Here is a 114379-nt window from a genome sequence, read left to right as displayed (position 1 = left end):
ATGCGGTGCTCCACGGCCAGATAAAACACCTGGCGCGCCCGCAGCTGCAGTTGCGAACCCTCGCCCGCGCCGGGATCGTCGTTGCGCGGATCCAGCAGATCCACGCTGCCGCGCAGGGTGGTATTGCCCAGGGTGTGTTCGCCCGCCAGGGTCAGGCCGCGTAGGGTGGCCTGGTTCACGTTGGCCGGGGATGTCATCCAGGTGACGGGGTCGGACACATTGATGATCAGGTCGCGCACTTTGTTCTGGTAGGCGGTCAGCCGGATCAGGGTGGCGTCGTCCTGGTATTGCAGGTGGGCTTCGATATTGCGCGATTTTTCCGGTTTCAGGTCGGGGTTGCCCTGGTAGAACATCCCGCCGCCCTGGTACAGGTCGGCGAAGGTGGGGGCGCGAAAGCCGGTGCTGCCCGCCGCGCCCACTTGCCAGCGGTCTGTCAGGTCGATATCCAGGCCCAGGCCGCCGGTGACCTGGCTGCCGTGGTCGCTGTAGTTGTCGTTGCGCAGGCTGGCCTGGGTGTGCAGGCGATCCACCCTGCCTTTATAGATCAGGGCCAGGCTATTGATATTGCGCCCGTTTTCTTCGTAATCGAAATCGCTGTTGATGCGTTCTTCAACGCGCTCGCCCAGGATCGACACGCGGTGATCCGGGCGGATCTGGAAATTATTCTGCCAGGACCAGGTGCGTTTCAGGCTGGAATGCACGAACGAGCCTTCCGTCGGGCGGCGGTAGTCCAGCGAATCCCGGGTCCAGCCGAAGCGCAGCACGCTTTCCCAGATGGGGGTGATCTGATCGGTGCTGGTGATGGCATAGGCCTGTTGGCGCACCAGGTTGCGCACATTGTCCTCGGTGGCATAGGGGAAATCGTCCTGGGCCCCGTCGGAATCCGCATGCAGGTAGGTGCTGTAGGCCATCAGCCCGATGTGGTGGCCGGGTTGCCACTGATAGCCCAGGGTGCCGGACCAGCCGTGGTTGTTGTAGCCGTCCTTGTCGGTGTAGTGGCCCCAGCTGTCGGTGCTGCTGTTATTGGCAAAATGCCCGCGCATCACGTCAAAACCGCTGCTGCTGCCGATGCTGCCCGCCAGGCTGTAGTCCCAGCCGTGGCTGGCGCCCGACAGGCCCGCGCTGAACTTGAGGGTGTTGTATGTGCCATAGCCCGCGTTGGCCCAGGCCGACAGCGGACGATCCTGCACGCCTTTTTTGGTGATGATGTTGATCACCCCGCCGATGGCGTCGGAGCCGTACAGGCTGCTGGCCGCCCCGCGCAGGATTTCCACGCGCTCCACCAGGGCCGGGTCGATGGCTTCCAGGCGGGTGCCGCCCGACAGCAGTTCGGACATGCGCAGGCCATCCACCAGCACCAGGGTCTGGTTGGCATTGGCCCCGCGCAGGAAAATGCCGCTGGCGGTTTGCGGGCCGCCGTTGCTGATGATCTGCACGCCGGGCTGGCGGCCGATGATTTCGGTGATGCTGTCGCCCCGGGCGGCGGCCAGCTGATCCTGGCCGATGACGGTGACGTCGCCCACCGCATCGGCCAGGGGCTCGGCGCTGCGGCTGGCCGTGACGACGATGCTGTGCAGCGCCTGGATTTCGGGGGTGGGGGTTTGGGCCGTGGCGGCCAGGGGGAAAAGACAGGAAACGGCGAGCAATGCGCGCCGTGGCAATGGGTGATTCATGACAGGCCCTGTGAGGGTGCGCGTCCCCGCACACCATGATGGTCAACGCCCGCAGGCCTTTGGACGGGCCGCCGGCAAAGGCGGCGGGCCGAAATGGAGGCGATGCGGGTATCAGGAGGTTGAATCAGGCCGGTATCGGGCTGACGCCTGCGGGGGCCGGAGCCGGGGCAGGCGCACACCGTTGCGGGGGCAGCACAGCTGGGTTCGGTGAACCGTCTGTTTCCCGTTTAGATGCCCGACGGATTGCGATGGCCGGGCATACCTGTTTCGGCGGGTATTATAGTGCGCGTCAGGCGGGCAGGGGCCGTGTCTTGAGACTGGGGACTCAAACGTGTGCGGCTCAGGCGTAGGTCGTGTCGCGGCGCCCGAACAGGGCTTTGAAAAGACGGGCCAGCAGGCTGGTTTGATGGGCTTGCGCGGCCCGGGCGGCGCGTTCTTCGGCCATCAGGCGTTCGAAAGCTTTGTTGACTGGATAGTCGGAAAACGGGACTAACATGCAGCTCTCCTAAGGGTTAACCCTAGTATAACAAGCGAGGCATGAAATAGCCAGTATGATTCCCGAAATCATGCCTCAGACCCGACGGAGACCTCGATGGCGGCCCAGCCCCGATTGCATTGCGTTTTTTCCTTGTTGTGCCTTGCCTTGATGCTTGCCCCCGCCGGTGCGCAGGCCTATGACGCGCAGGCGGTCGTTCGGGAAGACGGCGCTCAGGTTTTCGAAGTGCGGTTTTTCGGCCCGCAGGACGGCGCATTTTGGTTCGGCGACCAGCTGGACACCGACCTTGTTGCCACCTGGCAGCTGGATGCCGATCAGAAAACCAATATTCTGCACGCCGCCGACTATTGGGCCTCGGTCATTCGCCCCCTGCCGGGCGGGACCGTCGGGGTATTGAATATCGGCACCTATGACGAGTCCGGGGCATTCGGGTCCAGTCAGCCCTTGAGCAACGGGCAGACGTACAAGGTCCCGCTGCAGATTGCGCTGCAGGGCGAAGCCCTCCCGGCGGCCAGTCTGCCCTATGGGGCGCACGGGATTTTCGCCATGGGCACCATGGATTGGCTGCCCGGGGTCAACCCCTGGATGCCGATCGGCGACCAGAATGGCCTGAACATGGCGGCGGTGGCGGTGCACGAATTCGCGCATACCCTGGGGGTCAGCAACAGTAATTTCTATGCGTCGCCCACCAAGCCTTTCTTCAACGAAGCGTTCACCGCGTGGGCCGAGCACTTGGTGGACGATCATGGCCGGCCGGCCCGTCCGGGGCAGGCCATTTTGTGCGCATTGTGCAGCAATACCGACCCCGATGGCTTCGACGTGCGCCAGGATCAGGGGCTGTTTGTCGGCGCGCACGTGCAAGACGCCCTGGAGGGCGGCTTGCCGGGCATCCCGGTCAAGATGCTGCGCCAGGATGTGTTCGGGGCCTATTCCCTGGACACCGACACCATGAGCCATCTGGAGCTGAAAAACAGCCTGATGAGCCACCAGAAATACCGCAACTATACGCGGCTGATGGAGGCCGAACTGGCGGTCATGCAGGACCTGGGCTATCACATCGACCGGCGCAACTTCTATGGCCGATCCGTCTATGGCAGCGGCTTGGATATTGTCAATACCCGGGGGTATTTCGCCCGCAATGCGGCGGGCACGGCCTATCTGGATCAGCAGGCCAACCCCACCGCGCTGGGCGTGGGCCTGCATGTGTACGGCAGTCATAACCGTATCCGCCAGCAGGCGGACTTGTTGACCAGCGGGGCGGGGGCGACGGGGATACGCGTGGATGGCGAGGCCAACCAACTGGTGGTCGCCCCCGGCGTGCGGGTGCATGCGCAAGGGCAGAATGGCCAAGGGGTGCTGCTGGCCTATGGCCGGGGGCATCGGCTGGCGGTGCGCGGCGATGTCCAGGCCCTGGGCAGCCAGGGGGTGGGCCTGCGCTTCGATTTTGGCCACAACCTGGGCAGCGGCGATGCCGTCGAGTACCGGGGGTCTTATATCCGCACGTCCACCGAGGGCGCAATTCCCTTGTTGCCCGAACTGGATGGCGCCCTGGCCGATCAGGTGGACATCAGCGGTGTGGTGGCCGGGGCGGGGGCCGCGCTGTACATGGCGGACAATGCCCTGGTCGAACAGGTCAATATCCTGAGGGGCGCGCGCATTCAGGGCGACATCGTATCGGATTACGCCCAGCGGGACGCGCAGGGCGACCTGCGTTTGACCACGCTGTCCTTTGGCCGGCAAGCGGATGCGGACGGCTGGGCCACGGATCGGGCCGATGCGGATTTCCGCTTTGTCTATGACGGCAATATCCAGGGGCGGGACAACCTGACCCTGGTTTTCGCCGGCGGGCAGACCCGGCTGGACGGCCACCACCAGGTGCGGGGGGCCGTGATCCGTCCCCAGGCGGCGCTGGGCGGCCTGGGCCAGTACGATCTGGCCGCCGCCGGTACCGCATTGCTCAACCAGGGGGTGCTGGCGCCTGGCGGCGCGGATGCCCTGGGGCGCATCACGGTTTGGGGCGACTATATCCAGGCCGCATCCGGGACCTTGTCGGCGCGTTTCGACACCCAGGGGCAGTCCGACGTGCTGGCCGTCGAGGGCGTGGCCAGCCTGCAAGGCGCGTTGGATCTGCACGCCCTGCCGGGCTGGTATGCCGATGGCTGGCTGTCCGCCGTTCAGCCCCTGCGGGCGGATCAGGTCGCCGGGCAATTCGACGCGGTGCGGTTCGCCCCGGTGTCGCCCACCTTGGCGTTCAGCGCGCTGCCCGACGGGCCGGGGCAATATCGCCTGGGCATGACCCGCGCGGCCGATGCCTATGGCCGCTACGGGGCGGACGGCAACGACCGCCGGGTGGGCCAGGCCTTGGCGCAGTTGGCGGCCCGGGGGCCGCAGGCCGCCCAGGGGTTGCTGGCCAGCCTGGATTTCTCGGCGGCCGATGGCAGCCAAGTGAGGCGTGCCTTGCCGCAGCTGTCGGCCGCCGGCTATAACGCGGCGCTGGCCGCCTCGCTGCGGCGCGACCGTCTGGCGCTGGATACGGCCCAGGCGCAGGTGGCCGACGTCCCCGACGCGCAAGCGGCGGGCTGGACAGGATATGCCGCCTTGTTTGGCGGGGCGGGGCGCCAGGAGGCGCAGGATGGGCTCGTCGCCAGCCGGGACACCCTGTATGGCGTCGTCATCGGCGGCAGCCGCCGCCTGGATCGCGCCCCGGATGTCCGCGTGGGCCTCAGCCTGGACGCCGCCGAGCAGACCGTGGATCTGAAAGCACCCTGGTCGGGCCAGGCCAAGGCCACCGCCCTGGGCCTGGGCGGGCAGTGGCGCTACCAGCCCGACGCCTGGGCCGGGCCATATCTGTCGGGCGGTGCGCGCCTGGGGGTCGAACGTAGCCGTTTGACCCGCACCCTGGGTTTTGCCGACTACAGCGCCCGCCACGAAGCCCGCTGGACGGGCTACCAGGCGGCGGCCCAGCTGGCCGGCGGCTACCTGTTCGCCTTGTCCGGCAGCGTATCCGCCGGGCCGTTTGCCGCGCTGGATTACGCCCGCAGCCAACGCCCGGCCGTGGATGAATCCGGCCCCCGTGCCAGCCGTCTGCAATTGGACAGCCAGCACGCCGACACCCTGCGTACCCGCCTGGGCCTGACCGCCCAGGCCCGTTGGGATCAGCCCGACGGCAGCGCCTGGGCCGCCCAGGCCCGCCTCAGCTGGGATCATGACTGGCTGTCCCGATCCGTGAGCCAGTCCGCCCGCTTCGCCGCCCAACCCGCCGTGTCCTTCGACACTGACAACGCCCTGCTGCCGCGCAATCTGCTGGGACTGCGCGCCGGGCTGTCCTGGCAGCGCGGCGACCGTCTGTCCATCGGCCTGGATCTCGGCGGTCAAACCGGCGGCGGCTACCAGGCCATTGACGGCCGCCTGACCGCCCGCTGGACGTTCTGATCCTCCCAGGCGCATGCCCGCGCCCGGCGTTCACGGCCCGGCGTTCACGAAGCAACCGTCCCGTTTTTGAGCGGCGGGCCGAAAACCCCCAGGCGGTGGTTTTCGGCCCGCCAAGGCGCTCGGGCGGCAGATAAGATGGACAGATAAGACGGAAAGATAGCAGCGCTGCGGACGGCCATCCTCCATGGCGGCGTGCCGCATGGTGACGTAATCGGCGGTTCTCGTGTGTGCTCGGGCTTATCCGATTCGTCTTATTGGAACAGCCGCCGCCGATCCGCTTCCTCTCATTGGAACAGCCGCCGCCACAGGCCACGACACCGCATCACCGCCGCAGATCACGACACCGCATCACCGCCACAGGTCACGACACCGCATCACCGCCGCTTGTCTACGTCAATCGAGGGGTGGGGCATGCCGGGGGGACTGTTGGAGCCACCCCCAACATAATCGGCGAAGCCGCCAATTTGCGACCTGTCCCCCCGGCATGCCCCACCCCCCGATGAGCTATCCCAACGCAGCGATCCCCCCAATCACAGCGATCCTCCCAATGCGCTACCCCAACACAGCGATCCCCCCATGCGCAGCCTCAAAGCAGCAATCCCGCCGTTCCCGCCCGCCTTCCTTCATAACGATACAATCGAAGCTTCTCCCTCCTTCATGCCCGTGGAACCCGCCGTGTCCTACCCCGCCTTACCCTACCCCGTCGAAACCTACACCCAGGGCGCCGACTTCGTGCGCCTGCTGGGGCGACGCATCGTGGTGCTGGACGGCGCCATGGGAACCATGATCCAGCGCTACAAACTGACCGAAGCCGACTTTCGCGGCGAACGCTTCGCCGACCACGACCACGACGTCAAAGGCGACAACGAACTGCTTTCCCTGGTGCGCCCCGACGTCATCCGCGAAATCCACACCGCCTACCTGCAGGCCGGGGCCGACGTCATCGAAACCAATACCTTCGGGGCCACCCGCGTCGCCCAGGGCGACTACGGCCTGCCGGACATCGCCTACGAACTCAACCTGGCCTCCGCCCGCCTGGCCCGCGAAGCCTGTGACGCCGTGTCCACGCCCGACCACCCGCGATTCGTCGCCGGCGCCCTGGGCCCCCAGCCCAAGACCGCCTCGCTCTCGCCCGACGTCAACGACCCCGGCGCGCGCAACGTCACCTTCGAAGAACTGCGCGTCGCCTATACCGAACAGATCAACGGCCTGATCGACGGCGGCGTGGATATCCTGCTGATCGAAACCATCTTCGACACCCTGAACGCCAAGGCGGCCATCTTCGCCATCGAAACCGTCTTTGAAGAACGCGCCGTCCGCCTGCCGGTGATGATCTCGGGCACCGTCACCGACGCCTCCGGGCGGATTCTTTCCGGCCAGACCGTCGAAGCCTTCTGGAATTCCGTGCGCCATGCCCGGCCCGTCACCATCGGCCTGAACTGTGCCCTGGGGGCCGCCCTGATGCGCCCCTACGTCGCCGAACTCTCCAAAATCTGCGACACCTACGTCTGTGTCTACCCCAACGCCGGCCTGCCCAACCCCATGGCCGAAACCGGCTTCGATGAAACCCCGGCCGACACCTCCGGCCTGCTCGAAGAATTCGCCCAGGCCGGGCTGGTCAATGTGGTGGGGGGATGCTGCGGCACCACGCCCGACCACATCCGAGAAATCGCCCGCAAAGTGCGCGACCTGCCGTTGCGCCAGCCGCCGGTCATCCCCGTCAAGACCCGCCTGTCGGGCCTGGAAGCCCTGAATTTCGACCGCGACACCCTGTTCATCAACGTGGGCGAACGCACCAACGTCACGGGCAGCAAGATGTTCCTGCGCCTGATCCGCGAAGAAAAATTCGACGAGGCTCTGACGGTGGCTCGCCAGCAAGTGGAAAACGGCGCGCAGATCATCGACGTCAATATGGACGAAGGCATGCTGGATGCTTTGGCCCTCATGCCGCGCTTTCTTAATCTGCTGGCCTCCGAACCGGACATTTCCCGCGTGCCGGTGATGATCGACAGCTCCAAGTGGCCCGTCATCGAGGCCGGCCTGCGCTGCGTGCAGGGCAAGTGCGTGGTCAATTCGATTTCGATGAAAGAAGGCGAAGGGCCGTTCATCGAACAGGCCCGGCTGTGCCGCAAATACGGCGCGGCGGTGGTGGTGATGGCTTTCGACACCGATGGCCAGGCCGACAATCTGCAGCGGCGCATCGACATCTGTTCCAAAGCCTACGACATCCTGGTCAATCAGGTGGGTTTCCCGCCGGAAGACATCATCTTCGACCCCAATGTGTTCGCCATCGCCACCGGCCTTGAAGAACACAACCGCTATGGCCTGGACTTCATCGAAGGCGTGGGCTGGATCACGGACAACCTGCCCCATGCCCGCACCTCGGGGGGGATTTCCAACGTCAGCTTCTCGTTCCGGGGCAACGAAGCCATGCGCGAGGCCATCCATGCCGTCGTGCTGTATTACGCGACCCAGCGCGGCCTGACCATGGGCATCGTCAATGCGGGCCAGCTGGGCGTGTATTCCGAACTCGACCCTAAAGTGCGCGACCTGATCGAGGATGTGGTGTTCAACCGGGCCGAGCCCCTGGGCAAGACCGATCCCGCCGACGAACGCACGTCCACCGAACGCCTGGTAGAGCTGGCCGACACCCTGCGCGGGTCCGGCAAGAAAAAAGAAGAAGACCTGACCTGGCGCGAGGGCACGGTGCGCGAACGCCTGACCCATTCGCTGGTGCACGGCATCACCACCTTCATCGTCGAAGACACCGAAGAAGTCCGCCAGGAAATCATGTCCGGCGGCGGGCGGCCCATCGAAGTCATCGAAGGCCCCTTGATGGACGGCATGAACGTGGTGGGCGACCTGTTTGGCGCGGGCAAGATGTTTCTGCCGCAGGTGGTCAAATCCGCCCGCGTCATGAAACAGGCCGTGGCCCATTTGCTGCCCTTCATCGAAGAAGAAAAACGCCAGCTGGCCGACGCGGGGGGCGACGTGCGCTCCAAGGGCAAGATGGTGATCGCCACCGTCAAAGGCGACGTGCATGACATCGGCAAGAACATCGTCACCGTGGTGCTGCAGTGCAATAACTTTGAAGTCGTCAATATGGGCGTGATGGTGCCGTGCGCCAAGATTCTGGACATGGCCAAGGAAATGAACGCGGACATGGTCGGGCTGTCCGGCCTGATCACCCCCAGCCTCGAAGAAATGGCCTATGTGGCATCCGAGATGCAGCGCGACCCGTATTTCCGCGAGCGCAATCTGCCGCTGCTGGTGGGCGGAGCCACCACCAGCAAGGTGCATACCGCCGTCAAGATTGCGCCCAACTACGACGGCCCGGTCATTTATGTGCCCGATGCCAGCCGGTCGGTGGGGGTGGCCACCAGCCTGATGTCCGACCAGGCCGACGCTTATCTGCAAAGCGTGGCCGACGAATACGAGGTGGTGCGCCAGCGCCATGCCAACCGCAAAGCCACCCCCATGCTGACCATCGCCCAGGCGCGCGCGGCCAAGCCCGCCATCGACTGGGCCAACTACACCCCGCCGCGCCCCAAGTTCATCGGCCGCCGGGTGTTCAAGCACTACGACCTGCACGAAATCCTGAAATTCCTGGATTGGACGCCGTTTTTTCAATCCTGGGGCCTGATGGCGCAGTTTCCCGCCATTCTGACGGACAAGGTGGTGGGCGAACAGGCCGTCAAGCTGTACGAGGAAGGCCAGGCCATGATGAAGCGCATCGTCGAAGGCCGCTGGCTGACGGCCAATGGCGTGGTGGCCTTCTACCCGGCCAACAGCATCAACGATGACGACATTGAAATCTACACCGACGAAACCCGCAGCGAAGTGCTGCTGACCTGGCGCGGGGTGCGCCAGCAAACGCAAAAGCGCGACGGCGTGGACAATAAATGCCTGGCGGATTTCATCGCGCCGAAATCCACCGGCATCATGGATTACATCGGCATGTTCGCCGTGACGGGCGGGCTGGGCATCGAAAAATACGAAAAGCAGTTTCAGGATGCCGGCGACGACTATTCCGTGATTATGTTGAAGGCTCTGGCCGACCGCCTGGCCGAAGGCTTTGCCGAGACCCTGCATGCACGGGTGCGGCGCGACCTGTGGGGCTACGTGCCGGACGAATCCTTGCCCAACGAGGACATCATCGCCGAAAAATACCAGGGCATCCGTCCCGCCCCGGGCTATCCCGCCTGCCCGGAACACCTGGTCAAGCGGGCCATGTTCGATATCCTGAAGTGCGACGAAATCGACATGCAGCTGACTGAAGGCTTCGCCATGATGCCCGCGTCCAGCGTGTCGGGTTTTTATTTCAGCCACCCCGCGTCCAAGTATTACAACGTGGGCAATATCGGCGCCGACCAGGTGGCCGATTTCGCCGCCCGCACGGGCCGGGACGAAGACGATGTGCGCCGCACCCTGGCCAGCGTCTTGCGCTAGGGGCCGTCTTGCGTGACGACGACACCCGCCGCCGCGCCTTGGGGGCGTTTTTGCGCAGCGCCCGGGGGCGCATCCGTCCCCAGGACTGCGGCTTGCCCGCGGGCGTGCGGCGGCGCACGCCCGGGCTGCGGCGCGAAGAAATCGCCCAGTTGTGCGATATCAGCGCCACTTGGTACACCTGGATCGAACAGGGCCGCGGGATTTCGGTGTCGGCCGACGTCTGGCAGCGGCTGGCAGACGTCCTGCGGCTGGATCGGGCCGAGCGCCACTACCTGTTCAGCCTGGCCGAATGCGCCGATCCGCAGGCCGGGCACCGGGAGGGCGTGCCGCTGCCCGATGGCCTGAGCGATTGCGTGGATCGCATCTGCGATCCGGCCTACATCCTGGATCAGGCCTGGAACGTGCTGGCCTGGAACCCTCCTTTGCAGCAGCTGTTCGATGGCTGGCCCGCCACGGGACGGCCCAATTTGCTGCACTACATCTTCATGGATCCGGCGGCGCGGTCCCTGGTGGTGGATTGGCAGGAACGCGCCAGCCGGGTGGTGGCGGAATTCCGCGCCGATGTGGCCGCCGTGGCGGGCGATCCCGCCCTGGCCGCCCTGGTGGCGGAGCTGCAGGCGGGCAACCCCTGGTTTGCCCACTGCTGGACGCGCCAGGCCGTGGTGGACCGCGAAGGCGGCACCCGCGAATTCCAGCATCCCCAGCACGGTTTGTTGCGGTTTCGCCAATTCACCTTCAGGCTGGCGATCCGCCCGGATTGCAAGCTGGTGATGCTGCTGCGGGGGGCCGTGCCGTAGCCCCCGCGCCGCGTGTGGCGGGCGCGCGCGCCGTAGCCCCTGCGCCATGTGCCGCAGGGGCTGCGCCGCAGGCGGTGCCGCGTGTGGCGGGGCTGATCGCGGCAAGTGGCGCAGGTGCTGTAAACTCGCTTTATTATTCCTGGCTTTGAAGACATCATGGCAAACAACCACACGTCCGAACTCACCCAGTTCCTGACCCAATACAAGACCGACCACCCCGACACCGAAGCCCGCCAGCGCGCCGGTCGCTTTCGCCTGTGGGACAAAGACCTCAACCCCGAGCAGCAAGACGGCTTCCGGGCGTCCAAGGTCGCCCAGGATCCCTACGTCTATTATCAAAAGGCCTGATTTCCCGCCATGCCGTCTGCGGACCCCGGGCTGGACGCCCTGATGGCCCCGGCCGTGGACAGCACGCCCGATGTCATCGACCACGTGGCCTTGGCCCGCTTGTATGGCGAGCCCCTGTTCGCCATCCCCCAAGACCTGTATATCCCGCCCGATGCGCTCGAAGTCTTTCTGGAAGCCTTCGAGGGGCCGCTGGACTTGCTGCTCTACCTGATCCGCAAGCAGAATTTCAACGTGCTGGACATTCCCATGGCGGAAGTCACGGCGCAATATCTGGCCTACGTCGAGCAGGTGCGCCGCACCAATCTGGAACTGGCCGGCGAATATCTGCTGATGGCCGCCTTGCTGATCGAAATCAAGTCGCGCATGCTGCTGCCGGTGCGCAAATCGGATACCGGCGAAGAAGCCGAGGATCCGCGCGCCGAACTGGTGCGCCGCCTGCTGGAATACGAACGCATCAAGCTGGCGGCCCAGCAGCTGGATGCCCTGCCGCGGGTGGGGCGGGATTTCATGGTGGGCCATGCCCAGGCCGACCTGGCGGCGGAAATCCTGCTGCCTGAAGTCGGCGTGGCCGATCTGCGCGAGGCCTGGGCCGCCATCCTGCGGCGTGCCCGCCTGAATGCCAGCCACCGCATTACACGCGAACAGTTGTCCGTGCGCGACCACATGAGCCACATCCTGCGGCGCCTGTCGGCCGTGCGCTACATGGAATTCACCGAGCTTTTCCTGGAACGCATCCAGATGGGCGAGCCGGCCGCCGTGATCGTGGTGCATTTCCTGGCCCTGCTGGAACTGTGCCGCGAATCCCTGCTGGACATCACCCAGGCGGCGCCGTATGCGCCGCTGTATGTCCGTTTATCCTATACGCGTTCGGCTTGACGCCGTTACCGGAGCCTCTCTTGAAAGTTGTTCATTCCATTGAAGCCTTGCGCGACCAGTTGCGCGGCCAGTTGCGGGTGGCTTTCGTGCCCACCATGGGCAATCTGCATGCGGCGCATTTGTCGCTGATGCGCCTGGCGCGCCAGCATGGCGACCCCGTCGTGGCCAGTATTTTCGTCAATCGCCTGCAGTTTGGCCCCAACGAAGACTTCGACCGCTATCCGCGCACCCTGCAGGACGACATCGCCAAGCTGGAAGGCGAACGCGACGTGTACGTGTTGTTTGCGCCCGACGAGCGCGAGCTCTATCCCGAGCCGCAGAACTTCCGCATCCAGCCCGGCCAGGCTCTGGGCCAGATCCTGGAAGGCGCGTTCCGCCCGGATTTCTTCATGGGCGTCAGCACGGTCGTGCTGAAGCTGTTTTCCTGTGTGCAGCCGCGCGTGGCCGTGTTCGGCAAGAAAGACTACCAGCAACTGATGGTGGTGCGGGCCATGTGCCGGCAGTTCCAGTTGCCGGTTGAAATCCTTGCCCACGAAACCGTGCGCGATGCCGACGGGCTGGCCCTGTCGTCGCGCAATCGCTATCTGTCGGCGGCCGAGCGCGCCGAAGCGCCTTACTTGTATGGCCTGCTGCAACAGGTGCGCGACACCCTGCGGGCGGGGCCGTCGGATCTGGCCGTGGTCGAGGCCGGCGCCATGCAGTCCCTGCAGGCCCGGGGCTGGGCGCCGGATTATGTGGCGGTGCGGCGCCAGCGCGATCTCCAGGCACCCAGCCAGGATGAAATCCAGGCGGGCGAGCCCCTGGTGGTGTTGACGGCCGCCCGTCTGGGCGGCACCCGCCTGATCGACAACCTGGAATTCACGGCCGTGTAGTTATTGTCCCGGGCGCTGTCAGCGTTGGCAGCTGTTTCGGGTAACCAAGCATGAAAGAATCCTTTTACAAAATGCAATATTAAAAGAGGAGATTCATCATGCCCATCCCTTATCCGCGTCCCGGAGGCCATCATCCCGATACGCCGCCCTGGCAGCGGCTTACCCTGCGCGAACGCCAGGTGGCCGGCTACATCACGGCGGGACGCTCGAACAAGGTCATTGCCGCGGAACTCGGCTTGTCCCATCGCACGGTCGAGGCCCATCGGGCCCGTATCTTTTATAAGGTCGGGGTGCGCAATGCGGTGGAACTCACCCGGCGTTGCCTGCGCTGCCACCTGAAAATCCCCGCTCAGGACGACCCGATGGATGCGCGCAGCGGTGTCCGCTCCGCGTTGCGCGCGGGCTGACCGGGCAGTTTTCCCGTGTGCGGTCAGCCTGGCGTGCCCGCAGGCTGCCGCCGAGCTGCGGGGCGAAATTGCCCGTCTGCAAAGTCAGTCCGGCGTGCCCGCAGGCCGCCGGGCGGGTGGCGGCTTATTGCGCCGGGCAGGCCTGCGCCGGCCGCGAAGCCAGTTCGGCAATGGGGTCGAGGTCGGCCTGGCGGGTCAGGCGGGATTCCAGCAAGGGGGCCTGGTCGTTCAGGCGCAGCACCTTGAACACATTGGATTGCGCCAGTTCCAGGCTGGCATAAGGGTGTTCGCCCGCCAGCAGCACGATGCGCGGGGGGGCGGATTGGGTCGGGAACCAGCAGCCCATGGCTGTGTCGACCGGGGCGTTGCCTTGGAGGGGGGTGCTGCGCGCCCGCCATTGGCCGTCCGGGGCCAGGGTCAGCACCAGGCGCCGGGCCAGGCAGGCGGATGCGTCCGTGCAGGCCACCGTCCCCAGGTAGGTGCGCGTGTCGGCCAGGGCCTGGGGCAGGCCGGTGCGGCCCGTGGTGGCCGGCGCGGCCGGATCGGGCGATACCGGGACGGGGAGGGCGGCGTCGGCGGCGGCCGGCGCGGCGGCCGAGGCAGGCGCCTGGCGGGTGTCCTGGCCGCCGAAGCCCAGCTGCAGCTGAGAGGGGGCGATCGCGCCGCTGCCGCCCTGGGCGCGCTGCCGGGCATCTGAGGTGGTGCTTTCGTGCGGGGGGTCGTAATAGCCGGCCTGTTGGGCGCAGGCCCCCAGCAGGCCCAGCAGGCCGACGCCCAGCAGGCGGGAGGACAAAGAGTGAGGACGCAGCATGAGGGTCACAGAGGCAGAGGGTTGGCAAAGAAGCCATTTTACGCATTTGCCGGTGGCTTGGGCAGCCTGGGCCCGGCTTTGCCGGGGGTCGGCCGGCGCGGCCAGCCGGCATGGCGCGGCCCGGAGGACGCCATGAGCGCGGCGGCCGCGGCCAGCCTGATCCTGGCCGGGTTGGCGGCCTGGGCGGGCGCGGGGTTTGCCGCGTGGTCCCAGGGCTATGCGCGCCGCCTGCGGGCCGGGGCGGCGGCCAATGCGGAAACGTTATGGGGGGCCGCCCGGCGGGCTTATGGCCGCGCCCCTGTTCGGTGGCCGGATGCTCTGTGCGGCGCGCTGGCCGGCGGCGCCGTATTCTGGTTGTCGTGGGATCAGGCCGGGCTGGGTCTGGCCGGCGGGGTGCTGTGTCTGGGCCTGGGGGCCTTGGCTTTCCTGGATTGGCACAGCGGCTTGCTGCCGGATGCCCTGACGTTGCCCTTGATGGGCTTGGGTTGGCTGTGCGGGCCCCTGGGGCTGGTGCCCGCCGTCCTGCTGTCCGGCCTGGTCTGGTGCGGGCTGGCGGGGCTGGCCTGGGCGTATCACCGGATGCGGGGGCAGGCGGGCCTGGGGGGCGGGGACGTCAAGTGCCTGGCCATGCTGGCAGCCTGGCTGGGTGGGCCGCTGGTGTCGGTGGTGCTGTGGCTGGCCTGTGTGCTGGGTGTGTTGTGGTGGCTCAGTGGCTGGGCCGGCCGGCGGTCGTCCTACCCCTTCGGCCCGTGCCTGAGCCTGGCGGCCCTGCCATGGGTTTTGCTGGGCCCGGATCGGGCGCATGCCTGTCTGGGCCTGGTGTTGGGCGCGGTCTGAGGCTTTTCAAAATTTCTCCATATTTTCTTGCTACGATACAGTCCAGACTGCGATTCCAAACCAATATCATGGCGGCTTCATCATGTTTTCAATCGGCCTGACCGGCGGCATCGGCTCGGGCAAGTCCCAAGTGGCCCAGTGGCTGGGCCAGTGGGGGGCCAGCGTCATTGATACCGACGAGATCGCCCGCGACCTCACCCGGCCCGGGGGGCAGGCCATGGCGGCGTTGCGCCAGGCGTTCGGCGAGGTCGCCGTTGCCGCCGACGGCGGCCTGGATCGCGCCTGGATGCGCGCGCACGCCTTTGCCGACCCGGCGGCGCGCCAGCGGCTCGAAGCCATCGTGCACCCCTTGATCGAGCAGGCCGTCCAGCGGCAGGCCGCGCAGGCCGGCGGCGCCTATGTGGTGTATGTCGTGCCCCTGTTGGTCGAGACCGGGCGTTGGCGCCAGCGGGTCGATCGCGTGTGCGTGGTCGATTGCGACCCCGATACGCAGGTGCGCCGGGTGGGCGCCCGCAGCGGGCTGACGCCAGAGGCCATTGGGCGTATCATGTCCGCACAAGCCCCCAGGGAAACCCGTCTGGCCGCCGCCGATGATGTCATCATCAATGATGGCGCCACCTCGCTGGACGCCCTGCGCCAGCAATCCTGGCATTTCCATCAGTCCTGGGCCCGCCTGGCCTCGCAGCGGCTTGTCCGGGATATCCCCAAAATAGGGTCTAGCGTGTGATTCTCTACGAGTACCCCTGCAACGAGCGTGTCCGCACCCTGCTGCGGGTCGAATATCTTTTCGACCGTTTGTTCTTTTTCGCCCGGGGCGAAGACCCCCACCACCATCAGATCGCCCTGGCGACCTTGTTCGATCTCCTGGATGTCTGTGAACGCGCCGATGTGCGCACGGCCGTCTTGCAAGACCTGGATCGCCATCGCTCCGCCCTGGCGGCCCTGCGCGAGCACCCGGGGGTGGATGTGCCCACGGTCGATGGTCTGTTGACCGATATCCAGGGCGCCTCGGCGGCCTTGGCGGGCCAGGGGCGCATCGGCCAGTGCCTGCGCGACAACGAATGGCTGTCCAGCCTGCGCGGCCGCATCACGGTGCCGGGGGGGTCGTCGCCCATCGACTTGCCCTCTTATTACGCGTGGCAGGTCAAACCGTCCGAAACCCGCGTCCGCGACCTGAACGGCTGGATCGCGCCCATGATGTGCCTGCACCAGGCGATGGCGCTGATTCTACAGCTGCTGCGCGATGCCGGCGATGCCCGCGACCAAGTGGCCAGCCAGGGGGCGTACCAGGAAATGCTGGGGGGCAAGACCTTCCAGTTGCTGCGGGTCTGGGTGGATGGCGAACACCAGGTGTTTCCCGAAATCAGCGCCAACAAATACGTGATCTGGGTACGGTTTTCCACCCAGGACAACCAGGCCAAGCCGCAGGCGGTCGCGCGCGATGTGGCGTTCCGGTTGGCGCGCTGCAATCTTTAAATTCAGGGTCTTCCTTCATGGATCATTTAACGACGCCGCCTGCGGGCGGGCGCCGACGGGTGTGGGCGTGGGTAACGCTTTTGGCGCTGATCGGGCTGTTCGTCTGGCTGTTGTGGCCGCGTCCGCCGGGCCAGCAGCCGATGGGCCGGGGGTTTCGCGGCGGGGTGCCGGGCCAGGCCACGCCGGTGGCGGTGGTCGCTGCCGCGCCGGGGCAGGTGGATCGCAACCTGCGGGCCTTGGGCACGGTCACTTCGCCCGCGTCGGTTACCATCCGGTCGCGGGTGGACGGCCCCTTGCTGGCGCTGCATTTTGCCGATGGGCAGGCCGTCCAGGCGGGCGACTTGTTGGCCGAGATCGATCCGCAGCCCTTTGAAATCCAGTTGGCCCAGGCCGAAGGCCAGCAGCTGCAGCATGCGGCCCAACTGGCCAATGCCCGCCAGGATCTGGCCCGTTACGAAAAACTGTTCAAACAGGACTCCATTGCCCGCCAGCAGCTGGACGCCGCCCGGGCCCAGGTGCGCGAGCTCGAAGGCCAGGCGCGCATCGACCAGGCCGCCGTGGACAATGCCCGCATGCAGCTGGGCTATACCCGCATCACGGCGCCGCTGGATGGGCGACTGGGGATGCGCAAGGTCGACGTGGGCAACATGGTGCACGCGGCCGATGCCGATGGGTTGGTGGTTCTGACGCAGAGCCGGCCCATTGATGTGGTGTTTTCCATTCCCCAGACCGCCTTGCCCGATCTGCTCCAGGCGCGCCGGCGGGTGCCCGATCTGACCACCCAGCTGCTGGCGCAGGCGGGCGGGGCCGTGGTGGCGGACGGGCGGCTGCTGGCGGTCGACAACCAGATCGACGTGGCTACCGGCACCGTCCAATTGAAATCCCGGTTCGCCAACCAGGATGACGCTCTGTTTCCCAATCAATTCGTTCAGGTGCGCTTGCGCCTGGGGTTGGAATCCGGGCTGGTTCTGCCTTTGCGGGCGGTTCAGCGCGGGGCCGGCGGCGAATTCGTCTACCGGATCGGGGCCGACCGGAAAGCCCAGCGGGTGGCGGTGACGACGGGGGTGGACGATGGCAGTCAGGTGGTCATCCAATCCGGCCTGCAGGCGGGCGACCAGGTGGTGCTGGAAGGCACGGATCGCCTGCGTGACGGCAGCCTGGTCGAAATCGTGGAACCCGCCGCGTGAACCTGTCGCGTCCCTTTATCCTGCGGCCCGTTGCCACCACCCTGGCGATGATCGCCCTGGCCCTGGCGGGCTTGCTGGCCTACCGCGAGCTTCCGGTGTCGGCGTTGCCGCAGGTGGATTTTCCCACTATCCAGGTCACCACCCTGTATCCCGGGGCGGGGCCGGATGTCATGACGGCCCTGGTCACGTCGCCGCTGGAACGCCAGTTCGGCCAGATGCCGGGCCTGTCGCAGATGCTGTCCACCAGTTCGGGGGGCTCGTCGCGCATTACCCTGCGCTTTGACCTGGGCTTGTCGCTGGACGTGGCCGAGCAGGAAGTCCAGGCCGCCATCAATGCCGCCTCGAATCTGCTGCCGGGCGACATGCCGTCGCCGCCGATCTATCGCAAGGTCAACCCGGCCGACGCGCCGGTCATGACGCTGGCGGTCACGTCGCCCACGCTGCCCCTGGATCAGGTGCGCGACCTGATCGAAGTCCGGGTGGCGCAGAAATTGTCCCAGATCAACGGGGTGGGGCTGGTCGGCGTGGCCGGCGGCCAGCGGCCCGCCGTGCGCATCCAGGTGGATGCGCTGGCGCTGGCGGCGCATGGCCTGACCCTTGCGCAGGTGCGCCAGGCCGTCGTGCAGGCCAACGTCAACCAGCCCAAGGGCAACCTCGATGGGCCGCAGCGTTCCATGACGATCAGCGTCAACGACCAGCTGAAAGAACCGGCGGATTACGAAAACCTGATCCTGGCCTATGAAAACGGCGCCCCCCTGCGCCTGCGCGACGTGGCCCGGGTCAGCCGCGCCGCCGAAGACCTGTACCAGGCGGCCTGGTTCGGCCAGACCCCGGCGGTGCTGTTGAACATCCAGCGCCAGCCCGGCGCCAATGTGATCCAGGTGGTGGATGAAATCGAAGCCCTGCTGCCGGGCCTGCGCCAGACCCTGCCCGTGGGGGTGGATCTGCAAGTGGCGTCGGACCGCACCCACACGATCCGGGATTCGGTGGATCATGTGCAGATCGAAATGCTGCTGGCCATCGCCCTGGTGGTGGCGGTGACCTTCGTGTTCTTGCGCACCTGGCGCGCCACCCTGATTCCGGGCATCGTCGTGCCTTTGTCCCTGGTGGGGACGTTCGGCCTGATGTTTCTGATGGGGTTCAGCATCAACAATCTGACCCTGATGGCCCTGACGATCGCCACCGGCTTCGTGGTGGATGACGCCATCGTCATGATCGAGAACATCGCGCGGCGCATCGAGACCGGCGAAAGCGCCCTGGTGGCGTCCCTGCGCGGGGCGCGGCAGATCGGCTTCACCCTGGTGTCGCTGACCGTGTCCCTGATCGCCGTGCTGATCCCGCTGCTGTTCATGGCCGATGTGGTGGGGCGCCTGTTCCGCGAGTTCGCCGTCACGCTGGCGGTGGCGATCTTGCTGTCCCTGCTGATCTCCCTGACGTTGACCCCGATGATGTGCGCCCGCATGCTGCGCCCCCAGTCCGGCGAGGCCGCGCACGGCCGGGCCATGCAGTGGGTGGGGCGGCGGCTGGACGCCCTGGTGCGCAGCTACGACCGGGGCCTGCATTGGGTGCTGGCGCACCAGACGGCCACGCTGTGGTTTGCCGTGGCCACGCTGGCGGTGACCGCCGGTCTGTACGCCGGCATCCCCAAGGGGTTCTTCCCCCTGCAGGACACGGGCGCCATCCAGGCGATCACCCAGGGGCCGCAGACCGCGTCCTTTGCGCGCATGTCCCGCTTGCAGCGGGATGCGGTCGATCGCATTCTGGCGGATCCGGCGGTGGACTCGGTCGCGTCGTTCATCGGCATCGACGGCGACAACACCACCCTGAACACGGGCCGTCTGCAGATTACGCTCAAGCCCCTGGGGCAGCGCGACGTCCGCGCCGAGGCCGTCATCGAGCGCCTGGATCGGGATTTGCACGCGGTGCCGGGCCTGCAGGCCTGGCTGCAGCCGGTGCAGGAACTCTCCGTCGAGGATCAGGTCAGCCGGGCGCAGTTTCAGATGACGGTGTCCAGCCTGGATGGCGCCGACTTGAGCCGTTGGGTGCCGCAATTGGTAGAGGCCATGCAGGATCTGCCCGCGGTGCGGACGGCGGTGGCCGACCTGCAGGATCGGGGGCTCGTCCTGGCCGTGCAGGTGGATCGGGACGCCGCCGCGCGCCTGGGGGTGACGCAAGCGGCCATCGACGACGCCCTGTACGATGCCTTTGGCCAGCGCCTGATTTCCACTATTTACACCCAGTCGGCCCAATACCGGGTGGTGCTGGAAGCCGATGCGGCCTTGCGCGATGGCGGCCCGCAGGCCCTGGCCAATCTGCATGTGTCCACCGGCGATGGCGGGGTGACGCCCCTGGCCACGGTGGCCCGCCTGGTGCCGGGGGTGGGGCCGCTGGCCGTGCAGCGCCTGGGGCAGTTTCCGGCCAGCACCATTTCGTTCAACCTGGCCCCCGGGGCGGCGTTGTCGGACGCCGTGCAGGCCATCGAGGCCGCCCGCGTGGCACTGGGGGTGCCCGAGACCGTGGATATCCAGTTCCAGGGGGCGGCCCGGGCGTTCCAGGCGTCCTTGTCCAGCACGCTGTGGCTGCTGCTGGCCGCTGTGGTCACCATGTACATCGTGCTGGGCGTGCTGTACGAAAGCCTGATCCACCCGGTGACTATTCTGTCCACGCTGCCGTCGGCCGCCATCGGCGCCCTGCTGGCCTTGTGGCTGGGCGGGGCGGCGCTGGATATGATCGGGGTGATCGGCATTATTTTGCTGATCGGCATCGTGAAGAAAAACGCCATCCTGATGATCGACTTCGCCCTGGACGCCCAGCGCGAACGCGGCCTGGGGCCGCAGGCCGCGATCCACGAGGCGGCCCTGCTGCGCTTCCGGCCCATTCTGATGACGACGCTGGCGGCGTTTTTCAGCGCCGTCCCCTTGATGCTGGCCAGCGGCTCGGGGGCCGAGCTGCGCCAGCCCCTGGGCCTGGCGCTGGTGGGCGGCCTGTTGTGCAGCCAGCTGCTGACGCTCTTTACCACGCCGGTGATCTACCTGTGGTTTGAGCGCCTGGCGCGGCGGCGCGCGGCGGCCTAGCCATGCGGTTTTTCGCCTTGTTCCTGCGCCGCCCGGTGGGGACGTCCCTGCTGTGTCTGGCCATGGTGCTGGCGGGGGTGCTGGCCTTGCGTTTTCTGCCGGTGGCCCCTTTGCCGCAGGTGGATTTCCCCATGATTTCCGTGTCGGCCTCCCTGCCGGGCGCCAGCCCGGAAACCATGGCTTCCAGCGTGGCCATGCCGCTGGAACAATCCCTGGGCGCCATCGCCGGGATCAGCAGCATGAGTTCCCGCAGCGGCGAAGGCCAGACGGAAATCTCGCTGATGTTCGACCTGGGCCGCGACATCAACAGCGCGGCGCGCGACGTGCAGGCGGCCATCAACGTGGCGCGTCCCATGCTGCCTTCGGGCATGCGCGGCAATCCGGTCTATCGCAAGGTCAATTCCTCGTCCTCGCCCATCATGACGCTGGCCTTGACGTCGCCCACGGCCAGCCGGGGCGAGCTCTACGACCTGGCCTCCACCGTGCTGGCCCAGAAACTGGCGCAGACCCAGGGGGTGGGGCAGGTCACCGTGGGGGGCAGTTCCTTGCCCGCCGTGCGGGTACAGCTCAACCCTCGGGCGCTGGAGGCCATGGGCGTGCCGCTGGATCGGGTGCGCCAAGTGCTGCAGGATGTGAATTCGCTGCGGCCCGGGGGGCTGGTGCGCCTGGATGCGCAGCAGTGGCAGATCCATGGGGGCGAGCAGTTGCGCAAGGCCGCCGACTACGCCCCCCTGGTCATCGACTGGCGCGACGGCCGCCCGATCCGCCTGAGCGATGTGGCCCAGGTGGAGGATTCGGTCGAGGACACCAACCAAGTCGGGTATTTCAATGACCAGGCGGCGGTGCTGTTGATCATCCGCCGCCAGACCGACGCCAACATCATCGACACCGTGGATGCGGTGCGCGACCGGCTGCCCGCCCTGCAGGCGATGCTGCCCGCCCAGGTGCGCCTGACCATCGCCCAGGACCGCACGCCCAGCATCCGCGCCTCTTTGCACGAAGCGGAGCTGACCCTGGTGCTGTCGGTCTGCCTGGTGGTGGCCGTGGTGTTCGCCTTCCTGGGTAATTGGCGCGCCGCGCTGATCCCGGCGATTGCCGTGCCGGCCTCGCTGGTCAGCACCTTCAGCCTGATGTGGTGGCTGGATTTCAGCCTGAACAGCATTTCCCTGATGGCCTTGATCGTGGCCACCGGTTTCGTGGTGGACGACGCCATCGTGGTGCTGGAAAACATCACGCGCCACATCGAACGCGGCATTCGGCCTGCGCGGGCGGCTTTGCGCGGGGTGGCGGAAGTCGGTTTCACCGTGGTCGCCATGAGCGTTTCGCTGGTGGCGGTGTTCATTCCGCTGTGGCTGGTGGGCGGGCTGGTCGGGCGCTTGTTCGAGGAATTCGCCGTCACGCTGTCGGTGGCGATCGCCGTGTCGCTACTGGTGTCGGTGACGCTGACGCCGGTGATGGCGGCCCAGCTGCTGCGCGCCGCCCCGCCGGGGCCGCCGGTGCGGCGCGCGGCCCTCGCCCGCCTGTCGCACCGCCTGGGCCAGGCGGGCGGGCGGGCGTATCAGCAATCCCTGGGCTGGGCGCTGGGCCATCCCCGGATTGTGCTGTCGTTGCTGCTGGCCACCATCGGCCTCAATGTGTATTTGTATGTTTCGGTGCCCAAGGGGTTTTTCCCGCAGCAGGATACCGGCCAACTGATGGGCTTCTTCCGGGTGGATACGGGCACTTCCTTCGAGGACACCCAGCAGCGCCTGGATGCCTTCCGCCGGGTTCTGCTGGCCGATCCCGCCGTGGATACCGTCACCGCCTACGCCGGGGGGCGGGGGGGCGGCAATTCCAGCTTCATCCAGATCCAGCTGAAACCGCTGGATGCCCGCAGCGCCAGCGCCGGCGAGGTGGTCAACCGCCTGCGGCCCCGCTTCGAGCACGTCCCGGGCGCGCGCATGTTCCTGGTGCCGCAGCAAGACATTTTCGTGGGCCATTCGTCGCGCTCGGGGTCGTATGCCTATCAGTTGATGGGCAGCGACCTGGCCTTGTTGAACGACTGGATGCCCAAGGTGCGCCGGGCGCTGGCGGCCCTGCCGGAGCTGGTGGATGTGGACGAGGACGTCGAGGACAAGGGCCGGCGCGTCGAACTGACGGTGGATCGCGACGCGGCCCGCCAGTTGGGCGTGCAGATGGCCGACCTGGCGGGCGTTTTGAACAATGCCTTCAGCCAGCGCCAGGTGGCCGTGCTGTATGGCGCGCTGAACCAATACCACGTGGTGATGGGCGTGCAGCCGCAATATGCCCGGGATCTGCACTCCCTGCAGGCCCTGCAGGTGGTCAATGCGCAGGGCCAGCGCGTGCCGTTGACCGCCTTTACCCGCATCACCGAGGGCACGGCGCCGCGTTCGGTCAACCACGACGGTCTGCTGGCGGCGGACTCGATTTCCTTCGGCCTGGCGCCGGGAGTGTCGCTGGATCAGGCGCTGGGGGCCATCGACCAGGCGGTGGCCCGCATCAGCCTGCCCAGCCGCGAACTGCAGTCCGGCCTGGACGAGAGTTCCAGCATGATGCGCAATGCGGTCGCGCAGCAGCCGTGGATGCTGCTGGCCGCCCTGGTGGCCATGTACCTGGTGCTGGGCATGCTGTACGAAAGCACGCTGCACCCGATCACGATTCTGTCCACCCTGCCCTCGGCGGGCATCGGGGCCTTGCTGGCCTTGCGCCTGTTCGATATGGAATTCACCCTGATCGCCTTGATCGGGGTGTTTCTGCTGATCGGCATCGTGAAGAAAAACGCGATCATGATGGTGGATTTTGCCCTGCAGGCCCAGCGTCGTGAGGGCCTGGATCCCCGCGAGGCCATCTACCGGGCCTGTCTGGCGCGCTTGCGTCCCATTCTGATGACGACGCTGTCGGCCATGCTGGGGGCTTTGCCGCTGCTGCTAGCCACGGGGGCCGGGGTCGAAATGCGCCAGCCCTTGGGTTTGACGATATTGGGCGGCTTGCTGGTCAGCCAGGTGCTGACGCTGTACACCACCCCCGTGGTGTACCTGAGTCTGGATCGTTTGCGTGGCCGCTGGCGACGCGGCCGGCAGACGCAGCGGGCGCCGCAATGACTGTTTTTCTGATTTTCTGACGAGATCCGCCGTGTTCAGCACTCGATTCCAGTTTGTTTTTTTGCATGCGCCCGCGATGCGGCGCGTCCCGGGCCGGCCGGCCCGGGGCGGCCCGCGCCTGGCGTTGGCGGCCCTGGCGGCCCTGGCGCTGTCCGCTTGCGCGGTGGGCCCGGATTATCAGGTTCCGGCGCTGGACACCGGCGGCCATTATGCCCACGCCCCGGCGGGCCAGTGGCTGCCGGCCCAGCCGGGGGATGCGCGCTTGCCCGCGGCGTGGTGGCGAGTGTTCGACGACCCCGGCCTGGATGCGCTGATGGCCCGCATGCCCCTGGCCAATCCAGACCTGGCCCAGGCCGAAGCCCAGTACCGCCAGGCCCAGGCCGCCCTGGGCAGCGCCCGATCCGGCCTGTTTCCGTCGCTGGATGCGGGGGTATCCACCACGCGCGCGGGCCAGGGGGTGTCCAGCGCCAATAATCCCGCGACCAATTATTCGCTGTCGGCCACCGCCAGTTGGGAAGTCGATTTATGGGGCCGGGTGCGCCGGGGCGTGGAAAGCGCCCAGGCCGGCCAGCAGGCCAGCCGGGCCGATCTGGACGCGATGCGCCTGAGCCTGCAGTCCGCATTGGCCCGGACGTATTTTGCGGTGCGCGTCAGCCAGCAGCAGGATGCCTTGCTGGCCCGCACGCTGGATGAGTATGCCCGCGCCTTGCAGGTCACCCGCAACCGCTATGACGCCGGGGTGGCGTCATCCGCGGATGTGGCGGCGGCGACCGCGCAATTGGAACAGACCCGCGTGCAGCGCATCCGCCTGGGCTGGCAGCGTGAACAGCAGCGGCACGCCCTGGCCGTGTTGCTGGGCCTGGCCCCGGCGGCTTTCCAGATGCCGGCGGCCGCGCCCCTGCCCGCCGTGCCCGCCGTGCCGGTGGGCGTGCCATCGGCGCTGTTGCGGCAGCGCCCCGATATCGCCGCTGCCGAGCGCCGCGTGGCCCAGGCCAATGCCCAGCTCGGCGTGGCCCAGGCGGCCTGGTTCCCGGATTTGACTCTGAGCGCCCAGGGGGGCTTCCGGGCTGGTGAATTCGCTTCCTGGATCATGGCCCCGGCGCGCTTCTGGACCCTGGGCCCCAGCCTGGCGTTGAGCCTGTTCGATGGCGGCGCCCGCCGCGCGGGCGTGGCGTCGGCGCAGGCGGCCTACGATGCCCAGGCGGCGCAATACCGCAAGATCGTGCTGGATGCCCTGCGCGAAGTCGAGGACGCCCTGATCCAGTCGCAGGCCCTGGTCGAGGAGCAACACGCCCAGGCTCTGGCCCTGGCGGCGGCGCAAGATACCCTGCGCCAGGTGAATAACCAGTACCTGGCCGGTCTGGTGGATTATCTGAGCGTCGTGCAGGCGCAGGCCAGCGCCCTGGCGGCGGCGCAAAACGCCCTGGATCTGCAGGCCCAGCGCCTGACGGCCGCCGTGACTTTGGTGGCCGCCCAGGGCGGCGGATCGCCGTCCTAGCGCTTATGTCTAGACCAGCGCCCCCCGGATGGCGGCGACCCCGTGCGCCCCGTGGCGGCGGGCGATGTCCAGGGTGTCGAGCGACTGCCCCCCGATGGCGAACACCGGCCGCCCCGCCGTCGCGGCCAGGCGGCGGAACTGATCCCAGCCCAGGGCAGGGCGATCCGGGTGGCTGGCGGTGGGCTGGGCGTGGCCCAGCACTACGAAATCCGCCTGCAGCTGGCGGGCGCAGTCGATATCCTGCGGATGATGGGCCGATACCCCCAGCCAGCCGGGCGGGCGGGTGTCCTGCGCCAGGATGCGCGCGGCATCGGCGGCCCGCAGCTGCACGCCGTCGGCCTGGGGCCACCAGGCCGGCGGATGGCAACTGTTGATCAGGCAGCGGGCGCCATGCTGGCGGCAGAGCGCCAGGGTGTCCAGGAAAGCCTGCCGCAGGCTGGCCGCGTCCCCGGCCCAGTCGGGTTCGCGGAACTGCACCAGCCGCAGGCCCAGCATCAGTTCTTGGCGCAGCTGGGCCAGCCAGGCGTCGAGGCGGCCCGGATCGCCGATGTGGCTGACGCGGTAGTGCGTGGGCAGGCGCAGCCAGCGCAGGGGCGGGGTGGCGGCCGGCAGCAAAGAGCCGCCGCCCGGCGCAATCGGGTGTTCGGACTCGTCCAGGCGGATGTCCCAGGGGTCTACCCAGTCCAGCGCCTGGTTTTCGCGGCCATGGGGTTCGCCCTGCCAGGCCGTGACCTGGCAAAAGGCCAGCTCGACGATGGACTTTGGGTATTCGTGCACGTGCACCACCCAGGGATAGACCCGGGTGGCCTGGATGCCCAGTTCTTCGTCCAGCTCGCGCACCAGGGCCTGTTCGACGGTTTCGCCGGCTTCGATCTTGCCGCCGGGGAATTCCCACCAGCCGGGCCAGGCCTTGCCGTCGGGGCGCTGCCCCAGCAGCAATCGGCCCCGGGTATCCAGAATCAGGCCGGCGGCAACGCGTACATAGGGTTTAGCGGGTGTGTTCATGGGCAATCAGCAGCAATGGAATCAAAGATGGCGGGCCGCCCAGTCGCGGGCGAACTGGCGGGCCACCCGGCCCGAGCGCGACCCGCGCGACAAAGCCCATTGCAGGGCCTCCGCGCGCGCCGCCTCGTGGTGTTCCGCCGGGCAGCCGTGGACGGAAAGCCAGTGGTTGACGATGTCCAGGTAGTCGGTCTGGGCGAACGGGTAAAACGACAGCCACAGGCCAAAGCGCTCGGAGAGCGAGATTTTTTCCTCCACGGTTTCGCCGGGGTGGATTTCGCCGTCGGGCTGATGCTTGGCCTGCAGGTTTTCGCGCATGTATTCCGGCATCAGGTGGCGCCGGTTGGAGGTGGCGATGATCAGCAGGTTGTCGCCGGGGGCGGCCACCGAGCCGTCCAGGGCGGATTTCAGGGCCTTGTAGCCGGCTTCGCCTTCCTCGAAGGACAGGTCGTCGCAAAACACCAGGAAGCGCTCCGGGCGATCCGCGATCAGGTCGATGATCCGGCCCAGGTCGCCCAGATCGGCCTTGTCGATTTCGATCAGGCGCAGGCCCTGGTCGGCATAGGCGTCCAGCAAGGCGCGCACCAGCGAGCTTTTGCCCGTGCCGCGCGCTCCGGTCATCAGGACGTTGTTGGCGGGCCTGCCCTGCAGAAAGGCCAGGGTATTGCGCTGCAGGGTTTCTTTTTGTTGTTCGACGTGCCGCAGGTCGTCCAGGTGGATGGGGGCGATGCGGTGCACGGCCTCCAGCCAGCCGCGCGCGCCCCGGCGCTGCCAGCGATAGGCGCGGGCGCGCCAGTCGATGGCGGGCGGGGCGGGCGGCAGCCAGGCCTCCAGCTGGGCCAGCACGCCCAGCGCGCGTTGAATCAATACCTGCAATTCGGGGTCGGGCACGCGGTTCTCCTGATTGTGATCGGGAAAGTATAATCTGGGTCTTCGCGGCGGGTGCCGCGCCCTACTGTAGCTGGGTCTGCTTTGAACTTCTCCGAACTTTTCGCCCCGATAGTGTCCGACATGCAGGCGGTCGATGCCGTGATCCGCGCCCGCCTGGATTCCGAGGTCGTCCTGATCCGCACGATCGGCGATTACATCGTCGGGGCGGGCGGCAAGCGCATGCGCCCCGCCATGGTGCTGCTGGTGGCGGGGGCCCTGGGTTATCGGGGGGACAACCACCATCGCCTGGCGGCGGTGGTCGAATTCATCCACACCGCCACCTTGCTGCACGACGACGTGGTGGATGAATCCGACATGCGCCGCGGGCGCGAAACCGCCAATGCCGTGTTCGGCAACGCGGCCAGCGTGCTGGTGGGCGACTACCTGTATTCGCGCTCCTTCGAGATGATGGTCGAATCCGATTCCATGGCGGCCATGGCCGTGCTGTCGGCGGCCACCACCGTCATCGCCGAGGGCGAAGTCCTGCAGCTGCTCAATGTGCACGACCCCGATGTCTCGCTGGACCGCTACCTGCAGGTGGTGCGCTATAAAACCGCGAAACTGTTCGAGGCCGCCGCTCAGGTGGGGGCGATCATCTCCGCCGCCACGCCTGCCCAGCAAGCCGCAGCGGCGGCCTATGGGCGGCATGTCGGCACGGCTTTCCAACTGATCGACGACGTGCTGGACTACAGCGGCGACGTGCAGGCCCTGGGCAAGAATGTGGGCGACGACCTGCGCGAGGGCAAGCCCACCTTGCCGTTGATCCGGGTGCTGGAAACCGGCACGCCCGCCCAGCGCGACCTGATCCGCCGCGCCATCGAAACCGGCGATGCGGATTTCGAGGCCGTGGCGCATGCCATCCATGCCACGGATGCCCTGGACTACACCCGCCAGGCCGCCCGGGCCGAGGCCGAAACCGCCCGCCAGGCCTTGTCGGCTTTCCCCGATTCCGTTTATCGTGAAACTCTGCTAAAATTCTGTGCTTTCGCGGTTGATCGTGACCGTTGATTTTCCCGCACGGGGCTTTTTGTGTTTTTTGTTTTTATCGCCCCGTGATTGCCAGCCAGGTATGGCCGCCGTCAGGCGGGTGCTTGGCCAGCAGACACCGTCGGGGTGTAGCTCAGCCTGGTAGAGTACTACGTTCGGGACGTAGGAGTCGCATGTTCGAATCATGTCACCCCGACCACCATTCAAAAAGCCGGATCAGCATTTAGCCGATCCGGCTTTTTCTATGGGCTCGGGGCATGCGCCGTCACTTGGCCGTCAGGCGCAGCAAGGCGGCGTCGGCGCCGTCCTGGATGATCCAGATGGCCCCATCGGCCGCGACGGCGACGTCGCGGATGCGCGCGTCCAATGCCCAGCGGCCGGCTTGCCGGGCGCCGCCGTTCGCGTCGAAGCCGACCCGCACCAGGCCTTCGCCCCGCAGGCCGCCGATCAGCGCCGATCCCCGCCACGCGGGGAATTGCGGCCCCTGGTAGAACGCCAGTCCGGCGGGGGCGATGACCGGGCTCCAGTAGAGGCGGGGCGCCTCGAATTCCGGGCGGGTGCTGTGCCGGGGGATCGGGATGCCGCTGTACTGCTTGCCGTTGGAGACCTCCGGCCAGCCGTAGTTTTCGCCGGGCAGGATCAGGTTCAGCTCGTCGCCGCCTCGGGGGCCCATCTCGTGTTCCCATAGCCGGCCGTCGGGGGCGAAGGCCAGGCCGTATGGGTTGCGGTGGCCGGTCGTCCAGGTCAGCGCGCGGATGCCGGCTTGTCCGGCCATGGGGTTGTCGCCGGGGGCGGAGCCATCCCGGTTCAAGCGCAGGATCTTGCCGCGGGCCGCGTCGGGATCCTGGGAGGCGGCGGGCTCCATCCGATCGCCGACCGTCAGAAAGAGCTGCCTGCCATCCGGCGAAAAGGCAATGATGCCGCCCGGCTGTCCCCCGCGGCTGGGCGGTTGCTGCCGCCACAGGATTTCCGGCATGTCCAGGCGTGCCGCGCCGGCGGCTTCCTGTAGCTGGGCGCGGGCCAGAACCAGCGCGCCGCCCGCTTCTTCCGGCGCCACGAAGGTGAAATACAAGGTGTGATCCTGGCTGAAATCCGGCGACGGCGCCACGTCCAGCAGGCCGTTCTGGCCCCGGTCGTAGACGGTGGGGACGCCCTGGATGGCGGTCTTGGCGCCCGCCTGCGTGACTAGGAACATGCGCCCCGCTTTTTCGGTGACCGCGAGGCGGCCGTCCGGCAGGAAGGCGATGGCCCAGGGGCCGTTGAATGTGGCGATGCGCTGGGTGGCGAAGGGCGTTTCGGCGTCAGGCGCGATGGCGCCCGCGTTGGTCGGCGCTGCCTGGCTTTGACCGTAGACCCGAGGCAGCGGCAGGGCCAGCAAGGCCGCCAGCATCAGGCTGGCCCGGATAGCGGATCGGTTCATGGCATGCGGGTTCCTTCGGAGAGGGATTTTTCAGCCTGCAGCCGCAGGCTGATCTGTTCTGCGCGCATGGGCCGGGCATACCAATAGCCCTGGCCGTAGTCGCAGCCGATGTCTTTCAGGATCAGGTGCTGGTCTTCGGTTTCGATGCCCTCGGCGATCACTTCCAGGCCCAGCTGGTGGGCCATGGCGATGATGGCCCGGCACAGGATCAGATCGCTGGATTCGGGGCCGAGGTTGCGCACGAAGCATTGGTCGATCTTGACGAAATCCACATCGAAGCGCTGCAGGTAGGCCAGCGACGAGTACCCTGTGCCGAAATCGTCCAGCGCCACCTGGATGCCCGCGTCGCGGAACTGCAGCAGGCGTGAACTGACGTGGTCTTCGGCCCCCATCAAGACCTGCTCGGTGATTTCCACTGTCAGGGCGCTGCCCGGCAGGCCCAGCCCGTGCAGCGCCGCGATCCAGCGGGTGGGATCCAGCCCCGCGTCCTCGAACTGCGCGGGCGAAACGTTGATCCCCACCACGAACGATGGCAGGGCATCCTGCCGCCAAAGGGCCAGTTGTTTGCTGGCGGTATCGAACACCCAGTTGCCGATGGGGACGATCAGGCCGGATTCCTCGGCCAGAGGGATGAAGTCGCCCGGGCCGACCAGGCCGCGTTGCGGGTGTTGCCAGCGGATCAGGGCTTCGGCCTTGATGGTGCGCCCCGTGCGCATTTCCACCACGGGCTGGTACAGCAAATGGAATTGCCGCGCCTCGATGGCGGTGTGCAGGTCTTGCAGCAGGGCCCGCCGTTCCTGGGCGTCCTGGCGCATCGAATCCGTGAATGCGCAGTAGCGGTTGCGGCCCAGGTTCTTGGCCGCATACAGGGCCAGGTCGGCGTGTTTCAGCAGGGTGGCGGCGTCCACGCCGTCCTGGGGGAAAAACGTCAGCCCGGCGCTGATGGAAATCTGCACGGTTTGCTGCTGCAGGTCGAAGGGCCGGGCAATGGCCGCCAGCACCGCCTGGCAGACCGCCTGGGCACGTTGCGGCGTGACGGGCGCGGCCAGGATCACGGTGAATTCGTCGCCGCCCTGGCGCGCCAGCTGATCGGTGTCCGCCACGCAGGCTTGCAGGCGTTGCGCCACTTGCTTGAGCAGTTCGTCGCCCATGCTGTGGCCGTAGTTGTCGTTGACTTCTTTGAATTGGTCGAGATCCAGAAACAGCAGCGCAAAGGGCTGCTTGCTGGCGAGGGACTGCGCGACGCTGGCTTGCAGGCGGTCTTGGAAAGACTGGCGGTTCGGCAATTGGGTCAGCGTGTCGAAGTGCGCCTGGTGCCAGACCAGGGCTTCGGTGCGTTTGCGCTCGGTGATGTCCAGCATCATGCCGATGATGGTGGGGCGGCCGTCCAGCATGATTTGCGAACCATAGATTTCAACGTCGATCGGGCGGCTGTCCCGGCGGATGGCGGGGCATTCGTAGCGCGCGCGGGCCACGGCGCCCGACAGGCGCTGATCCGCGCGCGTGCGGATTTCCTGGTAGGTGTCGGGCGGGAAAATACGATCCAGCGGGAAATGGTCGGCCAGGGTTTTTTGGTCGTATCCCAGGATTTGCGCCAACTGGGCATTGGCATAGGTGAACTGAACCGCCGCATTCACCATGTAGATGCCGATGACCGTGTTGCCGTTCAGGCCGTCGAACATGGCCTGGGTATGGGCCAGGGCGTGCCGCGCAGCCTGCAGTTGCCGCCGCAGTTGCCGGGCGCGGCGGGCCAGCAGCCAAGCGCCGGCGCCGATCAGCAGTAAAAGTGGCCAAGCCAGCCATGACATGAACATAGGCATAAGCGGTGTACTTTGAAGGGCGTCTTCAATAGGGTAACCGAATGAGGGGGCGGCGAATACCTGTCCTGTTTGTCGTGACCGCCCGGCCCCGGGCGCGTCAGTGATCCGCCAGGTGCTGCATGAATACCCGGCACAGATCCTGCATCCCGTCGCGGTCTTCGTCGCCGAAACGCCCCGCCACGGGGCTGTCGACGTCCCAGACGCCCAGCAGGGCGCCGTCGGCGCGCACCAGCGGCACGACGATCTCGGATTGCGACGCGGCGTCGCAGGGGATGTGCCCGTCGAATTGGTTGACGTCTTGCACCACCTGGGTCTGGCGGGTGAGCGCCGCCGTGCCGCACACCCCGGCTCCGATGGGAATGCGGATGCAGGCGGGCTTGCCCTGGAATGGGCCCACCACCAGTTCGGTGCCGTCGAAAAGATAAAACCCGGCCCAGTTGAGCTGCGGCAGGCTGTGGAACACCAGCGCGCTGAAATTGGCGGCGTTGGCGATCAGGCTGGGTTCGCCCGCGATCAGGTGCCGGGCTTGTTCGGCCAGGCTGGCATAGTGGGCGGCCTTGCTGGCGAAGGTCTGGGGGGAAAGATGGAACATGGGGCATTCCGATTGGCTGTGTTGCGGGTATTGTAGATCGGCCTTTCCAGGGCGGCGGCGGCCGGCCCGGCGGGTGGGCGGCAAGGGGCTTGGGGGGCTGGTCTGGCCGAGTGCCCGCCCGGGGGCAGGGTGCTTTGGGCGATCCCGCATTCCGTGTATATTGGATGCTTTAAGCGTTCGGATGCCCTGTTTCGGGGTTGCCCAAGGAGCTCGATTTGGCGAGTGCGCGCGGCCAATCTTCCAGTACCGCCCAAGACCAAAGCCCCCGCGCCGGGTTTTTCGATAGCCTGCGCGCCCGCTTGTTCGTGGCGGTGCTGGTGGCCGCCGTGCCCATCATCATCGGCCTGGGGTATTACATCTGGCATCAGTACAAGGGCCTGGTCGCCGTCGCCGAACACAACGCGCAGAACCTGGTGCAGATCACCGTGGCCTATGACCGCACCTTGCTGGACAATGCGCGGGACGTCCTGCTGGCGTTGTCCAATTCGCCCATCATGCGCGACGCGCAATGGGATCAGTGCCGGGGCTACCTGGCCACCCTGTTGTTGCATTTGCCGCGCTACCTCAACCTGGGGGCCACCAACGCCGAAGGCTACCAGGTGTGTTCGGGCTTGCCCGATCCCAATCCCGATGGGGCCTACCTGGGAGACCGCCCCTATGTGCGCCAGGCGATGGAACAGCCCGACGTGGTGCTGGGCGGCTTCATCATCGGCCGCATGTCCAACATCCCCACGCTGGTGCTGGGGGTGCGGATTTCGGGGGATTCGGGGATCACGTCGGGGGTGGCTTTTGCCGGTCTCAACCTGAGCTATCTGCGCGCCGGGGCGGCCATTCCCGACCTGATGCCGGGCGCCCGCTTATGGATACTGGATCGCGAAGGCCATGTCTTGCAGCGCGTCCCGGGCGACATCAGCCATCTGGGCGAACGCATTGATCCATATCCCGCCGCCGCCGGCGTTGGCTTGCTGCGTGAAGTCCATACTGGCGCGGATGGCCAGCCCTGGGTGTCTTTTTCCATGCCCAGCGGCCCCCGGGGCGATCCGCTGGGTATTTCCGTGCGCTATGACGTCCCGGAAGCCGCCTTGTACGCCGAGGCCCGGCGGGCGTTGTGGATGGGTTTGCTCGTTCTGGGACTGTTGCTGGGGGGCGTCATGCTGGTGGGGTGGAACCTCACGCAACTGGCGGCGGGGCGCAGCCTGGATCATCTGCGCGAAGCGGTGCGGCGCTTGGCCGCGCAGGATTTTTCCTGGCGCGTCGGCAATCGGCTGCATGGCCGCGACCTGCGCGAAATCGGCCAGCAATTCGATGCCATGGCCGATGCGCTGCAAAATGCGCAGCGCCATCTGCAGCAGTCCGAGCAAAGCTATCGCCTGCTGTTCGAGGGCAGCCCCAATCCCATGCTGGTGATGGGGATGGACAGCGGCCGTTTCCTGGCGGTCAACGACGAGGCCCTGCACCAATATGGCTACACCCGCGCCGAACTGCTGGCCCTGTCGCTGGATGATTTGCGCATCGAGGTGCTGGACAATCAGCCGGACACCGCCTATTCCTACGAACACCATCGGCACCACGACGGCCATGCGCTGCTGGTCGAGGTGCGCAGCCTGTTCCTGACCTTCACCGAACAATCCGCGCATGTGCTGGTGATTCGTGATCTCACCGAATACCAGGCGCAGCAGGAAGCCCTGGCCTACCAGGCCACGCACGACCCCCTGACCCAGCTGCTGAATCGCGGCGAAATTCTCGAACGCCTGCGCAAGCGCGCACAGTGGACATCGGGCCGCCCCTGGGCGCTGGTGATGTCCAACCTGGACGGTTTCAAGGAAGTGAACGGGGCCTTGGGGCATGACGTCGGCGACCGCATGCTGCAGGCCGTGGCGCAGCGTTTCCGGGATATTCTGGGGCCGGACTGTGTGCTGGCGCGGCTGGGCGGGGATGAATTCGCCTTCTTGCTGGACACCGGCAACGAGGCCGAGGCCCGGGGGCGGGTGTCCCGGCTGCTGGCGGCGATCCGCGAGCCGTTTGTCTTCAACGAATTGCAGTTGCGCATCCATTGCAGTTTCGGCCTGGCCTTGTATCCCGAACACGCCCAGGCGCCGGACGAACTGGTGCGGTTTGCCGACGCCGCCATGCGCCGCGCCAAGCGCGAAGGCCTGGGCATTGCGGTGTTCAATGCGCAGGATCGCTCGCAGGTGCATGACCGCCCGCTCTTGCGCGCCGAATTGCGCACGGCGCTGGCCCAGGGGCAGTTCTTGCTGCATTTGCAGCCCAAGATCGTCTTGCAGTCCGGGCACCACGCCGAAGGCACGCCCGTGGGGTTCGAGGCCCTGACGCGCTGGAACCACCCCGAACGCGGCCTGATCCCGCCCGCGCAGTTCATTCCCATCATCGAGATCTCCGACCTGATCCATCCCTTCACCCGCTGGGTGGTGGATCAGGCCGTGGCCGCGTGTGTGCGGCTGCAGGCGGTGCGGCCCGGGGTGGGGATGGCGGTCAATATTTCAGCGCGCAACCTGCTGGATGAGTATTTCCCGCAGCAGGTCGAAGACGCCCTGATCCATCACGGGCTGGATCCGGCCCTGCTGGAACTCGAAGTCACGGAAAGCGTGATCATGGCCGATCCCGCCCGGGCGCTGCGCACGCTGTATGCTCTGCACGGCCTGGGCGTGCGGTTGTCCATTGATGATTTTGGCACAGGCTATTCATCGTTCGCCTACCTGAATCGCCTGCCTGTCGATGCCTTGAAGATCGACCAGTCCTTTGTGGCGGGGATGGAGGAGGACGCCGACCTGGCCGCCATCGTGCGCTCGATCATCGACATGAGCCATACCCTGGGCCTGAAGGTGATTGCCGAGGGCATTGAAACCACGGCGGTGCAGCACCTGCTGCGCGAGATGGGCTGCGATGTGGGGCAGGGCTATGGCATCGGCCGGCCCATGCCCGAAGACCAGGCCGTCGCCTGGCTGCGGGAAGCCGGCTCGGCTCAGTCCTGATAGGGCTCGAATTGGCCGGTGCCGGGGTTGCGGATGAACAGCACCCCGGTGGCCACCCCGAAATAAGCCCCGTGGATGGCCAGCGCGCCGGCCTCCACCCGTTCGCGCACGGTGGGGAAAGTCAGCAGGTTGCGCATGCTGTATTCCACGACGCCCCATTCGATCTGACGGATCCAGCCGGCGTAGTCACCCGTGCGCGGGCCGATCTCGTCGACCACGGGCTTAATCTGCGACATCCACTTGCCGATGAAATCCGGCTGGGACAACGGGGCGGCCTGGTTGGCGTAGGCGGACACCCCGCCGCAGCTGGCATGGCCCATGATGACGATATGGCCGACTTCCAGGGCGTTGACGCCGAATTCGATGCAGGCGCTGGTGCCGTGGAAAGCGGTTTCCGGGTCGGCCTCGCAGGGGGGGACGATGCCGGCGATGTTGCGCACCACGAACATTTCGCCGGGGCTGGCGTCGAAGATGGTTTCCGGCGCCACCCGTGAATCGCCGCAGCTGATCAGCATGATGTCGGGGTGCTGGCCGTATTGGGCCAGATCCAGGTAGCGGGCGCGTTCGGTTGCCAGCCGTCCGCGCATGAAAGATTGGTAGCCTTCGGTCAATCGTTGAGGAAACACGATGATGTCCTTGTGGGTTGAGGGGTGGTCGGGGGCATTATGTCAGCATATTGTCGGCGGCGGAGCGCAGCAGGAGCTGTTTCAGCGGCCCCGCCGGGCGGCTGTGGCGCACCGTGATGGCATAGAAGTGTTCAGTCAGTTGCGCGGACTGCCCGACATGCGCCAGCGCGCCGGATTGCAGCTCGTCTTGCACTACCACTTCGGGCAGCATGGTGATCCAGCCGCTGTCGCGCGCCACCAAGCGCAGCATGGTCATGTCGTCGATTTCGGCGCGCAGCCGGGGCGTGACCCCGGCGGCGTGGCACAGGGCGTCGAACTGCGGCCGCACGCTGTGGCGCGCGCTGGGCATGGCCATTTCGACCCCGTCCAGGTCGCGCGGGACTTCCAGGGTCGTGCCGGCCCAGCGGTCGGCCCGCCCCACCAGGGAAATCACTTGACTGCCCAGGAAGCGGGACGACAGGGGGCGGGCCGGGTCGGCGGGCACGGGCTCGTTGGCCAGCACCACATCCAGCTGGTGGCGCAGCAGCCTGGCCACCAGATCCTGCAGAGACCCCGAATCGACCGACAGCACGACCGCCGGATCGTGAAACAAGGGGTGCAGCCAGTTCACCTGGAAATTGCGCGACATGGTGGCGACGCTGCCCACCCGCACATGGATGGCGTCCTGGTCGCGGCCATCGAGCCAGCCCAGCATCTGTTCGCCCAGCCCGAAAATGCTTTCCGCATAGGAAAACACCTGTTGTCCCGTCGCGGTCAGTTCCAGGTGGCGTCCCTGGCGGTCGAACAGGGCGGCCCCCAGCCGGCTTTCCAGTTGGCGGATCTGGGTGGAGAGGGCGGACTGGGACGTGTGGATTTGCCCGGCGGCCTGGGTGAGAGAGCCTGTTTTCGCCACCTGCCAGAAGTAGAACAGATGCTTGAAGTTGAGTTGGTGGAGATCCATTGTTCTGTTTTTTAGAACGGTCAAATATTATAAATGTAATTTACAGAATCAACGGAAAATTCCAGAATACGCCATCGTTTTTTTGCCGCTGTTTGGAGATATCCCGTTGTTTTCGTCGATATGCATGGATTTTGTGCTGGCGCTGGCGCCGGCGGGGCTGATGGCGTTGGCGGCCATCGTGGCGCGCCTGGGCCCAGCGTCCGTGGCGCGCGCGTGGCGCTGGTTCAATGGACTGAACCTGGCCGCCCTGGGATGCGCCGCCGTGGGCCTGGCCTGGCAGTTGTCGGTGCATTTCGGCGGGGCCGCCGATCCGGCGCCGGCGGGGCCGTGGCTGGCGGCGGGCCTGTTCGCGGGTTGGGTCAGCCTGCTGGTGCAGTTCCTGGGGGCGGCCATCGGCCTGTATTCCGCCCGGCATTTGCGCGGCGAGCCCCGCCAGCGGGTGTATATCGCCGCCCTGGCCGCCGTGCTGGCGGCCGTGCATATGCTGTTGCTGGCCAATCACTGGCTGGTTCTGATCGCCGCCTGGGCCGCCATCGGCCAGGCCATGCATGCACTCTTGTGTTTTTATCCCGACCGTCCTTTTGCCGTGCTGGCCGCCCATAAAAAGAAAATCGCCGATCGCGCCGCCGATGGCTTGCTGCTGCTGGCGGCCGGGCTGGCCTGGTCGGCCGCCGGCAGCGGCACCCTGACCGATCTGTGGCTCCATATCGCCACGGCGCCGGCCGCTCCCGCGCTGGCGGGCAGCGGGGTCTGCCTGGCCCTGGCCGTGATCGCCCGCACGGCCCTGATGCCGGTGCATGGCTGGCTGGTGCAGGTCATGGAAGCCCCCACGCCGGTGTCCGCCCTGCTGCATGCCGGGGTGGTCAACCTGGGCGGCTATGTGCTAGTGCTGTTCGCCCCCTTGCTGGGGGTGTCGCCGGCGGCGTGCTGGCTGCTGGTGGGCTTTGGCCTGGTGTCCGCCGTGGTGGCGGGCCTGGTGCTGTTGACGCGGGTCAGCCAAAAAGTGCATCTGGCCTGGTCGACCATCGCGCAAATGGGCTTCATGCTGCTGGAGTGTGGCCTGGGCCTGTATCTGTTCGCCGCCCTGCATCTGCTGGGGCACTCGTTGTACAAAGCGCATCATTTCCTCAATGCCTCCAGCCGGGTGCGGGCCAGCAGCTGTCAGCAGATGCTGGGCGCTGTCTCGCATTCCGGGCGCAGCATGCTGTGGGCCGTGCCGGCGTCCCTGGCCGTGGTCTTCGGCCTGCAGGCGGCATGGGGCGATCCCGTCTGGCCGTGGTGGTGGTGCGCGTTGCTGGCCCTGGCCTGGGCGCCCCTGCTGTGGGTGCCCGCCGCCGGCCGGCCCGGCGGCTTCGCGTGGCGGGCCTTAGGGATGGTGGTGTTTTTGACGCTGGCCGCCCTGTGCGTCGACCGGGCGCCGCTAGGCGTGGGCAATGATCCGCTGGATGCTGCGGGCATCGTCGCGCTGGCGGGGATGGCGCTGCTGTATGCCGGCATGGGGCTGTTCCTGTGCCGGCCCCGGCTGGTAATCGGCGTGCGCCGCTGGGTTTATGCCGGGTTCTACACGGACGAAGGCTATACCTGGTGGGTGCTGCGTCTGTGGCCGGTAGCCTGGGCCGGGGCCGCGCCGCCGGCCGCTGCGGCGCGCCCGGTGCGCAATCCCGTCCATTCGCAGCCGGGGTACTGATCCATGGCCCCGGACACTTGCCTGGCGGCGGCCGATGCCGCCCCGCCGCCGGTCGCCGATCCCGCCGGCCCCCCCTGGGCGCCCGCGCTGCGCAGCGCCTGCGACCGCATCATGCCCGCCTGGCCGCTGGATCAGGCCGTGGCGGTCAATCCCCATTGGCGCCGCATCGGCGCGCCGATTCGCCAGGTGGCCGCCCGCCTGGCTGTCCTGGGGGATGTCCATGTCTTTCCGCCGCGCAGCCTGATCCGCCAGGAATGGGAGGCCGGCCGGATCGCGCCGCCGGATTTGGCCCTGGCCGTCGCCCGGCAGCCCCGCACCGCCGCCCGCGCCATCACGGAAGAACACTGCCTGGCCCAGTTGGGCGGCACGGCCCTGGTGCGCGCCGAGCCGCTGCTGGTGGACTTGCTGGACGACGCCGTGCAGAAAAATCGCCGCTGGCCCTGGCGCGCGGCCATCGTCTTTCAGATCAGCCAGGTCTGCGCCGCGTACTTCGACCGCCACCAGGCGGAATGGCGGGCGGCGGGCAGTCCCGGCCTGTACGGGTTCTGGCGCGAAAGTATTCAGGGCGATCATGGCCTGGGCGCGCGGCTGGGCCTGCCCGGCCTGATGACGCACATCCGCCAATTGCCGCCGCAGCCCGCGCAGGCCATGACCTGGGCCTTGGATCGGCTGGGGTTGCCGGCGGCGGCCTGGCCCGATTATTTCGAATCCCTGCTGCTGTCCATCAATGGCTGGGCGGCCTGGTGCGCCTATATTGCTTGGCAGAAGGCGCCGGCGGGGCAGTCCGATGCGCGGCTGGGTGAGCTGCTGGCCTGTCGTCTGGCCTGGGAGGCCCTGCTGTCGGTGGCGGTGCCCGAGAAGGCCCGCGCGGCGGCCCTGGCCCGATTTCAATCCTGCTGGCTGGGCGTCGGCCAGCGCGTGGCCGAGGCCGATGCCGCCCTGGTGGTGGATGAAATCTGGCAGCACGCGTTGGACATCAGCGTGCAGCGCGATTTGGCCCGGATTTTGCGCGCCCCCGTGGCCGCGTCCACGGGGGCGGCTGCGCCTGCCCCGGACGCCCGGCCCGAAGTCCAGGCCGTGTTCTGTATCGACACCCGCAGCGAACGCATGCGCCGGGCACTGGAATCCATCTGGCCCGCCGTGCAAACTTGCGCCTTTGCCGGCTTCTTCGGCCTGCCGATGGCCTACACGCCCTTGGGCGCCGCCGCGTCCCGGCCCCAATTGCCGGGCTTGGCCTACCCCAGCATGGTCGTGCACGATGTGCTCACGGCCCCGGGCAGCGCCCACGCGGACCCCGGTCTGACGGCGCGGGCCGCCGCCGCGAACCGCCGCCGCTTGGCGGGGGCGGATCAGTGGCTGGATGCGACCCGATGGCCGAATACGACGTTCTCTTTCGTCGAAGCGTTCGGGGTGGGATACGTGGGGCGGATCGCCCGCTGGATTCTGCCCTCGGCCGGCGCGACCCGGCCCGCCGGGCGGCGCGGGTCGTCGGCGGATCGGCAGGCCCGGCGCCGTCCCCTGGTGCAGGGCCTGGACATCGCGCAGCAGGTGGATTTGGCGGCGGACATCCTGCACGCCATGGGTCTGGACGACCGGCTGGCCCCCTTGGTGATCCTGTGCGGCCACGGGAGCCACAGCACCAACAATGCCCATGCGTCCACCCTGGACTGCGGAGCCTGCCATGGCCGCCCGGGGGATGCCAATGCCCGCGCCCTGGCCTTGATGCTGAACCAGCCGCCGGTGCGCGCGGGCCTGCGCGCGCGGGGCCTGGCGATCCCCGAAGACACCGTCTTCATGGGGGCGCTGCACAATACCACGACGGATGAAATCACCGGCTTCGACCTGGATCTGCTGCCGCCCGCCGCCCGGGCGCGCTGGGCGGCCATGGCGCGGGTGTTCGCCCAGGCTGGCGATCGCGTCCGGCGTGAACGGGCGCCGTCCCTGGGCATGGCGGTCAAGCCCGATGCGGCGGCGTTGCTGAAGGATTTCAGGCGGCGCGCCCGGGATGGTGCGCAGACGCGGCCCGAATGGGGTTTGACGCGCAATGCGGCATTGGTCATCGGCCCCCGGGCGCGCACCCGGGGCCGCGTGCTGGATCGGGTCTATCTGCACGATTACGACGCCCGCTTCGACCCGGACGGCCAGGTGCTGGAAAAGCTGATGCTCGGCCCCCTGCTGGTCACCCACTGGCTGTCCTGGCAGTACCATGCCTCCAGCAGCGATCCTGTGCACTACGGCGCGGGCAACAAGGTTCTGCATAACGTGGTGGACGGCCACATCGGGGTGTTTGAGGGCAATGGCGGGGACTTGCGCATTGGCCTGCCCCGGCAGTCTCTGCATGATGGGCGGCGCTGGGTGCACCAGCCGGTGCGCCTGACCGTGCTCATCGACGCCCCCGCCGCCTCGATTGCCGGGGTCGTCGCCCGCCATACCGTGCTGCGGCAGCTGTGCGATAACGGCTGGCTGTGGTTGTGGCGCTATGAAGGGGACGCCCTGCAGCAGTACGCGGGCGGCGCCTGGCGGCCCGTGCCGGTTTAGGGCGGCGCGGCGCGCCGCCCCAGGCGCAGCAGGGCGGCGCCGATCTTTTGCACTTGGGGCACCGACAGCACCAGGCCGCCAAAGGCAATCACCAGAATGCCCAGCCAGGCCATGGTGTCCGGCAGGCTGCCGAACACCAGCCCCCCCAGCAGCGTGGCCCACAGGATTTGCGAATAGCTGTAGGCCCCCAGGGTCGTGGCCGGGGCGTGCTGCAGGGCGTAGGTGATGGTCAGGTGGCCCACCGAGGCGATGCCGCCGATGCCCAGCAGCAGCATGACATCCAGGGCCTGCATGGGCGCCCAGGCGTGGACGCCCCAGGGGGTCAGCACCAGCGCCCCGATCAGGCCGGTATAGAAATTGCTGGTGGCGGCGTGTTCGGAGGCCCGCACGGAACGGGTGACCAGCTGGTACAGCGCGTTGCACAGGGCCGAGCCCAGGGGGAACAAAATGGCCCAGGTCAGCAGGCCGCCGCCGGGCCGAGCGATGATGAGCACCCCGATGAAGCCGCTGCTGACGGCCAGCCAGTCCATGGCGCGGGCTTTTTCTTTCAGCAAGAGGCCAGACAGCAGTGTGATCAGCACCGGCCCCAGGAACACGATGGCCGTGGTCTCGGCCAGCGGCAGGCGGGCCAGCCCATTGATGACGAAGACGCTGCCGCAGCACAGGCACAGCCCGCGAAACAGCTGGATGCCGTAGCGGTGGGCGTTCAGCAGCTGCCGCCCCATGCGGGGCGCGAAAATCAGGGCCACCCCCAGGGTCTGGGCCATGTAGCGAACCCAGACGATCTGCATCAAGGGATAGTGCGCGGCCAGGTATTTGGTGCCGGTGTCCAGCAGGGCGAAGCATAGGCTGGCGCCGCACATCAGTGCGGAGCCCAGCCAGGCGGGAGCGGGTTTTTCTGTGGTCATGAGGATAAAAAACTGCCAGGCGCCGCGTGCCGGGGCCTGGCAGTCAGATCATAGTGCAGAATGCGGCCTAGCGGACCAGGCTGGGGCGTTTCGGGTCAAAGCGCCAGCCGGGAATCAAGCATTGCATGCCGATGGCGTCGTCCCGGCCGCCCAGCCCCTGATCCAGGTACAGGGCGTGCGCGCGCGCCAGGCGATCCGGGTCGATCCGCACCCCCAGGCCGGGCGCATCCGGCACTCGGATTCGGCCGCCCGAGATCCGCAGCGGATCGGTCGTCAAGTGCTGGCCGTCCTGCCAGATCCAGTGCGTGTCGATGGCGGTGATGGCGCCCGGGGCGGCGGCGGCCACATGGGTGAACATGGCCAGCGAGACATCGAAGTGATTGTTGGAATGCGAGCCCCAGGTCAGGCCCCAGTCGTGGCACAGTTGCGCCACGCGCACCGAGCCGCGCAGGGTCCAGAAGTGGGGATCGGCCAGGGGGATGTCCACCGCGTGCAGCTGTACCGCGTGCATCATTTCGCGCCAGTCGGTGGCGATCATGTTGGTGGCTGTGCGCAAGCCCGTGGCGCGGCGGAACTCGGCCATGACTTCGCGCCCGGAATAGCCGTTTTCCGCCCCGCAGGGGTCTTCCGCATAGGCCAGGACATGGTGCTGGTCGCGGCATAGGCGGATGGCTTCCCGCAGGGGCCAGGCGCCGTTGGGATCCAGGGTGATGTGGGCTTGGGGGAAGTGTTCCGCCAGGGCGGTGACGGCTTCGATCTCGGCCTCGCCCGCCAGCACGCCGCCTTTCAGCTTGAAGTGCCGGAAGCCATAGCGGTCGTGGGCCGCCCGGGCCAGGCGCACGATGGCGTCGGCGTCCAGGGCGGGCTGGTTGCGCAGGCGGAACCAGGGGTCGTCGTCTGTGTTTTCCTGGCGGTAGCCCAGGGGGGCCTGGCGGGCGTCGCCGATATAGAACAGATAGCCCAGGGCTTCGACCGCATCGCGTTGGCGGCCATCGGCCAGCAGGGCCGCCACCGGCATCCCCAGGTGCTGGCCCAGGAGATCCAGCAGGGCGGCTTCGAGCGCGGTGACGGCGTGCACCCCGGTGCGCAGGTCGAAGGTCTGGTTGCCGCGGCGGTCATCCTCCCGGCCCTGGGTGGATCGGTTGCAGTGCGCCAGCAGTTCGTTCAGTTGACCGATGGGCTGGCCGATCAGTTGCCGGCCCAGGCGCTCGATTTCCGCCCGGATGGCCTCGCCGCCGGGGACTTCCCCCACGCCCTGGTGGCCGGCTTCGTCGTCCACCAGGACGATGTTGCGGGTGAAATAAGGGCCGTGGGCGCCACTGAGGTTCAGCAGCATGCTGTCCTGGCCGGCGACGGGCACCACCCGGATCTGGCGAATGCGCGGTGTGTGGGCGGTTGATGATGGTTGCATGATCAGTGTTCGCTCCGGGAAATGTGCCAGGGGTTGGCGGCCTGCAGGGCAGGAGGCAGCAGGCGATCCGGGATGTCTTGGTAGCAGACGGGCCGCAGGAAGCGGCGGATGGCCAGAGTGCCCACCGAGGTGGTGCGGCTGTCGGAGGTGGCCGGGTAGGGGCCGCCGTGGACCATGGCGTCGCAGACTTCGACCCCAGTGGGGAAGCCGTTGGCCAGGATGCGTCCGGCCTTGAGTTCCAGAATGGGGATGAGCGCGGCGGCCAGCGCATCGTCCGCGCCGGGCTGCAGATGCAGGGTGGCCGTCAGTTGGCCTTCCAGTGCCCGGGCGATGGCCTGGAATTCATCCGGGCTGGCGCAGCGGATGATCAGCGCGCTGGCCCCGAAGATTTCAACCCCCAGCCGTTCGGGGTCGGCCAGGAAGTGATGGGCTGTGGTGCTGGCCAGGCTGGCCTGGCAGTGGGCCGGGCTGTCGTCGGTCTGGCCCCGGGCCAGGGGGTCGATGGCGGGATGCGCCAGCAACTGCTTGACGCCGTGCCGGTACGCCTGGGCGATGCCGGTGGTCAGCATGGTGGCGGCGGGCGCGGCCTGCACGTTCTGGCTGGCGCGGGCCGCGAAGCGATCCAGATCCGGGCCATCCAGGGCGATGATGAGGCCCGGGTTGGTGCAGAGTTGGCCGGCGCTGCCCAGCAGCGATGCGGCGAATTGGTCGGCCAGACTGTCGGCGCGGGCGGCCAGCGCGCCCGGCAGCAGATAGACCGGGTTGGTGCTGCTCATTTCAGCGTATACCGGGATAGGCACGGGGCGCTGGGCGGCGGCCTGCATCAGGGCGATGCCGCCCTGGCGCGAACCCGTGAAGCCCACCGCCCGGATGCCGGGGTGGCGCACCAGGGCCAGGCCCAGCGCGATGTCCGGCCCGGCCAGCAGGGAAAACACGCCTTCGGGCAGCTGGCATTGCTGGACGGCCGCTCGGATGGCGTGGCCGATGATTTCCGACGTGCCCGGGTGCGCCGGGTGGGCCTTGACCACCACGGGAGCCCCGGCCGCCAGGGCCGAGGCGGTGTCGCCGCCCGCCACGGAAAAGGCCAGGGGAAAGTTGCTGGCGCCGAAGATGGCCACGGGGCCCAGCGGGATCTGGCGCATGCGCAAGTCGCTGCGTGGCGCAGGCTTGCGTTCGGGCTGGGCGTAGTCGATGCGGGCATCCAGCCAGTCGCCGTCGCGCACCACCCGGGCGAACAGGCGCAGCTGGTTGACGGTGCGCCCGCGTTCGCCTTCCAGGCGGGCGCGGGGCAGGCCGGTTTCCAGCATGGCGCGGTCGATGAGTTCGTCGCCGGTGTCGAGAATGGCTTGGGCGATGGCGTCCAGGAAGGCGGCGCGGGTGTCCAGCGAGGTTTCGCGGTAGACCCCGAAGGCCTGGGTTGCCAGGGCCACGGCCTGGTCGATCTGGCTGGCATCGGCGCCGTGCCAGGCCGGGGCGATGGCCTGGCCGGTGGCGGGGTTGACCGCCTGGAATGCGGGGCCGGTGCCGGCCTGATTGTGCTGGCCGATCAACTGTGTGCCGGTGATGGGCATAGGGAATCCTCCGGGTAGATTATTTTCAAGATTAAGTTATCATACAACTAAATTATTTACGAGTGTGGAAGCAAGAATAAATCCGTATTTATTGGCTAATTTCTTGTTTTCCTGGCTTTATCGCTGTTTTTCAAGAGATACTATCTGTTGTTTTCAGGCCCGCTGGGCGCGTCAGGTCGATCCCTGTCTCCCCGGCGTTCTGTCCGGCGCATCCAAGCGCCGGTCTTCGGTGCTTGGCCTTGTCGGATCGGGCATCGGGGCCGGCCGGGCTCATTTCCCGATCTTTTCCTTCAAAGAGGATTTTTTTCATGTCTCGTTCCGAAACATCCCATTTTTCCGCGTCGGCCCAGGCGGCGGCCCAGTCCGACGGCGGGGCCGACCGCATCGCCTGGATCAAGTTGTCCCTGGCTTTTTTGCCTCTGCCCACCCCCATCAGCGATGCCAAAGTCTTTACCGGCCGTCAAAAGCCCCTGACCGAAGTGGCCATGGTTTTTTGTGAAATCCGCACGCGCGATGGCCACGAGGGGCTGGGGTTCGCCTATTCCAAGCGGGCCGGCGGCCCGGGGCTGTACGCCCACGCCAAGGAAATCGCGCCCACGCTGCTGGGCGAAGACCCCAGCGATATCCAGCGCCTGTGGGATCAACTGTGCTGGGCCGGGGCCTCGGTGGGCCGCAGCGGCCTTACGGTTCAGGCCATTGCGCCTTTTGACATCGCCCTGTGGGATCTGAAAGCCAAGCGCGCCGGCCTGCCGCTGGCCAAGCTGCTGGGGGCGCACCGGGATTCCGTGCGCCTGTACAACACGTCGGGCGGGTTTTTGTCCACGCCGCTGGATCAGGTTCTGGACAATGTCGATGCCTCGCGTGCCCGGGGGATCGGCGGCATCAAGATCAAGGTCGGCCATCCCGACCATGCCGTTGATCTGCGGCGGGTGGATGCCGTGCGCAAGCGCCTGGGCGATGATTTTCCACTGATGGTGGATGCCAATCAGCAATGGGATCGCATGACGGCGGCCCGCATGTGCCGCGCCCTGGAACCCTATGCCCTGACCTGGATCGAGGAGCCTCTGGATGCTTACGACGCCAAGGGCCATGCCGCGCTGGCCGCCGCCTTCGACACGCCGATCGCCACCGGCGAAATGCTGACCAGCTTCCGGGAGCACGCCGAACTCATCGAAGCCCATGCGTCCGATTTTTTTCAGCCCGATGCCCCGCGTGTGGGCGGCATCACCCAGTTCATCAAGATCATGCAGCTGGCCGACTATCATGGCCTGAGCATGGCGCCGCATTTCGCCATGGAAATCCACCTGCACCTGTCGGCGGCCTATCCACGCGAACCCTGGCTGGAACACTTCGAGTGGCTGGAACCCCTGTTCAATGAACGCCTGGTCATGCGCGAGGGCCGCATGGACGTGCCCGACCGGCCCGGCCTGGGCTTCAGCCTCAGCGACCAGGCCCGCGCCTGGACGCGGGACAGCGCCGAATGCGGCCGGCAGCCTTGAGATTGATTGCCAGAAGGGCGGCTTTGGCCGACAGACGCCGCCCCCGATGACCCGCCGGGCTGCCCCACTGCGGCGCAGCCCGGGGGCTTTTACGACGCCTTCTCGATGGTCAAGGTGATGCCGACGGACAAAGTGGCCCCCGGGGCCAGGCTGTGCAGACCCGTGCCGGGCACCCCTGCGGCGGCCAGGTTGACCGCGTCGCAGACGTGGGTGGCGGGTTCGACACACAGATAGCGGCCGGCATTGCAGTGCAGAACCAGGTGGCGCAGCGCCCCGTGGGCCCGCATCCGCAGGCCCGGGCCGCTGGGCCAGTGGATATGCGCCTGGCCGTCCCAGTCGGATAGGTACACTGTCCAGGTGCCGTCGTCGCGCCGCCATTGCGCGCAGGTGTTGGGCCGGGGAAAGCGGGCCAGTTCCTGTTCGTGCGCCCAGTCGGTTCGGGCGTGGGCCTGGACGCGGTCTGCCGTGAAATACGGATGCAGGCCCAGCCCGGCGGGCATGGGGCGGGTATCCTGGTTGCGCAGGCTCAGACGGATGTCCAGCCGCCCGTCGGCCGATAATCGAATGGTTTGCCGTGCCGACCAGGCCCAGGGCCAGCCATCGTCGCCGGCGGGGTGTCGCAGGCCCAGCGCGACTTGGCCCGCCTGCTGTCGCAGAACCTCCCAGGTCATGCGCTGGGCCTGGCCGTGCAGGGCGTGCGCCTGGCCGGGCAGGGGCTGGATGGCGATGTCCCGGCCGTCCCAGCGCATCCGTGCTTGGCGGATGCGGTTGGAAAACGGGATCAGGGGAAACAAGCCCCCTTTGGGCCATTCCGGGGCGGGCCAGGCGGATGCTGTGATGGGCGTCAGCCAATCTCGCGGGCCGTCCTCCAGCAGGCTGGTCCAGCGCAGTATCCGGCCGCCGGCTGCCGGCGCCAGCACCAGTTGGTGGGGGCCTTGGCGCAGGCTCAGGCACCGGGCAGGCGCGGCGTCCAGCGTGATGGGCATCGTCATGGGCTGCCCGCGCCGGCGGCGCGGCTGGGTTCAGGCCTCACGCGGGGCTTCCTTGACCCGGCTGACCAGTTGCGTCGGGCTGACGAAGCGCAGCGCGATCAGCACCCAGATCATGGTGATGCCCATGTAGATCATGGCCATGGCGTCAATCGCCTGGGGCGCCCGCACCCCGGTGGAAAACACGGCGTAGTACAGGGCCACCACCAGGGTTTGCGAACTGGGGCCGGCGGTAAAAAAGGTCAGCTCGAACAGACTGATGGTGCGCACCAGCACCAGCAGGCCGGCGGCCAGCATGCCGGGCACCAACAGCGGGGCCAGCACGTGGCGGAAATACTGGAAGGTATTGGCGCCGAAGATCCGGGCGGCGGATTCCAGCCCCGGGTCGATCTGCTCGATGAACGGCGTCATCACCAGGATGACGAAGGGCAGGGCGGGCACCAGATTGGACAGGATCACCCCGGTCAGGGTGCCGCCCACGCCGATCTGGTACAGCGCCGTGGCCATGGGGATTCCGTAGGTGACCGGGGGCACCAGCATGGGGATGAGGATCAGCAGCATGACCAGCCGCTTGCCGGGAAACCGGGCGCGCGCCAGGGCGTAGGCGGCGGGCACGCCCAGCAGGATTGCCAGCACGACGACGGCGGCGACCACCTGCAGGGTGACGACCAGGATGTGGGCCAGCTGGAAGTCCTGCCAGGCCCGGCCGTACCAGTCCAAGGTGAGGCCGTCGGGCAGCAAGGTGCCGAACCATTGGGTGGCCACCGAGTTGACCATCACCGTCAGGATCATGAAGATCACGTTCAGCAGGAAAAAGCCCATCAGCGTCCAGAGGCTGGCGCGCCAGAGCCAGCCCCAGCGTCGGGCGCTGGAGGCTGCGGAGTGTGGATTGGATGGCATGTTGTCTACCCCTTGCCGCTGGTGGCGGGCCCCGTATAGAAAGCCCGCCGGAATGCGAAGATTGCGCAGACGATCAACAGCTGCACAAAACCCATGACGATGGCGATGGCCGAGGCCATGCCGTAGTCGTATTGTTCAAAGGCCGCCTCGTAGGCTGCGATGGAGATCACCCGTGTAGGCCCCGCCGGGGCGCCCAGCAGAATGGCGGACGGAAACACGGCGAAAGTCTGCACGAAGGACAGGGCCGCCGCCATGCTCAGGCCCGGCACCAGCAGGGGCAGATAGATCAGGCGGAACTGCTGCCAGGCGTTGGCCCCCAGCGTGCCGGCCGCTTTGGCCAGGGTGGGGTCGATGCCCGAGATATAGGACAGGGTCAGCAGGAAAACGAAGGGGAAGTCCGAGATGATCAGGGAGATCAGCACCCCCCAGTAGTTGTGGGTCAGGCGCACTTCTTCGGTGTACAGGCCCAGGCCTTGCACCAGTTGCGAGAACCAGCCCACCGGGCTGTAGAACGTCAGCATGCCGTCGGCGATCAGCACGGTGCCCAGGGTGATGGGGATCACCAGAATCGTGGTGACGATGCGCTGCTTGCGGCTGTTGCGGCGCAGGGCAAACGCCACGGGCACGGCCAGGCCCACGTTGATCAGCGTCGCCGGGGCTGCCAGCTTGAACGTGGCCCACAGGGTGCCGACCTGGGTGGACGTGGTGAAGAATGCCACGTAGTTGGCCCAGAGGCCGCCGCCGTCCATGGGCTGGAATGAAATCACCACCCCGTACAGGAAAGGGTAGACGAACAGGCCCAGCAACACGATCACGGCGGGGGCGGCGAGCCAGCCGCGCCGGTCGCCCCGGGGCATCGGGCTGAGGGCGGCGCTGCTCATAGGGCCTCCGCATAGGCCAGCACGCGGTCGGCGGGGATGTGCAGCCGCACGGCGTCGCCGGGCTGGAAATCGCCGCTGATCCGCACGAACAGCTCGCCGATGGGGCTGTCGACGACCAGCAGCGAACTGTGGCCGCCGAATTCGATCTGCTGGACGGTCGCGGCCAGGGTGTTGTCCTGTTCGGCTCCGGCCAGCTGGAAGTCGTCCGGGCGCATGGCGACCGCCACCTGCCGGACGCCTTCGGGCGCTTGCATCGAGACCCCCTGCAACGTCTGTTGCGCGCGCCGCAGCGTCATGCGCGGGCCGCTGTGCTGGGCGACGTCGAAGGCCAGCACGTTGCGATAGCCCATGAAACGCGCCACGTGCAGGTTGCGCGGCCGCCCATAGACCTCCCGGGGGGCGCCGACCTGTTGCACGGTGCCCGCCCGCATCACGACGATGCGGTCGGCCATGGAGAGGGCTTCGTCCTGGTCGTGCGTGACGTAAATCGTGGCGCGTTCCAGCTGGCGGTGGATGCGGCGGATTTCGGCCCGCATTTCGACGCGCAGCTTGGCGTCCAGGTTGGACAGGGGTTCGTCCATCAGGATGACGGGCGGTTCGATGACGATGGCGCGGGCAATCGCCACGCGCTGCTGCTGGCCGCCGGACAGTTGCCCCGGCAGCTTGGATTCGTGGCCTTCCAGCTGCACCAGCGCCAGGGCGGCCTTGACCCGCTGGGCGGTTTCCTGCTTGGGCACGCCGCGCATGCGCAGGCCGAACCCCACGTTGTCGCGGATCGTCATGTGGGGAAACAGGGCGTAGTTCTGGAACACCATGCCAAAACCCCGTTTTTCGGGCGGCAGGGTGTCGATGCGGGTGTCGTCCAGCCAGATGCTGCCGGCGCTCAGGTCGGCGAGGCCGGCCAGGCAGTTCAGGGCGGTCGATTTGCCGCAGCCCGACGGCCCCAGCAGGGCGATGAATTCGCCGCGCTGAATATCCAGGCTGAGATCGCTCAGGGCGGCGACAGTCGCGCCGGATGCGGTGGGGTACTGGCGCCCGATGCCGTCCAGTCGCAGCTGTTTGAAAGAGTCATTCATAGTGGGAAATCCGGGGAGGCGAGCCCTTGCGCCGCAGCCGCCGGGCCGGGCGCAAGGGGGGTGGACACGGTTTATTTTTTCAGGGCGCCGATGTCGGTGTCCCATTTATGGAAGGCTTCGACCATGGCCTTGGCGTCCAGCGGCACGGCGGAAGGCCGACGCGCCGTCAGCTCCTCATATTCGGGGCGGCCGAATTTCTCGATGATCTCCTGGCTTTCCTTGGGCGCGGCGGACAGGGGCACGTCGCGGATGGCGGGGCCGGGATAAAAGTAGCCCGCGTCATACGTCATGGCCTGCTGCGTGGGCTGCATCATGAATGTCATCAGCTTGAACAGCACTTCCTGCTTTTCCGCCGAGACCCCCTTGGGGATCACCATATAGTGGGCGTCGTTCACCCAGGTGAAGTTCTCGAAAGCCTGAATCTTGAAGTCGGCCGGCACGATGCCCAGGGCACGCGGGTTGATGTCCCAGCCCGTCACCGTGGGGGTCATGGTGCGGCTGCCCTGGCCCAGCTCTTTCATGATGGCCGACGTGCCGCCGGGGTAGTAGGGCACGCATTCGTTCAGGTCTTTCAGGAATTTCCAGGTGTTGTCCCAGCCGTTGATGGGGTCGTAGGGATCCTTGTCGCCCAGCAGGTAGGGCAGGCCCATCAGGAAAGTGCGCCCCGGGCCGGAGTTCGCGGGCCGGGCGTACAGGAATTGGCCGGGGTTGGCCTGGCACCAGGCCAGCAGTTCGGCCGGGGTCTTGGGCGGATTCTCGACCTTGTGGGGGTTGTATTCCAGCAGGGGGCCGGATTGCATGAAACTGACTTCCAGCCCGTAGCCCTTGGCCAGTTCCTGCATGCGGGCGGCGTTGCGCGTGTATTTGTTCAGGATGTCCTGGAATTTGTCTTGGTGCGCGGGCAGCAGCTCTACCCACAGGTCTTGTTCAATCCCCGCCGACAGCGCATCGGTGCCGGTCAGAACCAGGTCGATGTCCGCCCGGTTGGCTTTTTGCATGGCCTTGATCTTGCCGGGTATCTGGGGGGCCGGGGCGTTGGTGAAGGTCATGCCGGACACCAGATCCGGGTTCTGGTCGCGGAAGGCTTCCAGCGCCTTTTGGGTGACCGCCAGGTTGCCCGCGACATCGACGATGTTGAGCGTGACCGGGGCGGCCGAGGCAGTGGCCGCGGCGCAGGCCAAGGCCAGGGCGCCTGCCAGCGTGTGCAGGGTCGCGCGGTGCGGGAAGGGGGTATTGCCTTTCATGGGGTTGTCTCCTGATAGGTTCGCCGGGTTTTGGAAAGAATGGCTTGCGTGGCATGCAAGTCCGGGCCTGGGGTTGCCGGTCGAGTCGCCGCGTGGACGGCATCCGATGGGCCTTGACGGCCCGCAGGGTCTTTTGCCGCTTGAATGGGCGAGTGAATTCCAGGTCCTTTCTTATATGTCATCATATAACTGATGCTTGAAATGTGCTTGGGAATTTTCATCCAAAGGGCAGGGTTATTTAGCTAATATCTAAATATTGTTCATATAATGAATTGAATAATATGGATATTATTTCTCGATTTTTGCTGGATAGGTATATTCCCTAATGGTGTCGGCAATCGTCGAATTCTACATTTAGATCGTCATATGACATCGTAGGCAATCCGGTGATCCGGGTTGCGCGTCTTCGTCTTTCTCAGGTGCTGCTTCATGAAACTCCAGTCGGTTCGTCTTACGCCCATCGCATTCAAAGATCCTCCCTTGCTCAATGCGGCGGGCATCCACGAACCCTACGCCTTGCGCACCATTATCGAACTCGAAAGCGATACCGGCCACATCGGCCTGGGTGAAACCTACGGCGACGCGCCGGTGCTGCAATTATTGCAAGTTTTGGCCCCCCTGCTGCGGGGGATGGATCCTTTCGATCTCAATGGGTTGCGGCGGCGGGCGCAACAGGTTGTCGACCAGGCGGCGCCCGCCGCCGCGCCGGCCTTTGCCCTCGCTCCCGGAACGGATCCGGCCAAGAATGTCCAGAAACTGTATTCGGCCTTCGAGGTCGCTTTCCTGGATATGCAGGCGCGCTACCTGGGCATGCCCCTGGTGGATTTGCTGGGCGGGCGGGTACGCGAGGCGGTGCCTTTCAGCGCCTATCTGTTCTTCAAGTATGCGCGGCACATCGACGCCCCATACGCCGATGATGCCTGGGGCGAGGCCCTGACGCCCGCTCAATTGGTGGCGCAGGCCGAAACCATGGTGTCGCGCCATGGCTTCCAGAGCATCAAGCTGAAAGCGGGGGTTCTGGCCCCCGACCAGGAAGTTGCCTGCCTGCGGGCGCTGGCGGATCGTTTTCCCGGCCTGCCGCTGCGCATCGACCCCAATGGCAATTGGTCGCTGGAAACCGCCATCCGGGTGGGCAAGCAGCTGGGCGGCGTGCTGCAGTATTACGAAGACCCTTGTCCCTCATTGAAAGAAATGGCCGCCCTGCACCAGGCCACCGGCCTGCCGCTGGCCACCAATATGGTGGTCACCGACCTGGCGCAGTTTCGCGCCAATACGACGGTTCAGGGCAGCCAGATCATTTTGTCCGACCATCATTATTGGGGCGGCCTGCGCGATACCCAGCTGCTGGCGCGCCTGTGCGAAACCTTCGGCCTGGGCTTGTCCATGCACTCCAATTCCCACCTGGGCATCAGCCTGATGGCCATGGCCCATGTGGCCGCCAGCGTGCCTTTGCTCAGTTATGCCTGCGATACGCATTACCCCTGGCTGGACCCCGCCGAAGAAGTCATTGCCGGGGGCCAACTGGCGTTTCACGACGGGGCGATTGTCCTGGGCGACGCCCCCGGCCTGGGGGTGGACATCGACCCGTCCGCTTTGGCGCGCTTGCACCAGCAGTACCTGGATTGCGGCATCCGGGCGCGCAATGACGCCGCCCAGATGCGCAAATACCAGCCGAGCTGGTCGGGCCAGGCCCCCCGGTTTTAGCGCGATGCCGTCGGGCCCGGGCGGCATGGCTTGAAGTATGATGACAGCTCTCTAACCCTTGGATGAAAGTGATCGCCATGGCCACCGCACCCGCCCGACGCTCTCGTAGTCTGACCCAGAATGTGGTGACGGCGCTCTCCGAGCGTATCCGCCAGGGCGAATTCCACGTGGGCGAGAAACTGCCCACCGAATCCGCGCTCATGGAATCCTTCGGGGTCAGCCGCACCGTCATCCGCGAGGCGATTTCCCGCCTGCAGGCCGCCGGCCTGGTCGAAACCCGCCATGGCATCGGCACGTTCCTGCTCGAACCCCAAAACGAACAACAGCTGCGCATCCGCACTGAAAACATCCTGACCATGCTGGATGTCATGGCGATCCTCGAACTGCGCATCAGCCTGGAAACCGAAGCCGCCGGCCTGGCGGCCCAGCGGCGCACCGATGCCCAGGTGCAGCAGTTGCGCGGCATTCTGGACGATTTCTCGCGGCATGTGCAAAAAAAGACGGGCAATGCCGTGGTCTCGGACGTGGCCTTCCACCTGCTGGTGGCCTCCGCCACGGGCAATCGCTATTTTCACGACATCCTGAAGCAGCTGGGGCGGGCCATCATCCCGCGCACCCGGGTGGATTCCGCCGCCATCGCCCAAGAAGAAGGCGACCGCACCCGCTATCTCGAAAGGGTGCACCTGGAACACGAAGACATCTTCAACGCCATTGTCCGCAAGGATTCCGATGCGGCGCGCGCGGCCATGCGCACGCACTTGGCCAATAGCCGCGAACGCCTGCGGCGGGCGCAGGAGGCGGTGTCGCGGCAAGGTTGACGCTGCTGGCTTGATGCTGTGGGCGCATTCGTCGTCATCGTATAACGCATTTGAATCTTGCGCCTGCCGCCCGGCAGTTTGCCGCCGCGCCGAAGCGGGTGGCGTCGTGCCGCCTTTTCATGCGAAAACGGGAAAAATCACCGTGGTTGTCGGCGCCATATTCTGATATTTCATTTTTCCGCGCCGAATGGACGCCGTTGGCGCGGCAGTCGAAGAAGTCTTGCATTCGTTCAGGCTATGTTGTATGATGACGTATAACTAGATAAAAAGCGTGGGAATGGCCCCGCGACATCGCTGACTGAGGACACACATGATCTCGCACCAAACACTGAAAAACATCATGAACGACGGGCTGCTGTCCTTTCCCGTCACCGACTTCGACGCCCACGGCGATTTCAACGCCCGGGGCTATCAGGCGCGCCTGGAATGGTTGATGCCTTTCGGCGCGCGCGCATTGTTTGCCGCCGGCGGCACGGGCGAGTATTTTTCCCTGACCCTGGAAGACTATGCCCGGGTCGTGCAAACCGCCGTCAAGACCTGCGAAGGCCACACCCCGATCCTGGCCGGGGCGGGCGGCCCCACGCGCACCGCCATCGCTTTCGCCCAGGAAGCCCAGCGCCAGGGCGCCGCGGGCCTGCTGCTGATGCCGCACTACTTGACCGAAGCCCCGCAAGACGGCATTGCCGAGCACGTCAAGCAGGTCTGTCGCTCGGTCGATATCGGCGTGGTGCTGTACAACCGGGGCCAATGCCGCCTGTCGGCCGATGTGCTGGAGCACTTGGCCGATACCTGCCCCAACCTGATCGGCTTCAAGGACGGCGTGGGCGACATCGAAAACATGGTGCGGGTGCGCCGCCGCCTGGGCGACCGCCTGGCCTACCTGGGCGGCCTGCCCACGGCCGAAGTCTTCGCCCAGGCCTATCGCGCGCTGGGGGTGCCCGTTTATTCTTCGGCCGTCTTCAACTTCATCCCCGCCACCGCCATGAAATTCTACGAAGCCGTCAAGGCGGGCGACGACGCCACCATCAGCCATCTGCTGGACACTTTCTTTCTGCCCCTGCTAGAAATCCGCAATCGCAAGGCGGGCTATGCCGTCAGTATCGTCAAGGCGGGCGCCCGCCTGGTCGGTCATTCCGCCGGGCCGGTGCGCGCCCCCCTGGTCGATCTGCAGCCCGAGGAAGCGGCCGAACTGCGCGCGCTCATCGAAGCCCTGCCGGCCTGAGCCCGCCCGGAGACCGCCATGGCCTGCGCCGCCGAACTCGTCGTGCACCTGCGGGATCAGACCGGAGAAAGCCCGGTCTGGCATGCCGCCGAACAAGCTTTGTACTGGGTGGACATCCCCGCCGGCCTGCTGCATCGCTGGCGGCTGGCTGACGGCCAGCACTGCAGTTGGCGGGCGGGCCAGCAACTGGCCTGCCTGGCGCGCTTGCCCGATGGCGCCTGGCTGGGGGCCGCGGAGGCGGGCGTCTATCGGCTGCGGCCCCGGGCGGATCAGCGGCTGGGCCTGGATTTGCTGGCGCCGGTGCGGCATCCCCTGGCGGGCATGCGGTTCAACGATGGCCGCTGTGATCGCCAGGGCCGCTTCTGGGTGGGATCCATGCTGTCGGACAATCCCCAGGCCCGGGCGGCGGGGGCGCTGTACCGCCTGGCCGGCCCGGCGGCGGCCGCCCGCCTGGATGTCGTGCTGGACGGCCTGATCACGCCCAACGGGCTGGGTTTCAGTCCCGATGGCCGCACCATGTATCTGTCGGACTCGCATGCCAGCCGGCAGACGGTCTGGGCGTTTGATTTCGATCCCGACGATGGGGTGCCCAGCCGCCGCCGCGTGTTCATCGACCGCCTGCCGGGCGGGCGGCCCGACGGGGCGGCGGTGGACGTGGATGGCGGCTATTGGATCTGCGGCAACGATGCCGGGCTGGTGCATCGCTATGCCCCGGATGGGCGGCTGGATCGCAGTTTGAAAGTGCCGGTGGCCAAGCCCGCGATGTGCGCCTTTGGCGGCCCTGACCTGGACACTTTGTTCGTGACCTCCATCCGTTTGCCGGGCACCCCCGCCACCGCCCTGGATGGGGCGCTGTTTGCCTTGCGCCCCGGGGTGCGGGGCATGTTGGAGCCCGTCTATGCCGGTTGATCGGTTTCACGCGCATGCCACGGTAAATTGCACGATAACGGCGACATCAACAAGGAGACCACAGTGACTGATCAAGCATTTCAACGTTTGTTATTGACGGGGGCCGCGGGCGGCATCGGCCGGGTTCTGCGCGAAACGCTCAAGCCCATGGCGTCCGTCCTGCGCCTGTCCGACGTCCAGCCGCTGGGCGCGCCCCGGCCCGGCGAAGAAATCCACTTGTGCGACCTGGCCGACCGCCAGGCGGTGGATGAATTGGTGCGGGGGTGCGACGCCATCGTGCATATGGGCGGCGTGTCGGTGGAACGCCCCTTCGAGGAAATCCTCGAAGCCAATATCAAGGGCGTGTTCCATATCTACGAAGCCGCCCGCCGCCACGGCGTGCGCCGGGTTATCTACGCCAGTTCCGTGCATGCCGTGGGCTTTTATCGCCAGTCCGACCGCCTGGATGCCGCCATGCCCACGCGCCCGGATGGCTACTATGGCCTGTCCAAGGTCTACGGTGAAGGCATGGCCAGCTTCTACCACGACCGCTACGGCATCGAGACCCTCACCATCCGCATCGGGTCTTCGTTTCCCGAGCCCAAGGATCGCCGCATGATGCACACCTGGCTCAGTAGCCGGGATCTGACCGAGCTCATCCGCCGCGGCCTGTTGACGCCGGCCATCGGCCACACCATCGCCTTCGGCATGTCCGACAACAAAAACGTGTGGTGGGACAATGCGCGCGCCGCGCATCTGGGGTATCGGCCGCAGGATAGTTCCGAAGCCTTCCGCGACCAGATCGAACAGCAGCCGATGCCGGCTGCCGATGATCCTTTGATGATCTGGCAGGGCGGGGTGTTCACCGCCCAGGGGCCGTTTGATCCGGTTGAGCCGGTTGAGCCGGTGGAGTAAGCGGGGCGGTCCTACGTCGCGGCTTGCGGGGGGCGTCGATTCGATCGGCACGGAACAGTCTGCGGGGGAGTTTTGTTGCTTAGAATTGTTGCGCCCCCCACGTCGCGGCCTGCAGGCCGCTCCGATTCGATCGGCGCAGAACAGTCCTCAAGGACTGTTCTGTGTCCGATCTCATCCCGAGTTTCTGAGGCCGGCGGCGATGCCGTTGATGGTCATGTGGATGGCGCGCTGGTCGCGGGATTCCTGTTCGTTGGCGCGGTGGGCCGAGTCGGCCCCCGAGCGCATGCGGCGCAGCAATTCGACCTGCAGGTGGTTCAGGGGGTCGATGTAGGCGAAGCGTTCAGCCAGCGCGGCTTGCAGCGGGGCATCGTGGGCCAGCAGATCGTGCCCGGTGATGTCGCGGAACACCTGCACCGTGGCGTGGAATTCGGCCTCGATGCGGGAAAAAATCTGCTTGCGCAGGGGTTTGTCCGCCACCAGCTCGGCGTAGGCCCGGCCGATGACCAGGTCGGTCTTGGCCAGCACTTGCTCCATATTGGACAGCAGCGTGCGGAAAAACGGCCAGTCGCGCGCCATGGCCCGCAGCCGCTGCAGACGGGCGGCGCGATCCAGGGCGTGATCCGGGCCGCCGTCGTCCAGGTATTGCGTCAGGGCCGCGCCCACCCCGTACCAGCCGGGCAGCGGCAGGCGGCACTGCGCCCATGAGAACGACCAGGGAATGGCGCGCAGGTCTTCGATGCGTTCCAGGGCTTTGCGCGACGAGGGGCGCGAGCCGATGTTCAGGCCGGCGATTTCGCGGATCGGGGTGGAGGAAAAAAAGTATTCCGTAAAGCCTTCGGTGCCGTAGACCAGGTCGCGGTAGGCCTGCTGGGCGGTTTGCGACATCCAGGCCATGGCCTCGCCGTATTCGGCGGCGTGGCGGTCTTCGGTGCGGGTGGCCGCCGCCCCCGCCAGCGTGGCCTCCAGGGTGGCGGCCACGAAAAGATCCAGGTGCCAGCGGCCCACCTCGACGTCTTTGTAGCGGCTTTGGATGATTTCGCCTTGCTCGGTCAGGCGGATCTGGTTGTTGACCGTGCCCGGCGGCTGCGCCACGATGGAGTCGTAGCTGGGGCCGCCGCCCCGGCCCACCGAGCCGCCGCGCCCGTGGAACAGGCGCAGGCGGGTGCGATGCTTGCGAAAGACCTCCACCAGGCGGCGCTCGGCCTGGTACAGGGACCAGTGCGACGTCAGGTAGCCGCCGTCCTTGTTGCTGTCGGAATACCCCAGCATGACCTCCTGGATGCCGTGCTGCACCTGCCGCACCCGGCTGGCGACTTCGGGCAGCGACAGCCAGGCGTCCATGATGTCGGCTCCGCGCTCCAGGTCGGGAATGGTCTCGAACAGCGGCACCACCATCAGCCCTTCCTGGGGGCGGGCCTTGTTGACCGTGGGGGCAATCAGGCCGGTTTCCTGTTGCAGGATCAGCACCTCCAGCAGGTCGCTGAGGGTTTCCGTATGCGACACGATGGATTGGCGGATGGCCGCGTCGCCGAAACGGCGGCGGCAGTCGGCCGCCATGCGCAGGATGGCGAGCTCTTTGGTGGTTTCTTCGGAATAGTCCACCCAGGGCGAGGCCAGGGGGCGGGGTTCGTGCAGTTCCTGGCGCAGGACGCGCACGCGGTCTTCTTCCGACAGCTGGGCGTATTGCACCGCCTGGCCGTCCAGGGTGACGTGGGCTTGGCGCATCAGTTCGTCCAGCACGCGTTCGTGCACGTCCGAGCTTTGCCGCAGGTCGACCGTGGCCAGGTGGAAGCCGAAGATTTCCACCGCCTGGCACAGGTGGCTAAGGCGCAGGCGACCCACCAGGGCCCCGTGGTGGGTGTCCAGCGATTCGGCCACTGTGCGCAGATCGGCGGCCAGATCGGCCGCCGTGTCGTAGGCGGGGGCTGCGTAGGTATTGCGGCGGGCCAGCCGCCGGCCGGTCAGGGCGATGGCGGTGGCGGCCAGCCGCGCATAGATGTGGATGCAGGCGCGCCGGTAGGGTTCGTCCTGGCGGTGGGCGGAGGGATCCTGGCTGCCGGCGGACAGGTCGGCCAGCGCCGGGCTGACCTGCATCAGCGACTGCGAGACTGAGAGTTCGGCCCCCAGCTCGTGGACTTCGGTCAGGTAGTGGCGCAGGGCGTGGGCGCATTGGCGCACCAGGGCTTGTTCCAGGGTGCCGGCGTTGACGTTGGGGTTGCCGTCGCGGTCGCCGCCGATCCAACTGCCCATGTGGACGAAGGGCGGCAGCGGGGTATTGTCCACGTCGAACGGGTTTTTGGGCGGTTTGCGCAGCAGGGCCCCCATGTCCAGATGCAGCTGGGGCAGGGTGCTGAAGAACGTGCTGGTGTAGTACGACAGCGCGTTGTCGATTTCGTCCAGCACGGTCAGCTTGGTCTGGCGCAGCATGCGGGTTTGCCACAGCGCCGCGATCAGGCCGGTCAGGCGTTCTTGCTGGCGGGCGGCTTCCAGCGGCGCGTGGGGCAGGTCCATGCCGCGCAGGTGGCGCGCGATGGCCTGGTGCAGATCCAAGGTGCTTTTGCGCTGGACTTCGGTGGGGTGGGCCGTCAGGACGGGCACGATGCAGGCCTGGGCCAGGTGCCGGCGGATTTTGGCCCCGGTCAGGCCTTCGGCCTGCAGGAGGTCGATGGCGTGGCGCAGGCTGCCGGGCGTGGCCGGGCCTTCGGCCTGCCATTGCCGGCGCTGGCGGCGGGTCTGGTCGCGGTCTTCGGCGATGTTCGACAAGTGCAGAAAATAGCTGAAGGCGCGGGCCACGGAATTGGCCTCGCCGTTGCCCAGCCGGCGAATCTGGCGCGCCAGCATGCGGCCGTCGCTGTCCTGGCCTTCGCGGCGGAACTTGACGGCGGCGCGCCGCAGTTTTTCGATGACGTCGTAGACGGGCCGCCCTTCGCACTCGCGGATGACTTCACCCAGCGTCTTGCCCAGTAATCGGATGTCTTGTCGCAAGGGGGAAATGACGTCGGGCTGGGCAGCAGGGTTCACGGGGGCTCCATCGAAATCGGGTTGAGTGGGCGCCGACCGAGGCCGGCAACCGCTTATCATAAGCGCATTATGCGCAGATTCGTATGGTGCCCATGGGAATTTTCATATTCCGCCCGGCCCGGCCGTGTTCCCGCCGGCCGGGCCAGGCGCGGCGGGGTCAGAACCGGTAGCTGGCCCCCGCCGTGATGCTGCGGCCATTGCCGGGCAGGAAGGTCGGATCGGCCGGGCCCGCCGTATTGCGGATGACGAAGGCGCTGGCGTAGGTCTTGTTGGTCAGGTTGTCCGCCTGCACATAGGCCTGCCAGTGCTTGTCGATGCGGTAGTCCGCCTTGAAGCCCAGCAGGGCATAGCTGTCTTGCTGGGTGCCGGGGGTGTTGGCGTGGTTGGTTTCCGTGGCCGCCGGCATCCAGCGCACATTGGGGCCGATGCGTAGGCCGCCGTTGTTGTACAGGATTTCGGCGCTGATCAGGTGGCGCGGCACCCCGGCGATGCGATTGCCCGCGTATTCGCCGCTCTTGAAGCGGAAATCGCTGAAGGTATAGGCGATGCGGTAGTCCAGAGTGGCCGTGTCGCCAAAGGCGGGCAGGCTGCCGCGCAGGCCCAGCTCCAGCCCTTGGTGGCGGGTGCCGCCTTGGTAGTTGTAGGTGCCGGCCGCCGTGCCGTTGGCGGTGCTGACCGACATCAGTTCGTTCTTGACGTCGCTGTGGTACAGCGCCAAGGCCCATTGCGGGGCATAGGCGCCGCTGCCCAGGCGGCCTTCCCCGCCGATTTCCACGGTGTCGGCGCGCTGCAGCTTCAGTTCGCTCAGGCTGGTGCTGGCCGGGATGGGCATGGCCGCGCTGGGCCGGGGGGTGACGCTGCCATTGACGATTTCCCAGTAGGTGGGGGCTTCGTTGCTGCGGCTGACATTCACGAAGAAACGCTGATCCTCGGCCGGTTTCCAGACCAGACCCAGGGTGGGGCTGATGTAGTGCCAATCCTGGTTCAGGCGGTTGCCGCTGTCGCGCTCGCGCGCATCCCGGATGGCCTGAGAGAATTTGGCATTGCCCACCACCGACCACTGCGGCGAAACGTGCCAGGCGAAGCCCAGCAGGGCGTTGCGGTTTTCGGCCTGCAGGTCGTAGTTGCCGAACTGGCGCAAGCGTGAACCATTGTCCGGGTTGACCACGTACAGCTTGCGATCCATGTCGCTGCGCGCCCAGTCCAGCGCCACGCGGTAGTCCAGGTTCTGGTATTTGCCGGACAGCTGCCATTGCGCGCCGTAGGTCATGCCGTCGGTGGCGGTCACGCTCAAGGGATCCTGGAAGGTGTCGTCCACGGTCTGGGCGTAGACCCCGAAGGTGTTGTTCAGGGCTTCGGTTCCCCAGAACGTGCGGTTGGCCACCCGGAACTGGCGGGACGTGCGATGCGGGTCGCGTTTATACACGTTCAGCGGATGGCTGGCGGTGCTGCCGTCGCCGATCACGTCGCGCGGATCCGCTTCCATCATGCTGCGCGGCACCACAAAGGGGATGTCCACGTCCAGATCCACATAGGACAGGTAGGTGCGGTTTTCAAACTGGTCGCCCAGAATCCCCACATTGCCTTGCACGCTGGTGCGCCGCGACCCGGAGTGATGGCGGTAGCCGTCGTATTTATCGTGCGTCACGCTTAAGCGGCCGTCGAAGGATTCCCCTTGGAAGCCCTTGGCGGCCTGTGCGCCGAAGCGCCCGAAGCTGCCGCCTTCCAGGCGCAGCACGTCGCCTTTTGTGCCGGTCAGGGATTGGAAGTCCAGTTCTCCTCCCAGCGTGGTGGCCGCAGGCGACAGGGCGTTGGCCCCCCGGCGCACGCTGATGTAGTCGGCATTGCGGGGTTCGAGAAAGCCGATGACGAACGAGCCGTCCGCTTCGTTCAGCGGCAGGCCGTCCTGCAGCAGTTGCACGCCTCGATTGACCGGGTTGCTCTGGATGCCGGAGCCCCGGATGTTCAGGCGCGGTTGATCCAGCCCGCCGAAGAATTCCTGCACCACCAGGCCGGGCTGGTAATCCAGCGCGTCGCGCAGGGTGGCCAGCCGGGTTTCCTGCTGGGGCTGGATCAGGTTGGTGCCGCCGGGCACCTGGCTCAGGCGCTGCTGTTCGGCCTGGGCGTTGGGGGCCAGCGGACTGGCCTGGGCGTCGCCGGTGACCGTGATGGGTTTCAGGCTGCTGACTTCCTGGGCCAGCGCGTTGCCGCCGCCGGCCAGCAACAGGGCGGCGGCCAAAGCCAGGGGGGTGGGAATCAAGGGAGTTCGCATCGGGATACCTGTCGTCGAAAGGAAATGGGGATTAATTCGGATGTTTCGGGGAATAGGCCGGAACGCGGCATTCAAGTCGGCGGGCGGCTGTCCGCCGTTGGGCCGGCCGTACAGCCGGTGGCGGGCCGGATGCCGCCGTCGGCCACTTGCCAGATGCCGTCCACCAGGCCGTCCAGTTCCCAGGGCTGGTGACTGATGCAGATCATGGCGGCCTGGCGCGCGCGGCATTGGCTGCTGCACAGCCGGCCCAGGTCGGCCCGCAGGGCGGGATCCAGCGCGCTGAAGGGTTCGTCTAGCAGCAGCAGGTCGGGTTCCAGGGCCAGGGCGCGGGCCAGCGAGGCGCGCTGCGCCATCCCGCCGGAAAGTTCCGCAGGCCAGGCCTGGGCGGCGTCGGCCAGGCCCACCCGATCCAGCCAGTGGTCGCGCCGCTGCGCCGCCTGTGCCTGGGGGATGCCGGCGGCCCGCAGGGCCAGATCCAGGTTGGCCGCCACGCTGCGCCAGGGCAGCAGGCGGGGATCCTGGAACACCAGCCGCGTGCAGGCGAAAGTGTTGCGGCAATGCCCCTGGCTGGGCCGCAGCAGGCCAGCCGCCAGGCGCAGCAGGGTGCTTTTGCCCGCGCCGCTGGGGCCGATCAGCCCGATGCGGTCGCCGGGCCGCACGGCCAGGTCGATATGCCGGAGAACCGTGCGCGGGCCGAAGCAGAGGCTGACGGATCGCATCTCAAGCATGGCTGGGCTCCTGCCAGCGGGTCAGGCGGCGTTGTATCGGTTGCAGCAAGAGGAATTCCAGCAGGCCCACCAGGGCCAGGATCAACAGCACCCAGGCGTACAACCGGCCGCTGTCGAAGGTGCTGCGGGCGTTGGCCAGGGCATAGCCCACCCCGCTTTCGGCGCCCAGGACTTCGGCCATCACCACCAGCCGCACGCCGCCGCAGGTGGCGATCAGCAAGGCGGCGGTCAGGGGGGCGGCCAGGGCCGGCAGGTAGATATGGCGCAGGCGCATCCAGGCGCCGAAGCGGTAGACCTGGCTCATTTCCAGCAGGTTTCGGTCGATCATGCGCATGCCCTTGACCGTATTGACGTACATGCCGGGCGCCATCATCAGGATGGTGATGAACACCACCATGCCCGAACCCAGGCCGAACCACAGCATGGCCAGCACGACCACCACCACGGGCGGGATCGCCATCAGCAGCCAGCGCAGGGGCTCCAGCAGCCCGCGCAGGCGGGCGTCGTGTCCGGCCAGCACCCCAAGCACAAAACCGATCAGGCAGCCCGTGCCCACGCCGATGGCGATGCGCAGCAGGCTGGCGCGGCTGTTGACCCAGAAATCCGGGTCGCGGCTGAGATCCGCCACGGCCCGCAGGGCCTGCCAGGGGGTGGCCATCAGCATGGGGCCCATGATCCGGGCGGCGATTTCCCAGGCCAGGAAGATCAGCACGACCCCCAGCGCGGACCAGCGCCATGCGGTGGGGGCGGCGACGGGCAGCGCGTCGGCTTTCATGGGCCGTAGAATCCGGCGTCGGGCAGCTTGCCGCCCACCGCTTCGGGGTTGTGATCCAGGATCAACTGGTACAGGGCTTCCAGCGCGGGGCGCGCCACGCTGGCGTCCCGGCTTTCCAGGCGGGTGACCCGGATGGAGGTCTCGATGGCGGCCAGCGGCAGGAAGTTCAGGTGCCGGTGGACTTCTTCGGCGCACAGGGCGGGCTGGGCCTTGCACCAGACGGTGGCTTCGGCGTATGCCTGGGCCACGGCCCGGCTCAGGGCCTCGTCCGCCGCCCGGTGGCTGTTGACCATGATGCCGGCCTGGGGCAGGTCGGGCTGCCGGGGAAAGGTTTGCCGCCAGGCGTCTTCCAGGCTTTGCACCCGGCGGATGTCCGGTTGGCCCTGCTGCGCGTTGCGCGCCAGCAGGAGGGAGACTGAGGGTTCGGGCAGCAGCACGGTGGGCGCTTCGCCGGTCAGCATCAGGGCCGTGGCGTCCTGGGCGTCCCGGGCGTAGCGGATGACGGGGGCTTTGTCGCCTGTCAGGCCCTGCGCCGCCAGCAGGCGTTCGAGCAGCAGGGCGGGCAGGTCGCGCTGGAAGGTCGTCAGCAGCGGCTGGCCGGCCAGATCCGCCACCGAACGGATGGCCGGGTCGCTGCTGATGAACCACAGCAGGCCCCAGACCGAGACATTCAGCAGGCGCACCGGCAACCCGCGGTTGGCCATGATGGCGGGCAGATTGACCGGCGTGGCGCTGAAATCCACCTGTTCCTTGGCCAGCAGAACCCGCAATTGGTCAGGGTTTTTCCAGTGGCGGAATTCCACCTGGTCGGCCCAATCGGCCAAGGCGCCGGATTCGACCATGTGGATCAGGGGGAAACTGACGGCCGCCGTGGGCCCGGCCAGCACCAGCTTGGCATAGGGCGCCGCTTGGGCGGGCGCGGCCAGGCACAGGACGGCGGCCAGCAGACTGCCCGCCGCGACGCGGTATGATGATTTGAGTGCTTTCCACATAGATGAATGCGAATTATTATCAATCTCGCATGTTCTCATTTAACCCAACTGGTCGACAATGACAAAAGTCAACAAATCCGGTCATTCTCCCGTTCAGGTGCTGGGCCATCCTTTGTTCCAGGGGATGCCGCCGCCCATGCAGCAGGTTCTGCTGCGCGATGCGGCCGTGTTTCATGTACAGGCGGGCGAAGTCTTGTTCCGCGAAGGCGAAGATGCGGTGGAATACTTGTATGTCCTCGATGGCCATGTCGAAGTGCTGCGCCACACCCAAGAAGGCCAGGATCGTGTGTTCCAGATTTTCCAGCCCGGCCAGCTGCTGGCGGAAACCGCCATGTTCATGACCCATGGCCGCTATCCCATGGAAGCCCGGGCGCGCGGCGACGCCGTGGTGCAGTGCCTCAAGCGCAGCGGCATCACCGAGCTGGTGGCCGCCTGGCCCGAACTGGCCCTGCGCCTGCTGACCCGGTTGAGCGACCGCGTCTATCATCGCGTCAATGAGATCGAGTGGTTGAGCGACAGCACGGCGGCCCAGCGTCTGGCGGACTATCTGCTGCGCCTGCCTTGCGATCATGCGGGCATCGTGCGCCTGCCGCTGACCCAGCGCCAGCTGGCCGCGCACCTGGGGGTGCGGCCCGAAACACTCAGCCGCCTGCTGGCCGATTGGGTGTCCCAGGGGCTGATCACCGGGGCGCGCCGGGACTGGGCCCTGCACGATCCGGCCGCCCTGGAGACACTGGTTCAATCGGCGCGCCGCAGCTTCTGAAAATCCCGGGCGCCTGCCCGCGCCCGGCGTTCGTGAAGAAGCCGTTTTCCCGCTTGAGCGGCGCCGGGCTCCGGCATGCCCGTATTGTCGGCGGGGCGGGCCTGCACAAGCGCCCGACAAGCCGTAAACTAAAGGATTGTTCGCTGAAAATAACCCGGAAGGATTCGCTCATGTCCAAGCCTTTGCGCTCATCCAATATCACCCAGGGGGTGGCCCGCGCGCCAAACCGCTCGATGTACTACGCCCTGGGCTACAAGGAAGAAGACTTCAACAACCCCATGATCGGCATTGCCAACGGGCAAAGCACCATCACGCCCTGCAACAGCGGCCTGCAGCCCCTGGCGGACGCGGCGGCTGCGGCGGTCAAGGCCGCGGGCGGCAATCCCCAGATGTTCGGCACCCCCACCATTTCCGACGGCATGGCCATGGGCACCGAGGGCATGAAATACTCCCTGGTCTCGCGCGAAGTCATCGCCGATTGCGTGGAAACCTGTGTGCAGGGCCAATGGATGGACGGCGTGCTGGTGGTCGGCGGCTGCGACAAAAACATGCCGGGCGGCATGATGGGCATGCTGCGCGCCAACGTGCCTTCCATCTACGTGTATGGCGGCACCATCCTGCCGGGCAATTATTGCGGGCAGGAACTCAACATCGTCAGCGTCTTCGAGGCCGTGGGCGAACACGCCGCCGGGCGCATGTCCGAGACCGATCTGCACAACATCGAGACCCACGCCATTCCCTGCAGCGGTTCCTGTGGCGGCATGTACACGGCCAACACCATGAGCTCCGCCTTCGAAGTCCTGGGCATGAGCCTGCCTTATTCCTCCACCATGGCCAATGTGCACCAGGAAAAAATCGATTCCGCCGCCGAATCGGCCCGGGTGCTGATCAATGCGGTCAAGCTCGACCTCAAGCCGCGCGACATCGTCACGCGCAAATCCATCGAAAACGCCGTGGCCGTCATCATGGCCACGGGCGGGTCCACCAACGCCGTGCTGCACATGCTGGCCATCGCCCATGCCGCTGGGGTCGAATGGACCATCGACGACTTCGAGCGCGTGCGCCGCAAAGTCCCCGTCATCTGCGACCTGAAACCCAGCGGCAAGCACCTGGTGGTGGATTTCCACCAGGCGGGCGGCGTGCCCCAGGTCATGAAGCTGCTGCTGAACGCCGGCCTGCTGCACGGCGATTGCATCACCATCACCGGCAAGACCATCGCCGAAACCCTGGCCGACGTGCCCGACGTCCCGGTCGACCAGGACGTCATCCGCACGCTGGATAACGCCCTCTACGCCGAAGGCCACTTGGCCATCCTGAAAGGCAATCTGGCCGAACTCGGCGCGGTGGCCAAGATCACCGGCCTGAAAAACCCCGCCATCACCGGCCCGGCCCGCGTGTTCGACGACGAGCCCTCGGCCATGGAAGCCATCCTGGCGGGCAAGATCCAGGCGGGCGACGTCATGGTGCTGCGCTATCTGGGCCCCAAGGGCGGCCCCGGCATGCCCGAAATGCTGGCGCCCACCAGCGCCCTGGTGGGCGAGGGCCTGGGGGATTCCGTGGGGTTGATCACGGACGGCCGGTTCTCCGGCGGCACCTGGGGCATGGTGGTGGGGCACGTCGCCCCCGAAGCCGCCGTGGGCGGCACCATCGCCTTGGTCGAAGAAGGCGACATCATCACCATCGACGCCCACAAGCAGCTGCTGCAGCTGAATGTGCCCGACGATGTCCTGGCCACTCGCCGTGCCGCCTGGAAAGCCCCCGCGCCGCGCTATACGCGGGGCGTGCAGGCCAAGTTCGCCTTCAACTGCTCGGACGCGAGCACGGGGGCTGTGCTGGATCGTTTCGAAGACCGCGTTTGATCGTTTGCGCGGGCGGGCCGGCATGACCGGCACAGGACGGTCTCCCGTCCGGTGTGCCGCGAATGCGGCCCGCGTGTATCGTGTATCGGGCCGGGCCGGATGGTTCGGCCTTTTTTGGGAGGACGGATGACGCCCGCCGAGTCACACCATTTACAAATCCGCATTCGCCAGGAATTAGGGGTTGCCGATGATTTCGATGCCGCCATGGAAATCGAACGCCGGGTGCAGTTCCTGTCCAACTTGCTGCGCCGGACCGGCGCGCGTGCCCTGGTGCTGGGCATCAGCGGGGGGGTGGATTCCCTGACGGCGGGCTGCCTGGCGCAGCGGGCCGTGCAGCGGGTGCGCCAGCAGGGCGGCGATGCGCGGTTTGTGGCCATGCGCCTGCCCTATGGCGTGCAGCGCGACGAAGCCGATGCTCAGGGCGGGCTGGCCGTGATCGGCCCGGATGACATCCTGACGGTGGATATCCAGCCGGCCGCCGATGCCCTGCTGGCGGCCGTGCAGGCGGCGGGGCAGGGGTTCCGCGATGCCGCCCAGCAGGATTTCCTGCATGGCAACATCAAGGCGCGCCAGCGCATGATTGCCCAATATGCCGTGGCGGGGGCGCGGGGCGGCTTGGTGGTGGGCACCGACCACGCCGCCGAGGCCTTGATGGGGTTTTTTACCAAGTTTGGCGATGGGGCCGCGGATGCAACCCCCCTGGCGGGGTTGAACAAGCGCCGGGTGCGCGCCCTGGCCAGCGCCCTGGGGGCCAGTGATGCGCTGGTGTATAAAGTCCCCACGGCCGACCTGGAATCCCTGCGGCCCCTGAAGCCCGATGAGGAGGCTTTTGGGGTCAGCTACGAGCAGATCGACGATTTTCTGGAAGGCAAGGCCATTGCGCCGGCGGCGTTCGACATCATTGTCGAGACCTGGCGGCGCAGCGCCCACAAACGGGCGCTGCCGATTGCGCCTTAGTAGTTGGCTTTTAGTCGTTGAAGCGGCGGCATGCGCCCCAGTGTTTCATCAGCAGCCAGTACACCAGGCCGGCGGGGATCAGGCTGGCATACCAGGAGACTTCCGAGAAATACAGGGCGATCACGGCGCCGACGGCCGAGGCGATGAAGCCGGCATAGTTCAGGCCGCGATAGGGGCCGTTTTCGTCATAGAACAAAGCCAGGTTCAGCTGGCGCTTGCGCACGATGTAGTAGTCCACCACCATCACGGCGAAGATCGGCCCCAGGAAGGCGGAATACGTCTGCACGAAAACCTGCAGGCCCGCCGCCGATTCGTCCTTGACCAGTTCCCACGGGAAGGTCAGGAAAGCCAGCAGGCCGACCAGGATGGCCGCCGCCTTGAAGGGGATTTTGAAGACATCCATCAGCACGTAGGTGGGCGGCACCACGTTGTTCAGCACGTTGGTGGTGACCTGCGCGAAGGTGATGAACAGTAGCGTGGCGATCAGCAGCGGGGTGTTGTCCACCGCGCTGGAAAACACGGCGATCGGGTCGGCGTGGCCGGTGGCCCCCGATACCATCAGGCCGATCAGGCCCATGAACAGGGTGCAGGGCAGGATGGACATGGCGTACAGCGTGGTCAGTGGGCCGCGCTTCATGCCGGTTTCCAGTTCGCGTGAATAATCGCTGACGTTCAGCATCATGGTGCTGTAGATGCCCAGGAACAGCATGGTGGCGCCCCAGAATTCGATGCCCCAGGTGCCTTCGATGCCCACCAGATTGCGGTTGATTTCATCGCCGTATTTGTTGATGACGCTGAAGAACATATATACCAGCGACAGCAGGATGAAGCCGCTGCCGATGTTTTCCAGCCACTTGATCCCCTGGAAGCCCAGGGTGGACAGGATGATCTGCAGAAACTGGAAGGCAATGAACCAGAAGACGATGCTGTCGAAGCCGAACAGGGTGACGGACACGGCATTGAGCGCGCCGGCCCCGACCCAGCTTTGGAAGCCGTACCAGACGATGGCGGGCACGGCGCGCACCAGGCCGGGGAATTTCGTGCCCGCGAAACCGAAGGCGGCGCGGGCCTGCACCACGAAGGGGATGCCGTAGCGGTAGCCCGCCGCCCCGTTCAGGGTCAGGGCCACGCCGATGATGAAGCAGCCCAGGGCGATGGCCAGGGTGGCCTGCAGCAGATTCAGCGTGCCGACGATGCTGGAGCCCATGGCGAATGTGCCGATGGACACGCAGCCGCCGAACCAGGCCAGCAAGTAGGACCATTTGCCCATGATCCGCACGCTTTGCGGCGCCAGGGATTCTTCGCCGGCCTTTTTGCTTTGCGCGTCGGCGGCGGTTGGCTGACCCGGGGTGGGCAGGGGGGTCGCCTGGGTAGTGGATTGTGTCATGTGTGTCTCCTCCGGGATGGGGGGTTATTGCATGGGTTGGTGGCTGAGGTGGGAAAACTTGCCGGTAAAGGCTTTGCCGATGGGGAAGGCCAGGTCGCCGTGCTTGCTGGTGCCGATGCCCAGGCCAACCAGCGCTTCGGCCAGCTTGACGGCGGCAGTGACGCCTTCGATCACGGGCAGGCCGATGGCCTGGCTGATGCGGTCGGTCAGATCGGCCATGCCGCCGCAGCCCAGCACAATGGCGCCGATGTTGTCCTCGGCTTTGGCGCGCAGGCATTCTTCGACGATCAGGCGAAAGGCGGCGTCGGGATCCTCCTCCAGCGTCAGCACCGGAATTTCGGCGGCCCGGATGCGGCGGCAGTGCTGACTGAAACCGTATTGATCCAGCAGGTGCTGGGCGATGATGCCGGTGCGCATCAGCGTGGTCACGATGGAAAATCGCGTGCTGATGATGCCCGCCATGTGGAACCCGGCCTCGGCGATGCCGATGACGGGCGCGCGCGTCATTTCGCGGGCGGCCAGCAGGCCGGGGTCGCCGAAGCAGGCGATGATGTAGGCGTCGACTTTGTCGGATTCGCCTTTGCGGATTTCTTCCAGCACGCCGATGGCGGAATAGGCCTCGTCGTAGTGGGATTCGATCGAGACGGGGCCGTCGCTGGGGTTGACCGCGGAGATCAGTGTGCCGTTGGCGGCCACGCGGTGGGCCGCCATGCCGATTTTCTCGGTCATGGAGGCGGTCGTATTGGGGTTGATCAGTCGGATGTGCATGGGATGGGCTTCTTCTCGGTTCATGGTTTTGGATTCCCGCGCGGGCGGGAATCCGCCGGGTTGCAGGGGGCTATCCGTGACGGATGCGGACCTGGCTGAGAATGTCCTTCAGGTCGCTGGCCAGGCCTTCCTCGCGTTCTTGGATGGTGCTGCGTTCGATGTCCAGCAGATGATCCTGCATCCACTGGCGGGCGCCGGCGACATCGCCCTGGCTGATCAGTTGCAGGATTTCCTGGTGGCGGTTGGGCTTGCAGCTGGAAGCCTGCGGCGCGCCGAAAGTGGCAATCACCAAAGAGGTGCGGGCCACCAGTTCTTCCAGCAGATCGGCCAGGACGTCGTTGCCCGACAGGCGGGCCAGTTCGGTGTGGAACTTGCCGGACAGGAAAATGGCGCGTCGCCGGTTGTTGGCTTGCTCGGCTTCGTGCTCTTGTCGGGAAATCAGCTCGATCGCCTGAAGTTTTTCGGGGGTGGCGTGCGCGATGACATCGGCGACCACGCCGACTTCGATGATCCGGCGGCTGGCAAACAGGTCGCGGGCTTCCTTCAGACTGGGTTGGGCCACCGTGGCGCCGTGATGCATGCGGATGTCGACCAGCTTGTCGTGCGCCAGCTTCTGCAGCACCTTGCGGACACTGGTGCGGCTGACCCCATAGTTTTCCGACAAGGTGTCTTCGGGCAGGCGCGTGCCGGGTTCCAGGTGATGTTCAACGATGGCGGTGTATAGATGTTCGTAGATCGCGGCGTCTTTGGATTCTCGGCGGCTGAAGCGGGGGCTGGCCTGGGAAATGCTGTCTGCGGACGGCATGATGGTTCCTAGCAATATATTGAATTAGTGATAATAAAAATAATTGGATACGGCTTTACATATACAAAAAATTGTGATTCATGTGTTTTGTATTTTCGCTAAGTATACGATTTTGTGTACAACAAAAAAGACAGTATTAACCCTAGCCCTGTAGACAAAAATCCCTGAAAGCGCAGTGGCGTTCAGGGATCGCAGGGCGGGTTTTTGAGCGGGGCGGGACTGTGGCGGCGCCGGATTCTGCTGTAAACCAGTGGGAAACGGCTGTTTTGTCCGTCTGGGCGGAGAAAAAGAGGGGGAAAGAGAGGACGCGGGCCCGCGCAACCGCAGGCCGGCGCAGCCGTTGGGTGACTTGGGGTTCCGGGGGCTTTGGCCGGCGTAGCCTTGCGCTGATCGTCAGCAGGGTTGCATTTTATTTTGTATACAATCCAGAGCGAAAATACGCTTATCTGTTGATCAGCCCCGCCACGATCTGATAGGAATACAGCCGGGCGGCATGGTCGTGTATATTGCAGGTGATCATCAGCTCGTCGGCCCCCGTGCGGGCGATGAATGCGTGCATGTGGGCCGCCACGGTGTCCGGCGACCCGATGGCCGCGCACGACAGGATATGATCCAGCAGGTTTTTCGCCGGCGGCGGCAGGCTGCCGGGGTAGTTGGGCACGGGCCGGGGCAACTTGCCCGGCCGCCCGCTGCGCAGATTGACGAAGGACTGCTGCCACGAACTGGCCAGCAAGTGGGCTTCTTCGTTCGTGTCCGCGGCGAACACATTGAAACCCAGCATGACATACGGCCGATCCAAGTATTCCGAGGGCCGGAAATGCTGCCGGTAGGTGCGGATGGCATCCATCATCTGGGCGGGCGCGAAATGCGAGGCAAACGAATACGGCAGCCCCAGCGCGGCCGCCAGCTGCGCGCCGAACAGGCTGGATCCGAGAATCCATACCGGCACCTGGCAGCCTTCCCCCGGCGTGGCGCGCACGGTGTTCTTGCCCTGAAAATAGTCCATCAGCTCCATCACATCGTTGGGGAACTGATCCGGGTCGGTGTTCAGGGCGCGGCGCAGCGCCCGGGCCGTGGCCTGATCCGAGCCCGGCGCGCGTCCCAGCCCCAGGTCGATGCGGCCGGGGTACAGGGCGTCCAGCGTGCCGAACTGCTCCGCCACCATCAGGGGAGAATGATTGGGCAGCATGATCCCGCCGGCCCCCACCCGGATGTTCGACGTGACCCCCGCCACATGGCCGATCAGCACGGCCGTGGCCGCGCTGGCGATGCCCGGCATGCCGTGGTGCTCGGCCAGCCAGTAGCGCCGGTAGCCCCAGTAATCTGTGTGGCGGGCCAGATCAACCATGCCGGCGAAAGCGTCGGCCACGCCGCCCCCTTCGACCACCGGGGCCAGATCCAGGACGGACAAGGGAATATTGATGTTCATCAGCTAATATCCTACTTCTTCGTTTCTCATTAACGGGTCTGGGCCGCAAGACTATAGCGGCCCCCGGCCCACAGGCAGCCCACCGTGCCCGATCAGCAGCCATTATCCCCAATTGTTTCCGCCCGCCGTTCCGCGCGGCCCGACCGCGGCGCGGCGGCCGCCCCGCGGCCTGCGGGGCATGGCCGCTGGCTGGCCGTCGGACTGGCCGTTGCCGCGATGGTCAGCGTGCAGGTGGGGGTGTCTCTGGCCGTTCCGGTGATCGCGGATTATGGCCCCTTGAGCACCTCGGCCCTGCGCATCGCCTGGGCCGCCGTCCTGCTGTGCCTGTGGGTGCGGCCGCCGCTGCATCGCTTCAGCGCCAGCCAGTGGCGGGCCACCTGGGTGCTCGGGGCCGGTATGGCGGTGATGTCGCTGGCGTTTTTCCTGGCCCTTGAGCGCCTGCCCCAGCACCTGACGGTGGCCCTGGAATTCTGCGGGCCGCTGGCCGTGGCCACGTGGGGGGTGCCGGGCCGGCGGGCCTTGCTGTGGCCGCTGCTGGCCGGTCTGGGCATCGTGCTGCTGGTTTGGGGGGACGCCCATGCCGGGCAGGGCGCCGACCCCATCGGGATAGGCTTTGCCTTGTTCGCCGCCGGCGGCTGGGCCGTCTATATCATCATGATGAAGCGTGTGGGCCAGGGCTTTCCGGGCCTGCAGGGGCTGGCCGCCTCACTGCTGGCGGCCGCCGTGCTGTCCTTGCCGTTTGCCGTCGCCGAATCCGGCACGGTGCTGTTCGACGGGCGGCAGTTGGCGTTGACCGCCGGGCTGGCGGTGCTGGTGCCGCTGGTGCCCTACATCCTGGAAATCCAGGCCCTGCGCCGCCTGCCCGCCGCCGTGTTCGGCGTGCTGATGAGCCTGGAGCCCGCCATTGGCGCCCTGGCCGGCTGGCGCATCCTGGGGCAGGGCATGGGGCCGGGCCAGATGCTGGGCGTCGGCCTGGTGGTGGCGGCCAGCATCGGCGTGGTGCGGGCGGCCAGGAAACTCTGACGCGCCGTAGGGTGGCGCTGGCGGTCAGCATTCCACGACGTTGACGGCCAGCCCGCCCCGCGAGGTTTCCTTGTACTTGGATTTCATGTCGGCGCCGGTCTGGCGCATGGTTTCGATCACCATGTCCAGGGTCACATGGTGCTTGCCGTCGCCGTGCAGTGCCAGGCGCGAGGCATTGATCGCCTTGTTTCCCCCCATGGCGTTGCGTTCGATGCAGGGGATTTGCACCAGCCCGCCCACTGGATCGCAGGTCAGCCCCAGATTGTGCTCCATGCCGATTTCAGCGGCATTTTCAATCTGCGCCACCGTGCCGCCCAGCACGGCGGCCAGTCCGGCGGCCGCCATCGAACAGGCCACCCCCACCTCGCCCTGACAGCCGACCTCGGCCCCGGAAATCGACGCGTTTTCCTTGTACAGAAAGCCGATGGCGGCGGCGGTCAGCAGAAACTCCACCACCCCGTCTTCGGACCAGCCGGGGATGAACGTGCGGTAATAACGCAGCACTGCGGGCAGCAGGCCGGAGGCCCCATTGGTGGGGGCCGTCACCACCTGCCCGCTGGCCGCGTTTTCTTCGTTGACGGCCATGGCGTACAGATTGACCCAATCCATGGCGAACATCACGTCGTCCGGGTTGGCGGGGGCGGGCGGGCGCACCGGCCCGGGCTCGGCGGCCCGGGACTTGGACAGCAGCTCTTGGTACAGGGCCGGGGCGCGCCGCTTGACCTTCAGGCCACCCGGCAGGATGTCGTCGGCAAACGCGCCGTGCAGGCCACAGCCCCGGTCGATGGCATCGTCCATCACCCGGGCGATGCGCAGCACCCCCGCGCGCACCTCGTCGGCGGAACGCAGCGTGGTTTCATTGGCCATCATCAGCTGGGCGATGCTCAAGCCGTGACGCCGGCACTGATCCATGAGTTCAGCCGCATTGGCGAACGGGTAGGGCATGGGATCGTGTTCGGGCACGGTCTCGTCGGTTTCGATGCTGTCCAGCGCCCGGATGAAGCCCCCGCCGATCGAGATATAGCGTTCGTCCAGAATGGTATCGCCCCGGGCATCCAGCGCCATGAAGCGCATGCCGTTGGGGTGTTCGGGCAGGGGCTGCACCCGCCCGGAAAACACGGTTTTGGGGTTGAAGGCAATCGTGTGCCGGTGCCACAGCGCCAGGCGCTGATCCCGATTGACCGCGTCGATCAGCCCGCCGATGGCGCCGGGATCCACCGTGTCCGGGGCCTCGCCCATCAAGCCCAGCATGATGCCCATGTCCGTGCGGTGCCCGGCCCCGGTTTCAGCCAGCGAGCCGTACAAATGAATGGACAGGCTGGCGACCTGTGGCAACAGGCCCCGGGCATCCAGGTTGCGCACGAAATTGCGCGCAGCCCGCATGGGCCCCACCGTGTGCGAACTGGACGGCCCGATGCCGATCTTGAAAATATCGAAAACAGAAAGTGCCATGAGAAAACTCCAGTGAATGCAGGTGATTCTAGTGATTTGGCAGAATCTTGATTGAATGAAAGCGACATTCATCAGGAATAATCGGATAATATGGCTTGAAGTTGACCCTATTCACAATATGGCCGATTGGGTCAATTAGGATAAAAACGACGATAATCATATTTTTATGAATAAAAACGACATTACAGCGATCCGACCTGATGATGCCGTCCACATCCGTCTGGGCTTCGTGCTGCTGCCCCAGTTCGCCATGGGCGCTTTTGCCGCCTTTGCCGACTTGCTGGGGTTGCTGGACGCCCAAGTCGATGCCCCCGGCCCCTGTGCCTGGGAAGTCGTGGCCGATACCCTGATCCCCGTGCGCTCGGCCAGTGGCGTGCAGGTGGTGCCCACCGATTTGCTGGGTGATCCCCTGCGCTTTGATTACCTGGTGGTGGTTGGGGGGCCGTTGGCGCCGGTCGCCCCTTTCGAGGCGGGCCTGCTGGCCTGGCTGCAGCGGGCCGCCGCCGCAGGCCGCCATCTGGTGGGCCTGGCCAACGGGGTGTACGCCCTGGCGCAGGCCGGTGTGCTGGCGGGCCACCGCTTCAGCCTGGGCGGCAATCTGTACCAGGACTTTGTGCGGCGGTTTCCGGCCATTGCCCCGGATCAGTTGGTCATCGACCGCCAACTGATTTTCGACCGCCGCCGCATCAGCTGCGCCGGCGGCCCCGCCGTGATGGATGTCGCTGCGCGCATCCTGCGCCGGCAGGTGCCCGCCGCCGACATTCAGCAGGCCCTGCGCTGCCTGCAGACCGACATCGAACAGCCCCACACCCGGGTTCAGCCCCCGCCGCCCGACGTCCCGGCGGACAGCCCGCCCGCCGTGCGCCGCGCCGTGCTGCTGATCCAGCAATATGCGGGCCAGGCCTTGACCCTGCCGCAGTTGGCCGACCGCCTGGGCTTGTCGCCCCGACAACTGCAGCGCCTGTTCAAGCAGCACTTGGGCACCACTCCCCAGGGGCATGCGCGCAAGATCCGCCTGCAGCTGGCCGCCTGGATGCTGCGGCACACGGATAAAAGCATCGCCGCCATCGCGTCCGAGTCCGGTTTCTCGGATGCGGCCCACATGGGCCGTATTTTTCGCGCCGAATACGGCCAGGCGCCCGGTTTGTGGCGCCGCCATGCAAACGATCCGAAAAACACCGTATAATGGCGATCCGTTTCCGGGTCATGTTCTGTGGCCCGACTCTGCCCGGGTGGTGAAATTGGTAGACGCAGGGGACTCAAAATCCCCCGCCGCAAGGCGTGCCGGTTCGATTCCGGCCCCGGGCACCAACGACTTGTTCCAAACAGGTTCAAGTTGCACCAAATTCTCAAAGAAATCATGCGGTTAGGTTGAAAACTTAACCCATGAGGTTCCATCAAGTTTCAGCAAATCCCAAGCTTGTGCGTCCCCCAGAGAGTCCCCTAGACTGGTTTTAGTCCAGTTTTTTTCTTAAGGGGGACTCCAATGGGATTCCTGACTGATCTGAAGATTCGTACTGCATCACCCAGTACCAAAGAATACCTGCTTGCTGACGGTGACGGACTCTACCTGCGCGTACGCGCATCCAGCAAGAGTTGGCTCTATCGCTATCACGGCATCCACCGCCTCCCCATAGGTCTGTGCATGCTGCGCCGCATAGCGCTCCAGCTCGGTTTTGAGGCTGGTCGGGCAGGCAAAGCACGCTGCACGAGCATGGCCAATGCTCGCCGAACCATGCCGACTATATCCCGCCTCACTGACTCGCCTGCTACAAGCCATGCAGCAACAAGACTGGGTCACGCGTCAGCCCGAGATCCATGACAACCGCGTTACGAACGCTTCGTTGACCCCGGCCGGTCACGCCCCAGCTTCCATTAATAGCTGCACCATGCGGTCGTACCCTCGTTGACGGGCGTGCTCCAGTGGTGTCACGCCGCGATGGTCGGCCAGCTTCACGTCCGCACCAGCCTGCACCAGGGCATGCACAATCTGGACATGCCGATGCCCGCCGTCGCCCAGGATGATGGCTTCGAGCAGCGCCGTCCAACCCAGGCGATTGACGTGATCCACGTCGACGCCAGCCTTGATCAAGCGATGCACGGTTTCGACGTGACCGCGCTCGGCCGCCGGGATGAGTGCAGTGCCGCCATATCGGTTGGTGCTTTTCAGGTCTGCACCATGAGTCAAGGTCATCTCCAAGATCTCGTTCAGGCCCCGCGCACCGGCATATAAGTACGCGCTATCCTGAATGGCGTCCTTGGCGTTCACATCTGCCCCCGCCTCAATCAGAACCTGGGCCGCAGCGGCGTTATTCGCATGCGTCGCAATAAGCAAAGGTGTGCGGCCCTGCGCATCGCGTGCCTCGATGGCTGCGCCCTGCGCGAGCAGCGCGCTGATTTCCGATACGCCGCCGTTGGCGGCGGTTTGTAGCAACTGCCGGTTCACAGGATTACCCTCCGAGAAACTGACGGCAGACATCCACATCGCCATCAAACAAACTCCATAAATCGTCAAACGTCTGAACAACATCATTCACCTCCATTAATACGGATAACCCGCAAAAACAATCGCTTTTGTTAGCGCCCCGAGAGTTGCAATGTCGCCCGAGACCATGATAAAAAAACGCACCACTCTATTAAAAAATTGAATACTTTCATGGCGACCAGCTTAAAACCGAATCGCGTCCTGTTTGAGCTGGATCTGCTGAAAGCCCTCGTCGCCGTGGCAGAAAGCGGCAGCTTTACCATCGCCGCAACGCGACTGCATTCCACCCAATCGACGGTCAGCCAGAAAATACGTCGCCTGGAAGACCTTGCGGGCCACACGCTACTCGATCGCGGCAACCGCACGGTCAGTCCCACCGAAGCCGGCCATATTGCGTTGCGATATGCCCGCCAGATGCTGACCGCCAACGACAACCTGGCCCAATCGTTATCGGGCGCAATAGTCGCCATCACGATCCGATTGGGACTACCGGAAGACTTCGCCACCGGCGCGATTACCAAACTACTCTCCACATTCAGTCGGGCCCATCCGCATGTCAAATTGGAAGTCACCAGCGGCTTGAGCCGCGACCTCTATCACAGCTACGAGCAAGGCGAACAGGATCTGGTTCTGATCAAGCAACGCCGCCATAGCCGCGCTGCGGTCATCTGCCGCCCCGAAAAATTGGCCTGGATCGATAGCGCGCGACAGCCGTGCCTCGACCAAGATCCCGTGCCGTTGGTCACGTTTCCCCAACGCGGGCTATATCGTGACGATATGATCCAGGCGTTGGAAACCATCGGACGGCCGTGGCGCATCAGCTATACGAGCTCCAGCCTGGCGGGCATCCAGGAGGCAGTGGCCAGTGGCATGGGCATCAGTTTGCTTCCCCGTCGTGCGGTCGCTAAGAAGCACCGGATACTGACCCGGCGCAGTGGCCTACCCGACGTCGATGCCTACGAAATCGGTATCTTCTTTCGCCCCTCTGCCAGTGCACCGATCCGCGACTTGGCCAACGAACTGGTTCGATTGATCGACCACGCGCGCGCCCGATCCTAACCACGCCCTCGGCGTATCACCCGTCGGGCGGCCGGCGCACCCGCAACGGCCGCCGCCGCGTTAGGCGCATTGATCGCCACAAACGTCGCCTCGTTGCCTACCGCCAAGCCATAGCTACTCAAACCCAGCACCTGCGCGCCCGCCGCACAGACCAAGTGCAGCGCAGTCTGCAGCGCCTCATCGGTGTAGAACCCCGAGCGATATCCCAACAACATGGCGCGCTGCAACATATCGCCTGTGCCATACGGCCACCACGCATCCTGAATGTTGTCGTTGCCGGAAAACACCCGCACCCCTGCTTCGCGCAAGCGCATAATCGGCGGAAATGCCCGGTCGCCCGGCGCATTCGTCATGATGGCAATGTCCGCATCGGCCAACGCTGTCGCAATACCGTCCAGCACATCCGCCGTTACGTCGCCCAAGCTATAGGCATGACTGACCGCGACCCGGCCATTCAATCCGCCGGCCCGCGTACGGGCGGCAATACGATGCAGTTGCTCTACCCCTTGCATCCCGGGCTCATGCAAATGGATATCGATCTTCACCCCATAGCGATCGGCAATGCCGAACACAGCATCTAGCTGCCCGTCGGCGTCGCCGTCTAACGTGGTGGGGTCAATCCCGCCGATAACATCCACCCCCTCTCGGGCGGCATTTTCCAGTACCTGCACCGTTCCGGGACAGGACATCACGCCGGCCTGCGGGAATGCCACCAATTCAATATGCATACGATCGCGCCATTGCTCACGCACTTGCATGATGGTGTGCAAATTCGTCAAGCCCGTCGTCGCATCGACGTCGACATGGCTGCGCATGGCAACCGTGCCAAACGTCGCCGCTTGCTCCAGCAGCGCTTCGGCGCGCTTGGCCATCGGTTTCGCTTGTGCCAGCGCCTCTTTCTCGATCGCCAAGCGCTCGCGCAAACTGTTGGCCATCACGTGCGGATACCAACGATCACCCACAAAGCTCTTGTCCAGATGGATATGCCCATCGACAAAACCCGGCACGACGACCCAGCCATGCAGATCAACGACGTCCGCACCGGGCACCGCAGGCAAATCCGGCCCCATTGCAACGATACGACCCTCTGCCACGGCGATGTCTAGCTTGCTGCCATCGGCGGTAACACCATTGATAAACAGACGTTCGACCATGAGTTACTCCTCGGTATGAACCAACAAAACGAGTCAGGCGCATTGCCTGCCGTAAACGATGGCTCTACGATAGCGAACCGATTATATATCCACAAATTAAATATAAGTATGATATGCATTTGATTTGCAAATAGTTCTGCCGATCAAATCATCCGCGCCCCTATTCTGGCAACAACGGCGAGTTACTTGCTGGTGTCGATACGCGCCTGCATACGGGCCGCACGATCCGGCGAAGACGGATGCGAGCTGAAAGGCGAACGAAGATGATTGATCAGATCTTTCCTAAAAATCACTGCACCAGTGGGACTGATGAAAACTTCGGAATAGCCAATTGACAATGCGGCGAATCGCCCCCACAATCGCCGCATGAAGTACGGTGAATACATCTGGCAATCGCCGCACTGGCCTGTCTGGCGATACGATCTGGCTGCCCTGGCAGAGCCCATGGCAGCGGTCAGCCGCGCACAGGGGCTCCTGTTTGGGCGTCTGAGTGATATCGGCATGGGCCTGCGTGAAGAAGCCAGCTTGGCTGCACTCACGGAAGATGTCGTTCAAACCAGTGCCATAGAAGGCGAAACGCTAAACGCTGCATCAGTCAGATCTTCTGTCGCACGGCGACTGGGGGTAGACATCGGTGCCCTCGCTCCTGTCGATCGCCGAGTCGAAGGCGTGGTCGATATGGTGATGGATGCCACTCGCAACGCAACAGCCGCCCTAACGAATGAACGCCTGTTCGGCTGGCACGCTGCTTTGTTCTCCACCGGCTATTCCGGCATGAGCCGCATCCGTGTCGGCAATTGGCGAAACGATGCCACGGGGCCGATGCGGGTCGTATCGGGTTCCATTGGACGTGAGAAGGTGCATTTCGAAGCACCTCCAGCGGACCGCCTGGGCGTTGAAATAACACGCTTTCTGGACTGGGTCAACGAACCTTCACCCGCTGCTCCGTCACTGATACGCGCAGGCCTGGGACATTTATGGTTTGTAGCGCTGCATCCATTCGATGACGGCAATGGTCGCATCGCCCGCGCCATCGGTGATCTGCTATTGACGCGCGCCGATGGCAGCCCTCAACGGTTCTACAGTCTTTCAGCACAGATCCAGCGAGAGCGCAAAGCTTACTACGACAGCTTGGAGCACACCCAAAAAAGCGACATGGATGTGACCGCCTGGCTACGGTGGTTCCTCGCGACGTTATTGAAGGCAGTGGAACACGCACACGCTACCCTGGATCAAGTGCTGGCCAAGGCAAAGTTCTGGCAATGGGCGTCCGGCATTCCGATGAGTGCCCGTCAGATCAAAGTATTGAACCGGCTGCTGGATGGATTTGAGGGTAAGCTGACGACGAGCAAGTGGGCAGCCATCGCCAAATGCTCGCAGGATACGGCCTTGCGCGACATCACAGAACTGCTGCATCACGCCGTACTGCAAAAAGCGAACGGTGGCGGACGCAGTACTCACTACGAGATGAACACTACACCTGCACACGACAGCTGGCTTGACAGCTACCGCAGGTGCCCTTGATCTCGATCTCGGATTCCACAAAGCCGTGCCCGGTCTGGTGCAGGGTGTTTTGCACGGCTTCGTAGGCTTTGTTGTCGTGCAGTTCGGTGACGGCTTCGCAGCGGGAGCACACCAGCGCCGAAGCCATTGTTTTGGCGGAGGATTGACGCGGTTTGACCATGGGCATAGTTTACAACGCCGCGCGTTGCCGCATGCCTTGATCCATGGCGCAGGAGCCCGCCACGCAACACGCGGCACGACGCCTCGGTGCCGGTGCCGGACATGGGCCCGCAGCGAGATCAAACAAGCGACAATTGATATGTTATAACATATCAATTATTGATTTCCACCGCTTCCAATCAAAAGGCGCATCATGTTCAAATCCGCAAAACTCGTTTCAATGACCGGCGCGGCCGTGCTGGCCTTGTTGGCGTGGCCGTCCGTCCACGCGCATGAACTGCGGGTCGTTTCCACGTTTTCCATCATCAGCGATTTCGCGCGCAACGTGGGCGGCGAGCGGATCGCGCTGACCACGCTGGTTCCGTCCAACGGCGACGCCCACGCCTACGAACCCAAGCCGGCCGATGCGATTGCCGTGGGGAAGGCCGACCTGATCCTGGCCAACGGCCTGCATTTTGAAGGGTTTCTGGATCGGCTCGTCCAGGCGTCCGGCGCCGCCGCGCCGGTGATCGTCCTCACCCAGGGCGTCGAGCTGCTGCGCAATACGGCGGATGACCACGCCGATCCCGCCGACCATGATGACCACGACCACGACCACGACCACGACCACGACCACGACCACGACCACGACCACGACCACGACCACGACCACGACCATGAGCAGGCGCATGCTGCGCATGATCACCATGGCGCGTATGATCCGCACGCCTGGCAGTCTGTGCGCAATGCGCGGGTATACGTCGGCAATATCGCCAAGGCTTTCTGCGCCGCCGATGCGGCCGGTTGCCCCGGCTACCAGGCCAATGCCCGGGCCTATGATGAAAAACTGCAGGCGCTGGATGCCGAGCTCAAGTCCTCGGTGGCCCGAATTCCAACCGACCGGCGCGCAATCATCACCTCGCACGATGCCTTCGGCTACCTGGGACGCGAGTACGGCCTTCAATTCCTGGCCCCGCAAGGCATGAGCACCGGGTCGGAGGCATCTGCGGCGGGCGTGGCCGCCTTGATCCGGCAGATCAAGGATCAGAAAGCGTCGGCGCTCTTTCTTGAAAACATCAGCAACCCCCGGCTGATCCAGCAGATTGCCGATGAAACAGGCATGAAGGTCGGCGGCGAACTGTATTCCGACGCGCTGTCGGCGGCGGATGGCCCGGCGTCAACTTATATCGAGATGATGCGGCATAATGTCGACACCATCCGGGATGCCGCGCTGGGGCAATGAACGCGTGCTGCGGTTTGCGTCGCCTGCCCGCCCATGCATCCGCATTCAGGTGGCCGGGCCGATCAGGCCGGACACCGTTCGCAGGGCCCAAATACGTGACTCGCTTCCTCGCCGTGCTGGCTTTGGCTCTCGCGCCCTTCGGTCTGCATGCCCATCCGCATGCCTGGATCGACGTGCGCAGCACGATCGTCCTGTCGGCTGACGGGATGATCGCGGCCATCGAGGAACAATGGCTGTTCGATGAACTGTACAGTGCGGCCATACTCGATGGTCTGCAGGAAGACAGCCCGGGTAAAACCCTCGTGATCGGCGACTTTGCCGCCGAGGTCATCGAAAACCTGGGGCCATACGGCTATTTCATGCGTATCGTCGCCGATGGCCGACCCATCGGCTTGAACACCGTCACCCGCTTCAACAGCGAAATGAAGGGCCGGCAGTTGCAGCTGTCGTTCACCGCCCCATTGGCCGAGGCGGTGGATCCGAGGCGCGATGACGTCAGTTTTTCCGTGTACGACCCCACGTATTTCATTCAGATGACGCATCGCCCGGAAGACCCGCCGACGATCCGCAGCGCGCAGGGCCATGCCTGCCGGGCGCGGGTGGCGCCGCCCAATCCCACCCCCGAAGACGTGGCGCGCGCGCTGGCGCTGGATCGCGGCGCGACGTCCGAAGAAGGTCTTGGCGATCTGTTCGCGGAAAAGGTGCATATCCAGTGCGGGTAGGGCGCAGGCGGCCGGTGCGCGCCCTGGCCATGACCACCTTGGCCGGCGCGCTGCTGCTGGCCCTGTGGGGAGGATTGAGCCACACCGCCGCCTGGGGCCGGTTCCTGGCCTGGATCATGACCATGCAGGCCGAGCTGCATCGGCAACTGGCGGCCGCCATCCGCCTGGTCGCCGAACAGGGCTGGACGGCAACGTGGCCGCTCATCGGCATCAGCCTGCTCTATGGCGTCTTTCACGCGGCGGGGCCAGGCCACGGCAAAGCGGTGATTGCGACCTACCTGGGCACGAGCAGGACACGGCTGGGGCGCGGCCTGTTCCTGTCGGTCGCCTCGTCCCTGGTCCAGGGGGCGGTGGCGGTGCTGCTGGTCGAAGTGGCGGCCAATGTGTTGGGCTATTCGCTGCGGCGCACCCAAGGGGCCGCCAGCCAGCTTGAAAACATCAGTTTCGGCCTGATCGCCTTGCTGGGCGCGGTGCTTGCCCTGCGTAGCGCGCTCGGGCTGTATCGACGGCGCAAAACGGCACGCGGCGCGGTGTCGCTGTTTTCAGGCGGCGGAATCCGGCTGTATTGCGCCGACTGCGGCGGCCCGCACCAGGTCGGCCGCAACCATCTGGATCAGCCCCTGGCCTGGCGCACCGCGCTGCCCATTATCCTGTCCATCGGGATACGGCCCTGCACGGGGGCCGTCCTTGTGCTGCTGGTCGCGTATTCGCTCGGTTTGCGCGGGGTTGGCGTGGCTGCGGTGCTGGCCATGTCGCTGGGCACGGCGGCGACCGTCGGCCTGTTGGCGGCTTGCGCCGTGTCGTTTCGCCAGCTTGCGCTGCGATTGTTCCCGCGCCGCCGCGTCGCGCCGCAGCGCCTGGACACCGTTTTCGATGTGTTGGGGCTGCTGGGCGGCATGGTGATCGGCCTCATGGGGGCCGGCCTTCTCCAGCACGGGCTGGCCGCCGTCCCGCACCCGCTCTTGCCGCTGGGTTAGCGCCCTGGCGGCCCAACGAACCAGGCCGGGTAGCGGATGGTGGCGAAAAGGCGGCGGGCGCGTTTTATCCCGCCTTACCCCCGCTGGGACATCGCTTTTTCAATTTTCTGGTCGGTCTTGTACTGGCTCAAGGCGTATACGGCCCAGATGGTCGCCGGCAGCCAGCCGATCAAGGTCAGTTGGAGAATCAGGCAGATGATCCCGGCAATGGGCCGGCCGATGGTGAAAAACGTCAGCCACGGTAGGATCAAGGCAATCAACAAGCGCATGGGTTTTCTCTCGGGTCGGTTGAAACGTCGGCAGATGTTGGCAGTGTACAGCGGCGCAAACGATTGTTGGCGCCGTGCCCGGATCACCCCAAGTCGATGCGCACGACGCTGCCCCGGGCGTCCTCGCGCCAGGCCGGGTGTGTTTTATCCCATGTGATCTTGACCGTCACGTACAGCGTCTGGCCATCGGCGCTCAAGGCCAGGCTGTTGGGGTGCACCGGCAGGTCGATCACGCGCTTCACGGCATAGGTCGTGGCATCGAAGATCGTGACCGCGCCCGTGCCGTGCGGCTGATCCTTCGACGTGCCCCGGCTGGTGGTGATGATTTCGTTGCGCAGCGGGTTATGGACGATGTCCAGGGCGCTCACGCCGTGCACGGGCATGTGGTGCAACACCCGGCCGCTGGCGGTATCGAAGACATAGACCTGGTTGGTATTGGGATCGGTGGCAAACAGCCGCTGGCCTTGATCGTCCAGCGCCAGGTTGATGAAGAAATGCTTCGCGCCGTCGCCTGCATCGTGGCGTGCCGCGATAGCGCCGCTGTCCGGGTCGATGACCAGGATTTCATTGTTGCCGCCCACATACAGGCGATTGGCGGCGGCATCATAGGCGGCCCCGACGGTGCCCATGCCGGCTTCCACGGTATGCCGCAAGGTGCCGCTGGCGCCATCGACGATCCAGACCTTGCCGTTGCGGCTGGGGTTGGTGACGAACACGCGGTCGTGCGCTTCATCGACAACGACCATGCGGGTGTGCGGCATGCGTGCCTTGCCGCCCTCGCCTTTTTCGGGCTGCGCCAGTTGGATCATGTGCTTGATCTGGCCGGTGCCCGCATCCAGGGCGGTGATCGAGCCATCCACCGTGTTGCCGACGTACAGCGTGCGGGTGCGGGCGTTCAGGCCCAGGGCAAAGGCCTTGCGCGGCAGCTGGATGGTCTGCAGCGGCTGCAGGGTGCGCGGATCGAGGCGGTACACCAGGCCGCTCTTGGCCGGGTCGAAAGACGGGGTGGTGGCGACGAACAGGCCGTCAGCGGGTGTCGCCACCACTTCGTAGATGCCCTGGAACACGTCCTGGCGCAGGGTCGGGGCCTGGGCCAGGGTATCCAGCACGCCGGCCTGTCCACCGGTGATCGTGGCCGTGGGCGGGGTCTGGCAGCCGGCCAGGGCCAGCAGGGTGGCGGCGGCCAGGCCGCGCCAGGCAAGGGTTTTCAGTGTCGTCATCTTGATTGGATTCCTTCTGTGCGCAAGGCCCGGTCGGCAATGCCTCCACACCGGTTTTCCCGGGCTGCGTGTTGTTTGGTTTCGCCCTTAAGGACGAAGCGATTGTTCAGACGCGTCGTTAGAACTGGTATTTCATGTTCAGGGAGGCGCTGCGCGGTGCGCCGTAATTGCCCGCATACCACCAGTCGCTGACGGACGCGATGTATGTCTCGTCAAGCAGGTTGTTGACGTTCAGGGTGGCCGACAATTGCTTGTTGAAGTCGTACCGCGCCATCAGGTTGACCACGGTAAAAGGCTTCTGCTCCCAATACATATCGCGGCCAATCTGCCAGGCGTTGACGGTGGAGTAGGTCTTGCTCTGCCAGTTCAGGCCGCCGCCCACGGTCAGGCGGTTCCAGTCGCCGGGCAGGCGGTAGGTCGTCCACAGCTTCACCATGTGGCGCGGGAACGTGGTCGTGATGCGCGCATCCTCGGCATTCCGGGTTTCGCTATAGGTCCATGAAGCGGCGACGTTCCATTGGGGCGTCAGTGCGCCCGAGACTTCCAGATCCACCCCCTGCGTCCTGGCCCCCTCGACGGCGCGGGAGGCGGCGGTGGTGGTGCCGGGCACAAAATAGCCGGGATCGGATTCGGACAGGTTCTTCTGGTCGATCTGGTAGAGCGCCACGGCGGTGTTCAGGCCCCCGCCCAGCCAGCTGCTCTTGAGGCCGATCTCGTAAGTCGCGCCTTCGCGCGGGTCGAGCGCTGCGCCCGTGCGATCCCGCGCCGTCTGCGGCTGGAAGATCGTGGCGTAGCTGGCGTAAGCCGTGTGGTTTTCATCCAGCTCGTAGACCAGTCCGCCATAAGGCGTCCAGACGCTGCTTTTCGAGGCCGGCCTTTCGCTGCTGGATCCCGTGCCGGATCGTGAGATGTAGTTTTCGTCGTAGCTGAATACTTTCGTGCCGACGATGAACTTGAGCTTGTCGCTCAATTCAAGACGTGCCGCCGCGTAGAGGCTTTTCTGTCGACGTGAGCTGTCGACAAAGAAATCCGGGTCGCCATAGACACCGGTGTCTATGCGGTTCCACGTGTAGATGTTCGCGGGGCTGCCATCCAACCCGCTTAGGTCGCTGCTGCTATCGGTGTAGCTGTTGTAGCGCTGGTAGTCGGCCCCAAGCACCAGTTCGTGCTGCCGTCCAAATAGGGAAAAGGGACCGCGCACGTTCAGGTCAAGGCTGTCTACCTTCTGTTCAAAGGCGTAGCGCTCGGCGACCAGATTGAGTCCATCTCCCGTCAGCGCATCAGGATGGCCACCGTAGACCCCCAGAATCACGGAGTCGTTCAGCTGCGAGGAACGCAGGCGGTTGGCGGACAGCTTCAGCCGCCAGCGGTTGCTCAGTTCTTGCTCCAACGCGGCAAACAGGCTGGTCGAGCGAGTCGTGAAGTAGCTGTCTCGGCTTGCGATGTTGAAAGAACGCGGCAGATCGGTTCTTTCGCCATTGCTGAACCAGAGCGGCCAGCCCAGATAAGACGAAGCGCCATCCGAGCGTCGGTTCAGGTACTCCACCCCGGCGGTGACCCGGGTGGTATCCGTCAGGTCTGCCTCCACGACACCATACAGCAGGCCCTTCCTGGCGCTGTAGTCATCGAGATAGCTGTCGCTGTCCTGGCCAACGGCAATCAGACGGCCCCGGACGCGGCCGGCCTCATTCAGCGGGCCGGAAAGGTCGAGCACCGCCCGCTTGTCGTCCCAGGAGCCGACGCTGGCTTCAACCGAACCCTGGAATTCGGCGGTGGGCTTTTTGCGCACCATATTGACGGTGCCCGAGGGGTCTCCAGCGCCGCTCATCAGCCCCGAAGCGCCGCGCAGTACCTCGATATGGTCGTACAGCGCCAGGTCGGTCAGGCTTTGCGCCGGTGAGGCGCCCAGGCCCCGGTTTTCCGAATAGGTGTTCACTCCATCCAATTGATAGTTCATGATCCCGTAGCCGCGCGACATGATCCAGACCCGTTCGGTGCCCATCGCGGGCACGGCAATGCCCGGCACCTGCTCCAGAACCTGCTGCACCGTCGTCAGCCCCTGGTCTTCCATGCGCTGGTTCGTGATCACGCTGACCGACTGGGGCGTTTCCTTCAGCGTCAGCCCCAGCGGCGTGGCGGCACCGATCGGGCCTTGGGTGGTATAGGCCCCGGTGCCTTCCGTCCGCGCATCCATCGTGCCTCTCACCACGACGGGTTCCAGGGTGGCGGCCTCGCCCGGTGTGGGACGCGACAGCGCGACGTGGCGGCCTGTCCGGCGAAAGGTGATGCCGGTGCCCGCCAGCAGCCTGGTCAGCGCCTGATCCGCGGTCATGGTGCCGGAAACAGAAGGGGCGGTCAGCCCCTGGACGATGGCCGGCGCGTAGGCCAGTTCAAGTGAAAACCTGTTGGCCAGCTGGATGAGCGCTTCGCTCAGTGGTTGGGCGGCAATGCCGACCTGCGCCGGGACTTCCTGCGCATGGACGGCTTGCGGCGCAAATCCGAATACCAGAAAGAGGGATGCCGCCAGGCCGCCCAGGCGGGCGGGAAGCGGTGCGGCATGCGCGGTCGCCTGCCGGCGCGCCAGATGTTCTTTGAGATTCACGGGAAATATTCCAAGTCGTTCAGCAAGGCGCAAGCGCGCCCGATCACCCTTCGGCCGAAGGTTCCACAGGGCATCGGTTCATGCGGCCTGAACCCCGCCCCTCATGGATAAAGACACCCCGGCCCGCCGAAACCCGGATAGGCATTGCCGATTAAATTGAAATAAAACGTATCAAAATGGCTTGGCGGTGCTTGTGTGCCCATGAAAAAGCGCCCGCAGGCGCCGAACCATGCCCGGATCGGAAAAGGGGCTCGGCCCGGCTATCGCCGATGCACGGCCCAGGCGCCGTCCGCGAGCCGCCCGACCGCCACCGGGGCAATCGCCGGCAGCAGCTCAAGGAAAGACGACACGTCCTCGGTGCTGAAGACCCCGGCGACGTGGATGTCGGAAAAATTCCCGTCGCCCAGGCGGATGGGGGTGGCCGCGTATCGGTTGATCTCCGCAATGGCTTGGCGCAGCGGCGTATTGCGAAACACGATGCGGCCTTGTTTCCACGCCATGATCGACGCGATATCCGGGTTGTCGATGCGCGCCAGCCCGCCTTGCGCGCGCGGCGCGGCGCCTTGCCCGGCCCGCAGGGCGATGGTGCTGCGATCCCACCAGGGCCCTCTTTTGACCTCGACGGTGCCGGACTCGACCGTCACCTGGGCCTGTTCGCCGTCCTTGCGGACGTCGAAGCGCGTGCCGGTCACGCGCACGGAAGTATCGCCCGCCTCGACATGAAAAGGCTGCGAGGCGTCCGCGGCGACGGAAAAAGCAGCCTGGCCCGCATGGAGCACGACGACGCGCCGCCCTGTGTAGAAGCGAACCGCCAGCGACGTGGCGGTGTCCAGATCGAGGATCGAGCCGTCCGGCAGCGCCACTTGGCGGTGTTCGCCGCGCTGCGTGGCGAATTCGGCGGTGTAGGTCGGCGCATCCAGGCCCTCGTATGGCCAGCCCACCCCAGTCACGACGGCTGCCGCGCAGGCCAGGCCCAAGCCGAGGGCCAGGCGCCGTGGCGGGAAGAAGCGCCGGTGGCCCGCCGAGGGAGCGGGGTCTTGCGCGAGTGCACGCAAGCGGTCGGCGGGAATCAGCCGGGCGGCGTTCCAGATCCCTTTTGCCCGGCGGTATTCCAGGTCGTGCTCGGGCCGAGCCTGCCGCCAGGCAGCGAACTGCCGGCGCTCGGCCTCGTCCATGCGCCCGGATCGCTCGCGGGCGAACCAGTAGGCGGCCGCGTCACGGGGGTCGTGCAAGGCATCAGGGTCGAGGGGTTCGTTCATGAGGCAACCGCCAGTGTTCCTTGGGATGATCCATTGGAGCCTATTCGTGGTCTTCGCACAAACCGGCGGCCGCGCGGCGCCCGGGCGCCCTGTCATCCCTGTTCATCATAAAGACACCCCAGCCATGCGAATCCCTGATCATTTTGGGCTGAAATCTTGTAACTGTGCGCGAACGTGGCGTGTGGCATCCATGACATAGCGTTCGACCGTGTTCAGGGCCAGCCCCATTTTCTCGGCGATTTCAGCTTGTGTGTAGCCTTCCAGCCGCTGGTGAATGAAGACTTGCCGTTTCTTCAGCGGCAATTGCGCCAGTGCTTTTTCCAGCGCCTGGACGAGCTGGCTGGCGCGCAGCGCCGCATCCGCGTCCCTCCACAGCGGGTGGTCGTCTTCGGCCAAGTCCTCCAGCGAGAGGGCTTCATGACGGGCTTGGCGCCGGATTTCGTTGCGCAAGCGGTTTTGCGTCGAGCGGAACAGATAGGCGTCGGGATTCAGGACGGCCTCCGAACCCTTGCCGAGCAGATTGGCGGCTGATTCCTGGGCGGCGTCTTCCGCGTCGAAGGGCCGGCTGTTATGTTTGGCCCACGACCCGATCAACCCGCTGTAATAAGCGAGCCAGCCTTTCTTGGACGCGGGGGGGGGCCATGGCGGATCAGGCGACGAGAGCGTGAAAGGGCTATATATTAACAATCATTCTCATTCTGGTTTAAAGGCCTTGATCTTCTCAGCTGCCGGGCAAGCCGTCGCCCTCACAACGTCACCACCCGGTCGAATACCCCCGCCGGCACCCGGGCGTGCGTGGCCGCCAGCACCGTGCGCCCGGCGGCGGCCTGGGCCAGATCCCTGAAAAACGTCTGGGCCGTGGCCTCGTCCAGCCCGGAAACAGGTTCGTCCAGCAGGTAGATCCGGGCGGGCGACAGCAGCAGCCGGGCCAGGCACAGGCGTCGGGCCTGGCCGGTGGACAGCGCGTGCCCGGACTCGCCGACCCAGGTGTCCAGGCCGTCGGGCAGGGCGCTGACGAAACCGCTCAACTGTGCCTGGGCCAGCGCCCGCCACAGCGAATCATCGGCGGCCTGCGGATCGGCCACCCGCAGGTTGTCGCGCACCGTGCCCAGGAAAACGGGGGAAAACTGCGATAGCAGCGCGAGGCGGGTCTGCAAGACCGCCGGGTCGGCCTGGCGTACATCCACGCCGCCCAGGCTGACGCGGCCGGCTTGCGGATCGGCGAGGCGCAGGCACAGCGACAACAGGGTGGATTTGCCCGCTCCGCTGGCCCCCCGGATAGCCACGCGCTCACCGGGCGCCAGCCGCAGCGTCAGATCTCGGAGCACCCAGGGGCCGTCGCCGTAGCGGAACGATATGTTTTCCAGGGCCAATGCGCCGGTGTCCGGCAATGCGGCGGGCGGGTCGGCGACGGCCTGGGACGGCGGGGTCGCCAGCAGCTGACGCACGCGGGCGGCGGCCTGGCTCATGGCCCCGGCGCGCGCCGCCCCGCGCATCAGGGGGGCGACGACCTCGAACAGGCCCAGCCCCCCCAGGACGATGCCGATCCACACCGCGCCGTGCAACGCGCCCGCCGACACCGCCTGAGCCCCCAGCAGCAGCATCAGCACCAGAGCCAGGCCCAGAATCAGCTGCTGCCACAGCTGCCCCCAGGCACCCAGGGCGGCCAGGCGGTCGCGTGCCTGGGCCAGTTGTGCGCAGCCCTGGTCGAATTGGGTCTGGGCGTCAGCCTGCAGGGCGAAGGCGACGATGTCCGCATGCGCCTGCACCGCCTGGTGGACGTGGTGGCGGGCTTGGGCGGCCTGCTGCTGCAGCCGGCTGCCGGGGGCGCGGGCGCGCCAGGCCAGCAGCGCGGGCACGCCCAGGGCCGCAAGCGCCAGCAGGCCGGTTACGGCGAGCGCCAGCCGGGGTTCGTACAGGCCGGTCAGCGCCCCGAAGGCCAGAGCGGCCAGGCAGGCCACCAGGGCGGGGGAAACCAGCTGCAGGAACACGCTGTCCAGCACATCGACGTCGTTGGTCAGGCGGGCCACCAAGTCGCCCTCGCGCCAGCCGGCCAGTTGGGCGGGGCTGAACGTCATGACCCGGGCAAAGACCCGGGTGCGCAGGCGGGCCAGCAGATCCAGCGTGGCCGCATGGCCCAGGACACGCTCGCCGTAGCGCGACCCGATCCGCAGGAACGACAGGCCGCGAATCAGCGCGGAAGGGGCGAACAGGTCGAACCCCGCCAGCGTGCCCGCCAGGAACGCGGCGGTCAGGAACCAGCCGGCCACGGTGAACAGGCCCACGCCCGCCCCGACCGTGACCAGGGCCGTCAGCACGGCGGCCAGCAGGGGACGCCAGCGGGGCAGTATCCAGGAGGCCAGGCCCTTGGATGCCGCCAGCCGGTCGGCTTCGGCTTCGGCCTGTGGCCGGCCGCCTGCGGCGCGGGGGGGCGGGTTGGGCCGGGCCTTCATGATGCCGCCGCCGCGGGGCGGGCCGCCAATGGCAGGGTGCGCGGCAGCAGGCTGGCCGCCGCCGTATCGTGGGTGGCCATGATCAGCGTGCGCCCCCGGCAGAATGGCAACAGGGCTTGCATCAGCCGCCGGCTGGTGGCGGCGTCCAGATGGGCGGTGGGTTCATCCAGGAAAATCACCTGGGGATCCAGCAGGAACAAGCGCGCCAGGGCCAATCGCTGACGCTGGCCGCCCGACAGGCCATAAGCGGCTTCGCCCAGGGCGGTCCGCAGCCCCTGCGGGCCGGCTTGCACGAAATCCAGGGCGCAGGCCCGATCCAGCGCCTGCAACAGGGCGTCGTCCCGGGCCTGGGGGGCCGCCAGGCGCAGATTGTCCGCAATCGAGCCGGCCAGGAAAAAAGGCCGCTGGCCGATGTAGGCCAGTTGATCCCCCAGGCCGGGGTGGGGCGGGCAGGCAGCGGGGGCCGACAGCGTCCTGGACTGCCCGAGCAGGTGGATGTGTCCCGTGCCGTCCCCGCGCAGGCCCAGCAGGGTTTCCAGCAGGGTGGTCTTGCCCGCGCCGCTGGGGCCCGTCAGGGCGATATGTTCGCCCGCCCGCAGTTGCAGCGTGAAGTCGCGCAGCACAGGGCGATCCGGGGTGCGCCCCGGCAGGCACAGGTTCGTGATGCGGACGACGCCGTCCGTGTCGGCGGCGGGCGTCCAGGCGGCCGATGCCGCCTGCGGCTTGGCGCCGGTCTCGGGGTGTGCGCCGGTGGTGGCGAGATCCGGCAGACCGGCAAACAGCCGGTCGATCTGCGCGACGGCGGCGCGCGCGGCGGCGCGGTCGTGGTAGTTGGCCGCCAGCTGGCGCAACGGGTTGTAGACTTCCGGCGCCATGAACAGGGCGAACAGGCCCAGGGGCAGGCTGATGGGCTCGGCCCGAAACTGCAAAAAGCCCAGGTAGTTCAGCCCCACGTACAGGGCCATGGCGGCCACCCCCAGGGCGGCGAAAAATTCCAGCACGGCGGACGACAGGAACGCGATGCGCAGCACCGCCAGGGTGCGCTGGCTCAGACGCTGGCTGGCGGCCTGGATGGCGCGGGTTTCGTCGGCTGCGCGGCCGAACAGGCGCAAGGTGAAGGCGCCGCGCAGGCGGTCGGTGAACACGCCGGACAGGCGGGTCATTTCCTGCTGGTGGCGGCGGCTGGCGGCCTCGGCCCCCCAGCCCACCAGGGCCATGAAGACCGGGATCAGGGGGGCGGTCAGCAGCAGGATCAGCGCCGCCAGCCAGTCCAGCGGCAGCAAGACCGCCGCGAAGGCCAGGGGCAGGCAAACCGCTGCGATGGCCGAGGCCTGGTAGCGGCTGAGAAAGCCGTCCAGTTGTTCGATGTGATCGACCAGGGCGCCGGCCAGTTCGCCGGAGACTTGCTGGCGGGTCCAGTGCGGGCCGTGGGCCAGCAGTTGGGCGAACAGGGCCTGGCGGAGGCGGAATTTAATGGCTTCCGCGGCCCGGCTGGCGGCGCGTTCGCCCGAAAACGCCAGGCCGGCGCGCAGGAGCACCAGCCCGGCGATGGCTGCGATCCACGGCACGCTGTCCATAGCGGACAGCGTGTGCGTGACCACCCCGCCCAGAACCTGGGCCAGCAGGCCCACTTGCGCGATCAACAGCAGCCCCGCCAGTAGCGGGGCGGCGATGGCCCAGAGGAACAGCGCGCGTTGGTGGCGCCACAGGCCGGCCAGCCAGCGGGACTGCGGCGCGGCCAGGGAGTCGTCAGGGGCGGATTGGCCAGACATTGCCCGGCCGCCTTATTCGTCCTCGTTGAGTTCGTGCCACAGGGCGTTCAGGATGGCGAAGGCGCAAGCCAGGCCCAGCCCCAACGCCCAGGAAAAATACCACATGCGGACTCCTTAGTAGGCATGGCCTTCGAGGTTTTTTTCGGTGACCTTGCCGCGCATGATGCGATAGACCCAGGCAGTATACGCAATGATGATCGGCAGGAAGAAGGCGGTGGCCAGCAGCATGATCCACAAGGACAGCGGGCTGGACGAGGCGTCCCAGACCGTCAGGCTGACGTTGGGATTGAGCGACGAGGGCAGCAGAAACGGAAACAGGCTGAGGCCGAACGTCCAGAGTATGCCGGCGAGGCTGGCGGCCGACGCCAGGAAGGCCCAGGCCTTGTTGGGCCGCCCCACCAGCACGGTGGCCAGCACGGCCCCCAGCACGCCGGCCGCCGGGGCCAGCCACATCAACGGCCAGTGCCCGTAATTGTGCATCCACGCCCCCGGCGCCACCTGGACGGCCTTGCCCAGCGGGGTGGCGATCGCGTCGTAGTCGATGAACCCGACGATGGCATAGCCCTGCAGCCCCCAGGCCACCCAGGCGCCCGCCAGCGCAAACAGCAGCGCGGTCAGCAGGCCGCCGAGGCGGGCCAGTGCGCGGGCCCGGGCGGCGATGGCGCCTTCGGTTTTCCAGGCCAGCAGGATGGCGCCGTGCTTGAGCATCATGCACAGCGCCAGCACCCCGCAAAGCAGGGGAAACGGGGTGAACAGGCCCATCAGCGAGCCTTGGTAGTATGGCCGCAGCGTGGCGGCTTCGTAGTCGAAGGGCACCCCCAGGATGACGTTGCCCACGGCCACGCCGAACACCAGCGCGGCCACCACGCCCCCGGCGCACAGCAGGGCATCCCAGGTGCCGCGCCAGCGGGCGCCGGCCATTTTGCTGCGGTACTGGAAGCACAGGGGCCGCAGGATCAGGGTGAGCAGCAACAGCAGCATCGCCAGGTAAAAGCCGGAAAACGACATGGCGTACAGCAGGGGCCAGGCGGCGAAGACGGCCCCCCCGCTGAGGATCAGCCAGACCTGGTTGCCTTCCCAGACGGGGCCGACCACGTTCAGCACGATGCGCCGTTCGGTGTCGGTTCTGGCCACCAGGGGCAGGGCGGCCGCGATGCCCAGGTCGAATCCGTCCATGATGGCGAAGCCCGTCAGCAGCAGGCCCAGCAGCACCCACCAGATGACGCGCAGGGTGGAAAAATCGAAGGGGATGAGCGATTCCATGAGCGGCTCCTGGCAGGCTTAGGCGCGCGATGCGGCGGGCAGGGCGGCCGCGGGGGCCGCCGGCGCCGGGTCGGGATCGTGCGGCCCCTGGCGGATCGCCTTGAGCATGACCTTGATGCCCACGATCAGCAAAATGGTGTACAGGATGGCGTAAATGGTCAATGAAATGACCAGGTCGCTGACCTGGAGGCCGGATACGGCATAGAACGTGGGCAGCATGCCTTCGACCACCCAGGGCTGGCGGCCGAATTCGGACACGAACCAGCCGGATTCGATGGCGATCCAGGGCAGCGGCAGCGACCAGAGCGCCACCCGCCAGAAGCGGGGGGATGCGAGCAGCCGGCGGGTGGAGGCCAGCCAGAAGGCATAGGCGAAAAACCCGATGAAGAACAGGCCGCAGGCCACCATGATGCGGAACGTCCAGTACAGCGGGGCGATTTCGGGCACTGTGCTGTTGGCCGCCTGGGCGATGTCGGCTTCGGTGGCCTGGGTGATGTCCGGCAGATAACGCTTCAGCAGCAGGGCGTAGCCCAGGTTGTGCCGGTACTTGAGGAACTGGGCCTCGGCCTGCGCGTCGCCCGGATCGGCCCGCAGAGCCTGCAAGGCGCGGTATGCCAACAGGCCTTCGCGCACCCAGCCCTTGGCGCGCTCGACCAGATCGTCGATCCCCAGAATGGGGGTGGTGAGCGAGCGCGTGCCGATGATGCCCATCAGATAGGGGATTTCGATGTCCAGGTAGTTTTTCTTGGCGTCCTGGTCGGGGATGGCGAACAGGTTGAAGCTGGCGGGGGCAGGCTGGGTTTCCCACATGGCTTCGATGGCGGCCAGCTTCATTTTCTGGTGTTCGCTGGTCAGGTAGCCGCTTTCGTCGCCCAGCACTGCGACGGACAAAGAGGCCAGCAGGCCGAAGCTGGCGGCCACGACCATGGAGCGCCGGGCGAGGTCGTGGTGGCGGTTGCGGATCAAGTACCAGGCGCTGACGGCCATGACGAACATGGCCCCCATGACATAGCCGGCGCTGACGGTGTGCACGAATTTTGCCTGGGCCACGGGGTTGAGCACCACGGCGCCGAAATCCTGGAGTTCCATGCGCATGGTGGCGGGGTTGAAGACGGCCCCCACGGGGTTCTGCATCCAGCCGTTGGCGATCAATATCCACAAGGCGGAGAAATTGGAACCGATGGCCACCAGCCAGGTGATGATGAGATGGCTGATTTTGGACATGCGGTCCCAGCCGAAGAAGAACAGCCCGACGAAGGTGGCTTCCATGAAGAAGGCCATCAGGCCCTCGATGGCCAGGGGCGCCCCGAAGACGTCCCCCACGAATTGGCTGTAATAGGCCCAGTTCATGCCGAACTGGAATTCCATCACCACGCCGGTGGCCACCCCCAGGGCGAAGTTGATGCCGAACAGCCCCCCCCAGAAGATCGTCATGCGTCGCCAGATGGCGCGGCCGGTCATGACGTAGAGGGTTTCCATGATGGCCAGCAGGAACGACAGCCCCAGCGTCAGCGGCACGAACAGGAAATGAAACATCACGGTGGACGCAAACTGAATGCGCGATAGATCTACTAGGGTTGGATCAATCATGATGGCCTGTGATGAGGGTTGGGAGAACCGTCTGTCACTTTATCACGCTCTGGCGGCGGCCGGCACCGGCCGGGACGGGCGGAATGGACGGGGATCGGGGATCACCTTGTTGGGTTGAATAAGGGATAACCCTGACATGATATTGTGCGGTCGGATGGCTATGATGCCTGGGCTGATACAGAACGCAGCGTGTCGCCCGGCGCCCTGGCCCGGGGTCGGCACGGCATTTCCAGAGACAAGAACCTGCCATGTACGAATCCAAACACGAAGAATTGTTGCCCAGGCACCGTTTCGCCAAGCGCGTGCTGGTGCATATGCTGTATGCCATCGGGGTGATTCTCGTCATCATGGCGCTGGGGGTGCTCGGCAACATGTGGTTTGAATCCATCAGCCTGCACGATGCGGTTTTCAATGTGGCGCTGATCATCGCGGGCATCGGCTCCACCTCTCTGCCTCAGACCATCGCGGGCAAATTGTTCTTTTCCGTCTACGGCATTTTCGTCGGGCTGGTCTTCATGGCCACCCTGGGCATCGTGCTGGCGCCGGTGGCCCACCGGCTGCTGCACAAACTGCATCTGGATGAAAACTCGGACGAAGATGACGACGAAGGCCAATAAGGCGTAAAGTCGGATCGTCAGACAGCGGCCCGGCACGGCGGGGCCGCGACTGTCACTACTGTCTTCACTTCCAGGAGATCTCCATGAATGTCCGGCTTGCAGTTGTTTACTATTCCACCTATGGCACCAATCACCAGATGGCATCCATCGCCGCCCAGGCGGCCACCGCGGCGGGCGCGGAAGTCCGCCTGCTGAAAGCGCCCGAGACCGCCCCGGCCCAGGTCGTGGCGGGGCAGGAAGCCTGGCAGGCGCAGGCGGACAAGACCGCCGACATCCCCGTGGCCACGGTGGACGACCTGGAATGGGCCAACGCGTACCTGTTTTCGTGCCCCACGCGGTTCGGCGTCATGGCCAGCCAGATGCGGGCCTTCATTGATACGCTGGGGGGCTTTTGGGCCAAGGGCGGCTTGGCCAACAAGGCCGTGTCGGCCATGTCGTCGGCGCAAAACACGCATGGCGGCCAGGAAGCCACGATTCTGTCGTTCTACACCACGGTGTTTCATTGGGGGGGGATTGTCGTGGCCCCCGGCTTTACCGACCCCTGCATCTTCAAGACCGGCGGCAATCCCTATGGCTACAGCCACACCCAGGGCCAGCCGTTCACGCCCGAGGTCGAGGCCAGCATCGGCCATCAGGCGCGGCGGCTGGTGCAGTTCGCCGAGAAGCTTTCGGCCGCATGATCCGCGCCGGGGTGCGCTATCCGACGGGATTCGACTGAATGGATCGCCTGTCTTCCGCCTTGTCCGGCCCAGCCCCCGATGCCGATGCGTGCCGCCTGGGTTTCATCGGGGCGGGCCGCTTGGCCGCCGCGCTGGCGCTGGCGCTGCAGCGGGCCGGCCGGCCCGTGGGGCGGGTGGCCAGCCGCCGCCATGCGTCCGCCGTCGCCATGGCCCGGGTTCTGGGGCCGGGCTGCCGGGCTGTCGATCCTCAGGCGGTGGCGGACGACTGCGACCTGGTGTTCATCACCACGCCGGATGCCGTCATCGCCGAGGTCGCCCAGGGCATCGCCTGGCGGGCCGGCCAGTGGGTGGTGCATTGCAGCGGGGCGACCCCTGTGTCGGTGCTGCAGCCGGCGCGCCAGGCCGGCGCCGCGGTGGGGGGCTTTCATCCCATGCAGGCCTTCGGCGCCGATGCCCGGGCGGCGGCCGACAGCCTGTCCGGCTGCACCGTCGCCATCGAATCCGCCGATCCGGCTTTGCAAACCGTGCTGTGGCGGCTGGCCGCCCGCCTGGGCTGCCAGGGTATCGACCTGCCCCCCGATGCCCGGGTGCGCTACCACGCCTCGGGGGGCTATGCCTCGCAGCACGTCCATGCCTTGCTGGCCGACGCCGTGCGCCTGTGGCAATCCTGGGGGGCCACCGAACAGCAAGCAATGGACGCCTTGCTGCCGCTGCTGCGCGGCACCGTGGCCTCCATCGCCCACAGCGGGGTGGCGGCCGGCATGCCCGGCCCGGTGTCGCGGGGGGATATCGGCACGGTGCGCCAGCACCGCCAGGCCCTGATGGCGCTGGATCCCGCCATGGCCCGGCTGTACGACCAACTGGGCGCCCGAGGGGTGGCGCTGGCCCGGCAGGCGGGTCGTCTGGACGATGCCCAGGCGCAGGCTATGCTGCGGCTGCTGGAACCGCCGCCGCCGTCCGCATAAAGCCCAGTATCCAGTGCGCCATCAGGACATCGTGCACCGGCTGGCGCAAGCTGTGGCGGGCCGCCTGCAGGCGGATGGGGTCGATGCGGTCGCGGCGCGACGCCAGCAGGTCGGCCATATAGGCCCGGGTGAATTCAGGATGGCCCTGGAGGCCCAGAAAGGTCTCGCCCACCTGCATCATATAAATGGGGCAGAACCCGCTGTGGGCCAATACCCGGCCCTGAGGCGGCAGCTCGACCACCTGATCCTGGTGGCTGGACAGCAGTTGCAGCTGGCTGGAATACCAGGGGCTCATCCAGGGTTCGGCCTGGGCGATGCGGGTGGGGTACGCGCCGATGCCCCAGCCCCGCGGGCTGCGCTCGACCCGGCCGCCCAGGGCCTTGGCCATGAGCTGGTGGCCGAAGCAGATGCCGACCAGCGTTTGTCTTTCCTGCCAGAGGGTGCGGATGAAGTCCGTGAGCCGGCTGATCCATTCGGCGTCGTCGTTGGCCCCGCATTTCGACCCGGTGGTGATCCAGGCGTCCATGCCGTCGGTGCGGGTGGGCGCTTGGCCCTGGTGGCAGGCGAAAACAGTCAGCTGGATGCGGGGGTCGGCCGCCTGCAGCAGGGTGCGGATCATGTCTGGATAACTGCCGTGGCGGGCTTGCAGGGGTTCGGCGACGTCGTCGCATTGCAAAAGGCCGATGTGCATGGGTTTTCAGATTGGGGAACGGCCCCCGGGCGGCGGGGGCCGTTGGTGCATGGCCGAAGGGGCGGGCGCCTTCGGGATCAGTAGCCTTCGAATTCTTCGGCGCGGATGTTGTCTTCGTCGGCGCCGATGTCGATCAGCAGGGCGCGCATGGCCTTGACCATGCCTTCGGGGCCCGCCAGGTAGAAGCGCGGGGCGGCCAGGTCGGGCACATGGCGGCGGATGATGTCGGCGTTGACGCGGCCGTGTTCGGCCCCATCCGCCTGGGTGCCGGTGTAGACCGGCACGAAGGTGAAGTTTGCGTGATCCCGGGCCAGTTGATGCAGCTCGTTCGTATAGGCGGCCTGGGCTGGGGTGCGGTTGGCGTAGATCAGCGTCAGCCGGTGGGCCGTGCGGTCGTGCAGGGCTTGGGCGATCATGCTGCGCGCCGGGGTAATGCCGATCCCTCCGATGATAAACACCGCCGGGGTGGATTCGGCCTTGTGCAGGGTGAAGTCGCCAAAGGGCGCGATCAGCTTCACCATGGTGCCGTCGGGGATGTCTCGGAAGGCGTTCTTGAAGGCGGTGCCGCGCATGCGGGTGGCCACCACCACGTGCGGCTCGAAGGGGGCGTTGACGAACGAGAACCCGTGGATGCCGTCGTGCTTGGGCGTGCCTTCGGGGCAGGGCAGCTTGACGTCGCAGAACTGGCCCGCGCGGATGTCCAGCCCGGCGGGTTTTTCCAGCGTGAATTCCATGGTGCCTTCGGCGATATCGCGCTTGCCAAGAAGCTTCACATCATAAGTGGTCATGATCTTGCCTTTTTGATGGAGAATGGCCGCGCCGGCGTCCGGCGCAGGGCCTTGCGATCAGTATAGGGCTGAAAGCGCCGCCTGCCGCCTTTGACGATGGCGCCATCAGGGGTATCGGTCGCCGGCGCGCCGCGCCTTCGCGTTTGTCTTGATTGACGGTGCCGGGAATGCGCCACACAATGCGTGGTCGTGCCCCCCGGAATCTTCAAAACCACACAGGATCACCCCATGAGCAGTCTGCCCGATTTCGCCCCCATGCCCGATGCCGACGGCTATTTCGGCCCTTACGGGGGCCAACTGGTGCCGCCGCACCTCAAGCAGGCCATGGACGACATCACGGCGGCCTATGGCCGCATCACGCAACGGCAGGATTTCCAGGACGAACTCGCCCAGCTGCATGCCGATTATGTCGGCCGTCCCAGCCCGATCTTCCATGCCCGCCGCCTGTCCGACCAGTTGGGCGGCGCGCAGATCCACCTGAAGCGCGAAGACCTCAACCACACGGGCGCCCATAAAATCAACCATTGCCTGGGCGAAGCCTTGCTGGCGCGTTTCATGGGCAAGAAAAAAGTCATCGCCGAGACCGGCGCCGGCCAGCATGGCGTGGCCCTGGCCACCGCCTGCGCCCTGGTGGGGATTCCCTGCGAAATCCACATGGGCCAGGTCGACATCGAAAAAGAACACCCCAATGTCACCAAAATGCGCATTCTGGGCTGCACGCTGGTGCCCGTCACGCGCGGGGCCGCCACCCTCAAAGAAGCCGTCGACAGCGCTTTCGAAGAATACCTGACCAACCCGGGCGATTATTTTTATGCCATTGGTTCCGTGGTGGGGCCGCATCCTTTCCCCATGATGGTGCGCGACTTCCAAAGTATCGTGGGGCGCGAGGCCCGGCAGCAGTTTCTGGATCGCCATGGCCGCCTGCCCGAAATGGTCGTGGCTTGCGTGGGGGGCGGATCCAACGCCATGGGCATTTTCACCGCCTTCCTGCCGGATGCGGATGTCCGCCTGGTGGGGGTCGAGCCCTCGGGCGAAGGCGTGGACAAGCCCGGCCGCCATGCCGCCACCCTCAGCGTGGGCAAGCCCGGCGAAATCCACGGCATGAAATGCTATGTGCTCGAAAACCCGGACGGCACCCCGGCGGCGGTGCACAGCATCGCCTCCGGCCTCGATTATCCCGGGGTGGGGCCGCAGCACAGCTATCTCAAGGATTTGGGCCGGGTCGATTATCAATCCGTCACCGACCGGGAATGCCTGGATGCCTTCATGACCCTGTCCCGGGTCGAGGGCATCATCCCGGCGCTGGAAAGCGCCCACGCGGTGGCCTGGGCCATGCGCGAAGCCCCCGGCCTGCCGGCCGACCGGCACATTCTGGTCAACCTGTCGGGCCGGGGCGACAAGGACGCCGACTACGTCGCCCAGGTATTGGGCTTGTAGGGCGCGTTTCGGCTTCAGTCGCGGAAGTTCTGAAACTGCAGGGGCAAGTCCACGTCCGCCTTGCGCAGCAGCGCGATGGCGTCTTGCAGGTCGTCGCGTTTCTTGCCGGACACGCGCAGCTTGTCGCCGTTGATCTGGGTTTCCACCTTGAGCTTGGCTTGTTTGATGGCGGCGATCAGTTTCTTGGCCACGGCCTGCTCGATGCCTTGCCGGATCGTGATCTTCTGGCGGGCGCCGCCCAGGTTCTCCAGGGGGTCGGCCGGTTCCATGCAGCGCACGTCGATGCCCCGGGCCGACAACCGCCCGCGCAGGATATCCAGCATCTGCTTCAACTGGAACGCGCTGGGGGCCAGTTGGGTGACCACATAGCCTTCCAGTTCGAATTTGGCGTCGGAGCCTTTGAAATCAAAGCGGGTGGCCAGTTCGCGGTTGGCCTGATCCACGGCGTTGCCGAGTTCATGTTTGTCGACTTCGGAGACAGCGTCAAAGCTGGGCATGATGATATCCTGGACAGAGAAAAGACCCTGTCATTGTAAAAGCCCGGCGACGGCTTGCGCAGCCGCGCCCGTTGGGATGCCGTCGCGTCCCCGGCCACGGCGCGCGCGATGCTGTCTGGCCTGATACGCGGCCATGCGCCGCCGCGCCGCAGGCCAGGGCTACAGCGCCCGCAGCGCTACATAGGCCGCCGTGCCGGCCACGATGCTCAACAGCGTTTGCCGGGTGCGCCATTGCAGCAGCACCACCAGGGCCACGGCCAGCAGCTCCTGCCAGAGGCCGGCGGGATTCTGGCGCGACTGTCCGGCCAGGGTGTCCACCAGCAGCAGCACCATGATCGACAGGGGCAGGGCATCGCCCAGCTTGTGCACCAGCGGGTGGCGCCGCAGCCAATGGCCCGCGATGAACGGCAAGGCGCGCAGGCCCGCAGTGATGATGGCCATCAGGCCGATGGCCGCCAGGATGTAATCCGGGTCAGTCATGGCGGGCTCGGGTGTGGCGGGGGCCGGCAACCGGGCGCGCGGGGCGCAGCGCAACGGCGATCAGGCTCAGGGCGATGGCCGCCGCCAGGGCCTGGCCGGGCAGCACCGCCAGGGCCACGGCATAGGCCGCCAGCGCAATCCAGATAGGCGCCACATCGCGCCGGGCGCGCCATTGCTCGACCGCCAGCACGGCGAACAGGGCGGCCAGCACGAAGTCCAGGCCCGTCAGGCCGATTTGCACTTGAGCGCCCAGCACTACCCCCAGCACAGTGCCCAGCACCCACCAGCCCTGGTTCAGGGCGCATACCAGCGCCATGCGCCGCGCCCGATCCTGGGGACGGAGCGCCGTCAGGACGGAGTAGGATTCGTCCGTGAGGGCGAAAATGCTGTACCAGCGCTGCCAGCGCCGGGAGGGCATGTTGTTTAACAACGACAGGCCGTAGAAGATGTGCCGCAAGTTCAGCACCAGCGTGGCCAGGGCAATCGCGCCCAAGGGCAGCCCGGCGGCCAGCATCGGCACCATCATGAACTGGGCCGCGCCCGCATAGACCAGCAGGCTGGACAGCACCGCCAGTTCGCCCGGGCCGCCCGCCTGCACGAACAGGAACCCGAAGACGGCCCCCAGCGGGATATAGCCCATGGCGACCGGGGCGCTCAGGCTGATCATGGAGAGAGAAGCGGGTGAAGCGGACATCGTGATGGGGGTGAAAGGGCGGGCGCGGGCCACGGGACAAGCGCGTGTAACGATAGCACGGACGGCCGTGGAGAAAAAACCGGGCTTGTGGTGAAATAAGGGTTGTAACTTTTTGATGCTTCAGCCATGAAACATCCTCAAGCAGGCAACCCCTCCCGCGATGCGCACACTTGATCCAGCCACTCTCTTGATCGTTGTCGCTTTTGTCCAGTTTCTGGTGGGGGGGTTGACGTTTGCCGCCGCCTTCCAGGCGGGCCGCGATCGCACCCTGCTGTGGGTGGCGACCAGCATCTGGCTGGCCTGCCTGGGTTTTTTGATGGGCATCGCGCGTGAGCGCATCGACTGGTTTGCGCTGTCCGTGATCGTCACCAATAGCCTGATCATCACGGGGCATGCTTGTTTGTGGACCAGTTTGAATGTGTTTCGCGGACGGCCTGTTTCCTGGGCCGGGATGGGGCTGGGCGCGGCCGCCTGGCTGCTGCTTTCCCTGTGGCCGGCCTTCATGCTGCATGCGGGCTGGCGGGTGGTGGCCTATTCCTTGATTTGCCTGTGCTACATCGGGGCGAGTGTGCGGGCTGTGTGGCCGCAGTGGCGCCTCAACCGGGGCGCGGCCCTGCCGTTGCTGTGCTTTCTGGTGGCGCATGGGGGCTTCTACGTTTACCGCGTGTTCACCACCGCCTTGCCCGGGGATATCTGGCCGTACTGGCCGGACTTTTCTCTCGTCATGCTGGAAGCCTTGTTCTTCGGCATCGGCCTGCCGTTCGGCGTCTTGATGATGGTGCGCGCCCGGGCCGAGCAGAACTACCGCTATGCGGCTTTGCACGACGCCCTGACCAAGCTGCCCAACCGCCGCGCCCTGTTCGAGCGCGGTGCACCGATGCTCGAAAACGCCCGCCTGAACCATGTCGATGTCGCCGTGCTGATGTGCGATCTGGACTGGTTCAAAGCCATCAACGACCGTTTCGGCCATGAAGCCGGCGACCACGTCCTGGCGCGGTTTGCGCAAGTGTTGCGCGGCTGCGCCGGTGATTCGGCGTTGCCCGCCCGCCTGGGCGGCGAGGAATTCACCGTGTTGGCGACCAGCCTGGGGCCGCTGGGCGCTCAGGCTCTGGCGGCCCGGATTCGCGCGCAGCTGTCCGATCAGGCGGCGAGCTTGCCGTGCGCCATCACGGTCAGTATCGGCATCGCCTGCGCCCAGCAGGTCGGCTATAACCTGGATCGCCTGCTGGCCCGGGCGGATCAGGCGCTTTACGCCGCCAAGACGTCCGGCCGGGATTGCGTGCGCGCCTGGCCGGTGTGGGTCAGCCAGGATGCCCGGGATGCCTCAGCCGCCATATCCCGCGGCGGCGGCGGGGCTGCGTGCCAGCATCCAGTCGATGCCTGACTGGCCCTGCGACTGCAGCCAGTCGTTGGCCTGGCGAAAATGCCCGCAGCCGATGAATGGCCGGGGCGGCCGCAGCGCGGACAACGGCGACGGGTGGTTGGCCAGCAGCACCTGGACGGGGCCTGCGGGGGCTTGCAGTTCCAGCAGGCGCTGGCGCGCCTGGGCATGGCTGCCCCACAGCATCAGCACCTTGGGACGAGGCTCGCGCAGCACGCGCATGATCAGGGCGTCGGTGATGTGTTCCCAGCCCAGCTTGGCGTGGGATGCCGGCCGGTGGGATTCCACCGTCAGGGCGGTGTTCAGCAACAGCACGCCCTGCCGGGCCCAACGCACCAGGCTGTTGCGCGGGGGGTGTTCCGGCGCGCCGTATTCCTGGGCCAGTTCCTTGAACATATTGCGCAGGCTGGGCGGGGTGGGACAGAAATCCGGCACCGAGAACGCCAGCCCCTGGGCTTGGTTGGGGCCGTGGTAGGGGTCTTGTCCCACGATCACCACTTGCACGGCTTCGGGCGGGGTTTCGATCAGGGCGCGAAAGGGCCGCAGCGGATAGATTTCCACGCCTTGCGCCAGGCGCTCGGCCAGCATGGCATCCAGCCGGGCCAGGATTTTGTGCAAGTGGGGGGCCTGCAGGGTGTCGCGCCAGGCGGGCGGCAGGGTATCGGCCTGCGCCAGCAGCGCGCCTGAAAAGGCGTTTTGGGCGGGGGGTTCCTTCTGTGGCATGGTCGATTCGGCGTCAAGCGGTCAGCGTGGTCACAAAACGTTGCGTCCGGGGATCCTGGGGCGCCGCGAACAGGGTTTTCGAATCGCCGGATTCTATGATGGCGCCGTCCTCCAGGTATACCGTCCGGCTGGCGATATGCGCGGCCAGGCGCAGGTCGTGCGTGGCCATCAGCATGGTCATGCCTTCGGCCGCCAGGTCGCCCAGCACGGCCACCACCTCGGCGGCCAGGCCCGGATCCAGGGCCGACGTCGGTTCGTCGCACAGCAGCACCTGGGGCGCCGGTGCCAGGGCGCGGGCGATGGCCACCCGCTGCTGCTGCCCGCCCGACAGGCTGGTGGGCCAGGCGTCGGCCTTGTCTTTCAGCCCCACCTTGTCCAGCAGTTCGCAGGCGCGGGCGTGGGCGCGGTCGCGCGGCCAGCGCTTCACCGTGACCAGGCCCTCCATGACGTTTTGCACCGCCGTCTGGTGGGGGAACAGCTGGAAATTCTGGAACACCATCCCGGTTTGTTGGCGGATGCGTTGCACCGCGTCGCGCGCGGGGTGTTGGCCCGGTGTAAAGCGAATATGTTCCGCGCCGATGGCCAGTTCGCCCGCGTCCGGGATTTCCAGCAGGTTGACGCAGCGCAGCAGCGTGCTTTTGCCACTGCCCGAAGGCCCGATCAATGCGGTCACCTGGCCTTCGGGGATCTGCACGCTGACGGTTTTCAGCACTTCGTGCGCGCCGAAGGCCTTGCGGATATGGCTTAACTGGATCATCGTTGGCCTTCGGAAAAAACGGCGTGCTGGCCGAAGTAGCGTTCCAGGCGGGTTTGGGCCGCGGAGAGGAAGCTGCACAGCACCAGGTAGACCAGGGCGGCTTCGGTGTACAGCACCAGGGGTTCGTAGGTGACCGATGCGATGCGCTGGGCCGCCTGGAAGATTTCGGGGACGGTGATGACGGCCGCCAGCGATGTGTCCTTGACCAGCGCGATGAAGGAATTGGACAGTGGCGGCACGGCCACGCGGGCGGCTTGCGGCAGCACCGTGCGGCGCAGAGCCTGGCCGCGGGTCATGCTCAGTGAGTACGCCGCGTCCCATTGGCCCTTGGGGATGGCTTCGATGGCCCCCCGGATGACTTCGGCGTTATAGGCCCCCATGTTCAGCGAAAAGCCGATCAGGGCGGCGGTCAGGGGATCCAGCACCACGCCGATGCTGGGCAGGCCGTAAAAGATCAGAAACAGCTGCACCAGCAAAGGCGTGCCACGGATCAGCCAGATGTAGAAACGGACGATGGCCACCAGCGGCGGCGGCCCGAACAGGCGCGCGATGGCGGCCAGAAAGGCCAGCACCAGCCCGGCCAGAAAGGACAGGATCGCCAGCGGCACCGTGAATTTGATCCCCCCGACCAGCAGCGGCCAGAGGGAGTTGGACATGAGTTCTAGCCAGTCTGGCACAGGGACGTCCTTGTGTTTTTATGGTCGCGGAAATGCGTCCTGGCCCGGTCAAGGGCCGGGCCAGGACGGTCGATGCCACGTGCCGGCGATCAGCGATCGGCCCACGGCTTGGGCGACAGGTCTTCGCCGAAGTATTGCTCGGAGATGGGTTTGTAGGTGCCTTCCTTGCTGATTTTTTGCAGCGCCTGGTCGATGGCCGCCTTCAGCGCGGGCTGGTTCTTGCGCATCAACACCCCGGAACGGCCGAACTCAGCGCTATCGTCGGTAGCCACCAGCTTGACCTTGGCATTGGGCTGCTGCTTCTTGAAGTCGAGAAATGACAGTTTGTCGTTCACGGTGGCATCGACCCGCCCGGAGGTCAGCAAGGCGATGGCGTCGTTGAAACCCTGAACCGGGACGACTTCGGCGCCGTGTTGTTGCGCCAGCTTGCCGAAGTTGCTGGTGATGCTGTTGGCCGAGCGCTTGCCCTTGAGATCGTCGAAAGACTGGATGTCGGTGTTGTCATCGCGCACGATCAGCGCGGCCGCCGAGGCAATATAGGGCTCGGAAAAATCGAACTTCGCCTGGCGCTCGGGGCTGATGCCCACCTGATTGATCACGACATCGTAGCGGTTGGCATCCAGCCCGGCGATCAGCCCGTCCCATTTGCCTTCGATGAATTCGGGTTTGACCCCCAGTTCTTTGGCCAGTGCCCGGCCGATGTCCACGTCGAAGCCCACCAGGCGGTTGTCTTTCTGGTCGTGGAAGGAAAACGGCGCATAGGTGCCTTCAGTGCCGATGCGCAGCACACCCGCTTTCTGGATGGCCGCCAGGTCGGCGTCGGGGGCGGCCTGGGCGGCGGGGGTGGCCAACAGCAGCGGTAGGGCGGCGGCCAGGATCAGCGCGGAGATTTTTTTCATGGATGACTCGGTTATCAAGTGGTTTTGTTATATCAATGGCTTGTTTTATAGGTTTTCATTCTAATAAACCTGGGATGCCGCTGCAAAGCTTTTCGGTTTTTAAGTATATGCGAGCCGGTTATATGGGCAATTCGCCGAAAGGCGGATGATCGGATGCGTCATCATCGGCAGGCGGATGGCCGGATGCGCCGTCAATACGTCGTCATCCACCGTCAATACGCCGCAGCCATCGCGGACGTGACGCTTGCCCGGCGTTCGTCCCGGGGGGGCAGGCGTCGCCCCCGCCGCTTCCGGCGGCCTTGGGTCGGCTTAGATTCTTTCCCAGATCGTCACCTCGGACAGGGTGTGCTGGAATTTGCGCCGTGTCTCGCGGATCACGAACGGCACGTCCCGGGGGCCGGCGATCAAGCGGAAATGCTGGCCCAGGTGGTCTTTCAGGCCGTCCAGCGTGGTGTAGTTCTCGGCGTCCTTCTTGAAGCCGCCCACCCAGGCGTGGCGGGGCGTGTGTTCTTCCAGCCAGGTGTAGGGGGAGGCGATCATCAGCAGGCCGCCCGGCACGATGCGGTCGTGGATCTGACCCAGGAACCGGGCGGGATCGTACAAGCGGTCGATCAGGTTGGCCGCCAGCACCAGGTCGTAGTCCGTATAGTGCGGCTTCAGGTTGCAGGCGTCGCCCTGGTAGAACTCCACCCGCTCGATGGTGTCCCGCAGGCCCAGTTCGGCCAGGCTGCGGGCTTTGTAGGACACCAGTTCGCCTTCGTCGGCCAGGGTGTAGCGCAACTGGCCGGATTGGATCAGCTGCACTCCCTGGTTGATGAAGCGCGCCGAGAAATCCACCCCGGTCACGTGGTCGAAAGCGCGGGCCAGCTCGAAGGTCGCCCGCCCCGAGGCGCAGCCCAGATCCAGCGCGCGGCGGCGGGGCCGGTCGCCCAGGGCCTCGATGGCGATTTGGGCCAGCGCCTGCGGGAAATTGGGCACGTCGAAGTAGCGGTCGCCGTAGTGGAATTCAGCATATTCCGACATGAGTTTGTCGGTTTCGTAGTAGGCGGCGGGGGCTTCGGCCGGGGCGTGCGAAATCACATAGCGAAAACCGGCATGCTGGAAGAAATGCCGCCGGAAGGCATAGCGCGAGGCCCGCACGGCTTCGTTGCCGCAGGCAATCCAGGAACCGCCCTTGATGAGGTTGTGGCGGCCATCGAAGGTCGGCGTGGTGAAGTCATCGTAGATCGGATGGACATCGAAGCCATCGAAGGGGTAGGTGGGGGTCTCCGTCCATTGCCAGACATTGCCCACCACGTCGTACCAGTCGCCGTGGGCGTAGCGGTTGACTGGGCAGGACGAGGCCCCGTGATCCAGGTGCAGATTGGCCTGGCAGGGCTGGCCGGCGGCGGGATCCCGCAGGCCGGCGGCGTCGTACAGCCGATACCATTCGTCTTCGGTGGGCAGGCGCACCGGCTGGCCGGTTTCGGCCGCTTTCCAGTTGCAGAAGGCCTTGGCTTCCAGGTAATTGACTTCCACCGGCCAGGCCCATGGCATGGGGATTTCCTGCGTCATCAGGCGCAGGGCCCAGCCCTGGGTTTTCTTGACCCAGAACGTGGGGTGTTCGGCCCGGCTGTAATCCAGCCATTGGCGGCCTTCTTCCGTCCAGTCGCGGTGGTTGCGGTAGCCGCCCGCCTCGACGAAGGCCAGGTATTCCTGGTTGCTGACCAGGTAGCGGCTGGCCTGGAAGGATTCGATGTCCGCCGTGTGATGGCCGTATTCGTTGTCCCAGCCGTATTGTGGGCTGGCGTAGTCTTTGCCGACCTGCACGACGCCCGCCGGCACCCGGACGGCTTCATTGGCCGGCGCGGCCTCGCCCGTATCGGCGATGGGCGCCCAGCCCGCCGCCGGGCGGACGTACTTGAGCAGGTGCTGGCGGATCAGCACGGAAGACGTTTCGATGTGGATGCGTTCGTGTTCCACCCCCATGATGATGGCCCACCAGGGGTTTTGCCAGTCGATGGGCGATTGCAGGGGCGCGTGGTCGATCAGGCCGCAGACCAGCTGGCGCACCTGGTCGCGGTAGGCCTGGACTTCGGCGACGCTGGGCCAATCGTAGTTTTTTTCATCCAGGTCGTCCCAGCTCATTTCATCCACGCCCACGGCGAAAATGGATTCCAGGCGCTGATCCAGCCGCTGGCCGATCATCCGGGTCAGCAACAGCTTGTTGACGAAGAACGTGGCCGTGTGCCCGAAATAGAAGATCAGGGGATGGCGCAGGGCGATGGGCTTGACGTAATAGGCGTCGTCGCCGGCCAGGCACTGGAACAGCGATTCGTAGCGGTCGAAGGTTTCCAGGAAATACTGCCGCATCGTGGCCCGCAGGCGCTGGGTATCTGGATCGGCCAGGTTCGGGGTGCGGGCGAACAGGGCGCCGCCGGCCGGGGTGTGCCGCGGTTGCGCAGTCGTGTTCGAGGCGGGAGAGGTCATGGTAAATCCTTATAGAGCGTGCCCGAGCGGAAGCGGGCCGAATGGCTTGGAACAATGGTACTGCGGGAAGGCGGCGGGTAGCCGTCGGTGACGGCCCGCTGGTCGCCACGCGCGGGTTTCCCATGCATAATAAATAGCATAGATGTCGCCCGATTCTGGTCTGTTTCATGGGGGCCCTCATTGGTATGGGAATACCATCCCTTCAGTTCTTGCGTGTTTTCCTGTCCGTTGGGGGGTGGGCCGGTGTGCTCGCATTGATCGGCTGTTGGCTGGCCTTGCAGGGGCCCGCGGCGCAGGCGCAGCCCCTGCAAGCCCTGTGCGACATGGTTGCCCTGCCGGCGCCGCAGGCGCAGACGGCCCCCTTGCCGGAACTCTGCTTCGTCCGGGACGATGCCCATGCCCTGACGCCCCAGGATGTCCTGAGCGGCCGCTGGCCCATGCAAAAACGGGCCGCCGACCAGATGACGTTCGTCCAGACGCCGGCCGCTTATTGGGTGTATGTCCCGATGCGCAATCCGGGCGACCAGGATCAATCTTGGTTTCTGCAGCTGGACTACCCCTTGCTGGATCAGGTGGATTTCTGGGTGTTCGACCTGGGGGCCGGGCCGCCCCGGGCGGCGCCCAGGCTGATCGACGCTGTTCACATGGGCGATGCGCAGCCCTTCGATGCCCGGCCGGTCAAGCACCGTCTTTTTTTCCTGCCCTTGCATTTTGGCCCCGGGCAGGCGCAAGGCGTGGTGTTGCGGGTGCAAAGCTCCGGGGCGCTCAATTTGCCCTTGTCCTTGACCACCGCGCAGGCCGGCCTGGAACGCACCCAGACCTACAGCCTGGTTCAGGGGATGTTCATCGGGGCCATGCTGTTGCTGGCGGTGTTCAACTTGACGCTGTTTTTCCGTTTGCGCATTTGGCAGCCGTTGTTCAACGCGCTGTATGTGCTTTGCGCGGGCTTGTTCATCACCTCCATGGCGGGGCTGGCGTTTCAATACCTGTGGCCCGGCCTGCCCAGGCTGGCCAATCTGGCCATTCCCCTGACCGAAGTCCTGGCGATCCTCAGCCTGCTGCTGTTCACCCAGCATTTTCTGGCGGTCGGCCGGCAGTCCTGGCCGCGCCAATGGCGGGCCTTCCGGGGCTTGTATCTGCTTGGCCTGGGGTTGTTCCTGGCCAGTTTCTGGTTGCCCTACGAACTCAGCATCAAGGCCAACACAATCTATGCCCTGTCCAGCATGGTGCTGATGTTCGGCATCAGTATCCGCCATGCCCGGCAGGGCGAACGCATGGCGCATCTGTACTTGCTTTCCTGGCTGGTGTTTTTTTCCGGCTTTCTGTTGTATGGCCTGGCCGCCTTTGGCCTGATCCCGGGTTTCGTCGCCCAGGAACGCTGGATGCAGATCGGCCTGGGCAGCCAGATATTTCTGCTGACCTATGCCGAGGTCATGCAGCTGCGCCAGCTCATGGATCGCGCCCTGCAGATCGAATCCTCGGCCCGCAGTTCGCTGCAGCATCAGGTGCAGCTGCGAACCGCCGACCTCGAAACCACCATGGCCGCGCTGGAACAGGCCAACCAGCAGCTGCGGGCACTGAGCCAGCACGATCCCTTGACGGGGCTGCTGAATCGCCGGGGGCTGGACAATGCCCTGGCGCAACTGTTGCGCCAGGCCGACGGCGCGTCCGGCTATCAGCTGGTTCTGGTGGTGTTCGATCTGGATCACTTCAAGCAGGTCAACGATGCCTATGGACACGACATGGGCGATGTGGCCCTGCAATGGGTGGCGGAAGTCCTGCGCAACCTGGTGCGCCGCCAGGCGGACGTGCTGGGCCGCTTCGGCGGCGAGGAATTCGTCGCCCTGCTGCCGGGCACGACCCTGGACAGCGCCGTCCAACTGGTCGATGGGCTGCTGGCGCATGTGCGCGGGCACCCGGTACCGCTGCCGGACGGGCGGTCGCTGCCGCTGACCCTCAGCGCGGGCCTGGCGGTCTGGCAGCCGGAGGACACCGCCCAGTCGCTGTTTCGGCGGGCGGATGAATGCCTGTACCGGGCCAAGTCCGGTGGCCGCGATCAGGTGGCGTTCGGCCTCGCGGGCCAGGGCCGCGCGCCGGACTGACGGCCGCCGGCGGCTGTGGGTCGCGGCCCTGAACAGCAAGCCTTGCCGCTCGGGTTTCAGGGTAAAACCCAGTGCCCGGGCTATATGTATATATTCGTAGATAAAGAATACCTGTCAAGATTGTGCGGTTTGACCCTGTTTATGTCAGGGATGACCCTGACAGCAAGTCAGAAATACCGCACAATAGGCCTTTTACTTTTGCTTGAGAAGGATCAAGATGGCACGCATCGTTCTGTTCGAAAACATCCACGCCAGCGCCAAGGAAGTCTTTGTCGCGGCGGGCTTCGACGAGGTCATTACCTACCCGGGGGCATTGACGGGCGATGCCTTGCTCGACGCCCTGAAAGGGGCGCAGGTGGCGGGCATCCGTTCCCGCACCCACCTGGATCAAAGCGTGCTGTCCAGCTTGCCCGATTTGCGTGCCATCGGCTGCTTCTGCATCGGCACCAACCAAGTCGATCTGGAAACCGCCGCGCTCAACGGGGTGCCGGTGTTCAACGCGCCGTATTCCAATACCCGCTCGGTGGCCGAACTCGTCCTGGGCGAAGCCATTCTGTTGCTGCGCCGCATCCCGGAGAAAAACGCCCGGGTGCACGAGGGCTTCTGGGATAAAACGGCCGACGGCGCCTACGAGGCCCGGGGCAAGACCCTGGGCATCGTGGGTTATGGCAACATCGGTTCGCAAGTCGGCATCCTGGCCGAATCCTTCGGCATGCGGGTGCTGTATCACGACATCGAAGCCAAGCTGCCTCTGGGCAACGCCCATGCCACCACGTCCCTGCAAAAATTCCTGGGGCAGGCCGACGTCGTCACCCTGCACGTTCCCGGCGGCAAGGACACCAGCAACCTGATCGACACCGATGCGATCGCCGCCATGAAACCCGGCAGCATCCTGATCAACGCCTCGCGCGGCACGGTGGTCGATATCCCCGCCCTGCAGCGGGCCTTGAAATCGGGCCATCTGTCGGGCGCCGCCATCGACGTCTTCCCCACCGAGCCCAAGAGCCGCGACGAGGCGCTGGACAGCCCCCTGCGCGGCCTGCACAACGTGATTCTCACACCGCACATCGGCGGCAGCACCCAGGAATCCCAGGAAAACATCGGCCGCGAGGTCGCCGAAAAACTCAAGCGCTTCGTCAGCAGCGGCACCACCAAAGGCACAGTCAATTTCCCCGAAATTTCCTACCACGAACCGGCCGGCACGGCGCGCATCATCCATATCCACCAGAATGTGCCGGGGGCCATGGGGGCACTCAGCAACCTGATGGGCGAGTTCGGCCTCAATATCGTCAGCCAGCAGCTGCAGACACGCGGCAAGATCGGCTACGCCATCACCGATGTCGACGGCGAAGTCACCGACCAGGTCATCGAGGGCCTGCGCCGCCACCCCATTACCATTCGCTGCGACCGCGTCTAACGGGTTCCGGGCCGGTTTTCCGCGCCCGGGTTCGCCGTCCGCCGCATGCGCAAAGCCCCCCGGCAGTCCAGGCTGCCGGGGGGCTTTGCGCATGCGGCTCAAGCGTCCAGGCGGGGCCTGGCGCCGTCTGCTTTCATTATTTTTGCCTAAAACAGCACTAAATCGGTCCAATTAATTCGTCGGCCCTGCATAATCCCAGCAACCCGCATGAACACTGAGCATTCTAGCTATATCCGATATCCATAACTC

95 protein-coding genes, 2 tRNA genes and 1 riboswitch (1 of these 98 cut by a window edge) are annotated in these 114379 nt (G+C 66.0%); of the genes, 44 read left to right on the top strand and 53 right to left on the bottom strand.

Annotated features, from left to right (window positions below):
- Positions 1 to 1673, bottom strand: partial view of a TonB-dependent receptor plug domain-containing protein gene (locus ACMHYJ_RS07490; RefSeq protein WP_414245592.1) — the 5' portion only. 238 nt of this gene lie to the left of the window's left edge; the window shows 1673 of its 1911 coding nt (coding positions 1-1673); its start codon is at positions 1671 to 1673; its stop codon lies beyond the left edge, outside the window.
- Positions 1674 to 1782: 109 nt separating this feature from the next.
- Positions 1783 to 1954, bottom strand: a riboswitch (cobalamin riboswitch).
- A 59-nt stretch (positions 1955 to 2013) separates the two neighbouring features.
- Positions 2014 to 2169, bottom strand: coding sequence for a hypothetical protein (locus ACMHYJ_RS07485; RefSeq protein ID WP_414245591.1), 156 nt, complete (start codon positions 2167 to 2169; stop codon positions 2014 to 2016).
- A gap of 150 nt (positions 2170 to 2319) precedes the next feature.
- Here ACMHYJ_RS07485 and ACMHYJ_RS07480 point away from each other — a divergent pair, with 150 nt between their 5' ends.
- The 7 genes from ACMHYJ_RS07480 to ACMHYJ_RS07450 all read left to right on the top strand — a co-directional run bounded on the left by ACMHYJ_RS07480 (position 2320) and on the right by ACMHYJ_RS07450 (position 13350).
- Positions 2320 to 5601 (top strand): autotransporter domain-containing protein, encoded by a 3282-nt coding sequence (locus ACMHYJ_RS07480; protein ID WP_414245590.1) that lies wholly within the window; start codon positions 2320 to 2322, stop codon positions 5599 to 5601.
- 675 nt (positions 5602 to 6276) lie between these two features.
- Positions 6277 to 10050, top strand: coding sequence for a methionine synthase (gene metH, locus ACMHYJ_RS07475; protein ID WP_414245589.1), 3774 nt, complete (start codon positions 6277 to 6279; stop codon positions 10048 to 10050).
- Positions 10051 to 10058: 8 nt separating this feature from the next.
- Positions 10059 to 10847, top strand: a complete 789-nt coding sequence (locus tag ACMHYJ_RS07470; protein WP_414245588.1) for a helix-turn-helix transcriptional regulator — start codon at positions 10059 to 10061, stop codon at positions 10845 to 10847.
- Positions 10848 to 11003: 156 nt separating this feature from the next.
- Positions 11004 to 11195 carry a DUF3460 family protein gene (locus ACMHYJ_RS07465; RefSeq protein WP_414245587.1) on the top strand — a complete coding sequence of 64 codons (192 nt, stop codon included), beginning with the start codon at positions 11004 to 11006 and terminating at the stop codon, positions 11193 to 11195.
- Positions 11196 to 11204: 9 nt separating this feature from the next.
- The gene (locus ACMHYJ_RS07460; RefSeq protein ID WP_414245586.1) at positions 11205 to 12071 is read left to right on the top strand and encodes a segregation and condensation protein A; all 867 of its coding nucleotides are present in this window, start codon (positions 11205 to 11207) and stop codon (positions 12069 to 12071) included.
- Between the two features lie 20 nt (positions 12072 to 12091).
- Complete coding sequence (panC, locus tag ACMHYJ_RS07455; RefSeq protein ID WP_414245585.1) at positions 12092 to 12943, top strand: pantoate--beta-alanine ligase; 852 nt, start codon at positions 12092 to 12094, stop codon at positions 12941 to 12943.
- Positions 12944 to 13041: 98 nt separating this feature from the next.
- Positions 13042 to 13350, top strand: coding sequence for a response regulator transcription factor (locus ACMHYJ_RS07450; protein WP_414245584.1), 309 nt, complete (start codon positions 13042 to 13044; stop codon positions 13348 to 13350).
- 124 nt (positions 13351 to 13474) lie between these two features.
- On the opposite strand, the gene ACMHYJ_RS07445 is transcribed toward ACMHYJ_RS07450, so the two are convergent.
- Positions 13475 to 14161 (bottom strand): hypothetical protein, encoded by a 687-nt coding sequence (locus tag ACMHYJ_RS07445; RefSeq protein ID WP_414245583.1) that lies wholly within the window; start codon positions 14159 to 14161, stop codon positions 13475 to 13477.
- Between the two features lie 132 nt (positions 14162 to 14293).
- Here ACMHYJ_RS07445 and ACMHYJ_RS07440 point away from each other — a divergent pair, with 132 nt between their 5' ends.
- The 7 genes from ACMHYJ_RS07440 (at position 14294) to ACMHYJ_RS07410 (ending at position 25334) form a co-directional block, all read left to right on the top strand.
- Complete coding sequence (locus tag ACMHYJ_RS07440; RefSeq protein ID WP_414245582.1) at positions 14294 to 14998, top strand: prepilin peptidase; 705 nt, start codon at positions 14294 to 14296, stop codon at positions 14996 to 14998.
- Positions 14999 to 15080: 82 nt separating this feature from the next.
- Positions 15081 to 15725 carry a dephospho-CoA kinase gene (gene coaE, locus ACMHYJ_RS07435; protein ID WP_414245581.1) on the top strand — a complete coding sequence of 215 codons (645 nt, stop codon included), beginning with the start codon at positions 15081 to 15083 and terminating at the stop codon, positions 15723 to 15725.
- Complete coding sequence (gene zapD / locus ACMHYJ_RS07430) at positions 15722 to 16474, top strand: cell division protein ZapD (RefSeq protein ID WP_414245580.1); 753 nt, start codon at positions 15722 to 15724, stop codon at positions 16472 to 16474. The genes coaE and zapD overlap by 4 nt, the downstream gene beginning before the upstream one ends.
- A 17-nt stretch (positions 16475 to 16491) precedes the next feature.
- Positions 16492 to 17661, top strand: a complete 1170-nt coding sequence (locus ACMHYJ_RS07425) for an MdtA/MuxA family multidrug efflux RND transporter periplasmic adaptor subunit (protein ID WP_414245579.1) — start codon at positions 16492 to 16494, stop codon at positions 17659 to 17661.
- A complete protein-coding gene (locus ACMHYJ_RS07420; protein WP_414245578.1) occupies positions 17658 to 20735 on the top strand; it encodes a multidrug efflux RND transporter permease subunit in 3078 nt (1025 codons plus the stop codon). The genes ACMHYJ_RS07425 and ACMHYJ_RS07420 overlap by 4 nt, the downstream gene beginning before the upstream one ends.
- Before the next feature lie 2 nt (positions 20736 to 20737).
- A complete protein-coding gene (locus ACMHYJ_RS07415) occupies positions 20738 to 23836 on the top strand; it encodes an efflux RND transporter permease subunit (protein WP_414245577.1) in 3099 nt (1032 codons plus the stop codon).
- A 31-nt stretch (positions 23837 to 23867) separates the two neighbouring features.
- Entirely contained in the window at positions 23868 to 25334 is a 1467-nt protein-coding gene (locus tag ACMHYJ_RS07410; RefSeq protein WP_414245576.1) for an efflux transporter outer membrane subunit, read from the top strand.
- Positions 25335 to 25343: 9 nt separating this feature from the next.
- Here ACMHYJ_RS07410 and ACMHYJ_RS07405 read toward each other — a convergent pair whose 3' ends face one another.
- Together ACMHYJ_RS07405 and ACMHYJ_RS07400 are read right to left on the bottom strand one after the other, a co-directional pair.
- Positions 25344 to 26339, bottom strand: a complete 996-nt coding sequence (locus tag ACMHYJ_RS07405) for a Nudix family hydrolase (protein ID WP_414245575.1) — start codon at positions 26337 to 26339, stop codon at positions 25344 to 25346.
- Between the two features lie 21 nt (positions 26340 to 26360).
- A complete protein-coding gene (locus ACMHYJ_RS07400; protein ID WP_414245574.1) occupies positions 26361 to 27227 on the bottom strand; it encodes an ATP-binding protein in 867 nt (288 codons plus the stop codon).
- Positions 27228 to 27308: 81 nt separating this feature from the next.
- On the opposite strand from ACMHYJ_RS07400, the gene ACMHYJ_RS07395 reads away from it, so the two are divergent.
- Together ACMHYJ_RS07395 and ACMHYJ_RS07390 are read left to right on the top strand one after the other, a co-directional pair.
- Complete coding sequence (locus tag ACMHYJ_RS07395; protein ID WP_414245573.1) at positions 27309 to 28274, top strand: polyprenyl synthetase family protein; 966 nt, start codon at positions 27309 to 27311, stop codon at positions 28272 to 28274.
- A 101-nt stretch (positions 28275 to 28375) separates the two neighbouring features.
- Positions 28376 to 28452 (top strand) — tRNA-Pro (locus tag ACMHYJ_RS07390).
- 66 nt (positions 28453 to 28518) lie between these two features.
- On the opposite strand, the gene ACMHYJ_RS07385 is transcribed toward ACMHYJ_RS07390, so the two are convergent.
- From ACMHYJ_RS07385 to ACMHYJ_RS07375, 3 genes are all read right to left on the bottom strand, one after another.
- Positions 28519 to 29673, bottom strand: coding sequence for a PQQ-dependent sugar dehydrogenase (locus ACMHYJ_RS07385; protein WP_414245572.1), 1155 nt, complete (start codon positions 29671 to 29673; stop codon positions 28519 to 28521).
- Positions 29670 to 31481: a putative bifunctional diguanylate cyclase/phosphodiesterase gene (locus tag ACMHYJ_RS07380; RefSeq protein WP_414245571.1), complete on the bottom strand. Its 1812-nt coding sequence runs from the start codon at positions 31479 to 31481 to the stop codon at positions 29670 to 29672. Before ACMHYJ_RS07380 ends, ACMHYJ_RS07385 begins: the two co-directional genes overlap by 4 nt.
- 109 nt (positions 31482 to 31590) lie before the next feature.
- Positions 31591 to 32085 carry a GAF domain-containing protein gene (locus ACMHYJ_RS07375; protein WP_414245570.1) on the bottom strand — a complete coding sequence of 165 codons (495 nt, stop codon included), beginning with the start codon at positions 32083 to 32085 and terminating at the stop codon, positions 31591 to 31593.
- Positions 32086 to 32300: 215 nt separating this feature from the next.
- Here ACMHYJ_RS07375 and ACMHYJ_RS07370 point away from each other — a divergent pair, with 215 nt between their 5' ends.
- Complete coding sequence (locus tag ACMHYJ_RS07370; RefSeq protein ID WP_414245569.1) at positions 32301 to 35078, top strand: EAL domain-containing protein; 2778 nt, start codon at positions 32301 to 32303, stop codon at positions 35076 to 35078.
- Here the strand turns inward: ACMHYJ_RS07370 and ACMHYJ_RS07365 are convergent.
- A complete protein-coding gene (locus ACMHYJ_RS07365; RefSeq protein ID WP_414245568.1) occupies positions 35069 to 35704 on the bottom strand; it encodes a carbonic anhydrase in 636 nt (211 codons plus the stop codon). The two genes, ACMHYJ_RS07370 and ACMHYJ_RS07365, sit on opposite strands and share 10 nt — an antisense overlap.
- Positions 35705 to 35741: 37 nt before the next feature.
- Positions 35742 to 36644, bottom strand: a complete 903-nt coding sequence (locus ACMHYJ_RS07360) for a LysR family transcriptional regulator (protein ID WP_414245567.1) — start codon at positions 36642 to 36644, stop codon at positions 35742 to 35744.
- A 124-nt stretch (positions 36645 to 36768) separates the two neighbouring features.
- On the opposite strand from ACMHYJ_RS07360, the gene ACMHYJ_RS07355 reads away from it, so the two are divergent.
- Together ACMHYJ_RS07355 and ACMHYJ_RS07350 are read left to right on the top strand one after the other, a co-directional pair.
- Positions 36769 to 38331: an NADH-quinone oxidoreductase subunit L gene (locus tag ACMHYJ_RS07355; RefSeq protein WP_414245566.1), complete on the top strand. Its 1563-nt coding sequence runs from the start codon at positions 36769 to 36771 to the stop codon at positions 38329 to 38331.
- Between the two features lie 3 nt (positions 38332 to 38334).
- Positions 38335 to 40869, top strand: coding sequence for a YbcC family protein (locus tag ACMHYJ_RS07350; RefSeq protein WP_414245565.1), 2535 nt, complete (start codon positions 38335 to 38337; stop codon positions 40867 to 40869).
- Here ACMHYJ_RS07350 and ACMHYJ_RS07345 read toward each other — a convergent pair.
- The 4 genes from ACMHYJ_RS07345 to ACMHYJ_RS07330 form a co-directional block, all read right to left on the bottom strand.
- Positions 40866 to 41777 (bottom strand): DMT family transporter, encoded by a 912-nt coding sequence (locus ACMHYJ_RS07345; protein WP_414245564.1) that lies wholly within the window; start codon positions 41775 to 41777, stop codon positions 40866 to 40868. The two genes, ACMHYJ_RS07350 and ACMHYJ_RS07345, sit on opposite strands and share 4 nt — an antisense overlap.
- 67 nt (positions 41778 to 41844) lie before the next feature.
- Positions 41845 to 43194, bottom strand: coding sequence for an enolase C-terminal domain-like protein (locus tag ACMHYJ_RS07340; RefSeq protein ID WP_414245696.1), 1350 nt, complete (start codon positions 43192 to 43194; stop codon positions 41845 to 41847).
- The gene (locus ACMHYJ_RS07335) at positions 43191 to 44759 is read right to left on the bottom strand and encodes an aldehyde dehydrogenase (NADP(+)) (protein WP_414245563.1); all 1569 of its coding nucleotides are present in this window, start codon (positions 44757 to 44759) and stop codon (positions 43191 to 43193) included. Before ACMHYJ_RS07335 ends, ACMHYJ_RS07340 begins: the two co-directional genes overlap by 4 nt.
- 130 nt (positions 44760 to 44889) lie before the next feature.
- Positions 44890 to 45069, bottom strand: coding sequence for a hypothetical protein (locus tag ACMHYJ_RS07330; RefSeq protein WP_414245562.1), 180 nt, complete (start codon positions 45067 to 45069; stop codon positions 44890 to 44892).
- Between ACMHYJ_RS07330 and ACMHYJ_RS07325 the strand changes: the two genes are divergently transcribed.
- Entirely contained in the window at positions 45068 to 46258 is a 1191-nt protein-coding gene (locus tag ACMHYJ_RS07325) for an L-talarate/galactarate dehydratase (protein WP_414245561.1), read from the top strand. The genes ACMHYJ_RS07330 and ACMHYJ_RS07325 overlap by 2 nt on opposite strands.
- A gap of 89 nt (positions 46259 to 46347) precedes the next feature.
- Here the strand turns inward: ACMHYJ_RS07325 and ACMHYJ_RS07320 are convergent, their stop codons facing one another.
- The 5 genes from ACMHYJ_RS07320 to ACMHYJ_RS07300 form a co-directional block, all read right to left on the bottom strand.
- Entirely contained in the window at positions 46348 to 47250 is a 903-nt protein-coding gene (locus ACMHYJ_RS07320; RefSeq protein ID WP_414245560.1) for an aldose epimerase, read from the bottom strand.
- A gap of 30 nt (positions 47251 to 47280) precedes the next feature.
- A complete protein-coding gene (locus tag ACMHYJ_RS07315) occupies positions 47281 to 48069 on the bottom strand; it encodes an ABC transporter permease (protein ID WP_414245695.1) in 789 nt (262 codons plus the stop codon).
- 83 nt (positions 48070 to 48152) lie between these two features.
- Positions 48153 to 49028, bottom strand: a complete 876-nt coding sequence (locus tag ACMHYJ_RS07310) for an ABC transporter permease (protein ID WP_414245559.1) — start codon at positions 49026 to 49028, stop codon at positions 48153 to 48155.
- Complete coding sequence (locus tag ACMHYJ_RS07305) at positions 49025 to 50104, bottom strand: ABC transporter ATP-binding protein (RefSeq protein WP_414245558.1); 1080 nt, start codon at positions 50102 to 50104, stop codon at positions 49025 to 49027. Before ACMHYJ_RS07305 ends, ACMHYJ_RS07310 begins: the two co-directional genes overlap by 4 nt.
- A gap of 71 nt (positions 50105 to 50175) precedes the next feature.
- Positions 50176 to 51348 (bottom strand): ABC transporter substrate-binding protein, encoded by a 1173-nt coding sequence (locus tag ACMHYJ_RS07300; RefSeq protein ID WP_414245557.1) that lies wholly within the window; start codon positions 51346 to 51348, stop codon positions 50176 to 50178.
- A gap of 429 nt (positions 51349 to 51777) precedes the next feature.
- Between ACMHYJ_RS07300 and ACMHYJ_RS07295 the strand changes: the two genes are divergently transcribed.
- Together ACMHYJ_RS07295 and ACMHYJ_RS07290 are read left to right on the top strand one after the other, a co-directional pair.
- A complete protein-coding gene (locus tag ACMHYJ_RS07295) occupies positions 51778 to 53052 on the top strand; it encodes a glucarate dehydratase family protein (RefSeq protein ID WP_414245556.1) in 1275 nt (424 codons plus the stop codon).
- Between the two features lie 77 nt (positions 53053 to 53129).
- Positions 53130 to 53870, top strand: a complete 741-nt coding sequence (locus ACMHYJ_RS07290; RefSeq protein ID WP_414245555.1) for a FadR/GntR family transcriptional regulator — start codon at positions 53130 to 53132, stop codon at positions 53868 to 53870.
- A 34-nt stretch (positions 53871 to 53904) separates the two neighbouring features.
- Here the strand turns inward: ACMHYJ_RS07290 and ACMHYJ_RS07285 are convergent, their stop codons facing one another.
- Positions 53905 to 54096 carry a hypothetical protein gene (locus ACMHYJ_RS07285; RefSeq protein WP_414245554.1) on the bottom strand — a complete coding sequence of 64 codons (192 nt, stop codon included), beginning with the start codon at positions 54094 to 54096 and terminating at the stop codon, positions 53905 to 53907.
- Between the two features lie 84 nt (positions 54097 to 54180).
- Here ACMHYJ_RS07285 and kdgD point away from each other — a divergent pair, with 84 nt between their 5' ends.
- The 3 genes from kdgD (at position 54181) to ACMHYJ_RS07270 (ending at position 56895) form a co-directional block, all read left to right on the top strand.
- Positions 54181 to 55092, top strand: coding sequence for a 5-dehydro-4-deoxyglucarate dehydratase (gene kdgD / locus ACMHYJ_RS07280; protein ID WP_414245553.1), 912 nt, complete (start codon positions 54181 to 54183; stop codon positions 55090 to 55092).
- 18 nt (positions 55093 to 55110) lie between these two features.
- A complete protein-coding gene (locus tag ACMHYJ_RS07275; protein ID WP_414245552.1) occupies positions 55111 to 56001 on the top strand; it encodes an SMP-30/gluconolactonase/LRE family protein in 891 nt (296 codons plus the stop codon).
- Between the two features lie 63 nt (positions 56002 to 56064).
- Positions 56065 to 56895, top strand: a complete 831-nt coding sequence (locus ACMHYJ_RS07270; RefSeq protein WP_414245551.1) for an NAD-dependent epimerase/dehydratase family protein — start codon at positions 56065 to 56067, stop codon at positions 56893 to 56895.
- Between the two features lie 171 nt (positions 56896 to 57066).
- Here the strand turns inward: ACMHYJ_RS07270 and ppc are convergent, their stop codons facing one another.
- From ppc to ACMHYJ_RS07245, 5 genes are all read right to left on the bottom strand, one after another.
- The gene (gene ppc / locus ACMHYJ_RS07265; RefSeq protein ID WP_414245550.1) at positions 57067 to 59976 is read right to left on the bottom strand and encodes a phosphoenolpyruvate carboxylase; all 2910 of its coding nucleotides are present in this window, start codon (positions 59974 to 59976) and stop codon (positions 57067 to 57069) included.
- Positions 59977 to 60073: 97 nt separating this feature from the next.
- The gene (locus ACMHYJ_RS07260) at positions 60074 to 62188 is read right to left on the bottom strand and encodes a TonB-dependent receptor family protein (RefSeq protein WP_414245549.1); all 2115 of its coding nucleotides are present in this window, start codon (positions 62186 to 62188) and stop codon (positions 60074 to 60076) included.
- A 71-nt stretch (positions 62189 to 62259) separates the two neighbouring features.
- Complete coding sequence (locus tag ACMHYJ_RS07255) at positions 62260 to 62916, bottom strand: ATP-binding cassette domain-containing protein (RefSeq protein ID WP_414245548.1); 657 nt, start codon at positions 62914 to 62916, stop codon at positions 62260 to 62262.
- Positions 62909 to 63691, bottom strand: a complete 783-nt coding sequence (locus tag ACMHYJ_RS07250) for an ABC transporter permease (RefSeq protein ID WP_414245547.1) — start codon at positions 63689 to 63691, stop codon at positions 62909 to 62911. The genes ACMHYJ_RS07255 and ACMHYJ_RS07250 overlap by 8 nt, the downstream gene beginning before the upstream one ends.
- The gene (locus ACMHYJ_RS07245; protein ID WP_414245546.1) at positions 63688 to 64683 is read right to left on the bottom strand and encodes an ABC transporter substrate-binding protein; all 996 of its coding nucleotides are present in this window, start codon (positions 64681 to 64683) and stop codon (positions 63688 to 63690) included. The genes ACMHYJ_RS07250 and ACMHYJ_RS07245 overlap by 4 nt, the downstream gene beginning before the upstream one ends.
- A gap of 58 nt (positions 64684 to 64741) precedes the next feature.
- Between ACMHYJ_RS07245 and ACMHYJ_RS07240 the strand changes: the two genes are divergently transcribed.
- The 3 genes from ACMHYJ_RS07240 to nadE all read left to right on the top strand — a co-directional run bounded on the left by ACMHYJ_RS07240 (position 64742) and on the right by nadE (position 68262).
- Positions 64742 to 65446 (top strand): Crp/Fnr family transcriptional regulator, encoded by a 705-nt coding sequence (locus ACMHYJ_RS07240; protein WP_414245545.1) that lies wholly within the window; start codon positions 64742 to 64744, stop codon positions 65444 to 65446.
- A 170-nt stretch (positions 65447 to 65616) separates the two neighbouring features.
- Complete coding sequence (ilvD, locus tag ACMHYJ_RS07235) at positions 65617 to 67305, top strand: dihydroxy-acid dehydratase (RefSeq protein WP_414245544.1); 1689 nt, start codon at positions 65617 to 65619, stop codon at positions 67303 to 67305.
- 126 nt (positions 67306 to 67431) lie between these two features.
- Positions 67432 to 68262, top strand: coding sequence for an ammonia-dependent NAD(+) synthetase (gene nadE / locus ACMHYJ_RS07230; RefSeq protein ID WP_414245543.1), 831 nt, complete (start codon positions 67432 to 67434; stop codon positions 68260 to 68262).
- A 10-nt stretch (positions 68263 to 68272) separates the two neighbouring features.
- Here nadE and ACMHYJ_RS07225 read toward each other — a convergent pair whose 3' ends face one another.
- From ACMHYJ_RS07225 to ACMHYJ_RS07210, 4 genes are all read right to left on the bottom strand, one after another.
- Positions 68273 to 69649, bottom strand: coding sequence for an NCS1 family transporter (locus ACMHYJ_RS07225; RefSeq protein WP_414245542.1), 1377 nt, complete (start codon positions 69647 to 69649; stop codon positions 68273 to 68275).
- Positions 69650 to 69673: 24 nt separating this feature from the next.
- A complete protein-coding gene (locus ACMHYJ_RS07220) occupies positions 69674 to 70417 on the bottom strand; it encodes an aspartate/glutamate racemase family protein (RefSeq protein WP_414245694.1) in 744 nt (247 codons plus the stop codon).
- A 70-nt stretch (positions 70418 to 70487) separates the two neighbouring features.
- A complete protein-coding gene (locus ACMHYJ_RS07215; RefSeq protein ID WP_414245541.1) occupies positions 70488 to 71222 on the bottom strand; it encodes a GntR family transcriptional regulator in 735 nt (244 codons plus the stop codon).
- A gap of 442 nt (positions 71223 to 71664) precedes the next feature.
- A complete protein-coding gene (locus tag ACMHYJ_RS07210; RefSeq protein WP_414245540.1) occupies positions 71665 to 72651 on the bottom strand; it encodes an LLM class flavin-dependent oxidoreductase in 987 nt (328 codons plus the stop codon).
- A gap of 84 nt (positions 72652 to 72735) precedes the next feature.
- On the opposite strand from ACMHYJ_RS07210, the gene ACMHYJ_RS07205 reads away from it, so the two are divergent.
- Positions 72736 to 73674: an EamA family transporter gene (locus ACMHYJ_RS07205; RefSeq protein ID WP_414245539.1), complete on the top strand. Its 939-nt coding sequence runs from the start codon at positions 72736 to 72738 to the stop codon at positions 73672 to 73674.
- 24 nt (positions 73675 to 73698) lie between these two features.
- Here the strand turns inward: ACMHYJ_RS07205 and ACMHYJ_RS07200 are convergent, their stop codons facing one another.
- The gene (locus tag ACMHYJ_RS07200; protein WP_414245538.1) at positions 73699 to 75126 is read right to left on the bottom strand and encodes an L-serine ammonia-lyase; all 1428 of its coding nucleotides are present in this window, start codon (positions 75124 to 75126) and stop codon (positions 73699 to 73701) included.
- Between the two features lie 166 nt (positions 75127 to 75292).
- On the opposite strand from ACMHYJ_RS07200, the gene ACMHYJ_RS07195 reads away from it, so the two are divergent.
- From ACMHYJ_RS07195 to ACMHYJ_RS07185, 3 genes are all read left to right on the top strand, one after another.
- Positions 75293 to 76312: a GlxA family transcriptional regulator gene (locus ACMHYJ_RS07195; protein ID WP_414245537.1), complete on the top strand. Its 1020-nt coding sequence runs from the start codon at positions 75293 to 75295 to the stop codon at positions 76310 to 76312.
- 40 nt (positions 76313 to 76352) lie between these two features.
- Positions 76353 to 76437 (top strand) — tRNA-Leu (locus tag ACMHYJ_RS07190).
- Between the two features lie 175 nt (positions 76438 to 76612).
- Positions 76613 to 76948 (top strand): Arm DNA-binding domain-containing protein, encoded by a 336-nt coding sequence (locus ACMHYJ_RS07185; protein ID WP_414245536.1) that lies wholly within the window; start codon positions 76613 to 76615, stop codon positions 76946 to 76948.
- A 36-nt stretch (positions 76949 to 76984) separates the two neighbouring features.
- On the opposite strand, the gene ACMHYJ_RS07180 is transcribed toward ACMHYJ_RS07185, so the two are convergent.
- Complete coding sequence (locus tag ACMHYJ_RS07180; RefSeq protein ID WP_414245693.1) at positions 76985 to 77617, bottom strand: ankyrin repeat domain-containing protein; 633 nt, start codon at positions 77615 to 77617, stop codon at positions 76985 to 76987.
- A 165-nt stretch (positions 77618 to 77782) separates the two neighbouring features.
- Here ACMHYJ_RS07180 and ACMHYJ_RS07175 point away from each other — a divergent pair, with 165 nt between their 5' ends.
- Positions 77783 to 78670, top strand: a complete 888-nt coding sequence (locus ACMHYJ_RS07175) for a LysR substrate-binding domain-containing protein (protein WP_414245535.1) — start codon at positions 77783 to 77785, stop codon at positions 78668 to 78670.
- Here ACMHYJ_RS07175 and ACMHYJ_RS07170 read toward each other — a convergent pair.
- Positions 78667 to 79824: an amidohydrolase family protein gene (locus ACMHYJ_RS07170; protein ID WP_414245534.1), complete on the bottom strand. Its 1158-nt coding sequence runs from the start codon at positions 79822 to 79824 to the stop codon at positions 78667 to 78669. The two genes, ACMHYJ_RS07175 and ACMHYJ_RS07170, sit on opposite strands and share 4 nt — an antisense overlap.
- Positions 79825 to 80190: 366 nt before the next feature.
- Between ACMHYJ_RS07170 and ACMHYJ_RS07165 the strand changes: the two genes are divergently transcribed.
- Positions 80191 to 81348, top strand: coding sequence for a Fic family protein (locus ACMHYJ_RS07165; protein ID WP_414245533.1), 1158 nt, complete (start codon positions 80191 to 80193; stop codon positions 81346 to 81348).
- Here the strand turns inward: ACMHYJ_RS07165 and ACMHYJ_RS07160 are convergent.
- Entirely contained in the window at positions 81299 to 81508 is a 210-nt protein-coding gene (locus ACMHYJ_RS07160) for a hypothetical protein (RefSeq protein WP_414245532.1), read from the bottom strand. The two genes, ACMHYJ_RS07165 and ACMHYJ_RS07160, sit on opposite strands and share 50 nt — an antisense overlap.
- A 192-nt stretch (positions 81509 to 81700) precedes the next feature.
- On the opposite strand from ACMHYJ_RS07160, the gene ACMHYJ_RS07155 reads away from it, so the two are divergent.
- The 3 genes from ACMHYJ_RS07155 to ACMHYJ_RS07145 all read left to right on the top strand — a co-directional run bounded on the left by ACMHYJ_RS07155 (position 81701) and on the right by ACMHYJ_RS07145 (position 84428).
- Entirely contained in the window at positions 81701 to 82729 is a 1029-nt protein-coding gene (locus ACMHYJ_RS07155) for a metal ABC transporter solute-binding protein, Zn/Mn family (protein WP_414245531.1), read from the top strand.
- 95 nt (positions 82730 to 82824) lie between these two features.
- Positions 82825 to 83451, top strand: a complete 627-nt coding sequence (locus tag ACMHYJ_RS07150) for a DUF1007 family protein (RefSeq protein WP_414245530.1) — start codon at positions 82825 to 82827, stop codon at positions 83449 to 83451.
- Between the two features lie 29 nt (positions 83452 to 83480).
- Positions 83481 to 84428, top strand: coding sequence for a nickel/cobalt transporter (locus ACMHYJ_RS07145; protein WP_414245529.1), 948 nt, complete (start codon positions 83481 to 83483; stop codon positions 84426 to 84428).
- Between the two features lie 74 nt (positions 84429 to 84502).
- On the opposite strand, the gene ACMHYJ_RS07140 is transcribed toward ACMHYJ_RS07145, so the two are convergent.
- The 10 genes from ACMHYJ_RS07140 to ACMHYJ_RS07095 form a co-directional block, all read right to left on the bottom strand.
- Positions 84503 to 84697, bottom strand: a complete 195-nt coding sequence (locus ACMHYJ_RS07140; protein WP_414245528.1) for a YqaE/Pmp3 family membrane protein — start codon at positions 84695 to 84697, stop codon at positions 84503 to 84505.
- An 83-nt stretch (positions 84698 to 84780) separates the two neighbouring features.
- Positions 84781 to 85917: a PQQ-binding-like beta-propeller repeat protein gene (locus ACMHYJ_RS07135; RefSeq protein WP_414245527.1), complete on the bottom strand. Its 1137-nt coding sequence runs from the start codon at positions 85915 to 85917 to the stop codon at positions 84781 to 84783.
- 118 nt (positions 85918 to 86035) lie between these two features.
- Positions 86036 to 88519: a TonB-dependent siderophore receptor gene (locus tag ACMHYJ_RS07130; RefSeq protein WP_414245526.1), complete on the bottom strand. Its 2484-nt coding sequence runs from the start codon at positions 88517 to 88519 to the stop codon at positions 86036 to 86038.
- A gap of 260 nt (positions 88520 to 88779) precedes the next feature.
- The gene (locus ACMHYJ_RS07125; RefSeq protein ID WP_414245525.1) at positions 88780 to 89778 is read right to left on the bottom strand and encodes a FecR family protein; all 999 of its coding nucleotides are present in this window, start codon (positions 89776 to 89778) and stop codon (positions 88780 to 88782) included.
- 138 nt (positions 89779 to 89916) lie between these two features.
- Positions 89917 to 90465 (bottom strand): RNA polymerase sigma factor, encoded by a 549-nt coding sequence (locus tag ACMHYJ_RS07120; protein ID WP_414245524.1) that lies wholly within the window; start codon positions 90463 to 90465, stop codon positions 89917 to 89919.
- Between the two features lie 59 nt (positions 90466 to 90524).
- The gene (gene cydC / locus ACMHYJ_RS07115) at positions 90525 to 92231 is read right to left on the bottom strand and encodes a thiol reductant ABC exporter subunit CydC (RefSeq protein ID WP_414245523.1); all 1707 of its coding nucleotides are present in this window, start codon (positions 92229 to 92231) and stop codon (positions 90525 to 90527) included.
- Positions 92228 to 94003: a thiol reductant ABC exporter subunit CydD gene (gene cydD / locus ACMHYJ_RS07110; RefSeq protein WP_414245522.1), complete on the bottom strand. Its 1776-nt coding sequence runs from the start codon at positions 94001 to 94003 to the stop codon at positions 92228 to 92230. Before cydD ends, cydC begins: the two co-directional genes overlap by 4 nt.
- A gap of 12 nt (positions 94004 to 94015) precedes the next feature.
- The gene (gene cydX / locus ACMHYJ_RS07105) at positions 94016 to 94108 is read right to left on the bottom strand and encodes a cytochrome bd-I oxidase subunit CydX (protein ID WP_414245521.1); all 93 of its coding nucleotides are present in this window, start codon (positions 94106 to 94108) and stop codon (positions 94016 to 94018) included.
- Between the two features lie 9 nt (positions 94109 to 94117).
- Positions 94118 to 95266: a cytochrome d ubiquinol oxidase subunit II gene (cydB, locus tag ACMHYJ_RS07100; RefSeq protein WP_414245520.1), complete on the bottom strand. Its 1149-nt coding sequence runs from the start codon at positions 95264 to 95266 to the stop codon at positions 94118 to 94120.
- An 18-nt stretch (positions 95267 to 95284) separates the two neighbouring features.
- Positions 95285 to 96856 (bottom strand): cytochrome ubiquinol oxidase subunit I, encoded by a 1572-nt coding sequence (locus ACMHYJ_RS07095; RefSeq protein WP_414245519.1) that lies wholly within the window; start codon positions 96854 to 96856, stop codon positions 95285 to 95287.
- 248 nt (positions 96857 to 97104) lie between these two features.
- On the opposite strand from ACMHYJ_RS07095, the gene ACMHYJ_RS07090 reads away from it, so the two are divergent.
- The 3 genes from ACMHYJ_RS07090 to ACMHYJ_RS07080 all read left to right on the top strand — a co-directional run bounded on the left by ACMHYJ_RS07090 (position 97105) and on the right by ACMHYJ_RS07080 (position 99118).
- A complete protein-coding gene (locus ACMHYJ_RS07090; RefSeq protein ID WP_414245518.1) occupies positions 97105 to 97473 on the top strand; it encodes a two pore domain potassium channel family protein in 369 nt (122 codons plus the stop codon).
- Between the two features lie 83 nt (positions 97474 to 97556).
- Positions 97557 to 98153, top strand: coding sequence for an NAD(P)H:quinone oxidoreductase (wrbA, locus tag ACMHYJ_RS07085; protein ID WP_414245517.1), 597 nt, complete (start codon positions 97557 to 97559; stop codon positions 98151 to 98153).
- A gap of 38 nt (positions 98154 to 98191) precedes the next feature.
- Positions 98192 to 99118, top strand: a complete 927-nt coding sequence (locus tag ACMHYJ_RS07080) for a Rossmann-like and DUF2520 domain-containing protein (protein WP_414245516.1) — start codon at positions 98192 to 98194, stop codon at positions 99116 to 99118.
- Here the strand turns inward: ACMHYJ_RS07080 and ACMHYJ_RS07075 are convergent.
- Together ACMHYJ_RS07075 and ACMHYJ_RS07070 are read right to left on the bottom strand one after the other, a co-directional pair.
- Positions 99078 to 99809: a type 1 glutamine amidotransferase gene (locus ACMHYJ_RS07075; RefSeq protein WP_414245515.1), complete on the bottom strand. Its 732-nt coding sequence runs from the start codon at positions 99807 to 99809 to the stop codon at positions 99078 to 99080. The genes ACMHYJ_RS07080 and ACMHYJ_RS07075 overlap by 41 nt on opposite strands.
- A 77-nt stretch (positions 99810 to 99886) precedes the next feature.
- Entirely contained in the window at positions 99887 to 100597 is a 711-nt protein-coding gene (locus ACMHYJ_RS07070) for a ferredoxin--NADP reductase (RefSeq protein ID WP_414245514.1), read from the bottom strand.
- 228 nt (positions 100598 to 100825) lie between these two features.
- On the opposite strand from ACMHYJ_RS07070, the gene trpB reads away from it, so the two are divergent.
- Positions 100826 to 102034 (top strand): tryptophan synthase subunit beta, encoded by a 1209-nt coding sequence (trpB, locus tag ACMHYJ_RS07065; protein WP_414245513.1) that lies wholly within the window; start codon positions 100826 to 100828, stop codon positions 102032 to 102034.
- 14 nt (positions 102035 to 102048) lie between these two features.
- On the opposite strand, the gene ACMHYJ_RS07060 is transcribed toward trpB, so the two are convergent.
- From ACMHYJ_RS07060 to ACMHYJ_RS07050, 3 genes are all read right to left on the bottom strand, one after another.
- Entirely contained in the window at positions 102049 to 102531 is a 483-nt protein-coding gene (locus ACMHYJ_RS07060; protein WP_414245512.1) for a YajQ family cyclic di-GMP-binding protein, read from the bottom strand.
- A gap of 159 nt (positions 102532 to 102690) precedes the next feature.
- Positions 102691 to 103011 (bottom strand): branched-chain amino acid transporter permease, encoded by a 321-nt coding sequence (locus tag ACMHYJ_RS07055; protein WP_414245511.1) that lies wholly within the window; start codon positions 103009 to 103011, stop codon positions 102691 to 102693.
- Positions 103004 to 103678: an AzlC family ABC transporter permease gene (locus ACMHYJ_RS07050; protein ID WP_414245510.1), complete on the bottom strand. Its 675-nt coding sequence runs from the start codon at positions 103676 to 103678 to the stop codon at positions 103004 to 103006. The genes ACMHYJ_RS07055 and ACMHYJ_RS07050 overlap by 8 nt, the downstream gene beginning before the upstream one ends.
- Positions 103679 to 103892: 214 nt before the next feature.
- On the opposite strand from ACMHYJ_RS07050, the gene ACMHYJ_RS07045 reads away from it, so the two are divergent.
- On the top strand, positions 103893 to 105089 hold the full coding sequence (locus ACMHYJ_RS07045) for a diguanylate cyclase domain-containing protein (RefSeq protein ID WP_414245509.1): 1197 nt from the start codon (positions 103893 to 103895) through the stop codon (positions 105087 to 105089).
- On the opposite strand, the gene ACMHYJ_RS07040 is transcribed toward ACMHYJ_RS07045, so the two are convergent.
- The 5 genes from ACMHYJ_RS07040 to ovoA all read right to left on the bottom strand — a co-directional run bounded on the left by ACMHYJ_RS07040 (position 105030) and on the right by ovoA (position 110611).
- On the bottom strand, positions 105030 to 105809 hold the full coding sequence (locus ACMHYJ_RS07040; RefSeq protein WP_414245508.1) for a uracil-DNA glycosylase: 780 nt from the start codon (positions 105807 to 105809) through the stop codon (positions 105030 to 105032). The genes ACMHYJ_RS07045 and ACMHYJ_RS07040 overlap by 60 nt on opposite strands.
- 13 nt (positions 105810 to 105822) lie before the next feature.
- Positions 105823 to 106566, bottom strand: coding sequence for an amino acid ABC transporter ATP-binding protein (locus ACMHYJ_RS07035; RefSeq protein WP_414245507.1), 744 nt, complete (start codon positions 106564 to 106566; stop codon positions 105823 to 105825).
- On the bottom strand, positions 106563 to 107243 hold the full coding sequence (locus tag ACMHYJ_RS07030) for an amino acid ABC transporter permease (RefSeq protein ID WP_414245506.1): 681 nt from the start codon (positions 107241 to 107243) through the stop codon (positions 106563 to 106565). The genes ACMHYJ_RS07035 and ACMHYJ_RS07030 overlap by 4 nt, the downstream gene beginning before the upstream one ends.
- Before the next feature lie 89 nt (positions 107244 to 107332).
- Positions 107333 to 108142 (bottom strand): amino acid ABC transporter substrate-binding protein, encoded by an 810-nt coding sequence (locus ACMHYJ_RS07025; protein WP_414245505.1) that lies wholly within the window; start codon positions 108140 to 108142, stop codon positions 107333 to 107335.
- Between the two features lie 309 nt (positions 108143 to 108451).
- Positions 108452 to 110611, bottom strand: coding sequence for a 5-histidylcysteine sulfoxide synthase (gene ovoA, locus ACMHYJ_RS07020; RefSeq protein WP_414245504.1), 2160 nt, complete (start codon positions 110609 to 110611; stop codon positions 108452 to 108454).
- Positions 110612 to 110856: 245 nt separating this feature from the next.
- On the opposite strand from ovoA, the gene ACMHYJ_RS07015 reads away from it, so the two are divergent.
- Complete coding sequence (locus tag ACMHYJ_RS07015; protein WP_414245503.1) at positions 110857 to 112713, top strand: diguanylate cyclase; 1857 nt, start codon at positions 110857 to 110859, stop codon at positions 112711 to 112713.
- Positions 112714 to 112930: 217 nt separating this feature from the next.
- Positions 112931 to 114130: a phosphoglycerate dehydrogenase gene (gene serA / locus ACMHYJ_RS07010; protein ID WP_414245502.1), complete on the top strand. Its 1200-nt coding sequence runs from the start codon at positions 112931 to 112933 to the stop codon at positions 114128 to 114130.
- Positions 114131 to 114379 lie beyond the last annotated feature (249 nt).

This window comes from Castellaniella hirudinis (assembly GCF_047468865.1).
GTDB lineage: Bacteria > Pseudomonadota > Gammaproteobacteria > Burkholderiales > Burkholderiaceae_B > Castellaniella > Castellaniella hirudinis_A.
This window is presented reverse-complemented; position numbering and strand designations above follow the sequence as displayed.

Coding starts and splice junctions, on each gene's coding strand:
- ACMHYJ_RS07485 (WP_414245591.1), bottom strand. CDS start 2,169: ATGTTAGTCCCGTTTTCCGACTATCCAGTCAACAAAGCTTTCGAACGC.
- ACMHYJ_RS07480 (WP_414245590.1), top strand. CDS start 2,320: ATGCTTGCCCCCGCCGGTGCGCAGGCCTATGACGCGCAGGCGGTCGTT.
- ACMHYJ_RS07465 (WP_414245587.1), top strand. CDS start 11,004: ATGGCAAACAACCACACGTCCGAACTCACCCAGTTCCTGACCCAATAC.
- ACMHYJ_RS07460 (WP_414245586.1), top strand. CDS start 11,205: ATGCCGTCTGCGGACCCCGGGCTGGACGCCCTGATGGCCCCGGCCGTG.
- ACMHYJ_RS07450 (WP_414245584.1), top strand. CDS start 13,042: ATGCCCATCCCTTATCCGCGTCCCGGAGGCCATCATCCCGATACGCCG.
- ACMHYJ_RS07445 (WP_414245583.1), bottom strand. CDS start 14,161: ATGCTGCGTCCTCACTCTTTGTCCTCCCGCCTGCTGGGCGTCGGCCTG.
- ACMHYJ_RS07440 (WP_414245582.1), top strand. CDS start 14,294: ATGAGCGCGGCGGCCGCGGCCAGCCTGATCCTGGCCGGGTTGGCGGCC.
- coaE (WP_414245581.1), top strand. CDS start 15,081: ATGTTTTCAATCGGCCTGACCGGCGGCATCGGCTCGGGCAAGTCCCAA.
- ACMHYJ_RS07425 (WP_414245579.1), top strand. CDS start 16,492: ATGGATCATTTAACGACGCCGCCTGCGGGCGGGCGCCGACGGGTGTGG.
- ACMHYJ_RS07415 (WP_414245577.1), top strand. CDS start 20,738: ATGCGGTTTTTCGCCTTGTTCCTGCGCCGCCCGGTGGGGACGTCCCTG.
- ACMHYJ_RS07405 (WP_414245575.1), bottom strand. CDS start 26,339: ATGAACACACCCGCTAAACCCTATGTACGCGTTGCCGCCGGCCTGATT.
- ACMHYJ_RS07385 (WP_414245572.1), bottom strand. CDS start 29,673: ATGAACCGATCCGCTATCCGGGCCAGCCTGATGCTGGCGGCCTTGCTG.
- ACMHYJ_RS07380 (WP_414245571.1), bottom strand. CDS start 31,481: ATGTCATGGCTGGCTTGGCCACTTTTACTGCTGATCGGCGCCGGCGCT.
- ACMHYJ_RS07375 (WP_414245570.1), bottom strand. CDS start 32,085: ATGTTCCATCTTTCCCCCCAGACCTTCGCCAGCAAGGCCGCCCACTAT.
- ACMHYJ_RS07360 (WP_414245567.1), bottom strand. CDS start 36,644: ATGGATCTCCACCAACTCAACTTCAAGCATCTGTTCTACTTCTGGCAG.
- ACMHYJ_RS07355 (WP_414245566.1), top strand. CDS start 36,769: ATGGATTTTGTGCTGGCGCTGGCGCCGGCGGGGCTGATGGCGTTGGCG.
- ACMHYJ_RS07350 (WP_414245565.1), top strand. CDS start 38,335: ATGGCCCCGGACACTTGCCTGGCGGCGGCCGATGCCGCCCCGCCGCCG.
- ACMHYJ_RS07345 (WP_414245564.1), bottom strand. CDS start 41,777: ATGACCACAGAAAAACCCGCTCCCGCCTGGCTGGGCTCCGCACTGATG.
- ACMHYJ_RS07335 (WP_414245563.1), bottom strand. CDS start 44,759: ATGCCCATCACCGGCACACAGTTGATCGGCCAGCACAATCAGGCCGGC.
- ACMHYJ_RS07325 (WP_414245561.1), top strand. CDS start 45,068: ATGTCTCGTTCCGAAACATCCCATTTTTCCGCGTCGGCCCAGGCGGCG.
- ACMHYJ_RS07330 (WP_414245562.1), bottom strand. CDS start 45,069: ATGAAAAAAATCCTCTTTGAAGGAAAAGATCGGGAAATGAGCCCGGCC.
- ACMHYJ_RS07320 (WP_414245560.1), bottom strand. CDS start 47,250: ATGACGATGCCCATCACGCTGGACGCCGCGCCTGCCCGGTGCCTGAGC.
- ACMHYJ_RS07315 (WP_414245695.1), bottom strand. CDS start 48,069: ATGGGCTTTTTCCTGCTGAACGTGATCTTCATGATCCTGACGGTGATG.
- ACMHYJ_RS07310 (WP_414245559.1), bottom strand. CDS start 49,028: ATGAGCAGCGCCGCCCTCAGCCCGATGCCCCGGGGCGACCGGCGCGGC.
- ACMHYJ_RS07305 (WP_414245558.1), bottom strand. CDS start 50,104: ATGAATGACTCTTTCAAACAGCTGCGACTGGACGGCATCGGGCGCCAG.
- ACMHYJ_RS07300 (WP_414245557.1), bottom strand. CDS start 51,348: ATGAAAGGCAATACCCCCTTCCCGCACCGCGCGACCCTGCACACGCTG.
- ACMHYJ_RS07295 (WP_414245556.1), top strand. CDS start 51,778: ATGAAACTCCAGTCGGTTCGTCTTACGCCCATCGCATTCAAAGATCCT.
- ACMHYJ_RS07290 (WP_414245555.1), top strand. CDS start 53,130: ATGGCCACCGCACCCGCCCGACGCTCTCGTAGTCTGACCCAGAATGTG.
- ACMHYJ_RS07285 (WP_414245554.1), bottom strand. CDS start 54,096: ATGCAAGACTTCTTCGACTGCCGCGCCAACGGCGTCCATTCGGCGCGG.
- kdgD (WP_414245553.1), top strand. CDS start 54,181: ATGATCTCGCACCAAACACTGAAAAACATCATGAACGACGGGCTGCTG.
- ACMHYJ_RS07275 (WP_414245552.1), top strand. CDS start 55,111: ATGGCCTGCGCCGCCGAACTCGTCGTGCACCTGCGGGATCAGACCGGA.
- ppc (WP_414245550.1), bottom strand. CDS start 59,976: ATGATAAGCGGTTGCCGGCCTCGGTCGGCGCCCACTCAACCCGATTTC.
- ACMHYJ_RS07260 (WP_414245549.1), bottom strand. CDS start 62,188: ATGCGAACTCCCTTGATTCCCACCCCCCTGGCTTTGGCCGCCGCCCTG.
- ACMHYJ_RS07255 (WP_414245548.1), bottom strand. CDS start 62,916: ATGCTTGAGATGCGATCCGTCAGCCTCTGCTTCGGCCCGCGCACGGTT.
- ACMHYJ_RS07250 (WP_414245547.1), bottom strand. CDS start 63,691: ATGAAAGCCGACGCGCTGCCCGTCGCCGCCCCCACCGCATGGCGCTGG.
- ACMHYJ_RS07245 (WP_414245546.1), bottom strand. CDS start 64,683: ATGTGGAAAGCACTCAAATCATCATACCGCGTCGCGGCGGGCAGTCTG.
- ACMHYJ_RS07240 (WP_414245545.1), top strand. CDS start 64,742: ATGACAAAAGTCAACAAATCCGGTCATTCTCCCGTTCAGGTGCTGGGC.
- ilvD (WP_414245544.1), top strand. CDS start 65,617: ATGTCCAAGCCTTTGCGCTCATCCAATATCACCCAGGGGGTGGCCCGC.
- nadE (WP_414245543.1), top strand. CDS start 67,432: ATGACGCCCGCCGAGTCACACCATTTACAAATCCGCATTCGCCAGGAA.
- ACMHYJ_RS07225 (WP_414245542.1), bottom strand. CDS start 69,649: ATGACACAATCCACTACCCAGGCGACCCCCCTGCCCACCCCGGGTCAG.
- ACMHYJ_RS07220 (WP_414245694.1), bottom strand. CDS start 70,417: ATGCACATCCGACTGATCAACCCCAATACGACCGCCTCCATGACCGAG.
- ACMHYJ_RS07215 (WP_414245541.1), bottom strand. CDS start 71,222: ATGCCGTCCGCAGACAGCATTTCCCAGGCCAGCCCCCGCTTCAGCCGC.
- ACMHYJ_RS07210 (WP_414245540.1), bottom strand. CDS start 72,651: ATGAACATCAATATTCCCTTGTCCGTCCTGGATCTGGCCCCGGTGGTC.
- ACMHYJ_RS07200 (WP_414245538.1), bottom strand. CDS start 75,126: ATGGCACTTTCTGTTTTCGATATTTTCAAGATCGGCATCGGGCCGTCC.
- ACMHYJ_RS07195 (WP_414245537.1), top strand. CDS start 75,293: ATGAATAAAAACGACATTACAGCGATCCGACCTGATGATGCCGTCCAC.
- ACMHYJ_RS07185 (WP_414245536.1), top strand. CDS start 76,613: ATGGGATTCCTGACTGATCTGAAGATTCGTACTGCATCACCCAGTACC.
- ACMHYJ_RS07180 (WP_414245693.1), bottom strand. CDS start 77,617: ATGGCGATGTGGATGTCTGCCGTCAGTTTCTCGGAGGGTAATCCTGTG.
- ACMHYJ_RS07175 (WP_414245535.1), top strand. CDS start 77,783: ATGGCGACCAGCTTAAAACCGAATCGCGTCCTGTTTGAGCTGGATCTG.
- ACMHYJ_RS07170 (WP_414245534.1), bottom strand. CDS start 79,824: ATGGTCGAACGTCTGTTTATCAATGGTGTTACCGCCGATGGCAGCAAG.
- ACMHYJ_RS07165 (WP_414245533.1), top strand. CDS start 80,191: ATGAAGTACGGTGAATACATCTGGCAATCGCCGCACTGGCCTGTCTGG.
- ACMHYJ_RS07160 (WP_414245532.1), bottom strand. CDS start 81,508: ATGGTCAAACCGCGTCAATCCTCCGCCAAAACAATGGCTTCGGCGCTG.
- ACMHYJ_RS07155 (WP_414245531.1), top strand. CDS start 81,701: ATGTTCAAATCCGCAAAACTCGTTTCAATGACCGGCGCGGCCGTGCTG.
- ACMHYJ_RS07145 (WP_414245529.1), top strand. CDS start 83,481: ATGACCACCTTGGCCGGCGCGCTGCTGCTGGCCCTGTGGGGAGGATTG.
- ACMHYJ_RS07140 (WP_414245528.1), bottom strand. CDS start 84,697: ATGCGCTTGTTGATTGCCTTGATCCTACCGTGGCTGACGTTTTTCACC.
- ACMHYJ_RS07135 (WP_414245527.1), bottom strand. CDS start 85,917: ATGACGACACTGAAAACCCTTGCCTGGCGCGGCCTGGCCGCCGCCACC.
- ACMHYJ_RS07125 (WP_414245525.1), bottom strand. CDS start 89,778: ATGAACGAACCCCTCGACCCTGATGCCTTGCACGACCCCCGTGACGCG.
- cydC (WP_414245523.1), bottom strand. CDS start 92,231: ATGAAGGCCCGGCCCAACCCGCCCCCCCGCGCCGCAGGCGGCCGGCCA.
- cydD (WP_414245522.1), bottom strand. CDS start 94,003: ATGTCTGGCCAATCCGCCCCTGACGACTCCCTGGCCGCGCCGCAGTCC.
- cydX (WP_414245521.1), bottom strand. CDS start 94,108: ATGTGGTATTTTTCCTGGGCGTTGGGGCTGGGCCTGGCTTGCGCCTTC.
- cydB (WP_414245520.1), bottom strand. CDS start 95,266: ATGGAATCGCTCATCCCCTTCGATTTTTCCACCCTGCGCGTCATCTGG.
- ACMHYJ_RS07095 (WP_414245519.1), bottom strand. CDS start 96,856: ATGATTGATCCAACCCTAGTAGATCTATCGCGCATTCAGTTTGCGTCC.
- ACMHYJ_RS07090 (WP_414245518.1), top strand. CDS start 97,105: ATGTACGAATCCAAACACGAAGAATTGTTGCCCAGGCACCGTTTCGCC.
- wrbA (WP_414245517.1), top strand. CDS start 97,557: ATGAATGTCCGGCTTGCAGTTGTTTACTATTCCACCTATGGCACCAAT.
- ACMHYJ_RS07080 (WP_414245516.1), top strand. CDS start 98,192: ATGGATCGCCTGTCTTCCGCCTTGTCCGGCCCAGCCCCCGATGCCGAT.
- ACMHYJ_RS07075 (WP_414245515.1), bottom strand. CDS start 99,809: ATGCACATCGGCCTTTTGCAATGCGACGACGTCGCCGAACCCCTGCAA.
- ACMHYJ_RS07070 (WP_414245514.1), bottom strand. CDS start 100,597: ATGACCACTTATGATGTGAAGCTTCTTGGCAAGCGCGATATCGCCGAA.
- trpB (WP_414245513.1), top strand. CDS start 100,826: ATGAGCAGTCTGCCCGATTTCGCCCCCATGCCCGATGCCGACGGCTAT.
- ACMHYJ_RS07060 (WP_414245512.1), bottom strand. CDS start 102,531: ATGCCCAGCTTTGACGCTGTCTCCGAAGTCGACAAACATGAACTCGGC.
- ACMHYJ_RS07055 (WP_414245511.1), bottom strand. CDS start 103,011: ATGACTGACCCGGATTACATCCTGGCGGCCATCGGCCTGATGGCCATC.
- ACMHYJ_RS07050 (WP_414245510.1), bottom strand. CDS start 103,678: ATGATCAGCCTGAGCGCCCCGGTCGCCATGGGCTATATCCCGCTGGGG.
- ACMHYJ_RS07040 (WP_414245508.1), bottom strand. CDS start 105,809: ATGCCACAGAAGGAACCCCCCGCCCAAAACGCCTTTTCAGGCGCGCTG.
- ACMHYJ_RS07035 (WP_414245507.1), bottom strand. CDS start 106,566: ATGATCCAGTTAAGCCATATCCGCAAGGCCTTCGGCGCGCACGAAGTG.
- ACMHYJ_RS07025 (WP_414245505.1), bottom strand. CDS start 108,142: ATGAAAAAAATCTCCGCGCTGATCCTGGCCGCCGCCCTACCGCTGCTG.
- ovoA (WP_414245504.1), bottom strand. CDS start 110,611: ATGACCTCTCCCGCCTCGAACACGACTGCGCAACCGCGGCACACCCCG.
- serA (WP_414245502.1), top strand. CDS start 112,931: ATGGCACGCATCGTTCTGTTCGAAAACATCCACGCCAGCGCCAAGGAA.